This is a genomic window from Microcystis panniformis FACHB-1757 (assembly GCF_001264245.1).
Classification (GTDB): domain Bacteria; phylum Cyanobacteriota; class Cyanobacteriia; order Cyanobacteriales; family Microcystaceae; genus Microcystis; species Microcystis panniformis.
The window spans coordinates 1,268,374-1,383,716 of the sequence record NZ_CP011339.1; the positions used below are offsets into that span (position 1 = coordinate 1,268,374).

Genomic DNA, 115,343 nt, shown 5'->3' on the forward strand with positions numbered 1-115,343 from the left:
CCAGCATTTTGTAAGTTTTCCCGACTCCCGGAGCCATCCCGATAAAAATTTTATGTCTTCCCCGTCGCACAATTGTCTCCTTTTTGGCAACTTACCTTGTAGATTAATAATGAAAGTGCCTATTGACGGCTCTTCTCGACTTTGTGTGATAATTTTTGCTTATGGAACCCTGAAGTGCTTATTGGGCAAAACTTTTAGGACTATTTTGCGGATATTCTATCGGTATAGACCTCGTTTCCACACAGAAACCAGAAGAGCCTATTGACTAGAGGTAATACCGCGCTGACGTAATTGGTCGATAAAAAATTCTTCGAGGGAAGCACGAGCTAAATTAAGACTAATCAAGCGAGCATCCATACTAGGCAGGGCAGCCAGAAAAGCAGCGGGTTCTCCCTGTAATTGTCCGTGCCAAAAATTATCGCGCCAATGTAAACCGAGTATCCATTGCTGTAGTTGCTCTTCTCTACCCCCTTGAACAATCACCTGATAGACATCAGCACGACCGAGAATTTGATCGAGGGAACCGACACAGAGTAATTCTCCCCGGGCCAACAGGGCAATGCGATCGCAAATTTGTTCCACATCGGAGAGAATATGAGAGTTAAAAAAGATGGTTTTCCCCCGTTGTTTGAGGGATTGAATAATTTCCCGCACTTGATAGCGACCGATAGGGTCCAGTCCCGACATCGGTTCATCGAGAAAGACTAATTCCGGATCATTGATTAATGCTTGAGCTATACCGATCCGTTGCATCATTCCCTTAGAATATTGACGCAATTGTTTTTTCTGGGCAGTTTTGCGGTCTAATCCCACTAAATCCAATAATTCAGGAATGCGTTTTTTCTGCACAGAAGAGGGAATTTGAAAAATGCCGGCGATTAATTGTAGGAATTCCCAGCCGGTGAGATAGTCGTAGTAGTAGGCATTTTCAGGAAGATAGCCGATGCGTTGCCTGACCGAGCGATCGCCAATTGGTTGACCGAGAATCAAGGCCCGTCCGGAAGTGGGTCGGACAATCCCCAAAAGGGTTTTTAAGAGCGTGGTTTTGCCGGCCCCGTTCGGGCCTAATAATCCAAAGGTTTCGCCCTCATGGACAATTAAAGTACAGTTTTTCAAGGATTCGATTTTTTTATTTAACCAGAATCCCGTCCGATAAGTTTTTTGTAAGTTTAACGTCTCTAGCACAGTTTGACGGCTGGTATTCGTCATTGTTTTGGAGTCATCTGAGACAGAATACATGGGTCTGATATCCCTCTTCCTACACTTTGCTTTTATTATCCCCAAATTGTCAGCAGCAATGTCAACAGTATCAAAATAGCCCGGTTTTGGAACCCAGAAAAATTCCAACCGGTCTTGAGAAGGGGTATCAGTGCGGGCTATTGCCAGCTTTCTTCTCTGGCATTGGTGTGCATTAGCCGCTAAAATCTGTTAGACAGGTAACTTTGACACTTGAGCAGCAACTGGTACAATAGTGCGAACGCTTAAGGAAACCAGACTCTTAGACAAACACAGCATGAAACAAATCCTCAATAGCCTCAATTCGCTGACAGTGGCCAGTGTAGCCACTATCGCCTTGGCTTACCCTAGCATCGCTCAAGTTAATCTGTCTGTTTATCCCGCTCCTTCCTCGTCGAACGAATCCATAGAATTATACGTTCCCCCGCCAGAAAACAATAACACCAATAATAATACCTGTACTCAATTGATTGGGGCAAATATCGATAAAATTATCGGTCAAGCTCCCAATCAGTGGGGTATATTAATCGAATCTATTGATCGCCAAACGGTTATTTATAGTCATAACGCCGATCGCTATTTTATCCCTGCTTCTAATACAAAGTTATTTACCACGGCTGCCGCTTTACAAGCGATGAACCCGGAAACGACAATTCAAAAAAAATCCCTGCGCGATTGGGTGAATATCACTAATCAGAGAAGTAATAATTTCTACGCTGACACTCTTTTTCGCTTTATCGGCGGTTCTAAAAGTGTTACTGCCATCTTGGCACAATTGGGCATCAATCCCAGTGGTTTTCGTTTAGCCGATGGTTCAGGATTATCCCGCCGTAATACCGCTACTCCCCGCTCGATCGTGGAAATTTTGCGGGTGATGTATTATTCTCCTAATCGAGACACTTTCTATGCTTCCTTACCGGTAGCGGGAATTAGTGGCACCCTGAGAAACCGAATGCGTCAGACGGCTGCTACTGGCACAGTTTACGCTAAAACTGGCACTCTTACCGGTGTGCGGGCCCTATCGGGTTATCTAGAAAACCCCAACCAAGAACCGATGTTATTTAGCATTATCGTTAATAATCAACGGGTTTCCGGACAGGCTCTGGTGAAAGCGATCGATACTATTGTTCTACAGATGACCCAATCTCGTTCCTGTCAAGCTCAGTAGCTCTCCCGTAAAATACCCATTTGTCCTGACAGTTAGTGAAAACCCGATTGGGTAAGGATTTCCCTTGTGTCTCCCGACTCCTAACTCCTGAATTCTTCTCTATGCAAGAGGTCTAATCCCGGGGCGATTCTCGCGAGTCAATCCGATTTTTTTTTGCGGAACTGATGGCCAAATTCCCTTAACCCGAGATGGGGTTAATAATAGCCATAATCTGCTTCAGTTTGGGTTTGGGTTTGGGGGGAGAGATATTCAAAATTAGAAGGATCTCGCAGAAAACGAAATATTTCTTCTTCGAGACGATGAATTAGATAGGGTTCTATGGAACTAGAATCGCGTAAACAGGCTAAATAGCCTTCTACATATAGCCGGATCTCATCAAAACGCGAGCCACGGTGCCAAAGATCCACCATGTCATCGGTTAGTCTTTGATAGTAACGAATGGATTGGGTATCTTGGAGCATGGGCAGTAGAACAAAAAAAAGAGAGTGGGGGTAAGTGTGTATAGATAATACCAGGGAGAATTGCTATTCTCAGTCTCCCCTATCTCTATTGTACCGACCAAATCGCCAAAACACAGACGAGCGCATTTTCAGTGATCAGTAATCAGTAATCAGTAATCAGTCAGCGCCGGAGCAGGGAGAGGAAGTTTGAGCATTTGTACTAAAATTCCCAATACGCAGTTTAGATGCAGTACAGCTGATCAATCAGGAAAACTAATATTTAGCGATCGCTTGTTGCTCACCTTTTTTGGCTGATTTGGCTGATTTATGGGCTGTTATTGGTTATTCATGGTTTCTTTGTCTTTTTGCCCGTTCAATTTCTGCCTGTAGTGCTGCTATTTGTCGCTGCAATCTTTCGCTTTCGCTATCATTAGCATCAACATTAATTGAGCTTTTTACCCCTATTTTGGCATAGTTTCCCCGGCGAATTTGACGATAGGATTCCGAGTTAAACCATTCCTGTAGATAATGCACTCTTTCCACGGAAAAAGGATGGGTTAAAAAGGAACCATTACCGCCATTATAAATGAGAAATTTATAAATCTGGTTTAAGTTATCTTGGTCTAATTGTCGGTAGGCTTCTCCTTGGCGAATAAATTCTTCTAAGTTGCATTCATGCAGATATTTTTGACTTCCTCCCGCACATTTCATTAAAGTTCTCAGGACTACATTTAAATCATCGCTAACTAATAAAGCGGCTCTGTCTGCGGATAATTCGGCTTTTCTGCGCCATTCATAAAAGGCATAAACTAGACCAGTAGTAATGGCTTTTCCTAGTCCTAAAGTGATGTCTCCAAGCAAATTAGCCGCCCCCATCACCCAAAAAGAAAGTTGAATTAAAATACTATGATCGCATTTTAAATGGCCTAATTCGTGGGCAAGAATTACCCTAATTTCTTCTTCATCTAATAGGTCTAAAAGGGCAGTATTAAAGACTATATAGGGATGTTCCGAACCCAAAGAATAGGCATTGGCTAAAGGGTTTTGACTTACATAAAGATTCGGTTCTGGAGACATATCTAAATCCCGCAGACATTGGCGATAGATGCCGTATAAAGTGGCGTATTGACGAGGACCAACTTTTAAATCATTGCCCATTAATAAAATTTGTTGGGGACGTTCATAGAGATATTCGGAAAAACTTTTCGCTAATAAGTCAAACCCTGGAACTGATCTTAAGGCCTGTTCAGCTTGCTGATCTAGGGGATGTTTAAAAGCTTGACTGGAAATATCAGGATAACTTGGCATATTAATAAAACCTCTTGTAAAAATCAAAAATTGTTGTTAGGGTTAGGAGTCAGGAGTCAGGACAATTAAGAATGAATAATAAGCAATTAAAGGCTCTATTTACATATTTTATGCCATTTGATCCTTATTTTTGCCGTTTTTGAAACCTCAAAAATTAATTATGCAAGAGATTTATAGAACAAAAAAAGTCAAAATTTGTCCTAAATTGATCCTATACAAATGCTTGATACATCTGCAAAATTGCGGATTCCAAAGTTGATTTGATTTCGGTGACATAGAATAGACCTGTGGGAGAAATGAGCTTTTTTCTTGTTAACTATCCTTGGCAACAATTCCTAGATTTGATAACAAAGCTTGGAGGTTAGTTTGCACGGTAGCTGGTTGGTATCTCTTAATAGTTTCTAGGGAATTATCGGCGAGTTTTTGCCACAATTCCATATTATCATAGAGTTCGATCACTGCTTGGGCAAATTCCTCGGCAGTATCGGCAATTAAAACATCTTGGTGGTCAATTAATCCCATACCTTCGGCACCAATTCTTGTGGTAATAGTGGGTAATCCGAGGGAAAGACTTTGACCAATTTTACCCTTCATTCCCGCACCAAATCGCAGGGGAGCAACAAAAATCCGATTCTTTTGAAAATAGGGTTCTACTTCGGGAACATAACCAGTGACAACTACTTGATCATTGGCTAATTCTTTCACTTCATCCTTGAGGTTACTTCCCAATAAATTAACGATAATGTCAGGACGGGATGCCCAAACTAAGGGCATAATTTCTAAACATAACCACTTAACTGCATCAATATTAGGAGGGTGATTGTAGCTACCAATAAATACTAAACCCGATCGCTGGTCAAAGGCAACTTTTTCTGACAGGAAAATTTCTTCATGGATATTGGGGATTACCCAAACATTGTTCACTCCTAAAGAGGATAACACCTGCTTTTCGTCTTCCGTTACTACCACGGTTGCTTCCGCTTGATTAGCATAGTTTAACTCTAATTTCTGATAGGTTTCCCAACTCCAGCTAGTATTTTGATAACTGGGATCGAGATAGTCTTTTTGCCGTTTTAAACGCAGAAAATGCAGGTCAATTGTATCATAAATAATTGGTGCTTTTGTTTTTAAGCGAATTAAATCCATATACTTATCGCACAATTCGGGACGACACAACCAAACTCCATCGATCAGAGGTAAATATTTGATTAATTTTTCTTCTAGATTATATCTTTGCGGTGTGCCATAAATAACTTCAATTCCTAGCTGCTGCAGAACGGAAGTATAGGGTTGTTCAGGATAGCCATTATCGGGAAAGAAAATCACTGAATAGCCTAAATTGAGCAGTAGCTTAAGAATATTTAATAAACGCACACAGCCGGACTCTCGATCGTATAGTGGAACGTAGGAGTCAATGACTAAAATTGTCGGTTTTCCTTGTAAACTTCGGGCAGCTCTGGGTACATTATTAGCATCGTTATCTAGGTGTTTAGTTAATACCTTTGACCATTTTTCTCGAAACTTAGTTTGATTAATAACTTGATATTGTTTGATCCCACTGGAAAGGTCTGTTCCCGAGGTGATTCCTTCGTAGTGAATAACGTTAGATTGGGGTTGATAGAGGACTTGATAACCCAATTCTCGGATGGCAAAACATAAGTCTGTATCTTCGTAATATGCGGGGATAAAGTCTTGACAAAAACCACCTAATTGCTTAAATAAATCCGTAGGAACTAATAAACTAGCCCCCGAACAATAGTCCACGGGACGCACATAATTATATTCTGGTTCATCGGGACTATCTAAGCGTCCATAATTCCAACCATCGGCAGAATTCCAGATAATTCCCCCCGCTTCTTGTTGCTTACTATTAGCATAAATTAACTTAGAACCCACCGCACCAACTTGGGGATTATTGACGATTAATTTTAATAAACTTTCTAGACAATTTTCCAGAATACGAGTGTCGTTATTGAGAAAATATAGGTATTGACCTTTTGCTTGACTAGCTCCATAATTACAGGAACGAATAAAACCAGAGTTTTCTGCATTAGTTAATACTTTGATTCCTTTAACTAAAGTGGCTAATTGTTCTAAGGTTTCATCAGTGGAAGCATCATTAACAATGATTATTTCATAAGCTAGATCAGAACTTAGGTTAACACTCAGGGATTCCAAGCAGTTAAAGGTGTAGGCAAATTGGTTATAAACAGGAATAATAATCGAGACTAAAGGATCATCACTACTGGCAATTTCTAGGGGTCGCGGTTCAGCTAATTTAGCACTTTCGATCACCTGTTCTTCAAATTCAGAGGAACTCTTTCCTGTGAGAATTTTGATAATTTTCCGTTTCGTCTTTTTGAGTGCTGGTTTCCATCCTTCCTCTTGGAGACTAAAGACAAATTTTTTGAGCAGTTTTTTAACTTTAAAAATAATCATTATTGCCATAATTGTAACTATAGAGAAAACCAATCTTGTGCTAAATTTAAATCTCTTTCTGCTCTAACAATAGCTCCTTCCTTTAATTGTTGCTTGAGGTAGTTTCCCTGTTGTTCCATAATATATAATTTAATCGCTTCATTAATTAAATTATTATATTCTTTTTCAGGATAATCACTACTTGCTAACCATCGATCGAGAAGTTGCATAGTATCTTCAGGGAGAGTTATCTGAAGTTGTCTGGCCATTTTGTCTTTCCTAACCATATCTAGACAATAACAATTATAAACCCCTAGAGCGATTTTAGTTGCTGTCGGGATAAATTCTCGGGGCTGCGGCGATTAATTTTTGGGTGTAGGGGTGTTGGGGATGGCTAAAAATCTGTTCAGTGTCACCCATTTCAACAATTTTACCCGCAGTCATCACCGCAATTCGATCGCAGAGGAATCTCGCTAACCAAAGATCATGAGTTATAAATAAATAAGTGAGATTAAATAACTTTTGTAACTCTAACATTAACTCTAAAACCTGTGTCTGGACACTAGCATCGAGCATACTAACCGGTTCATCACAAATAACTAATTCCGGACGAGTAATTAAAGCGCGAGCAATGGCTACCCTTTGCTGTTGTCCTCCCGATAACTCCCTAGGATAGCGTCGATAAAATTCCTCTACCGGTGTTAAACCGACTCGATCTAACATTTCCAAAACCTGTTTTTTAGCCGTTTCTAGACTAATTTTTTGATGAATCAAAAGCGGATCAGCGATACTTTCTCCCACCGTCATTAAAGGATTGAGACAAGCGAGCGGATCCTGAAAAATCATTTGCATTAGGCGCCGTTTTGGACGCATTTTTTCCCCCGACAAAGGTGTTAAATCTTCTCCTAAAAATTCCACTTTTCCCCCAGTGGGTTTAATTAACTGTAATAGGGTTCGCGATAGGGTACTTTTCCCACACCCCGACTCCCCAACTAAACCGAAGATTTCCCCTCGATACAGTTCAAAATTGACTTCATCCACCGCTTTAATAAATTTATTTTCTTTTTTGAAAAAACTATCTAAAAAGTTAACTTCTAGGGTATAATACTGTTTTAAATTATCCACCTTTAACACCGTTTCTTTGCCTTGAATTGCTGTTGATTTTTCCTCCCTTAACTGTAAGTGTAAAGCAGCGGCTAAAAGAGAACGGGTGTAGGGGTGTTGAGGTGTATTAAAAACTGTTTTTACCGCTCCCGATTCGACAATTTTGCCCCCCTTCATCACCGCTAATTGATCGCAATATTCTCCCACCATTGCTAAATCATGGGAAATTAACAATAATCCCATCTGTTCCTCGCTGCATAAACGCTTTAATTCCCGCAGAATTTCCGCCGAAACTGTCACATCTAAACTGGTGGTGGGTTCATCGGCAATAATTAACTTAGGTTCTAATAATAAAGCTAAAGCAATGGCCACTCTTTGCCGCATTCCCCCGCTAAATTCGTGAGGATATTGGAACCAACGATTAGCGGGAATTTTCACTTTTTCTAGGACAGTACAAGCTTGACTTTTAGCTTGACGATAGGTTAAATTTCCTCGATGAGCTTGCAAAGTTTCCACACAATGATCGCCAATAGTCATCAGCGGATCTAGTCGCGTCATCGGATCTTGAAAGACTAACCCCACCGCTTCCCCGCGAAACTTTTCTAACTGTTTGCTAGATAAAGATAAAAGCGATCGCCCTTCAAAGGTAATCTCACCTTCCACGTGAGTGCGATTGGGTAATAACCTTAAAATAGCCTTACCGATGGTCGACTTTCCACAACCAGATTCACCCACTAATCCCAGAGTTTCCCCTTTGCCTATACTAAAAGACACCCCATCGATCGCCCAAGCGGGAGAACTTAATTCTGTCGGGTAGGCAATTTTTAGGTCTTTAATTTCCAACATGACGCGATCGGTAACGATAAAAGTTAGGACTTAAGTAAGTAGTTATAATTAAATCGAAGATAGATTTTGCCTCTGATCCCCCCTGCCCCCCTTGATAAGGGGGGTGCCGATCCCCCCTGCCCCCCTTGATAAGGGGGGTGCCGATCCCCCCTTAGTCCCCCCTTGATAAGGGGGGGCATCTGATAATTTTTAACGCCTACCTACTTAGGGTCAAGTATGCCACACAAACGGCGATCGAGCATTTAATTACTAATCGACAACTGACCCTAACAAAACCCGACAATACCCCTTTAAAGTCGCCACTCGCTCGCTAATTATCTGTAAACGTTTCTCCCGTCCTTGCCGCGCCGAGGCCAAAAATAACCAATCCGTCTCCAGCAATCGCCACGATCGATATAGTTCCGTCTGGAGCGCGCGCCAACGATTAGCCACCTCTGGGCTGAAATTGTCATCATTTAGTGACAATATCTCCCCTTCTAGACAGGTTTGTAAAGCTTGAAAAGATTGTAACCCCGTGGAAGCATCCCCATCTAGAAGGGCAAGACTGAAATCCTCCAGTTTTCTTAACAAAGATTTGTAGGCTTGATGGTAATTTGTCGGTAGCATCCAATACAAAGAGCGTTAGAATTTGTTACATAAGATTAACGATTTGCCGTCACGGTTGCAAGTCCTCTCTCCTCCCAACCAGAGACAAAAACTTAAAAGAATCGCATCCTTTTCGCCGATAAGTCCGATTCTAGTGTTAGAGAATTAAGCAATCTGCCATCCCTTCGGCCTAATAGTTTTCTAGTTATCCGTCTCCACCACCCCTATTATCCCCCCGATCTAACCATGAACGCCATCACTGCCACCCAACCAGAAACCCTCACCGTCCTTCCCCGGGACACGGAACCGAAAAAAGCGTTAGTTTTACCCGATTGGCTGAAAGAATGCCTAATTACCTACGAAAACGACCCCCAGAATCCCGATAGCGATTTAATCTGTAAGGCCTTTAATTTCGCCCATAAACTCCACGAAGGCCAGTATCGCAAATCCGGGGAACCCTATATCGCCCATCCCATAGCTGTAGCGGGATTACTGCGGGATCTGGGGGGTGATGGGGCAATGATCGCGGCGGGATTCCTTCACGATGTGGTGGAAGATACGGAAGTCACCCCCGAAGAAATCGAGGACAGATTCGGTGTCGAGGTGCGTAATTTGGTGGAAGCGGTGACAAAACTCTCCAAATTCAACTTTTCTAGTAAAACTGAACGGCAGGCGGAGAATTTTCGCCGAATGTTCCTGGCGATGGCTCAAGATATCCGCGTCATCGTGGTAAAATTAGCCGATCGCCTGCACAATATGCAAACCCTCGAACACCTTAACCCGCAACAGCAGCAACGCATTGCCCTCGAAACTAGAGAAATCTTTGCTCCTCTGGCTAACCGTTTAGGGATTGGGCGATTTAAATGGGAATTAGAGGATTTATGCTTTAAATACCTCGAACCCGATGCTTATCGCACCGTGCAGTTATTGGTGTCGGAAAAACGTATCGATCGAGAGGCCCGCATCGAAACCGTTACTAACACATTGCGGGAAAAATTGCAAGAAATTGGCATAAAAGTTCTTGATTTGCAAGGTCGCCCCAAACATCTCTACGGCATCTATCATAAAATGCACAATCAGGGTAAAGAATTCGAGCAGATTTATGATATTGCCGCCGTCCGCATTATCGTCGAAACTAAAGAGGAATGTTATCGTTGTTTAGCCGTAGTTCACGACCAATTTACCCCGATTCCCAACCGTTTTAAAGACTATATCGGTTTACCAAAAGCTAACCGTTATCAATCCCTCCATACCACCGTTGTTGGTTTAAATGCCCGTCCCCTAGAAGTGCAGATTCGCACCCTAGAAATGCACCGTGTTGCTGAATACGGGATTGCAGCCCATTGGAAGTATAAAGAAACCGGTTCTAGTCAGACAACTTTAACCGCCGAGGATGAAAAATTCGCTTGGCTGCGTAATCTTCTCGACTGGCAAAAAGACCTTAAAGATGGCCAAGAATACATGGATGGCCTCAAAAATAATTTCTTTGAAGAAGATATCTATGTTTTCACCCCCAAAGGTGATGTGGTGGCCCTGGCCCAAGGTGCGACACCGGTAGATTTTGCCTATCATATTCATAGCGAAGTAGGTAATCAGATGAAAGGGGCAAGAATTAATGGTAAATGGTCAGTTCTTGATGCTCCCTTGCAAAATGGTGATCTGGTGGAAATTCTCACCAGCAAAAATAGTCACCCTAGTTTAGATTGGTTAAATTTTGTCGTTACTCCTAGCGCCAGAAATCGCATCCGGCAATGGTACAAAAAATCGCGCCGAGAAGAAAATATTAGCCGGGGTCGTGATTTATTAGAGAAAGAATTGGGTAAAACTGGCTTCGATGCCCTGCTAAAATCGGAACGAATGCAATCGGTGGCTAAACAGTGCAATTATGTGGCAGTAGATGATTTATTGGCGGCTTTGGGTTACGGCGAAGTTACCCTAAAAAATGTGGTTAATCGTCTGCAAGAAACAGTTAAAAATCAACAGGAAATTTTAACCGTCAAAAATCCGCCCGATGTCCTGACTGATTCCCAATTGATTCTACCACCTTCTCCCGTTCAAAGGGCTTTACCCGTTAGTAAATCACCGATCGCCGGTGTGGAGGGATTAGTCTATCGTTTGGCCGGTTGTTGTTGTCCTTTACCAGGGGAAAATATCACCGGTATAGTTGCCCATGCGGGGGAAGGTATTGTTATTCACCGTCAGGGCTGCTCGAATGTGGAAAAAGCCGAAGCTGAACGCTTAATTCCTGTTAGTTGGAACCCTATAGATGACCAGGGACGTTATCAAACTTATCCAGTAAATATTCAGATTGAAGTGATCGATCGCGTCGGGGTTTTAAAAGATATTCTCTCTCGTTTAAGTGACCAAAATATTAACGTTCGCAATGCCGGAGTTAAGACTAATTTCGGTAAACCCGCTTTAATTTCTCTGAAAATTGAAGTAAAAGACCTGCAACAATTTGAACGCTGTGTTATTCAAATTAAGCTGATGAGCGATATTTTAAACGTTCGTCGCATCAGTCAGGTAAAAAGCGATCGAGAGTAAGTTAAACCTAAAATTTCTGCTAATATCCCCCAAACCCCGGAGCGCCTTAGCTGTTGAAGTGCGATGCTGACACTGACTAAAACCACGAGGGCAATATCTGCACTTTTTGTCACCGAACAACGTAGGATCGATAATTAATCTGAGCGCAAAAATCCCTATGTTATTATCCCTACTCTCAGTCATCAGTTTTCTGATTAGTTTTCTGGTGGTTGCCCTGATTAAACAACGTTTTAGTCAACAATTGTTAGATATTCCCAATGAGCGTAGCAGCCATAGTCAACCCACACCTAGGGGAGGTGGACTCGGTTTTGTCGTTGCTTTTGCTCTGACCAGCAGCCTCAGTTATTTTCTCCTTTCTCCTTCCCTACCTCTCATTCCCCTGTGGTTATCCCTGACTCCTTTAATTATTATCGGCCTTCTCGATGATCGTCGCGGTATTCCCTCTAGTATTCGCTATTTGGTGCAGTTATCCTCCGCTAGTATTGCGGTCACTTTTTTCGGTGCTTTTCCCCAATCTTGGCTATTAGATTTAGGTTTTGGCGGCAAAATTTTAGCTATTATTCTCACAATTATCGGACTGACTGCGATCATTAACTTTTATAATTTTATGGATGGTCTTGATGGTTTGGTGGCTGGCTGTACGGCGGTACAATTAGGATTTCTCGCTCTCTATTTTCAGGAACCAATTTTATGGCTTTTAGTGGCAGCTTTAGTCGGTTTTCTCCTCTGGAATTGGTCGCCAGCGAAAATTTTTATGGGCGATGTGGGTAGCACCAGTCTGGGGGCAATTGTCCCTATGGTTTTACTTAATAACCAGGTCAATCAAGGTCAAGCTTGGTCAGCTTTGACTATCACTTTACCTCTGATTGGTGATGCTATTTATACCCTGATTTGTCGATTATTCAGAAAGGAAAATATCTTCCAAGCTCACCGCAGTCACCTTTATCAAAGATTACAAAAGTCTGGCTTGTCTCATTCACAAGTAGCGATTATTTATATGGCGGTAACTCTCCTGATTGCTATTAGTATTAACTACTTAGGAAACCTAGGAGCATGGCTGAGTTTACCTCTGATTCTAGGATTAATTGTTCTCGGAGAAATTTATCTGAACAAGAGAGTTAGCGAGCAGAATTTAGCGGTGACAAGAAAAGAATAAATTTTTTATTGCTATGGTTCCTAGAGTTAAATCAAGAGAATGTTATACTAAATCCTCTTGAAAGATTATAGGAAACGGGGGGTAAGGAGCATAAGTAATCACTCAAATAGTTATTGGCTAAAGTCTTTTATTTTACTCAAAAACTGATGGTTTTAATCTGGCAAAAACAGAGCTATTCATCTATTATCCCTCCTAACCAAGAGAAAAGAAAAAATTAATACTTATCGGCCAGGGTTAGCTGATATGATTAGGGAGATGACTATCATTCCAAAGTCAATGAGCGCAAGAACATTATTCGATAAAGTCTGGGACGCACACACGGTTAAGATTCTTCCCAGTGGACAGACACAATTATTTATCGGACTGCATCTAGTGCATGAAGTCACCAGTCCGCAAGCTTTTTCGATGCTAAGAGAAAGGGGTTTAAAAGTATTATTTCCCAGACGGACTATTGCCACCGTCGATCACATCGTCCCCACCGAAAATCAGGCGCGTCCTTTCCTTGACGATTTGGCCGAGGAAATGATCCGGGCGATCGAAACTAATGTTCAAACCAATCATATTCCTTTCTACGGCATCGGTTCCGGCAATCAGGGCATAGTTCATGTGATCGCTCCCGAACAAGGCCTAACTCAACCCGGGATGACGATCGCCTGTGGTGACTCCCACACCTCCACCCACGGTGCTTTTGGTGCGATCGCTTTTGGCATCGGCACTTCCCAAGTGCGCGATGTTCTTGCTACCCAAACCCTATCCCTATCGAAATTAAAAGTGCGTCGAGTGGAGGTAAACGGCGATTTAAATCCCGGGGTCTATGCTAAAGATGTAATTCTTCATATTATCCGTCAATTAGGCGTCAAAGGCGGTGTTGGTTATGCCTACGAGTACGCTGGTAGTACAATTGAACGGATGTCCATGGAAGAAAGGATGACGATTTGTAACATGGCGATCGAAGGTGGGGCCCGATGTGGTTATATCAACCCCGATCAAATCACCTACGATTACCTCAAAGGTCGTGATTTTGCGCCCAAAGACTGGGAAAGTGCGGTTAATTGGTGGGAAAGCATTAAAAGCGATGCCGATGCGGTTTATGACGATGTGGTGGTCTTCGATGCCGGTGAAATCGAACCCACAGTTACTTGGGGGATTACTCCGGGCCAAGGAATCGGGGTTAACGAAGTCATTCCCACTCCCGAAAGTTTACCGGCAAGTGAAAGAGCGATCGCAGAGGAAGCCTATCAATACATGAAACTCACCCCCGGCACCCCGATTAAAGGCACAAAAATCGATGTCTGCTTCGTCGGTAGCTGTACTAACGGCCGGATCAGTGATCTGCGCGAAGCGGCCAAATTTGCCCAAGGTCATCGTGTTGCCCCCCATGTGAAAGCTTTTATCGTCCCCGGTTCCGAAAGAGTCAAAAAACAGGCGGAAGCGGAAGGATTAGACCAAATTTTCCTAGCATCGGGCTTTGAATGGCGCGAGGCTGGCTGTTCCATGTGTTTAGCCATGAATCCCGATAAATTGCAGGGAGATCAGATCAGCGCTTCCTCCTCCAATCGTAACTTTAAAGGTCGTCAAGGTTCCGCTTCCGGGCGTACTTTGTTGATGAGTCCGGCGATGGTGGTAGCGGCAGCGATTAAAGGGGAAGTCACCGATCCCAGGGAGTTGTTAAATTAAATAGGGTTTGCAGCAAAAAGTTTGTTGCTGGAGTCAGGAGATAGGGTGATAGGGTTTTGGGGTGATAGGGTTTTGGGGTGATAGGGTGATGAGACAGCTTCCCCACTTCCCCACTTCCCCACTTCCCCACTTCCCCACTTCCCCACTTCCCCACTTCATAATTCATACTTTGTGCTTTTTGTCAAAAAAACTTTTTTTTTGCAATAAAACTACATAAAAAAAAGATCATCGTTGTGGGTGAAATTGACTGATTTACCCGTTTTAATTAGGATCACCTTCTAGGTGTGGCAAGGGTTTCAACCATTGCTGCCCAAAAAAGCACAGAATAACCCATTATGAAATTCTATCAAATCGCTGTTACCATCATAACGTCGTTGTTAAATAAAAATATTTCTCAATTAATTCTTAAGAATTTATAAATATTGCGGAATGTTAATTTAAATATTCTCAAGTTTTTGCAGTAAATCAATAAAATTTAGTTATCTTTGTCCAACATTGGGTTAGAAGTCAGGAGTCAGGAGTCAGGAGATAGAGTGATAGGGTTTTGGGGTGATAGGGTGATAGGGATTTAGGGGTTTAGGGAAATTTCAGCCAAATGCTTCACTTCCCCACTTCCCCACTTCCCCACTCCCCCACCTCCCACTTCCCACACCCCACTTCCCTACTTCTCACTCTATTTTAATTTGACTGCCATAATTGCCAAGCTTTAACGAGATTTCCCCCCATCAAGGCAGCCACTGCATTTAAAGTCTTAATTTCCTCACTATCGGGATTTAATTGTCTAGCTTGATCTAAGACTTTTTGGGCCGCTTGCGGTTGCCAATCGTAGAGATAAATAAAACCTTGATAAGCATAATGATAGGGATTATAGGGGTCAATTTTAATCATTTCCTCCGTGGCTTTTATTGCCCCTGCCACATCCTGTTGTAGTACCTTAGAAATTGCTAATCCGTAGGCTAAAGATAATTTATCGGGGGGATTTTGTTGCTGTAAACGATAGGAAAAAGCTTTGTCTGCTTGCAGCACATAATCCTGAATCGAATCGTATTGATTGATACGATTAGTTAACTCAAAAATTGGTTCAACACCTGTTAATCCTTGACCAATATTAGCAGACTTTAAGCGCAATTGGGTGACTAAATCTAATTGGGGCGTTGCTAACTTGGCAACTTGAGGATCGATGGTAATTTCAGCATTAGTTTTAATCGGATAGGTTTCGCCAGTTTCCCGATTGAGATAGACAGCAGATAAGCGATAAACTCCGGGGGTTGCTGCCGACTGCATGGCAGTTTTTTCAGTGACTTCAAAACTATTTTGTTGCTCTTCTGGAGTTAATTTTTTTGCCATTAATCCCCCCATAGCAATACCATGATCGTGCATCCAATAATCCTTACCGTCCACTTCTTGCCAAGTTAAAATTACTATCCCTGACTTTAATTGTTGCCAGTCTCCAGCCCATTTGTAAACCACAGGAATTGGTTGATTAGGAGATGCTTTTTCAGCAATGGCAATCTCTCTTAATTCCACCTGTTTTGGCGCATTTTCAAGGGTTTTAACCGTGACGGAAGGATATATTTTTCGGTGTAGGGACAGGGTACTATCATCCGGTAACTGCCAAGTTTTCTCTACTTGGAAATCTGAACCAGTGGCGACTCGATTAACAATTTTTTTCTGGACATCGGGGACGGAACCCTGTTCACCAGTTTTAGTTAAAAACCAATCTAAAGAATTGACATCCTTTTCGATATCTTCTTCCCTAACTCCCACCTGTCTCCCAGCAACCTGGAAATTATGTTTACCACCGTAGAAAGAGAAGGTATGTTGATTTAATTCGGGGGTGGAAGGTAAAACCCCTAGGGTGCTGCGAAGATAGGGAGAATCGGCTAGAATCTCTTTAACTACTTCTTCGTGCTGCCAACCAGTTTTTAAATAGGGATGGTGTTGTAATTCGGGACTGAAAACATTAGTAATTACATCTCCCCCCAAGGGGAATAAATTTAAGCTGGTGAGGATAGCGGCAATAGTTATCGTTCCCCAACGGATACCAGATCCAAAACGACCGCGCCAAGATAATAAACCAACGGATAAAATTAAGGATAAAGTCGGTAAAAGCGGCAAAATATAACGAGCATCTTTATTGATATTGAGGGATGATAATAGGTATCCCCCCAGCAGAAAAACTCCTAACCAAATCCACACAGGACGATTAACCTTATCTTCGGTTTTTATATGGCGTAAGGAGATTAATAATCCCACCACGGGAACTAATAATAATACCCAGGAAAGAAAATAGGGTAAAACTTGCGCGTAAAATGTCCAGGCATCTGGACTGGTAAGAGGCGGATCTCCCTCCAAAATCGCCGAATCTACCGTGGCACGTTTGCCCGCGGTTAACATTAATAACCAATTCGTCCGATACCAGGGAAACATTAACAATGCTGCCGTCAAAAAACTGAGCATTAATTGCGCTAGATTACCCCAACGTTTTCGCCAAAGATTTTCGCCCAATACCCACAAAATCGGCAAAAAGAGGAAAAATAGGGCGGTTTGTTTGACTAACATCCCTAAACCGAAAGAAATCCCGAAAGCGATCGCTTTTAGCCAGCCATGACCACTAAATCGCCACCATGTCAAGCAGAAGTAAGAAAACGTTACAATTGCCGCTAAGGGAAAATCTAAGAGATATTCGAGGCGATAATAGTATAAACCGGGTAGAAATTGACAGATTAAGACCGCCCATAAAGCCACAGTCCCATTAAAGAGGATAATTCCCAATCCGTACACAGAAAAGAGCAGTAGGGCGCTATAGATAGCCATTACCCACATACCCGCGTCAAGGCTAATACCAAAGAGATTAAAGAAGGGAATCGTTAAAAGATAGGTTAAAGGGGGAATTTTTGGCGACATTAGCCATAAACCGCGCCACCAATCCCCATCAAACCAGCGCGGATTTTGGAAAGCTTGGGTATAGATAATCCCACCGTTGAGATAATCGGCCTGATCCCAAGCAGGAATAGTATGATCGAGACTAAACCAGAATCTATCGACTAATACCCCCAATATCCAAATAATAGTGACAATAATTAATTCCTGTCTCCTATCTAGCGATCGCTTCAAAATGACTCTCCCTCGGACAACTCTCAATTATTCTGCCACGCTCTCAAGCGACCCTGAAAAAATCGCCAGCGAGAAACACCAGATCGATCGGGTAAAATAAAGATTTAGTGAAAAATTGTAACAGGAACTTGACAAATGCGAGTGGTGATCGTTGGTGCGGGATTAGCGGGAATGGCAACAGCTATCGATCTGGTCGATGCGGGCTGTACAGTAGAAATATTAGAATCTCGTCCCTTTGTCGGGGGAAAAGTCGGTAGTTGGGTAGATGCAGACGGTAATCACATCGAGATGGGCTTGCACGTCTTTTTTGGTTGTTACTACAATCTTTTTGAGTTAATGAAAAAAGTGGGCGCTTTTCAATCCCTACTACTCAAAGAACACACCCACACTTTTATCAACGAAGGAGGAAAAATCGGCGAATTAGACTTTCGTTTCGCCGCGGGTGCGCCTTTTAACGGTTTAAAAGCCTTTTTTACCTCCTCTCAACTCTCGGCAGCCGATAAAATCTTTAATTCTCTGGCCTTAGGTACCAGTCCCATCGTCCGCGGTCTGATAGACTTTCAAGGAGCGATGAAAACGATTCGGGAGCTGGACTCGATTAGTTTTGCCGATTGGTTTCGTAGCCATGGCGGTAATGAAGGCAGTTTAAAAAAAATGTGGAATCCGATCGCCTATGCCTTAGGATTTATCGATACGGAAAATATCTCGGCCCGTTGTATGCTGACGATTTTCCAATTTTTCGCCGCTAAAACCGAAGCTTCCGTCCTGCGGATGTTGGAAGGTTCCCCCCACGAATACCTGCATAAACCGATTATTAACTATCTGGAGGCACGGGGTGCCAAAATCTCCACCCGTCGTCAAGTGCGGGAAATTCTCTATTCTGGAGAGGGCGAAAATCTGCAAGTTAATGGCATGATCGTCGCTAACGGAGAAACCACAGAAACTATCACCGCAGATGCCTACGTTTGCGCTGGTGATGTCCCTGGTATTCAGCGTCTTATTCCCCAAGATTGGCGAAAAATGCCGATTTTTGACAATATTTTCCGACTAGAAGCAGTTCCCGTCGCTACGGTACAATTGCGTTTTGACGGTTGGGTGACGGAGTTAAATGATGCCGAAAAACGCCGACAACTGCAAAAAGCGGTGGGAATTGACAATCTTTTGTACACCCACCAAGCGGATTTTTCCTGTTTTGCAGATCTTGCTCTCACCAGTCCTAGGGATTATTATCGCCCCGGAGAAGGTTCTTTATTACAGTTGGTTTTAACCCCCGGGGATCCTTTTATTAAAGCTAAAAATGAAGATATTGCCCAGCACGTTTTAGCGCAGGTCCATAAGTTATTTCCCTCCTCGCAGGAATTAAAGATGACTTGGTTTAGTGTGGTGAAATTGGCCCAGAGTCTCTATCGGGAAGCACCGGGGATGGATGTCTATCGTCCCTCGCAAGCGACTCCTATCGCTAACTTTTTCCTTGCTGGTAGTTATACCCAACAGGATTACATTGATAGCATGGAAGGAGCCACTTTATCCGGTAAACAGGCAGCCAAAGCGATCCTACAACAGGCCGAGCGCCGGAAATCTTTAGCCACGGTTTGAGCAAACAGCCGGCAATCTCGTCCCTTAAGAAGGGATTGCCTCTAGATTTGTTTTCAGTGGCAAAAGATAACCGCTATAGCTAACTTGGCAAGTCAGCCCCTCAGGCCAAGCTATACAAAAAAGACCGATCAAGCTAGACTCGTAAAAAGATAACTCCATCTAGAAGACTTACCCTAGAGTGGAAAGAACGTCGGAAAAATCTCGTCAGAAATAGGAGTCAATCGAGTTTATGCCAGAGCTTGCTGTACCATTAGAGCTTGATTTCACCAGCGAAACCTATAAATCAGCCTATAGTCGCATTAATGCCATCGTTATTGAAGGCGAATACGAGGCCAATAGTAATTATATTCAATTAGCAGACATCCTCACCGATAAAAAAGAAGAATTACACCGTCTGGCAAAAATGGAAAACCGTCACATGAAAGGTTTTCAAGCTTGCGGCCGAAATTTGCAAATCACCCCTGATATGGATTATGCCAAAGAATTCTTTTCCTCTCTGCACAATAACTTCCAAATTGCCTACGCAGAAGGTAAAGTTGTCACCTGTTTATTAATCCAATCTTTGATTATCGAAGCTTTCGCGATCGCTGCCTATAATATTTATATTCCTGTTGCTGATCCTTTTGCCCGTAAAATTACTGAAGGCGTAGTTAAAGACGAATATTTACACCTCAATTTTGGCGAAGAATGGCTAAAAGCGAACTTTGAAACCGCTAAAGAGGAATTAGAAGCGGCAAATCGCGCTAATCTACCCATTGTCTGGAGAATGCTCAATCAAGTCGAGGATGATGCTCGCGTCCTCGCTATGGAAAAAGAGGCCCTCGTGGAAGACTTTATGATTAGCTACGGGGAAGCGTTAAGCAATATCGGTTTCAGCACCCGTGATATCATGCGGATGTCTGCCTACGGATTAACTGCTGTCTAAAGCTTGAGCATCGAGATTTCTTTTTTCCCCTACTGCCGCTCAGCACAGAGCGGCGCTTTTGTGTATTATATTTAAGAGTCTTAACGATTTCTTAGCAATATCCTAATTTTTATCTAGTGCCATCTAGTCTAACGAAAGAACAATCAATGTTTGGTCTTATAGGTCATCTTACCAGTTTAGAACACGCCCAATCGGTCGCCGACGATCTAGGTTATCCTGAATATGCTAACCAAGGATTAGATTTTTGGTGCGCTGCCCCCCCGCAAATTGTCGATGATTTTCATGTCACCAGCATCACGGGACAAACCATCACGGGTAAATACATCGAATCCTGTTTTTTACCGGAGATGTTGTCGCATCGTTGGGTAAAGTCTGCTATTCGTAAGGTGCTAAATGCCATGGCACTCGCTCAAAAAAGTGATATCAATATCACCGCACTCGGCGGTTTTTCTTCAATTATTTTCGAGGAGTTTAATCTCAAAGATAATCGACAGGTGCGGAATATCGAGCTAGATTTTGGCCGTTTTACCACCGGTAACACCCACACCGCTTACGTCATCTGCACTCAGGTGGAAACCCTCGCTGAAAAAATGGGCATCGATTTAGCTCAATCTACCGTCGTGGTTTGTGGGGCCACCGGAGATATCGGCAGCGCTGTTTGTCGTTGGTTAAATGAAAAAACCGATACAAAAGAACTAATCTATGTGGCACGCAATCAAGATCGTTTACAATCTCTGCAAGAGGAGTTAGGTCGCGGTAAAATTCTACCCCTAGAGGAGGCTTTACCCCTAGCTGATATCATTGTTTGGGTGGCTAGTATGCCTAAAGGGGTAGAAATTGATCCAGATAAACTCAAGCGCCCCTGCATTATTATTGATGGTGGTTATCCGAAAAATTTAGGCATGGTGTTAAATGCCCCCGATATTTCGGTGATTAAGGGCGGCATTGTCGAGCATTCCCTCGATATTGACTGGAAAATTATGAAAATCGTTAATATGGATATTCCCTCTCGTCAAATGTTTGCCTGTTTTGCTGAGGCGATTTTATTGGAGTTGGAGGGTTGGCAAACTAATTTTTCCTGGGGACGCAATCAAATTACTGTCCCTAAAATGGAACAAATCGGCGCAGCTTCCCGTAAACACGGTTTTCAACCTTTGTTATTTTAATTCATGCCCCCAATCCCCCCCCCACCGACCACGGAATTAGAAGTTTTAGGCGACAAATAATTAGAAGTGAGGGCTTGACTTTGCCGGCGGCTTGGGTTATGATTGTTTCATAATGGGATGTTTGTGTTTATCTTTAAGTGCTTAGATTAAGATTATGAATAAACTCTTTTAAAAATATTATCCCAAAATCTGCCCACAAAAGCAAGCAAAATTTTGCCATCAATTGTTAAATTTTGTTAAGAAAAATCCCAATAGTGACAAGGAAGAGAACTCCCTTAACAGATCAGTCCGATCTCTTTGATAGTTTCTCAGGGCTTTTGGGGGAATTATAGAGATGTGGGACTGATTTTTAGCTTTCTAGCAAAGACGACAAAACCACTAAACTCTATGAAAACTTGGTTAGAAGATCGCGGTATTTTACCCGCTTACGGTGGGGGGGTAATCATTGGCATTACCCTCTGTTTTTTCGGAGCTGCGACCAATACCATGGCGGGATGGTTGTATGCTATCTCTGGCACGACGATCGCTGTTTTAATTTTATCGATAATTTTACCCCGTCGTTCCCTTCTTCCTCTGAAAGTGCGTCGTCTTGCCATTGTACCCGTGAGTGCAGGAGACGATCTTAGTATTAGCCTAGAGATAGAAAATACTAGCAATCAGCCGATAAATCTGTTAGAAGTGACAGATATCCTGCCTATAGTTCTCGATCAGCCAAAAATAACCCCAATAGAAGTGATTGCCTCCAAAAGTTGCCATCGTTGGACTTATTATTTACCCACCAGTAAACGAGGTATTTATCACTGGCAAGAAGTACAATTAAGAACAGCGGCCCCTCTCGGTTTATTTTGGTGTCGTCGTTGTCAGCAAGCAGCGGCTAAAGCTTTAGTTTATCCCCAAGTTTTACCCTTGCAACAATGTCCCCTGATCGATTCCCTCGGTCAAGAGATGGAACAAAAATTAGAAAATAATCGCTATTATCAAAGGGCTAGTCAAGGACTTACCCGTAACTTGAGACAATATCGCCAGGGTGATTCTACCCGTTTAATTCACTGGAAAACTAGCGCCCGTTTGGGAGAATTGCAAATTCGGGAATTAGAAGTGTTAACGGGGGGACAGGAAGTGATTATCTGTCTCGATACCCTCTGTGATTGGCAAGAAGACAGTTTTGAACGGGCGATTATTGCCGCTGCTTCCCTCTATTTTTATGCCCATCGTCGGCAACTAAATGTGAAACTCTGGACCGGTGAAACGGGGTTAATTCAGGGGGAAAGGGTCATTTTAGAAACTTTAGCGGCTATAGAGGCAAAAGCTAGTCAAAAAAATGCCAATCTGCCTAATTTACCGCTAATTTGGTTGACAAGTAACTTCAATTCCATCGAACCACTCACCCCCGGGAGCCGTTGGTTATTTTTCCTCGCTGCCGATTCTAGGGAGAGTCCTTCACCCTTAATCCGACAGTTTAGCGGATTGGCGATCGAACCAGAAATTTCTCTACAACAACAATTGCAAAAACCCCCTCGTTGAGGAAATTTCCGTTCACAGTCTAGATTGAGAGGAAATTCTCCCGAAAAAAATGCCCGTATCCCGGAAAAAGATGTTATGATAGAAAAGACTCGGACTCATGCGATCGCAACGCCTTAACCTTGTCAGGACCGGAAGGTAGCAGCAATACGGGATGCTTGTGACTGGCGTGATCTCCGGGTCTTTTTGTTGCCTGTGACGGTCGCTGTTGTGAACGCTTTCAAAACTTTTCGATCGCTTACTGCCGAGACTCGTCGTCAACTACTGATCCTCTTCGTCACGGCGCTGTTTTTCTGGATAAGTATCACCACTCTCGTCCCCACTCTCCCCACCTATATTAAATTACTAGGCGGTAGCAAACAAGATATCGGTTTTGTCATGGGGGCCTTTGCCATCGGTTTAATTTTATCGCGCAGTTGGTTAGGCAATCTAGTCGATCGCCGCAGTCGCAAATTAGTGGTTTTATTTGGAACTATTGTCGCCGCTACCGCACCCCTCGGTTATCTATTTTTTCGCGATCTTTCCTCTTTATTCGCCGTCCGCGCCTACCATGGCCTCAGTATCGCTGCTTTTACCACTGGTTACAGTACCCTAGTGGTGGATTTTTCCCCCGTTCGTCAACGGGGGGAGATAATTGGTTATATGAGCTTAACTGCACCCCTAGGCATGGGAATCGGTCCGGCTTTAGGCAGTTATCTCTACGAATCGATCGGTTATGACGGTTTATTTCTAGTTTCTGCCACTTCAGGAGCGATCGCCTTTCTCTTGGGTTTCTCCATTCAAGAACCAGACTTCAAGAAAAAATTAGCCCAAATGAAGGCAGAAAATCAGACAATCGAGCGCAGTTTTTGGGCATTATGTCAAGAGCGAGCTTTTTTAGTCCCTACCTTAGTTTTTCTATTGGTCGGTACTTTATTCGGCGGTTTAGTCGCTTTTTTACCCCTGTTTCTCCTCGAAAATCAGATCCCTTTCAGTGCCGGTCTATTCTACAGTTATGCGGCACTATCGGGCGTAATCGGACGGATTTTGTCGGGAGGAGCCAGTGATCGCTATGGACGGGGTTTATTCATCACTATTAGCGTTTTTTGCTATGGTTTATCCATGTTGGTTCTATCCTCTGCCCGATCTCCTTCCGATTTAATTTTAGCCGCTATCCTCGAAGGTACGGGAGGGGGGATTTTATTCCCTATGTTACTGGCTTTAATCTCCGATCGCTCTGGGCCCCAAGAACGCGGCCGGGCCTATTCTATCTGCATCGGCGGTTTTGATGTGGGAACAGCCTTAGCCGGTCCAATTCTGGGGGTTTTAGCAATTTCCTACGAAACTATGTTTAGTTTATCGTCAGGATTAGCTGTTATTGCTCTCTTTCTCTTTTTTACTCTCTCTAACCCCACTATATTTCATTCTTTTCTCTTCGCTTTCGGTTTAGAAAAAGATCGTTATGCTCTGCGCGGACAATTACAATAAAGCTTACTGAAAAAGTTTTTCCTAGGGCAGGGTTATTTAATAGGTTTGAGGTTGAAAATTATCGGGAATATCTAATTCAAATACTTGGTCATGAATCCGAGCCACATAAAGCCCTTCTTGCAGAATTTTTTCCCGTAATTCCGGGGATAAATCAACCGCCGCTAATATGCCATAGAGTTTTTTATCTTTGTGTTCGGGAAAAAAGCGGCGAAACCGTTGCAAAATACTTTTTAATTGTGTAATAGACTCCTCTCTGGCATGACTTTTAACCTCAACGATATAAGCAGTATTTAGCTCACCATTGGTATAGGCAAGAACATCAATTTCTAGGTGTTTTCCTTCTTTACTGACTCGCACACTGGGACTAACAACTTCCATACCAAAGCGTTGTCTGAGAATCGTTTCCATTGAGGGAAGGGCAAGTCCTTCGGTAAAGCTGCCGAATTTGGCACCAAGTCCCCCAATTTGTTTGCCCAGTTCTTTGAGTTGTTTGTCAGTTTCCTTCTGTTGTTGGGCGTTTTCCTTCTGTTGTTGACTAACTTCTTTTAATAGTAGTTCAGTCTCCTTCTGTTGTTGACTAACTTCCTTGAGTTGTTTGTCAGTTTCCTTGAGTTGTCGGTCAGTTTCTTTTTGAGCGGTAGTTAATTCGGCTAAGAGTCGCCATACATCTTCGGATGTGGTTGCCATAGATAAATTTTTCCTTTTGATTTGGTCTATTGCTATTTTAGTCAATTGCGCCGATACTTTCTAGTTTTTAACCTTCAATGCTCTCTTTTTTGTCCAGTACATCTTATCCCATTTTAGATGAGCTTACCCTGTTTTAATAGATTTGAGGTTGAAAATTATCGGGAATATCTAATTCAAATACTTGGTCATGAATCCGAGCCACATAAAGCCCTTCTTGCAGAATTTTTTCCCGTAATTCCGGGGATAAATCAACCGCCGCTAATATGCCATAGAGTTTTTTATCTTTGTGTTCGGGAAAAAAGCGGCGAAACCGTTGCAAAATACTTTTTAATTGTGTAATAGACTCCTCTCTGGCATGACTTTTAACCTCAACGATATAAGCAGTATTTAGCTCACCATTGGTATAGGCAAGAACATCAATTTCTAGGTGTTTTCCTTCTTTACTGGCGCGCACACTGGGACTAACAACTTCCATACCAAAGCGTTGTCTGAGAATCGTTTCCATTGAGGGAAGGGCAAGTCCTTCGGTAAAGCTGCCGAATTTGGCACCAAGTCCCCCAATTTGTTTGCCCAGTTCTTTGAGTTGTTTGTCAGTTTCCTTGAGTTGTCGGTCAGTTTCTTTTTGAGCGGCAGTTAATTCGGCTAAGAGTCGCCATACATCTTCGGATGTGGTTGCCATAGATAAATTTTTCCTTCTGCTCTGGTCTATTGCTATTTTAGTCAATTGCGCCGATACTTCCTAATTTTTAACCCGCAATGATGTCTTTTTTGTCCAGTACATCTTATCCCATTTTAGATGAGCTTACCCTAGCAACCTTAAGCGAACACTACCGTGCGATTAGCGTAAACCAAAACGCGATTTTGCAAGTGTAAACGTACCGCTCGCGCTAACACCACCCTTTCTAAATCCTTACCTTGACGAATTAAATCTCCTACGGTATCGCGATGGCTAACTCTGACCACATCCTGCTCGATAATTGGCCCCTGATCGAGATCGGCAGTGATATAATGGGCGGTGGCTCCAATAATTTTTACCCCTCGATCGTAAGCCCGTTGATAGGGATTAGCTCCGGCAAAAGCCGGTAAAAAAGAATGATGAATATTGATAATATTGGGGAAAAAGTTAATAAAATCTGGAGTGAGAACCTGCATATATTTAGCTAAAATCACTAAATCTATCCGGTATTCCCGCAGTAACTCTAATTGTCTGGCTTCCTGTTCAATCTTGGTTTCGGCGGTAATGGGAAGATGATGAAACTCAATACCGAATTGATTGGCAACTGAGTGTAATTCTGGATGATTGCTAATAATTAAAGGAATTTCTGCCCTAATTTCTCCCCCGTGTTGTCGCCATAATAAATCGAGGAGACAATGATCCTGTTTTGTCACCCAAATAGCTAGACGCGGGACAGTATCGGAAAAATGCAAAGACCAACTAGCCTGCAAAGGTTTGGCAATAGCGGCGAAAGCTGGTTCGATCATCCCACGGGGTAAATTAAACCCTTCTAATTGCCATTCTATCCGCATCAGGAACAATCCCGCCGAAAAATCCGTGTGTTGGTCAGCGTGGATAATATTGCCGCCATTAGCGTAGATAAAATTAGCGATTTTCGCCACTAGACCAATCTGGTCAGGACAAGAAATTAACAAGGTTGCAGTGGCAGCAGTCATAAATTATCGGCGGCAAGAATTGACTTTTTCTATCCCTAATTTATTACAATTTTAGGCACTTCGTCCCTTTGATACACAAAAAAGATCGTTTGTCAATAGCGATCGCCGATTAAATTCCTGGTTAGACTGATAGGCTATTCCCTTGCTCAGAAGTGGCAAAATGCCGCTCGATTAGGGAGGGGACATCTTGGGGAGCTACCTGATTATAATGCTTTTTATCGGGCATAACCACCAGATTCGGGCCTTTTTTGCACTGTTTTAAACAGCCGGTTAATTTAATATTCACCGCTTCTCCCAGTCCTTTTTCCTCTAAACCACTCTCCAACCTTTGGCAAACTCTCGCACCGCCATTTTTCCAACAATCAGACTTCTGACAGATTAAGACGGTGGCTTTTTTCGCTTTTGCCGGGGCGACTTCTGGGGTTTTTTCGCCAGATAAATGCTCGATCCCTAGTACCCTCAGTTTTAATTTTCCCTTTTTTGAACAAAGACTACTTTCTCCCGTCACTTTTAGCCATGAGTGGAGAGCAATATTGAGAGGTATGTGGTCTCGCAGTGTTTTTTCGGGCTTAAACCAATATTCTCGTTTATCAACACTGATTCTCAGGTATTTTACCTTATATCCGTCCTTGAGGACAAAACCGAGGAATTGACCGACCACTTGAAAGGGAACCATGCTAGTTACAGATTTTGACATACTTTCTCACTTTTTACTCTCAGATTGCTAATTTTTCTCAAGGATTATGCCTGCCAACAGGTTTCTAGCCAAGCGATTAAACAGCCTCGGGAGGCCTCCACCTGTCGCAGGACAATCCACAGCTATAAAAGTTGAGCGGAGGCATCAATGCGAACCGGCAAAAGCTGATGGAGCGAGCATTGACATTCAATGTTTAGGGCCTGCATCTGGTGGTAAACCTGCCAGGGATCCCAAGCACTAAGATTGAAGATTTTCTCACCTTCCGATGGCCATTTGTCTATACTCATGGGGCTTTTAATTGAGAACTATTAGCAATATAACTCTAGGCTGATGTTCTCAGTATAACCAACAACTGCAAATAATTATCAATAACCTGAAGAAAAAAAGTTACCCGGTAGCGGCGATCGGCTAAAATCTTGCTATTGTTGCCTTGTCCGCTTTGCCGATCCCGGAATCGCTACCGCCTAGAATTGTCAAAGAGATAAAAATGGAGATAACAAGATTTATTGACGAAAATTATGGATAAAAAAGCTCAAAAAACCGATAATTCAGCAATTCTCTATTTTGATGGTGGTTCTCGCGGCAATCCGGGGAGAGCAGCCGGTGCAGCGGTAATAGTTTTAGCCGAGGGTAATTCCTTGACCACGACTAGATATATGGAGAGAGCCACTAATAACGAGGCCGAATACACGGGATTGATTATTGGATTGGAAAAAGCCCAAGAATTAGGCTTAAAAAGCCTAGAAATTCGCGGAGACAGTCAATTAGTCATCAATCAAGTTAAGGGAGACTGGAAGGTAAAAAGCGATAGTTTACGTCCCTTTTATCAGCGTGCTTGTCAATTAGTTGCCCGATTCGATCGCATTAGCTGGCGCTGGATTGAACGAGCTAAAAATAGTTTGGCTGACGCTGCTGCCAATCATTGTATGGATGCGGCGAAAAAATCGCCAGAAAAACCAAAGGAAGGCGAAACTAATCTCGATATTCTGCTCCAATCCCTGAAACCAGTCCTAAATACCGAAGAATTCGTTTTTTCTTCCCTAACAGCAACAGGACTAGAACAGCTACAATTAACCCCTATCTGCCAATTTCAGGAAGAGGAAGGCATAACGGTGATTATTCCCCGTCAGCAAGCCGATCGGACGGGCTTGCAGTACAAATATATTTATAGACAAATTACTCTTTCTGTGCATTCTAGTTTAGCGGCGGTGGGATTTTTAGCGGTAATTAGCGAGAAACTGGCCGCAGCAGCAATTAGCGTCAATGTCATTTCTGGTTATTATCACGATCATTTATTTATCCCTAGGGATAGGGTGACAGAAGCGATGGCTATTCTCGAAGAAATTAGCCGCTCATAACAGTTATCAGTTATCAGTTATCAGTTATCAGTTAGCAGATGTGAGTTTTCAATTCACTCATTACTGTTTACTGTTTACTGTTCACTGAAAAAACAGGATTTATTATTATTTGCTCTCCTCCGAGGAATTTTTCACCGTTTCTTCTAGGATAACTACCGGTTCTTTTTCCCGCTGCTGCGAGCGGATGATATCGATGGTACTTTTCAGCACACTAGCGATAGGAACTGCTATCAATAAACCGAGAATTCCTGCCACTTTGCCACCGATAAAAAGAGATAGAATAATCCAGACGGGATTAAGTCCGATCATACCTCCCATTAACCGAGGGGCGATGACATTATCATTAATTTGACCGACAATAATAGTCAGGGTCAAAACTTTTAACCCTAACCAAAAATCTTGAAACATCAGTAGGGTACTAATGCCAATAATGGTGAAGGCACTGGCAAAAGGAATTAATGTAGTTAGACCGATTGCCACCCCGAATAATAGGGCATAATCAACCTTGAGAATCACAAAAACAAAAATTTGAGCAAGGCTGAGAATTCCCGCCAAAATGGTTTGACCGGCAAAATAGGTTTCAAAAGTTTGACGAATAATCGTTCTTAATTTGAGATTCCAAGGAGCAGGAATCCAGCTTAAAATTCCCTCCCAAATTTGTTCGCCATAGAGAACCAGAAAGACAGTTAGAACCAGAACAAAGAGAATGTTTAAGATACTGTTGATAGTTCCCAGCACAAAGCTCAGTAATTGAGTGCTAAGAGTTTGTAAAACGTTAGTTAGTCGTTCCGATAACTGGGTAATTGATTGCTCGATATAAATCGCATATTTCTGAGTTTTATCCCACTTTTCTAAATTTTGTATCTGTTCGGTTCCCGACTCGATCCACTGGGGCAAACTATTGATTAAACTGCTTAATTGCTCGACAATCTGGGGAATTAAAATTAAACCTAAAACGCTCAAAATTAATAGGGCAATTAAAAAGACAATAGCGATCGAACCACTGCGATTAACCCCGCGTCTTTGCAGCAGTTTGATGGGAACATCTAGGACAAAAGCTAGTAAACTAGCAGTGACAAAAATACTAACTAAGGGTTCTAGATAGCTAAATAATTGGAATAATAACCAACCATTGAGAAATAAGAGCGGAAAAACTAGACTTAGCCGCAACCAACGAGGTAGTTGCTTAAAAAGCTCTATCATTAGACCTCTTGTAAAAATCAAAAATTGTTGTTAGGGTTAGGAGTCAGTAGTCAGTAGTCAGTAGTCAGGAGAATTAAGAATGAATAATAATCAATTAAACGGTCTATTTACAGATTTTATGTAATTTAATCCTTGTTTTTGCCTTTTTTGAACCCTCAAAAATTAATTATGCAAGAGGTTTATTAATTTTGTCCTGAGAGAGTATCGATGTATGTAAAAAGAGAGTTTTCTAACCAGAAATCCTCTTTCAATCTACCATCTCCGTGCCACTTTTCTAGCCCCAGTAACCCTGAAACTCTTATCTTAACTGTATGGAGCTAAGCGGATTCGAACCGCTGACCCCCTCAATGCCATTGAGGTGCTCTACCAACTGAGCTATAACCCCGCGAAGACCATTTTTGAATATAGCTTAAATAGAATCATTTTGTCAAGGGGGGGCGAGAAAAAAATTTGTCACTGCCAAGACGATCGCTCATCCACAAGAGTGAAACAATCGCCCCCATTTAGACAGGAGCCGAAATTTGGGTTAAATAGGTTAAACAGTGACCCATGAGGAAATAAACTACTAACATAGCCGCTGCCGCTGCTGCCACCAAGGTTCCCGCCAGCATCAAGGAAAACTCTTGCCTGTCGAACGCTTGCTGCATTAGATGCAATGACCAAGCCACAAGACCGAGGTCAAAGATGAGAATCGGAACTAACATATTTTAAATTTTGTTAACTTTCCTCTATTCTAATACATAATTTTCCCTGGGGATAATCGGACGGAAGTTTAAAATGCGGATTTTTTGCCCGTTGCTCGATCGCGGCTGTCAGCCGTCAGCCATTGACTTTCAGTAATAGGTGTAAACCTTACTCTTCTTGGTTTGCAGCCTAAAGAAATCCTTTTCCCGAAAAAGCGACTCAATCCCTAGATTAAGTTCTGCAAATCTTGCTCTCATTTTCCCCGGCTAACGCACGGGTACTTGTTGATTTTGCAGATAATTTTTGACCTCAGCGATGGTTAATTGACCATAATGGAGCAAAGAAGCCAATAAAGCCGCTTCTGCCCGCCCTTCCGTCAATGCTTCGTAGATATGCTGACAATTACCCGCTCCTCCCGAAGCAATCACAGGAATCTCCACCCTTTCAGCGATCGCTTTTGTCAAGGCCAGATCATAACCCGCTTGCGTGCCGTCGGCATCCATACTGGTAACTAACAACTCACCCGCCCCGCGTTTTTCCACTTCTTGGGCCCATAATAAAGCATCAATACCCGTATTTTCCCGTCCACCCCGAACATAAACCTCCCAACCAGGGTTATGCACATCCTTGCGTCGTCTAGCATCGATCGCCACCACAATGCACTGTTTCCCAAAGCGATCGCTGGCTCGATCGAGCAATTCCGGCTCGCGCACGGCAGCCGAGTTAATGCTGACTTTATCGGCCCCGGCTCTTAACAAATTTTTAATATTTTCTAAGGATTGGATGCCCCCACCCACTGTCAGAGGAATAAAAACCTGTTCCGCCGTGCGATAGACTACATCAATAATCGTGTCGCGATCTTCATGGGTAGCAGTAATATCAAGAAAAACCAACTCATCAGCCCCTGCCTGATTATACAAGCGGGCCAACTCCACGGGGTCGCCAGCATCCTGAAGATTGACAAAATTAACCCCTTTCACTACCCGACCTTTATTGACATCCAAACAAGGCAAAATCCGCTTCGCTAACATATCCTAGACTCTTGATTGTAACAATGGCCATCAAACGATCGCATAATTCCACCCCGGCTGCCGAGGAAAATCTGCTCACTCCCAATCCCACTATAGAAGAAACGGAAAAAGCAGAAGCGCAGATTCGTCCGCAATCCCTAGAGGATTATATCGGTCAACAGGACTTAAAGGCTAATCTAAAAGTCACCATCGCCGCGGCCAAAGCTAGACAAGAAGCGATCGATCATCTGCTCTTCTACGGACCGCCGGGGTTAGGCAAAACCACCATGGCTTTAATTTTAGCGGCCCAGATGGGAGTAAATTGCCGCATTACTGCCGCCCCCGCTTTAGAGCGTCCCCGGGACATTACCGGCATCCTGATCAATCTTCAACCCCGGGATATTCTTTTTATCGACGAAATTCATCGACTGAATCGGGTGACGGAGGAGTTATTATACCCAGCGATGGAGGATTATCGCCTAGATGTGACGATTGGTAAGGGTCAAGCGGCGAAAATTCGCAGTATTTCTTTACCTCCCTTTACTTTAATCGGTGCTACTACCAAAGTTGGCTCTTTAACTGCGCCTTTACGCGATCGTTTTGGCATGATTCAACGTCTGCGTTTCTATACAGTTGAGGAATTGACGGCAATTATGCTCAGAAGTGCTACTATATTTAATATTCCCATTACTGAAGCGGGTGCGATCGAAATTGCCCGTCGCAGTCGGGGAACTCCACGCATTGCCAATCGTTTATTAAAACGAGTACGCGACTATGTGCAGGTGAAGGGAGAAACTATGATCACCCCCCAGTTAGCCGCTGAGGGATTAAATCAATTAAATGTGGATTCTATGGGTTTAGATTGGACCGATCGATTAGTATTAAAGACGATGATCGAACAGTTTCAAGGTAAACCCGTGGGATTGGAAGCAGTAGCAGCAGCCACGGGAGAAGATGCCAAAACGATTGAGGAGGTGTATGAGCCTTATTTATTACAAATAGGTTATCTTCATCGTACCCCCCGGGGTCGCATGGTGACGGCAGCCGCCTACGAACATTTAGGTTTACTGGCGAAATTGCCGAAAAATAAGGATCGGAGTTTACCTTTGTTCGACTTCTAGTTTTCTGGATAGGGTTGGCTGAATAAATGTGAAATATAGACGAGGTATGGGGTTTGGGGCTTTTTGGCGAAGCAGCTGCAAGATTTTCAAGCTAGTGGCTCAAAAACCTTACATCTTGATCGGCGATCGCGTCCTGTACGGGCGAAGCATTCGGACAATAACCTATCGCTGAAACCGTAGATTTTCTATCCGAATGCTTCGCCCCTACTTTTTGCCGCAAACCCTAGATAGGGCTGCTGAATAAATCCAAAAACCTTGTTAGATTAAGGCTTTTTCAGGGGGAAAATTCACACCCCACACCCCACACCCTGCCTCTAGGAACAACTTTTTCAGCCAACCCTAATTACCTGGGTTTTAGCTTACCTGTGTCTTTAAATACTGGCTTGACCGCGTGAAATCACACAAGCCTTTATGTAAAGACCGTATGATGAAGATCGTAGTAAGTTCCATTGTTGCCATTGCTTGCCGCTTCTAATCTAGACTGTATTGGGATTTGTCAAAGCCAATTGCAATAGTGAGCTTTTATAGTCAATGATTTTTTAAGTCTGTTAACGCCCTATGTCTGTCCTAAATAAAGAAAATCTTAAACTAGAAACTCTCACCCTGTTTCAAAAATATCAAAAAACAGGAGATAATAAGTTACGAGATCAAATTATGGAGTTAAACCTAGGATTAGTCAGAAGGGAAGCTCATCATTGGGTCAATCAATGCCCTGAAAATTACGAAGATTTATTGCAGGTTGGCTCTATGGGACTAATTCGAGCGGTTCAGCGTTTTGACAGCAGCAAAGGTCATGCTTTTAGTTCCTTCGCTATTCCCTATATTCGCGGCGAAATTCAACACTATCTACGGGATAAAGGTTACACAGTTCGTATTCCTCGTCGTTGGTTAGATTTAGGCAGACAAGCAACAAATATGCGTCGGGATTTCCAGTCCCTCTACAATCGTCAACCCAACGATACGGAAATCTCCCTCGCTTTAAATATTTCCCTCGCAGAATGGCAAGAGGTAAAACTGGCTTTCCAAAACCGTGAACCTCTTAGTCTCGATGCGACGGTTAATAACGATGAAGATAATCATACTTGTTTAAAAGACATCGTTCCCGATCCCCGTTATCGCAGCTTTCAACTGTGTCAAGAGGATCGCATTCGTTTACAACAGGCAATGGCTCAATTAGAAGACAAAACCCGTCATATTCTTGAATTTGTCTTCCTTAAAGATCTTACTCAACGGGAAACAGCCGAACAATTAGGCATTAGTGTCGTTACCGTCTCCCGTCGGGTGAAAAAGGGTTTAGAAATGCTCAAGGAAACCATGCTCCAAGAAGTATTTTAGCCCAATTATCGGTTCTCATGGCAAGTCCGTTATTAACTCCAAATCCAACTTTAAAAACTCAGTTATGGATTTTTTTCCCCTGCTCCGATGCTCCCTGCTCCCAGCTTATCTTTGCCTAAATAGCAAGTAATTTAAAACCTCAGCTAAATATTCATACTGCTCGATCGAATTATAGTAGTGAGCAGAAATTCTCACAATTAATGATGCTTCTCCCCAAGGAATTATCGGCACTTCAATCTGATATTTTTCCCACAGTTGCCTAGATAAATCTTCTGCTGGCCAGGAATAACTAGGAATTAGAATTGAGGACATCGCTCCAATCATTGATTCTGGACAGGGATAATTGACCTGCAAGGCATGACAAAGCAAATTTCTGGCTTTTAAAACCAAATTACGATTCCTCGCCATCAGACCCAGTAAACCATCAATAGAGAGAGAATTTAAAAACTCGATCGCTTTTGGCACTGATAAATAAGCGCTGGGATCATCGGTTCCCATCCAAGCAAATTCTAACTGAAAACGGGAACGATCTTGTCGAGGAGAATTTGCTCCATGGCTAATAGTTAAAGGTCGAATTATTGCCTGTTTATCCCCGCGCACATAGAGAAAAGCAGCCCCCTTGGGACTACATAACCACTTATGACAATTAGCAGTATAATAGGTGGGATTAATTGTCCTGATATTAAGGGGTAAAAAACCTAAAGCATGAGCGCCATCGATGAGAGTATCAATACCCCGATTATTTAATTCTTGCACAATTTCTGCGATTGGCCAAATTAAGGCCGTGGGACTGGTGACATGATCTAAAACTACTAATTTTGTCTGGGGAGAAACAGATGCTAAAATTGCTTGACTAATTTCTAAAGGGGACTGTACAGGAAAGGGAATTTTAGCGATAATTACCTTTAAACCCCATCTTTTAGCTATATGTTTAACTGCATTAGCACAAGCATTATAGGTCTGATCGGTGATCAGAATTTCCTCATTTTCCTGAAAAGTTAAGGAATTTAACACCGCATTCACTGCTGTGGTTGCATTGGGAACAAAGACTAAATCATCGCTATTTACTCCCACTAAATCCGCTAATTTTTGCCTAGCAATATCTAATAAACCCTCTAATTCTCTCCCCAAAAATGCTAAAGGTTGTCTTTCCATTCGTTCCCGCAATTGTTGCTGATAATCCAAGACTATTTTAGGGGTTGCACCATAGGAACCATGGTTGAGAAAATAGATATTATCGGGAATTAACCAAAAGTTTTTGGACATATTGAATTAATTTGATTTTATTCAGAACTAGAAAAAATAGATGAGAAATTGCCTGTTATATTCAGCTTCTGACTAGCTAGTATATTTATTTATGATAAGCGGGTGGGTGGAATTAAATATAAGATGAACGTAGGTTGGGTTGAAGCATGAAACCCAACACCCGCTCATGTTACGCTACCGCTAACCCATCCTACAAATAATTGTGCCTCCCTACTTATAACCACCTATTTTAGATTAATCTCCCATGGGTTGAAAAGTTGAAAACGATGAATAATTTCAGTGACAAAAGTTTCTCCATCTATGAGAGGATGATTTTCTGATGCAAAGATAGCTTTATCTATTTTTTGCCGAATATCTTCTCTTCATTCTGCATCAGTTATTTGTTCGTATTCATCGAGTAACTGCAAAGCAAAGTCGATGACTTCTTGGGGAGATTGATATTTTCCCGTTTTCACTTTCCGTTGGAGATGTCGGTTCATAGGTATTATGACTATCTACTGAGAAAATCAGCTTGATCTTAATTTTAAGCTAAATATCGACAAAAAAAAAGCTCTCCAGGAAAAAGGAGAGGGGAGAGAACGAGTTAGAAAAAATTATTAATGTAACCATCCTTTCAGACGACGTGCGACTTGAGGACGACGTAATTTTCGCATCGCTTTAGTTTGAATTTGACGTACTCGTTCGCGAGATAAATTGAACATTCCCCCCACTTCCTCTAGGGTATAGGGTTGACTGGTAGCTAAACCATAACGGAGGGAGATAACATCTTTTTCCCGTTCGGTGAGAACATCACTTAAAACCGCGAAAATTTCCTGACGCATCATCATCTCATTCATTTTATCTTCGGGAAGTTGTAGATCATCATCTTCCAAAAGATCCACTAATTCCGTATCTTCTCCCTTCCCTACACGATGATTTAAAGAGAGAGATTGACGACGCAATTGTAATAATTGCCGCAATTGTTCGGGAGTTATTTCTAACGCTTCCGCAAGTTCCCGTTCATTGGGATTGCGCTGTAAATCTTGCTTGAGAATGCGCTGCGCTTTTTTGAGTTTATTGAGTTTTTCGACAATGTGAATCGGTAAACGAATTGTCCGCGCATCGTTAGCAATGGTGCGGGTGATTGCTTGTCGAATCCACCAATAAGCATAGGTAGAGAATTTATAACCTTTATTGGGATCGAATTTTTCGGCCGCACGGTTGAGTCCGATCGCACCTTCTTGAATTAAATCTAAGAAAGGAACCCCGCGATTTAAATAGCGTTTAGCGATAGAAACCACCAAGCGCAAATTAGAACGAATCATTTTCCGTTTAGCTGTTCGTCCGCGATAAAGACGGTTTTCCAGTTGACGTTCATTATCTAATTCTAAAGCGATCGCCCATTCCGTTTTCGTCGGGGGACGATGTAAATTTTCTTGCAGTTTTTGGCGTACTTCTTCCGCTTCCATGAGAAACTTAACCGAGTAGGCTAATTCAATTTCTTCTTCCGCACTAAGCAGGGGATAACGAGCCATTTCTTTAAAAAATGCCCCAACAGTGTCTTCATTGCTGCCTTTATCGTATCCAGTTCCACTACTCCCACGAGTGGTTTTTAGGGTTTCCGGTAAAGGTTCAGTCAGATCTTCGTCAGTTCTTTCAGCAAAATCCACGCTGTCCAGTTCTAAAGGATTTGTCTCCAGGGCAATAATTTGATTAAAATTATCATCGGCGGCTAGTTTAGAGATTTTCATAAGCAGTTATGGATGGAGTGGGGTTATAATAGCGGTGAAAAACTTAGTTTCTCCCAATGGGCTGATTGTTACATTGAATTTTCGGGGAGCAGATTTTTTAAACGTTTTCTTAATTAATGGCGGCCATTTATGGGATATAATTAGGTGCTTCTGTGTGGATTGTTACAAATCGCTCAACCAGATAATCAGATTTTCTGGTGAATAGGGGAGACTTTCAGGGGTTCCACTTATACACTCTAACTAAGGTTTTTGGTATTTGACTAGGTAAAGATCACGCTTCTTAACAATCAAGATAGCAGTCAGCTTTTTATTACTATTCTTCGCTTTTCTTATTGAGAACTATTCTCAACTTTCGACTAACTATGGTGCGATTTAATAGCTAATAGTCAATAATTCTCATTTGGGAAGACTTCACGGGCTAAAAATCAAAATTTGTGGGCAAAAAAGCAATAATTAAACTGTTTTTAGAGAAAATTAACTGGTTTTATTCCCCTCAAGCTTTAAACTATAATTTAAATACCCCATTCTCCCCACTTCCCACTCCCCACTTCCTACTCCCCACTTCCCGCTCCCCACTGATAACTGATAACTAATAACTGATAACTGATAACCATGCTCGATCGCTGTGCTACCCTGACTGTAGCGGAACCTCGCACACCTTACCAATTAACCACAACTGGGCAACTGTGGTTAGAGGTTTTGGTCGATCGCCCTTATCCTAGAGATAGTCAAGAGGATCAGCAAATATTAACCTATAGTATCCCCCAGGATTTAACAGTAGAAATTGGCGATATTTTAAGCGTTCCCTTTGGTTCTCAGGTAATTGGGGGAATTGCTCTTAGATTTCTCGAAAATTTGCCCGCAGGACTGGAAGAAAATCAAATTCGTCCCGTGGAAGATGTGATTGCTAAGGGGTTTTTCCCCGATAATTATTGGCAGTTATTGACGAAAATCGCCCAATACTACGCAACAGATTTAATCACCGTTGTTCGCGTCGCTTTACCTAAGGGTTTACTGCGAAGTTCCCAACGTCGCATCAGATTAAAACCAGCAGCGATTCCCCCTGGTGCGGAAGTTTTTTGTACTCCCCTCTCCCGTCAGATTTTATCCCTGCTCAAAAATCAAAAAGAAGGCGATTATTCGGCGAAATACCTGCAAGAAAAAGTAAAAAATGCCAATTACGGTATCAAAGATTTAGTTAAGCGCGGTTGGGTAGAAAGTTATCTAGAAGCACCCAAAAGTCCTAATATTAAGCTAAAAAAAGCCATTACCCTACTGATAACCGACTTTCCTCCGGATTTAACCGAAAATCAGCGCAAAATTGTCGAAATTCTCCGTCATCAGGGGGGAGAAATGTGGCTGCCAGAATTGGCACAACTTGCGGGGACAAAACATTTTAAACCGCTCATTGACAAGGGTTATGTGGTGATTGAGGATCGGGAATTTCTGCGCTTATCCTCGGCGATTATGAGCAGGGATCAACCAAAAACACTCACTTCTAGTCAAAAACAGGCTTTAGAAGCCATTCAAACCCTAAAAGGTGGTGAAAGCGCTCTCTTACATGGAGTGACGGGATCGGGTAAAACAGAAGTCTATCTACAGGCGATCGCACCTGTCCTAGCAGCGGGTAAATCTGCCTTGGTTTTAGTCCCCGAAATTGGATTAACACCGCAACTAACCGATCGCTTTGTGGCCCGTTTTGGCGATCGAGTCTATGTTTATCATAGCGCCCTCTCGGAAGGAGAAAGATACGATACCTGGCGACAGATGTTGACAGGAACCCCACAAGTCATTATCGGGACGCGATCGGCGATTTTTGCCCCTTTACCCCACCTAGGCATGATTATCCTCGATGAAGAACACGATAGCAGCTTTAAACAAAGTCAATTACTCCCCACCTATCACGCGCGTACCGTGGCTAAATGGCGCGCTCAATTAAACCATTGTCCCGTAATTTTAGGCTCGGCCACGCCATCCCTAGAAACATGGCTAGAATCCCAAGTTAATCCCCGTCTTTACCTATCTTTGCCCGATCGCATCCAAAATCGCCCCTTACCGCGGGTGGAAATCGTCGATATGCGACGGGAATTGCAGCGAGGCAATCGTTCCCTGTTTAGTCAATCCCTGCGTTCATCTCTGGAAACCCTGCGCGACAAGGGAGAACAGGCAATTTTATTCGTCAGTCGCCGGGGTCATAGTACTTTTGTATCTTGCCGAAGTTGCGGTTATGTGCTGGAGTGTCCCCACTGTGATGTCTCCCTCTCCTACCACCACACCGAACCGGGAGCGCAAGAATTACTCCGCTGTCACTACTGCAACTATGGTCGCATCCATCCGAAACAATGTCCTGAATGCGGTTCTCCCTATCTAAAATTTTTCGGTACTGGCACTCAGCGCGTCACCCAAGAATTAAGCAAAGAATTTCCTGATTTGCGCTGCTTGCGTTTTGATAGTGATACCACCCGCAACAAAAATGCTCCCCGGGAACTATTAAAACTATTTACTGATGGTGAGTTTGATGTTTTAGTGGGAACCCAAATGCTCACCAAAGGATTAGATATCGATCGAGTTACTTTAGTAGGAGTAATGGCAGCCGATGGTTTACTTTATCACTCCGATTATCGCGCCTCCGAACGCGCTTTTCAAACCCTCACCCAAGTAGCAGGGAGAGCAGGAAGGGGAGAAAGAGAAGGAAAGGTAATTATCCAAACCTATACCCCTGAACATCCCGTGATTAGAGCAGTGCAAACCCACGATTATGAGGGTTTTGTCGAGACGGAATTAATGCACAGAGAGAGTTTCAATTATCCTCCCTACGGCAGTTTAGTCTTAATTCGCTTTAGTGGTTTAGATGGGGAAGCAGTCCAGAAAAGTGCCGAAAATGTTGCGGAGGAATGTGTTAATAATTTCGGTTCCGATTGGGATATTTTGGGACCTGCACCCGCAACAATTATGCGCGTGGCTAACCGTTATCGCTGGCAAATTCTGTTAAAATTATCGGGAGAAAAGGCTGATATCGGTCGTCTTTTTCTTCCTCTGAAAAGCTTAGTTTTACCCAAGGTAAGTATGGCGATCGATGTGGACCCCTTAACTATAGAATAATCAAGGATGAATGAGATGATCGCCATTGCTCACGGATGCAACCAGTTATCTAAATCTGTCAAAGTGTCAAAGTCTAATAAAGCGAGTCCTAAGTCTTCTAACCGCTCCACAGGAAGGTTACGGATGGTTTCCTCAAGATTTTGCGGTATTTCACCGAAACGTCGTTGAAGAAGTCTAATAACAAGATTGGCTTCTTGAATTCTACCCTGTTCAAGACCCTGCTGTACACCTTGCTGTACCCCCTCTTGAACCGCTTGTTCTCTATCCTGTTGGTAAAGTGGAGCTAAACGCATAATAAACTCCCTATCCTCCTGTGTTTTTTTCGATAACGCTTCTAAATTTCTACTCAGATTATACAATAAGTTTAAAGAAGCCGATTTTAGGGGAGCATTCGGCGATAATCTGGCTAATTCGTCAATTGCTCTCTCTCTTGTTCCTCCTCTACCCAATAATCTTAGCCATAATGTCTCTGGGATTGCGGGTAATTGATGAATGACGACAATAGCTGTACCTAAACCTTCCGGGAGAAAATAAACCCCTTCTCCCCAATTGGGTTGTAATTGAGCCTTAAACAGGGATAAAATGCGCTCACTAGCTGTGGGAGTGAGAATCCACAACTTAGGTATCTCCTCCTCTGATATTCTCTGTTTATTTCTCTTTGCTTCTCTCTGGAAGATTTCACGAATAGCAAAGCGCTTGGACAGACAATCATTGATACCATCAAGGGTAATCCCATTGCGATAGGGTTCTAATAAACAAGGATGTTGGCATAATCTGCCTAATAATCCTAACTGAGGGGGAATTGCCTCGGTATTAGGACTAAAATACACATCAATTTCTTTAATTTCTGAGGTGACTTCTTTGCTGATAACTACTGTACCGTAGGGAGAAAGAAGGGTTTCTAAGAAGTCTTTGCTAAATTTATCCCAAATAAAGCGAGTCATTTCAGTTATCAGTTATCAGTTACCAGTTATCAGTGACTACCACCTAAACTCGGTAGCTTGAAAAAGGTTAATTGCCTCAGTTGGTTATTTTTGCCCTAGATTAATCATAAAGTACAGAAGTAAAACAGAGATTATTCATTATTCAGGAGCATCTCACCTTTGTAACCCCTAAATCAGGTTTTTATGTCAAGCTATTTTGAAAGCCTTGCTAGAAACCAGTTTTAGGGATAAGTATAATTACTCACTTGCATAAATGAGATGCTCCCCATTATTCATTATTGATTATTCCGATTGACTGGCGATAATTTTTTTTACTTCTGGTACTAACAAATCTAATGCTTCAGCAATTTGTTCGGGAGTTAATCCTAGTTTGACTAAGCGAGGGATAGTTTCCCTTTTAGTTTTCTTTTCGATAGCATTAGCCATAATTTGATCATCGGGAATAATATCATCGTTTTCTTCTAGGTTAGAAGGAGAACTGGGACAAAAATTAAGTTTGTCAACTTGGCTACTATTAACAACAATACCATAGTTAAGTAGTCATGCAAAATTAATTACCTGCCCGATCGAGCTAAAACCCTTACGGGGCAATGATCGTCATGTGTAAATAATTTTGCCTAGGTACTTATTTTTACCGACTACTCTTTGAACTGTAGCGCAAAAATTAGACTTATTAATATCTTCTCCTAAAGTATCAGAAAGAAGTTGCCAAAGTTTATAAGCTTCATCCTTAGCATGACCAGCACTACAATTATATTCTTTGGCAATATCAGCGTATTTTTTTCCATTTAAAACTCCCCTAATAATCGACAGTTGCAGACTATCTAGATGCTCACCCGTTTTCGAGAATAGCAATTCATCTAGGTAGCTAGTCAATTCTTGAGTATTCATACTTATTTAACTGTTGGATGTAAGTCTTTATCCGCCATTATCCGCTAAAAGCATTCTTTTGTAAAGATTATTTAGAAAAGTCCCGTCTTTTTCTGACTTCATATAACTTATAAAACAAACTTCATGAAAGCCGACTATGGGCTCTTCTCGACTTTGTGTGATAATTTTTGCTTATGGAATCGTGAAATGCTTATCAGGCAAGACTTTTAGTGCTATTTGGCGGAATAAACTATCAGTATAGACCTCGTTTCCACACAGAAACCAGAAGAGCCGACTATGTAATCTTTAATTTTAAATACACATACTTAATAGGAGTATAAGACATGGATGTTCAATATGGAAGTCAAATCAAAATGAGACACATTTTAACAGGTTTTCATCTACACTCTCACCCGCTTAATTATAAACATCCTAACAGTTCACAACAGCAACAAGTAACTTGCTTTAATAACGGTGCTAATGGTGACGATAATGACTTTTGGATTGTTAAAAGTGTTAATGCTAACAATCCAAGAGATAATGAGACTCAAACCGTAAAAGATGGTGATCTGTTGAGACTTGAACATCTTTTAACGCAAAAAAACTTACATAGTCATCCCGGAATACCTTCTCCCATCACTGGACAGCAAGAGGTAACTTGTTTTGGTTTTTCTGGTTCTGGTGATAGTAACGATTTATGGAGAATATCAATAGAAGGGGGCGGTGTTTGGAATGATAGTAAACGAGTTAAATTAATTCATGTTAATACAGACTTCGCTTTACATTCTCATGGTGGTCAAGTGATGAATGATTTAACCGCTTTTCAGCAAGAAGTTACCTGCTTTTCTGGAAGAGATGAAAATGATTTTTGGCAAGCATTTAATATATCATTTGTAGGAGTTAAAGTTCCTGAAGGATTAGGTAGAAATGATAATAATTCTCGACCTGTACGGGCTGAACAAACAAACCGAGTAGCAGGGGGAACCATGACGACTAACGTTACAGTTTCCCCTGATGGAAAACTTACAGCGGAGACTCACACTCGAACAAAAGTAGATTTTAAAGGTTTTACAGGATCAGTTATCGTTGTGATTTATAACAGGGAAGGAAGATCACACATATCTGGAAAGCATTCCTTTGGTGTTGATGGAGATTTAATTCCGGGAGGAAGAAGTGATCGGAAAGATCCTTGGGACGAGTCAGTACCACTAGAAATTGCCAGTAAAGCAGATCGAGTTTCTATCATACATTCTCATGATCCTAATCTGAGAATAACCCGTGAACAGGCTATAGATCTCATTCGTGTAGCGATCATATTAACTGCCGCAGCTTAATAGCTTAAGACATCGATTAATGATGGGGTGTATTAACATTAGTATAATACACCCCAGAGGGGGACAAGCGGGCTAGAAGCCTTACCTACAGAGGCTTCTAGCCTCTATTGTCATAAGTGGATCGATCGATAACCAGCAAAAAGCCAAAGAATAATCAAGGATGGAAAATGCGGTCGCCATTGTTCACGGGTGCAACCAGTTGTCTAAATCCGTCAAAGTGTCAAACTCTAATAAAGCGAGTCCTAAGTCTTCTAAGCGCTCCACAGGAAGTTTACGGATGGTTTCCTCAAGATTCTGCGGTATTTCACCGAAACGTCGTTGAAGAAGTCTAATAACCAACTTTAATGCTTCCTGCTGTACCCCCTCTTGAATCGCTTGTTCTCTATCCTGTTGGTAAAGTGGAGCTAAACGCATAATAAACTCCCTATCCTCCTGTGTTTTTTTCGATAACGCTTCTAGATTTCTACTCAAATTATACAATAAGTTTAAGGAAGCCGATTTTAGGGGATTATTCGGTGATAATCTCTCTAATTCATCGATAGCTCTCTCTCTTGTTCCTCCTCTACTATTTTTCTGATCGGAGACTACTGGCTACTGACTCCTAACCCTAACAACAATTTTTGATTTTTACCGGAGATATAAATAATCTTCCGGTTGCCGTTTGCCAGGCTCAGAACTAGGATAGGAAAGAACGAGGTATTAATGAAGCAAGAGAGGCTTAGACTGTGACCAATGTAGCGATCGATGTCCGATTAACCGAGACTTCTCTGTGGCAATGGCAAATATGGCAAGGATTGCCCTATCTTACCTGTAATCTCCTAGAGGACTGGTCCCACGGCTTTTTTACCCGTCATTATTACCCCCAAACCCCGGAAGCTTTTACGGCTGCTCTGGGGGCAAATGTACCGGTTTATCGGGTCAAACAGGTACATGGCGATCGCCTATTAAATCCCCAAGGGATTACTAACCCGGAAATTGTCGAAGCGGATGGAATTATCACCGATGCTTCCGGTCAAGGGATTTGGGTGGCCAGTGCTGATTGTACGCCCGTACTAATAGGCGATCGCTCTACCGGTGTTGGGGTGGCGATTCATTCTGGATGGAGAGGGACAGCCAAGGGGATAGTTGCCAAAGCAGTTAAGCAGTTATTAAAATCTGGTAGTTGTTTAGATAACTTAGTGTTGGCCCTGGGGCCGGCAATTGCCGGGGAAGTGTATCAAGTAGATGGAGAAGTTGCCGCAGAAGTGGGTTTAAGTTTATTTCCCCAAGAAACCAATCCCGACCAAATTCTAGGGAATTTATTTAACCTCTCCCCCTCCCCCTTATTTGCTGACAAGGAAAAAGGAAAAGTGCGCTTAGACGTGCGACGGGTGATTTATCATCAACTACAACAGTTAGGAATTCGGGATGAACAAATTGCGATCGCTCCTTTTTGTACCTATCAACAAGAGGAGCATTTTTTCTCCTATCGTCGGGAAAAAGCCAAAAAAATCCAATGGTCTGGCATAGTTAGTCGTTAATGGTTACTGCTCACTGATAACTGAAAAATCCCCCCTTTCCCATGCGTATTGTTTTTTTCGGAACCCCGACTTTTGCTGTTCCCACCCTAAAAAAATTATTAGCCAATCCCGATATAGAAATAATTGCCGTCGTTACCCAACCGGACAAGCGCCGGGGAAGGGGTAATCAATTAATCCCCTCACCGGTGAAACAAATAGCCATAGAACAGCAAATACCGGTTTGGCAGCCCAAAAGTGTCAAAAAAAACGCTAAAACCTTAGATTTTCTCAGACAATCGCAAGCGGATGCCTTTGTGGTGGTTGCCTACGGACAAATTCTCTCCCCAGAAATTCTAGAGATGCCGCGATTAGGCTGTATTAACGTTCATGGCTCAATTTTACCGAAATATCGGGGAGCAGCCCCCGTGCAGTGGTGCATCGCTAGGGGAGAAAAAGAAACCGGCATTACCACCATGTTAATGGATGCGGGCATGGACACCGGACCGATGTTACTGAAAGCCTACAGCCCGATCGCTCTTTTTGACAATGCCGAACAGGTGGGAGCAACCCTAGGGCAAATGGGGGCGGATTTGCTCCTAGAAACCCTCTCTAAGCTCGATCGAGCAGAAATTACCCCAATTCCTCAAAATAATGACGATGCCACCTATGCCCCTTTAATTCAGAAATCTGACTACCTAATCCACTGGCAAGATTCGGGCCGGACAATTCATGATCGAGTCCGGGGTTTTTATCCTAATGCGCTGACCACTTTCCGGGGACAACCCCTAAAAGTGATGGCCACTATTCCCCTAGACGATCTGGAGCAACTGCCTCGAGAATTACAGACAAAAGACCTTTCTCATCTAAGCGGAGAAGTGGGATCGATCGTGACTCTCTGGAAAAATTTCGGGCCGGTAGTGCAGACGGGAGCGGGTTTATTGTTATTAAAAGAAGTGCAATTATCGGGAAAACCACCGCGTTCTGGTGGGGATTTGGTCAATGGTTCCCGTTTAACTATCGGTGAGATTTTCGGTCAATAGTTTTCGGGGTATGGCTTTCCTTTGCTCCTCTATGCTTCACTGGTGAAGATTTTTTTCAACTTGCGAAAGCGATCGGAATAACTTCTTAATACTTCGATTGCAAACATGGGGGTTTCCTGCACGGCAAATAAAAACTGCGGTTGATTGAGACAGGCTAATTTACAATCAGTTTTGGCGATAGCTGTGGATTCTCGCAGTTTATCCCCATGCAGGAGCGCTCCTGCTCCGAATACATCCCCTTTTTCTAGAGTTTCTATCAATTGTTCCTTGATATACATCTCCACTTCTCCGCTAAGAATACCGTACATTAACTCGCCCTCCGTGCCATCGACAAAAATAACTTCACCAGCTGGAAAAGTGCGATCGGGATGATTTTCGAGAATTTTAATCGTCTCTACGGGACTTAACATGATTTAACAATAATTTTTCGGGTTATCTCTCCCATTTTCCAATACATTGAACTCCCCGATCATCGTTTTTGTATCTAAGAATACTTGAAACTTCCCTACCTGACAAAGATTCGGTTTGACTCTCAGAAATGCTTTGTTTAATGCTTGTCGGGGAGAGAAATTTTTCCTCTTCATACCTTTATCCTCTTCCTACCCAACCCGATTTTTGGCTCTTCTGGTTTCTGTGTGGAAACGAGGTCTATACTGATGGTTTCTTCGTCAAAATAGCCCTAAAAGTCTTGCCCGATAAGCATTTCACAATTCCATAAGCAAAAATTATCACACAAAGTCGAGAAGAGCCGATTTTTGAGTCTATTTTTTTCTCTGTTATCTTCCCTCAAAAACCCTATATATATGGGCGCACGGATTCCCATTATACATAAAGTATAAAGCAAGTCTCGCCATTTGTCAAGGGTTTTCCGAAAATCTCCCCCTCTCCCCACTTCCTTGAGAAAATACCTGGTTTAAAACTGTTTGATCGCTGCTTGGGTGATTTCTGCGATCGCGGCTAAACTGGGACTAACTGGGCCAGTATCGGTGGATAACCAGAGAAGATACTCGACGTTACCCGCAGGCCCGGTAATGGGAGACCAAGTTAAACCCCGATAGAACCATCCTAAGACTTCGGCGGCCTGTAAAACCTGAAAAATTGCCCCTGCTTGGTCTTGATGGTCGCGAACTACCCCTTTTTTACCGACTTTTTCCCGTCCCACCTCGAATTGGGGTTTGACCAATAAAATCGCCTCTCGCGGTGGATTTAATAGCGTCCACAGGGTCGGTAAAACTTTGGTCAGAGAAATAAAGGACAGATCCATAACTGCTAAATCGGAGGGTTTTTCCTGTCCGTATAACTTTTCCGGGGTTAAATAGCGAAAATTAGTTCTTTCTAGTAAAATAACTCGTTGATCCTGCCGTAAACTCCAGGCCACTTGTCCATAACCCACATCGACCCCATAAACCCGTTTTGCTCCTTTTTGCAAGAGACAATCGGTAAATCCCCCCGTAGAAATGCCGCCATCTAAACAAATGCGATCGCAGACATCAATGGCAAATAATTCTAAGGCCTTAGCTAATTTTTCGCCCCCCCTTGACAAATAGGGCAGTTTCTGCTTAACCTCGATCGCCGCTTCTGGATCGATTTCTGTGGCAGGTTTATCAATGATTTGGTGATTGACTTTCACCTCTCCAGCGCGAATTAATCGCTGTGCCTGTTGACGGGAATCACAGAGATTTTTGGCTACTAATAATAAATCTAATCTTTCTTTCGACAAGGAAGGCCTCCCAATAATCAGCGCCTAATTCTAAAAAATACCTTATTTTTCCCCAAGCAATCCCAGAAGGAAGATTATAAGTAAACATAGGGACAAGCGGAACCCATCAGCTAAATTTTCGCTGTCATCCCGATATTTTATGGATAAAGAGACTCGATTCGCCATTTTAGTTATTGGCATCCCCTTTCTAGGACTAGCTTACTGTGGCTTGATTTTTGCCGTGATGATTTATTGGGTCTGGGCCCGGGAACATCCCGTGACCATGGCCACTTGTTTCGTCCTTGCTCCTTCTTTGATTTCTGGCTCTATCTGGCTGTTAGCTTCCTATAAAGCCCGCCAAAAGCAGCGTTTGGGGTTATGATTGGCAGGACTATCCCATCGCCCTCTAGAACAACTAATGTGGGGCAATATGGGGGTGAATTACCTTCACCCTCCCCTAGATAACTTTTTCTGATCACCATAACTAGGGGAGAGCCTTAAAGATTAGATATTTTTCTGGTGATAGTTAGCATAAAAGGTTTCCAAGCAAGACTGATTAAATAACCCAATCCTGCCACTAAAATAATTGTCGCCCCTGAGGTGAGATTTAAACTATAGGATAACCACAAACCCACTAAAGTAAAGACAATTCCTAAAATAATCGCTAGGATCATCATTCCCTTCATATTTTTAACAAATTGTCCACTGATAGCGGCGGGAATAGTTAACAAAGCAATTACCATAATTAATCCTACCACCTGCATTACTGCCACAATAGTTAAAGCGGTTATTCCCATTAAACCCAAATAAATTATCTCCACGGGAATATTACGAATAATCGCAAAGGTTTCATCAAAAGATATGGCTAACAACTCTTTATAAAAGATACTAACTAAGGTGATAATTAATATATCTATGCCCGCCATTATCCATAAATCATCCCTCGGTACAGTTAAAATACTACCAAAAAGATAACTCATTAGATCAGCTTTATAACCGGGGGTTAAATCAATAAAAATTACCCCAATCGCCATACCAATCGCCCACATCACCCCGATTAAAGTATCGGCTCTCTCCCGGATACGACGCTGTAAAAAACCCATGCCTAAGGCCGAAAAAAAGGTAAAAAATATCGCCCCCACCAGGGGATTAATCCCGAAAAAATAACCGATTCCTATCCCTCCATAGGCAGCGTGAGCGATTCCCCCACTGATAAAAACCACACGATTAACTACTACCAAAGTACCCACAATCCCACAGGCAATACTAACTAATATTCCTGCGGCAATCGCATGGCGCATAAAATCAAATTGTAAAGCCTCTAGCATAGGGTGTGGGGAAGTGGGGTGTGGGGTGTGGGGTGTGGGGAAGTGGGGAAGTGGGGAGAATAAATAAAAATAATCTCCCGTCTCCTATCTCCTATCTCCTAACTCCTGATAACTGATAACTGATAACTGATAACTGATAACTGATAACTGATAACTGATAACTGATAACTGATAACTGATAACTGATAACTGATAACTGATAACTGATAACTGATAACTGATAACTGATCACTGATAACTGATAACTGATCACTGATACGATCACTGATCACTGATAACTGATAACTGATCACTGATCACTGATCACTGATCACTGATAACTGATCACTGATAACTGATAAGTAGTCATGCAAAATTAATTACCTGCCCGATCGAGCTAAAACCCTTACGGGGCAATGATCGTCATGTGTAAATAATTTTGCCTAGGTACTTAACTGATCACTGATAACTGATAACTGATAACTGATCACTGATCACTGATCACTGATAAATGATAACTGATCACTGATCACTGATCACTGATAACTGATAACTGATAACTGATTATTGATAACTGATAACTGATAACTGATAACTGATTATTGATAACTCTCAATTACTTGACGAAAATCGCTTTTTTGTTTGACTCCGCGCATTTCCTTCACTAATTCCCGGTCCTTAAAGAATTGTACCGTGGGAGTCCCGGTTACTTGACCCATTTTGGCGATTTCTGGGTCAGCTTCGATGTCAATTTCCACAAAATAAATTTTGCCATCGTACTCATCGACCACTTTATCTAAAATCGGTTTCAGGGTTTTACAGGGGCCACAGGTGGGAGAAACATATTTTACCATTAACAAGCGATCGCCGTCGTGGAATAATTTCCGCAAAGCATAACCCCCAACGTGACGGGTTTTGTGAATATCAAAAGTCTCCTCCGTATCGGCCGGGGTTTCGCTAACGGTTTTTGTCTCGTAATGTTCAGAAGTTGCCGATTGACGGTATTCTTGGATTAAATTATGCTCCGATAACCATCTTTCTGCCAATAACGCCGCCATACACCCCGTACCTGCGGCAGTGATGGCCTGACGGTATTCGTGGTCCTGCACGTCTCCTGCGGCAAAAACCCCCTCGACGCTGGTAGCAACAGTCCCCGGTTTGACTTTTACATAACCCACCTCGTCTAATTCTAATTGTCCTTGGAAGAGGGAAGTATTGGGAGTGTGACCGATGGCATAAAATAACCCTCTAACGGCTAATTCACTGATTTCTCCCGTTTGCGAGTTTTTAATGCGTAATCCTGCCATTTTACTGCCTGTACCGAACACATCCACCGCTTGGGTGTGAAAATGAACGGTAACTTTCGGATTATTTAACACCCGGTCCTGCATTGCTTTCGAGGCACGCATCGCTTCCCCGCGAATTAATAAATGGACGTGGGAGCCGTATTTAGTTAAATATACGGCTTCTTCTGCCGCCGAGTCACCGCCACCAATGACAGCCAGGTTTTCCTCTCTAAATATCGGTGTAGCACCGTCACAGATAGCACAAGCGGAAATCCCGTTACTCCAGAATTGGGCCTCGCTGGGTAATCCTAAACGTTTAGCGGTGGCTCCCGTGGCGATAATAATACTATTGGCCTTCACTTCCCGGTCCGTGGAACGAATGATAAAAGGACGCTGACTTAAATCCACCGAGATAACATCTTCGGTATAGCATTGGGTCCCCCATCTTTCGGCCTGTTCCTTCATTCTTTCCATCAGCTTCGGACCGGTGATTCCTTCGGGAAAACCGGGGAAATTTTCTACTTCTGTGGTGGTCATCAATTGTCCCCCCGGAATACCTCCCGCTTGGAAACCCTCAAACATCAAGGGTTTTAAGTTCGCACGCGCCGCATAAATCGCCGCCGTATATCCCGCGGGTCCCGAACCAATAATGACTAAATTCTCGACAGTCATAACCGTAAATGCAACTCATAACGACTACGCTTTTTAGTATAGCAGCATCAGTTATCAGTTATCTGTGTAATATTTTTCGTCACTAACTCTACCAGTGGGTAAAGTCTGCCGCAAATTGAGATAGGGATAAAAGCTTAATGCGGGTATCTTGAGCAACTTTTTGGCGCATTTGAGCCGTATTATATCCCCAATCGGCTAAATATAAGCCCACATCGTTTAAATCTGCTTGTTGCTCCACTAATTCCAACGCATCGAGACGATCCTCGACAAACCACAAATTAGCGGGGGATTCCGGTAAATCAGCCAGTATTTGCTGAATAGTCAGGTATTTCGGCTGTTTAATTTCCTTGCCAATTAATCTCGCTGCCGGAAAATTAATTGCTACTTTTTGTAACAATCGCTTGACAAAACGGCTTTCTTTTGTAGTGATAATATAAACCAAAAAATCCGAGTCTAAAAGAGAGGCCAGGCGATCGATCGCGGGTTGATAAAATTGATGTAAGGCTAACCAAGACTCTAGATCCGACTCAATCCATCGATCCCTAAGACGATCGAGGGCATTTGAGAGAGCTTTTTTCGCTATTTTCTCCCTTTCTAGCAGATTTTGCCGAATTGACGGCCAATTATTTAAAGCTTCCCCGTCGGGAATACCGAGAACAAGCGATCGCAACAGTAAAGGCATTTCCCAACCGGTTTCGATAACGGGACGAAGTTGCGAAAACCTCGGGAAAAAATCCTCGGGAATTATTTCCGGCCAAAGGGTTTCATAGGTGCGTTTGCTAATCTGAAAATACTCGATCATGCCATCACAAAGAACACCATCAAAATCGAGTGCTAGAATGCGGGGGGATTGATTCATAAATGCTGGTTTAATCTCAATAATGGCAGTATAGCGCAGGGAAAATTAAAAAATTGTCTGGTACATCATGCTATTAGCTATTCTTTGCTTCATCGTTGACATAACATAGCTGTCTGATGATTTCTGTAACAGAATTTTTCAATCCCTCTACATGAATCCAACCCACATATACAGCATATACAATATTTTGATGATTGTCCTGTATATAAAAATGATGGACACGATATAAATCTGAGCTTAAATAAATATAACCACTGGCATCTTTGAATTTACCTTCTAGTAATATTTTTTCTTTTAAAGGTTTCATTTTTACCACATCTTTAGTCACTCCAGATATTTGGTATTCTTTCTATGGCAAGATCAACACAAGTGTTATTACTGTAACTATTACCCTGATTATAATCCTGCTGATTAAAATAAATTGTCTCTACGATATTTTTAGCCACTTTATCTGATGCTAGATAATAGGTATGAGCATTAAGGGAATTTAAGACAACGGCAGCAATTTCTACAGAATCAAAAATATTGCCAGTCGCTTCTAGATAATAATCGCTCATTAAAATCTTGGATACATCGGTTATACAATCAAAAAGAGGACGAATTGGATAAGCGATAATATCGGAGGAATTGATCAGATTATTCCAGAGCAAACGCTGACTTTGATGCTGGCTAATAAACTTTTCAATTTGATTGGTATCAATGCCTAAAGTTAAATTCAAAAATGGGATCGGTGAACCCATTGTTGTTACACTAGATAGGGAAAGTTTGCCCCGTTCTTTACCGATAAGGTCACGAATTTCATGAGCGGGATCCTGAGGGTCAAAACGCTCGGAAAATAACAGATCCCAAAGGATTACAGTACCTAAAGAATGGGCGACTATATGTAATTCGGTTTCCTGGGGATAAGCTTGAACAAGATCGATTAATTGATCGGCAATAATGCGGCGAATTTGGTTTCCTCGATCGCTGCCTAAATAGCTAAATGCGTCACCGATAAAATAAGATAAATACTCTTTTCTAAAATTTTGATAGCGAAAGGATTGCTCGGGATTAAAATTACTATTTTTCTGTTTTTGTGTCTGTAATTCTTGATCAATATCTCGCCATAATTTTTCGGTTCCTTTGAGAACATTTCCCCAAAATCCCGCATAACAGTAGGGAATCGCCCGATTTTTGCGTTTACATTCTTCTTCAATTAGTTTAATTAATTTATTGGCATAACTAGCATCTCTTGTGGCCACTCCGTGAATAAAGTAAATAAGCATAATAGATTTATCTCAATAAGCGTTGCTCGGAATCTATTAGGGGTCGAGAAGGTCGTCACCGACCTCCCCTCCCATTCAGAACCGTGCATGAGACTTTCACCTCACACGGCTCCTAGTTTGACTGTTCCCTTGTTAAGGATACAGCTTGACTTCCTTTGGTTAACCTTGTATTATCTAGTTTGACTTCTGATTTTGTCAAACCAGATGGATTTAGGCTTCCATCGGTTGCCGATTTATCATCGTGACAGTGGCGGTGTAGTAATTGAAGGTTTTTATATTCATCCTTTCCGCCTAGGCTGAGAGGATGAATGTGGTCAACTTCAATTAAATCCGATGGGGTAAAATACTGCCCACATCGGCTACACTTGCCTTGTTGCTTCTTAAGTAGTTTGGCTACTCTTGTCGGTGTGTCGATTGCTTGTCCTCGTCTGGTCGCCCAGTAAGTCCAATTTCCGTCGAATGGTGATGCGTCGGGGCGTACTAGGGTATGTCTGACAATTGGTGTCCAATTATGTTTCCATAGATAGAGACCGTCTTTGGTTTGAAATAGCCAAGATTCTTGTCTTTCTTTCCCATTGCTAAGTTTAACTGTACCCGGTTTAAAGTAGTTTCTCAGCTTTTCGTAGTCCGCTTTACCGCATCTTGATTCTGTCCATGCCCTTAACATTGACCAGATTGTGTAGTCTAGTTTATTGAAGGTATCTGTGGATACTACTCCTGAGTAGTAGTTAGCCCAACCTCTAATAATTGGGTTTAAGTGACTAATCAAGGCTGATTGAGGTGCTGTCTTGTGTTTTTTGATTACACCTTTAATCGCTTCTGTGTGGGCTTTAACTGCTTTTTGGCTAGGTTTAATATGTGTTAGAAATGTTTTGGGTATTCCTTTATTTATTTTCCCTGCTTTATATTTTCCTGCTGGGTATTGCCTAATATTGAATCCTAGAAAATCAAAGCCGGGTTCCTCCGTTTTCCCATTGTATTCAATGGGGTTAAGTGTATGACACACTCTGGTTTTTTCTGGTTTGAGTTCTAATCCTATCGGCTTTAACCATTCAGAAATAGCAGTTTGGCACTGTTCAATGATTTTGAGTGATGGGGAAATTACTACAAAATCATCGGCGTATCTTATTAAAACAGCTTGATTTCTTTTATCACTCTTTTTGGGGAATAGTGTTTCAATCAATCTTGCCATTCCATCCAGTGCGATGTTGGCAAGTAGTGGACTTATTACCCCTCCTTGAGGTGTCCCTGTTTCTGTTTCTTCAAATACGCCGTTGTCCAATACTCCTGCTTTAAGCCATTGTTTAATATCTCTTTTCAAGGAACTTGGACAATGAATTTTGGACAGTAAAAGGTCGTGATTAATTCGGTCAAAACATTTGGCAATATCAGCATCTAATACAAAGTAATTACCTTTATTGATGGTTGAGAATATCCTTGATATTGCGTCCTGGGCTGACCTTCCCGGTCGGAAACCATAGCTGGTTCCTTCCATTCTTGACTCCCATTCTGGTTCAAGAGCCGATTTAATCAACGCTTGTCTAGCTCTGTCTTTGATAGTTGGTATTCCTAATGGACGTTTTTCATCCCTGCCGGGTTTAGGAATCCATACCCTTCTTAACGGTTTTGCTTTCAGTGTTCCTTTGATTTCTTCGGTTAGATTTAGCCTTTGTTCTGGGGATACTGCTATCATTCCATCGACTCCTGCTGTTTTCTTTCCTTGATTGTCTTGGGTTACTTTGCGTACTGCTAATAGACGAGCGTAGTAAGTAGTCATGCAAAATTAATTACCTGCCCGATCGAGCTAAAACCCTTACGGGGCAATGATCGTCATGTGTAAATAATTTTGCCTAGGTACTTATGATTTCACTAATAGACGTTGCAACTTTCTAACCTTTGCACCCTGTCCCGATTTAGCCGCTTGGTATATCCTCTTTTGGAGCTTGAAAACATATCTTTGGATTTTACCCCAGTTGATAGTTTTCCATACATTCGTAGTCTTAGTGGTTTTCGGTTTCCCGAACCCTTTACCTTCTCTCGATTTCGTCATATAGACTCCTACTAGACTCTATCCTTACAATCAAACCGTAACCTGTTAGCATATCTTGACTGTTACCGTCAAGCGTTGGCTTTTGGTTACATCTCACACCCTTGAAGGCTTGCGCTTACACTTATTACTACTGAGTATTTCGACCGATACTCAGAGCCTAAAAGGGTTTATCACGTTCCGTTTATATGGGCATTCCATCTTTAGATTTGTCCTATCCACCGGGGTACTTTTAAAGGTCTGTGTGAGTGAGAGTAAGATTTCCTCACTATTCCCCTTATTCTTTTGAACGCAGTGTGTCAACCTATTTCACTGCTTATTAATTACGATGGTTCAGGTCAGACATTCGGCTCACGCCTAATCATGGATGGTTGGCAGTGGTCTCGATTCTGGTGTTAGGTAACACCTCGGAGCCTTCCGTTCCCCGCTTCAGTCCCAGAATTGTGATTTCTGAATCTGGGGGTGGCTATCGCCGTTACTCTCACCTTGTAAAGATTTATTACAAGTGTATTGACCTTGAGTTCCCTTGCCTAGTTTGGTATCGGATGATACTAAACGTCGGGACATATAAACAGTTATAAGGTTGGTCTGTGTTGACCTCTTAGATTCAGTCGGGGGACTGAAGACCTTACTAGGCGGTTATTTCAGGCATTTCAGCCCTATTTCATGCCTAAACGTTTCGCACCTCACCTTCTTAATATATCCTTCTAGCTTCTAAAACCCCAAACCCCAAACCCTGCCTCCAGGAAAAGCTTTTTGCCGCAAACCCTATGCGCGGAGATAGGAGTCGTCAATCAGCCAAAAAACTTTGGGGCCAGTTTACCCGGTGTTTACCGACAATGTGCGGTTGCTTACACAGACTTTTGGGAGTCCTATAAGACAGTAATTCCCAGTAAACGTCATCGACCGGTCGGAAAAGAAACTGGTCAAACTAATCCTATTGAAAGATTAAATAATACCTTTCGACAAAGGATTTCTCGGCTGGTGAGAGAGAGTCTATCTTTCTCTAAAAAAATGGAGAATCACGTTGGGGAACTGTTTGGTATTTTATCCATGACTACAATGCACAGCAAAGCAAAGGATTAAGCCGCCATCACTACTACCGAATCACCACCCGCAAACTAAAACTCTCCCAATCCACGGCTCTTCTAGGTTCTGTGTGATAAGTTTAACTTACATAGAATCGATCAATCTTTGTGTCCTTTGTGTCTTTGTGGTTCGTTTCACCCCCTCGGTAGGAGGAATGTATCTTAGAATACATTTTACCCACCAAACCTAAGAGAGCCGGTTTTATTTTTTGCCTTTATTAACTTGATTAAATACCTTAATAATCGAGGGCGATTGCACTATAGCAAAATGACAAAACCTTCCTGAGTAAAATGTTTATCATGGGTCAATATCTCGATAATTTCCAGTTCTCGCATCGTCTGCATAGAGATACAATCAATGAGACTATATTCTTTGTCAGGACGATTTTTGTAAAGAGTTAAACCCGCTAAAAATGATTCATGAGTTTGGTGGATTACCTGAATATTGGGGTTTTTTATTATTCCTTGAACAAGTTGACAAGCACGCTGTCGCATCTGACTACCGTGAGCTGAAAAAAAAGTCAAAGTCTCTGCTAAAACTTCTTCAGTTGTCACGAGACAAAATTGTTCTAATGTGCGAGTAATAGCAATTACTTGACCGTGCCAATTATCTCTAGGATTGATGGATGCTGTCCAATAAAATGTATCAGCAAAGATAGTTCTCATGAATCGCTTTTAGGAATACCATAGATATAGTGGTCATGTTCTTGTGCGCCATCCATCGGCAAATTGTTGATTTCCGTTTCGTTCATGCCGGCTGTAATATTTTCAAAAAGTTCGAGAAGCGATTGGGCTGTTGTCTTGCTGGATTCTTCTTCCTGTTGATGCCAATGGGATTGGATGGCTTGTTTTATAGCATCAATGACTGAATCTAAGGAATTTCCTTCTGCTATATATCCTTTAATTTCAGGACTGTAAGCAGAATATTTTCCTTCTCTCTTTTCTATTTCAATACTGACTTTTGATTTCATCGCTCACCTATTTAAATCAAATGAATATCTTAACTCAATTGTAATTTGTAGGAATGGAGATTCGCCAACTGTGTGAATCGCCAGTCGAGGAATATAAAGATTTATTAAATTGTAGCTTTTGATACAATGGGGGGGGAGAAGTGTGTATGATGCGGAAGTTTATCTTAAAACCACTAAAAAATGAAATTTGTTTCATTGCTATCTATCACTGCGCTGACAAGCAGTATCCTGATTGCGACCCCCCAAGCGAAAGCAGCAGTTTTCCTTGACTTGAGTAGCTTTACCCCCGGTGGACCTGGTACTGGGGGATTCGTGGGAACCCTAGGAGGAGTGAACGTTACGGGTTCTATACTCGCTGGTGGCGGACCTAACTTTACGATTTCGGGTATTAACCCGACAAGTTGGCAAGGAACAACAATCAATAATACTACCCCTCAATACAGCTACAGCAACATCTATACTCCATACCAAAGTTTAGGTGATCGGGTAGGTTATACAATGTTTAATCAGACTGGCCAAACTGCTACTTTAAAGATTCAGTTTAGCTCGCCGGTGACTAATCCCATCTTTCATGTTGCCAACCTTGACGGGATGATCTATGATTTTTCTGATCCCAGCAATGGTTCGATCGCACTTAATTTATTGAGCGGTAACGGTGGTGGTGGCGATGGTTTAACAGTCAATACCACGAACAAAATCATCGCCGATGCGGATCCTTTTACTGGCGTTGGTCTTTCTCCCTCCACTCCCCCTCCGACTACTGGTGCTCGTTCCGCTTACGGTTCTGTGGCGTTATTGGGGACTTTTTCCACCTTGAACATCAAGCTACAGGGAAATCCTAGTCTAACAATTGCTGGGGATGGTGGAAGCTTTATTATCTCAACTACAGTTCCCGAACCCTCTACAGTCCTCAGCTTATTAACCCTCGGCACTCTCGGCGCAGCTTCAACCCTCAAGCGCAAACTGAAGCCATAAAAGTCGGCTAAATTGCTTACAAAAATACTATAAATGCCCCTTCATTCAGTCAGTTGAGGGGGTTTTATTTTTTGCCTGTTGCACTGGAGCGACTTCCAAACAAGTTTCTTCAACTTCTTCAGGGGAAATGGCGATCACTATCAGTACAATCAAAAAAACTAAAATCTGAATCGCTGAAGGCAAAGGCAAATGCGACATACCGCACCAAAATCCCTCACGGAAGCGGATAGTTCGCCTGAGAAGGGGTAAAACAGGGAAAAATACCTTTCCCTGTCAATCCCTAAGCGAGGGAGAGAAATGTAAATATTTATTAAATTGTAGCGTAGGATACTTTGACCCCACTAAACAGTATTGGCTATTCTGCTAGATTGAATTGCACGGAGTTTTTCAACGCAAACCATCTTGATCCAATCCTGACGATTCATGTTCTGCAATTGACACTCCACATCTATGCTTCCTAGTAATTCCGGGGGAAAATCAAGATTAATTTGTTGCTTAACCTGAAAATTACCTGTGAAATGCTCAGAGACATCTTTCCCTAGATGTGCTTGTTGAGCAATTTCCTCAATATCTTTAATTTCAGTTGACTGTTTCCTCATAGCTTTTGCGCTCCTGTTTAGTTGATTTCCAAGCGGTGACAACCCAAATGTAATCACCGACTTCATCGACTCTGTATTCTACGATGAATGTTGTTAACGTTCCGCCCGCAAAGCCAACAATCCGATATTGTTCTGGCTGCTCAGAGCGTTGGTCTTCGATGTAAGGTTTGTAAAGCAGATCGTTTAACCGAGTGAAGTCAATGTCACGTTCTGTTAAAACTCGCTGTCGTTTGGCTTCATCCCATTGAATACGCATGAGATACCCGAAATCAATGGAGAAAAATTGTTTTCACCCAGTCTATGCTAACCCATCGCTCCCGAAGGCGAGGGACTAAGGGGAGAGAAATGTAAAGATTTATTAAATTGTAGCTTTTGATACAACGGGGGGGGAGGAGTGTGTATATTCTGCGAAGTTTATCTTATAGTCCTTTCAGACAAGTCTGATACACTCTAGACCAGTTAAACTCTTATGGACTCTGGCATTGATATTCTCAATCTTAATTGAAATGACTATATTGTAATTTTATGCCATAACGGAAGTTAATTACAGCAGTTATCTTAATGGTGAAATAACTTCTTTATTTGAGGGGTAATTTTAATCAGTGGGGAAAGGGCGCTAATTAAGTAGCTGGTTATAATTAAATTGAAGATAGATTTTAGGTTCGATCCCCCTTAATCCCCCCTTGATAAGGGGGGAACTGATCGTTTTTAACACCTACCTACTTAAGGGTTAATTCTCGCACCGATTCCCCTAGATTTAATCTCAATCCCCTAGACAAATACCCAAACCCCTGGCGGTTTTGACTAAAGTTTCTTCGAGATCGACGATGCGATAGGTTTTAATCGCCTCCTCAATGGGAACACTGACCACTTGCCGATTTTGCCAGGCCACCATGCGATCGAATTCTTCCCGGGCGATCAGATCCACGGCCGCCACGCCAAAAGCCGCCCCCAGTAGGCGATCCATTGGAGAAGGAATGCCCCCCCGTTGAATGTGGCCCAGGAAAGTCACTCTCGTTTCGGCCCCGGTTTCCCTGGCAACTTCTTCGGCTAAATAGCGACCGATACCCCCGAGACGATCTTCTCCTAGGGCTTTCTTTTGCACTAGGCGATCGCCAGTTTCGGTACGCACAGCCTCGGAGACAATAATCAGAGAAAACTGTTTATCCATACGCTGCCGCTGCCGGATCTTCTCGCAGACCTTCTCTAATCGGTAGGGAATTTCGGGAATGAGAATGATATCGGCCCCTCCCGCAATACCGGCAGCCAGGGCGATATGGCCAGCATCTCTACCCATAACTTCTAGAATCATCACCCGGTTATGACTAGCGGCGGTAAAATGGAGGCGATCGAGGGCTTCTGTGGCGATATTAGTAGCTGTATCGAAGCCGATGGAGACTTCTGTAGCTCCCACATCATTATCGATGGTTTTGGGAATACCAATCAGATTAATGCCTCCCTGTTGGGCAATACGGCGCAAAATCGCCAGACTACCATCGCCACCGATGCCGATCAGGGCATCCAGTCCCAGACTATGATAGCCGTCGATGATGTCCTGAGAGCGATCGATCAGGGTTCCATCTGGCATCGGGAAAGCGAAGGGATCCCCCTTATTGGTAGTACCGAGAATTGTTCCTCCCATCACTAACAGGCGATCGACTCCTTCAATATCAAAGATCGTGGTTTTGGGGGGACGGTTAATTAATCCGTTAGTTGCTTCTCGAATACCCACCACTTCCCAGCCATAATTGCCAGTGGCATGGTGGACAACGGCACGAATGGCGGCATTTAAACCCGCACAGTCGCCACCACTGGTGAGAAGTCCAATTCGTTTTTTTTCACCCATAGCTTTAGCTTTTTGTCAGGAGATTAACAAATCTATATTTAGGGAAAAGTTGCGGATAATGCCTAAAAATTAAGAAAGTTTCTAGATCGTCCCTGACAGCTAGGGGAAAAATCCGCCCTCATCCCCTCAGTAATCGATCACGAGCAGGGTATGCAGGGCGACACGGATTTCCATTATACTAGAAAGTATATAGCAATTTTAGGGCATTTGTCAACCCTAATATACGAGAAATTTTCTGATAACTGATAGCCAATCAATTTAACTATTTACTGCTTGCTGAAGACGGGATAGATCCCAACCTTTTTGATTAAGAAGTAGCCAAGACTGCATTAAATCCGGACCATGTAACTCCCCCATCAAAGCGGCGCGTAGAGACTTCATCACTAGACCTTTTTTCACCCGATGGGCTTTAGTTGTTGTCTCCACAATACCCTTAGCAACTTCTCCAGTCAAATCGGGACTAATAGCGGCGAGAATATCCTTGATAATATCCTTAACTCCCTCTAATTGTAATTGACTCAAAGCCTCCTGATTATAATTAGCCAGAGGGGTTAAAAGTAAGCGACTTTCAGCCACAGCATCGCTTAAACGAGTTAAACTCGGACCGATGAGAGTAGCCAAACCGACCAACCAAGCTCGATCGGTTTCAGCATCAAAACTATACCCCGCTTCTTGCCAGTAGGGAAGGAGTAAAGGCACTAATTCCTCACCGGTTAAACGATGGAGATATTGACTATTAATCCAATCCAATTTCGTCCAGTCAAATTTTGCCCCTGCTTTATTTACCCGTTCTAAACTAAACACTTCAGCGGCCGTTTCAAGGGTAAAAATTTCTTCAGTGGAATCGGGAGGAGTCCAACCGAGGAGAGTCATGTAATTAACCAAAGCTTGCGGCAAAAAACCCAGTTTTCGGAAATCATCGATCGAAGTAACTCCATCCCGTTTAGATAACTTGCGACCCTCCTGATTTAAGATCAAAGGAGTGTGGGCAAACTCTGGCACTTTTGCCCCTAAAGCTTCGTATAAAAGAATTTGTTTAGCGGTATTAGCGATGTGATCTTCCCCACGAATAACATGGGTAATTTCCATCTCAATATCATCAACAACTACCGCTAAATTATAGAGAGGCTGACCGAAGTTTTCCTCGGCATTTTCCGAGGTACGAGCGATCACCATATCCCCCCCTAAATCACTACCTTTCCAGATAACTTTTTCCCGGATTAAATCCTGCCAAATAATTTCTCGATCGTCATCAATAATAAAACGAATTACTGCTTTTCTCCCCCCTTGCTCGAATTGCGCTTGTTGTTCGGGGGTGAGATAACGATGACGATTATCGTAACGGGGGGCAAGATTGCGGGCTTTTTGTTCTTCCCGCATTTTTTCCAATTCTTCCGGGGTACAATAACAACGATAGGCTAAACCTCGATCGAGCAGGGTTTGAATAGCCTGACGATAATAATTAAGGCGTTGAGTTTGAAAAAAAGGACCTTCATCCCAATTCAGTCCTAACCATTGTAGGCCCGCTTGAATATTTTCCGTATATTCTGGTCGAGAACGTTCTAAATCTGTATCTTCCACGCGCAAGATAAATTTACCCCGGTGATGATGGGCAAAAAGCCAGTTAAACACGGCTGTGCGTGCTGTTCCAATGTGTAAATTTCCCGTGGGACTGGGGGCAATACGAACTCTCACTGTCACGATCTAACTCCTAGGTTTTTTGCGGCAACGATATCCCATATTATTGCAAATTCTCCTAGGCAAACTCTCGAAATTAAGAAAATTAAGGTTCTTCGTTACTTGGTATGGTTCGATAGGGGGGCATAAATCGACTAAATCCTTATCTGGCAAGAGATTTAATTGATTAGTTCGCTCTAGACAAAAAACAATTAACAAAAATCGCTAAATGCCTTTCTATATAAGGGTTCCATCCCTTATAAACCCTGTCGATTGCATAACACAAACCGAAGAGCCAAAATTAAGTGGGTGGGTGCAATTAAATATAAGATGAACGTAGGTTGGGTTGAAGCATGAAACCCAACTCCCGCATGGGTTACGCTACCGCTAACCCATCCTACAAATAATTGTGCCTCCCTACTTAAATAAATAGCTACCAAGGGTGAGAAAGGAACAACAAACTCTCAAGAATTGAAGTTTCCCTCTCCGGGGAGAGGGGTTGAGGGGGATATCTTTCAGTACCCGTGTTATTTGGGAAATTTAGGCAGCGACTAAAGATTTGCTCAAAGGTTGCCAACGGAAATATCTTTCCCCACCCAATTCGAGGACAAATTTTAACCGGGGTTCCTGTTGACTAAGATTAATTAAGTATTGTTTTTCTTGCGAGGATAAAACAAAACTTTCAATAATCCAAATCACTAAACCCTTGGATTTGGGGGGTAAATTTTCTAATTGATAGGTAGCAATGGGAGGAATAAAATAAACCGGTCCCACGGCTGCTTCCCGACCAATATTTTTTTTACCTAAATGGGGGGGACGGACTCCATGAATGCCGGTCAGATAGGCACTTAAATCCCCTAGACCTCTAGCGGTGATATGCAGGACATTGTAACCAGTGGCCCGTAAACGTCTTTGATAGCGTCCCTCGTAACCCCCTTCTAAGGGTGCGTAAACCCCTAAAGCACCGTATTGTTCCAGATCGCGAATAAATGGTTTTCCTGTGGTCAGTAGTGCCATAGTTAGTAAAAAAATCTTTTTCCCTATAATCGCACGTTTTGTTAAGTTGTGGGTCAGGTGAACAGAGAAAGACTTAAGATCAAAGGTAGAGAGGGACAATCGCTACTCTCTCCCGAGGAGGCAATATGTTTCACGATCTCCTTTATCCCAACGGACTGCTTTATATCCTGATTAAACTAACTGTTTTAGCTTTAGCAGTCTTGCTCTGGTTTATGGTCGTTTCGGCCCCAGCTGTTTGAAAAAACACTGCTCTTGTACAATTAGCGTTCTATGCAATGGCTAAATTTTGTCGATGACTCCTGTTAAATTGCCGATCGATCCTTTTCTGAAACCCAACCTAACCACTAAACTCCTAGGGGTTGCGTTGGTATTGACAATTATTTTTATCCTGATTGCCCTGTTTTCGCCCCTTCTGCAAGCGATCGGCATGATTCAGGATCCAACCGACATTTTAAGCAATTATCCCCTACAAGCCCCCAGTTCCGCCCATTGGTTCGGGACGAATGTGCGCGGTTATGATGTCTTTTCCCGCACCCTATTCGGGGCGCGAGCGGCCTTGTCCGTGGTATTTTTGGCCACAGGATTATCTTTAGTCATCGGGGTTCCTTTGGGGTTAATTAGCGGTTATTTGGGGGGTAAGATCGATCGCGTTCTCCTCTTTCTCATGGATACCCTCTACACCTTGCCGGGGTTGTTATTATCGGTGGCTCTCGCTTTCGTTTTGGGTCGTGGTATCGTCAATGTAGCGATCGCTGTTAGCATTGCCTATATTCCCCAATATTTTCGCGTGGTCAGAAATCAAACCGCCAGCGTTAAAAATGAGTTATTTATCGAAGCGGCACGAGCGATCGGTGCCAGTCCTAGCCGGATATTATCAAAATATCTTTTCTTTAATGTCGTCCAGAGTGTCCCGGTTCTTTTTACCCTCAACGCAGCAGATGCGATCCTTGTTTTAGGCGGTTTAGGCTTTTTAGGCTTAGGATTACCGGAAGAAGTGCCGGAATGGGGTCATGATCTCAAGGAAGCTTTGGCGGATTTATCTACAGGTATCTGGTGGACCACTTTATTCCCCGGATTAGCAATGACCACGATGGTGGTGGGTTTATCCCTCTTGGGGGAGGGGTTAAGTGAAATTTTCAACCCCCTGAGTCGTAAACGCTAAAAGCGCGGGCCAGAGTTCGAGAGAAATCATCTGAGGAACTTCCACACCCTCAGCCTCTCTGTCCAGTAACAATGTAGGATACCCTTTGGGCGATATTGGTGGCGTGATCGGCCATACGTTCCAGATGACGGATTAGTAAAGCCATCAGCAGGATTGGTTCCACCACACCCTTAATATCTCTTTGATGGGCGAGAGTGTGATAGAGATAATCATAGGCTCGATCGACCGTATTATCTAGTTCTTTGACCTTTGGACCGGCTTCTTGATCGAGGTCAGCCAGAGCAACAAGGCTCGTGGCTAACATATACTGAGCATGGTGGGACATGGCCTCGATCTCACTCATACAATCGTGGGGAGTGTAGGCGAATAATTTGAGAGCTATTTCCGCCAAATCCTTGGCATAATCGCCGATACGTTCCAAATCGCGCACTAATTGCATAAAAGCACTTAAAAGCCGCAAATCTTGGGCTACGGGAGCCTGTAGAGTCATGAGAGTGGCACAATCTAACTCGATTTGACGGTAGTAGCGATCGATTTCCTTGTCAAGGGGGGGGATTTTTTTCGCCATTTCCAAATCCCTAGCAAAAAGGGATTGATGGCTAAGACGAAAGGATTCTTCGACCAAGGTTCCCATTCTCAGCACATCCTGTTCCAATCGCTGGAGAGAACGAGCGAAATAGGTGCGATCGGGATGATTGGTTTCTTTGGATAGGCTCACGGTCGGATTCGCTTAACATAAAACTACTCTTTCTCTACAGTCATAACAAGAAAATTTTCGATTTTGTACAGTTGTCTAGAGAACTTGACAGATTTTTTTCTCTAGGGGGAATGGGGAAATGGGGGAATGGGGGAATGGGGAAATGGGGAAATGGGGAAATGGGGGAATGGGGAAATGGGGAAATGGGGGAATGGGGAAATGGGGGAATGGGGAAATGGGGAAATGGGGAAATGGGGAAATGGGGAAATTCAACTAAAACCCTAAAACCCCAACACCCTAAAACCCCAACACCCTAAAACCCTAAAACCCTAAAACCCCAACACCCTAAAACCCTAAAACCCTAAAACCCCAACACCCCACTTCCCCAATTCATAATTCATAATTCATAATTCATAATTCCCACCTCCTTTTTTTGACGGGGGAGAGTGACTTGTAGGCGAGCGCCGCCGGTGTTAGGATCATTTTGAGCGACGATCGAACCGCCATGGGCTTGAATAATCTCTTTGGCAATCGATAAACCTAAACCGGTACTATAATCCCTTGTGCTTTGTTTTTGACGGGTGCGGGAAGGATCACCGCGAAAGAGGCGATCAAAAACGTAGGGTAGATCCGCTTCGTTAAATCCCTTCCCGTTGTCGATAACGTCAATTTTTAGCCATTTTTCCCCGATAGTATCGGATATTTCTCGAATTTCTAGGCGAATTTTCCCCTGATCGGGACTATACTTAATGGCATTATCAAAGAGATTTAGGAAAACTTGCAGCAGACGAGAACGATCAACTTCTACCGTCCAATCCACCGGAGAGGAATAATCTAAGCTAATCTGTTTTTGGGCGGCTATTGGGGTGACAGTTTGCCAAGCGGCGCGGATTAGATCCTGTAGATTGATCATCTGGTATTGTAAAGATCGCCCCGCATCCGCTTGTAATTCACTGATTTCTAGCCAATCGCACACTAATTGGCTCAAACGCTCCACTTCTTTCGCCATTTGTTCTAACCAGCGTCTTTCGGGAGCTTGGAGGCGTTTTTGTAAAGCTTCGGTAAGGAGAGAAATGGAGGTTAAGGGAGTGCGTAACTCGTGAGTTAAGTCAGAGAAAGCTCGCTCGCGATTTTGCGATAATTCCACTAAAGGCTGTCTATTTTCGATAAATACAGCGATTTCACCTTCTGGCAAGGGATAACCGTAACCCTTCAAGGCAATCGATTTAGGAGCAATCACTTGGCGATCGCTGATAGGGGTGATAGGATAATTAGTCGGGTAAAAAGTCCAAGTTTGCACCTGTGGACTCTGTTTTTGGCGAGTTTCTTGAATTAATTGATCTAATTCGTAGGAGCGCACCAATTCCAGCAGCAGACGTACCTGATCTGGCTGCCAGCGATCGAGTTTTAAGAGGGTTATTGCCTGTTGATTACACCAGAGCAGTTGATTATCGGCATCTATATGAAGATAGGCGATCGGCGCTAGTTCTAGCAAGGATTTCTGAATTTCTAAGCTCTTTTCTCGCTCTTGCAGACTTTGGGAGAGAAACTGTAATTCTCGACGTACCAGGGAGGTAACGGGAAAAGAGGCCGATAAATCCACCGAATCCGAGAGAGCGATTAGATTTCGCTTTAACTCCCCATTTAAGCGTGAGACTTGCCAATAACAAATACTCAAACCTAAAACTACTCCGAAAATAAAAGCGAAAATAGTCATTATCCCAGAAAGCGGCGATCGCTAAATTTGAAAATATAATCGCTCACCTAGCCAAAACGATAACCGAAACCGCGTACAGTAATTAGGTATTCCGGTTGACTGGGATCGATTTCCAGTTTTTCGCGTAACCAGCGAATGTGAACATCGACGGTTTTGGTGTCTCCTAAAAAATCTGGTCCCCAAATTTGTTCAATTAACTGCTCTCTTGACCAAACTCGGCGCGGATAACTCATAAATAGGTCGAGGAGACGGAATTCTTTAGGAGAAAGGTTAATTTCTTCATCTCGCACCGTCACCCGACATTCTTGGGTATAGAGAAAAACATCGCGGAATTTTCGCACGGGAGCAGCAGCAAGGGAAGTAAATCCTTGACGACGAATCAGAGCGCGACAACGAGCGACTAATTCTCGCATACTAAAGGGTTTAGTCAGATAATCATCGGCACCTACTTCTAAACCCAAAACTCGATCGGTTTCGCTGGCCTTAGCACTTAAGATTAAAATCGGGATAATATTGCCGTGATAGCGCAACAGACGACAGATATCAAGACCGTTGATTTGGGGTAGCATTAAATCCAAAACGACCAAATCAAAACGAGACTCACCGTGATTAGATTCTTGACTTTGCAGTAATTCTAGAGCAGCGCGACCATCACTAACACCGAGCGCCTCATAACCTTCTTCTTCCAAAGCCAAAATAATCATATCCCGAATCACTTCTTCGTCTTCGACGATTAAAATCCGATGATTGGGAACGAAATCCGTACTCGCCGACAAGGGGGGGGTGTCAAGGGTTAACATAAAAATACTTGATTATTCGTCCTAATTTTATCTCAATTGGTCAACCTGCACTCGGGGGGGTAGAGCCGAATGTTATTACAGTTATCCACCTGGTTAGAGGTGGAATCCTATCTAGAACAATCTCAGGGAATTATTATTCCTATTGGTTCCACGGAACAACACGGGCCGACGGGACTTATTGGTACAGATGCTCTATGTGCTGAGGCGATCGCTAAAGGAGTGGGGAAACAGGTACGAGCAATGGTAGCACCCACCTTAAATGTCGGTATGGCCCTACATCACACGGCTTTCCCGGGTACAATTAGTCTTCGTCCTAGCACTTTGATTCAAGTCATCCTCGACTATGTGACTTGTTTAGCTAGAGCCGGTTTTCGTCAATTTTTCTTTATTAATGGTCACGGGGGCAATATTGCCACCCTAAAGGCCGCTTTTTCGGAAACCTATTATCATTTGGATTCCCTTAATTTGCCTAACACAAACGAGGTTAAATGTCAAGTGGCCAATTGGTTTATGGTGCGAGAAGTTTATCTTTTAGCCAAAGAATTATATGGAGAGCAGGAGGGTTCCCACGCTACACCGAGCGAAGTGGCATTAACTCAGTATCTTTACCCTGAAAGCCGTAAAAATGCCTTTTTATCGGAAAAAGTGGCTTCTGGTCATGGTATTTACGGTGCGGCTAATTTTCGCCAAAATTACCCCGATGGTCGTATGGGTTCCAATCCTGCTTTAGCGACTCCCGAACACGGTCAGAGATTCTATGAATTAGCGGTGAAAGAATTGAGTAATACTTATCTAGAATGGCTCTCTTGTCCTGTGTCTGAGTTGATTAGTAACTAAGCCACCGAGACCCGGAATAATTTAACTGTAACCCTAAGTAAGTAGCTGGTTATAATTAAATTAAAAATGGATTTTAGGTTCGATCCCCCCTGCCCCCCTTGATAAGGGGGGTGCCGATAGGCGGGGGGATCCCCCCTGCCCCCCTTGATAAGGGGGGTGTCTGACAACTTTTAACGCCTACCTACTTAAGTGGTTTCAATTAAATTGAAGATAGATTTTGTCTTTGATCCCCCCTTAATCCCCCCTGCCCCCCTTAATAAGGGGCAGATCTGAACAATTTTTAACCCCCACCCACTTAGAAAGAAAACTTAAATATCCAAGGAGAAAATTGATGATTACCACCACTGACAATAACTCCAATCAACCTCTGGTTAGTTTGCGGGAAATACAAGAACTTGCCATCGCAATTACCGCCAAAAGCCTCAATCCCGCCATGTTAACGGTTGATTTCCTCAAATATTCGGGAATAGTTCCCCCCGACTGGGAATTAAATGGCCAGCCGGTACTCAATCCTAATTACGCTCAAGTTAATTTTCAAAATGGTATCAGCATCGTCGCCCAACCCCGGAAAATTACCTTTGTGGAGATAATTAACTCTCCCGATAGCCTGAACCTGAAACTGCCGGAAATTGTCGGTTTATATCTAGATAAACTCCCTTTAGCCGAATATCAAGCCCTGGGTATCGCCCCGAAAAGTATTGTTCCTTTCCCTAGTAGTCCCGATGCCGCTAAAAAATATATCACCGAAACTCTTTTGGCCCCCGGTCCCTGGCTCAATTTCGGTACAGCACCCCTACAAGCTGGCATCAATCTATTTTATCAGTTAGAAACCTCTCAGCTATCCGTGGCGATTAACGAGGCAAAATTGCAATTACCCGATGGCAAAATTTTAGGGGCGCTATTATTTGCTGGTAACTTTAACTATAATCTGGCCGAGGGCAGCGATCGATTAAATCTGCTCAAACAATATCTGGGACAATGGCAAAAAGACCTAGAGATTTTCCGAGAATTAATCACTCAGCGTTTTCTGGAAAGACAAGTCCCAGTTTTCCCCTCCAATATCAATCTGCCCCTAGGACCCCAAGGTGGACTGTAATCAGTAGTCAGTCAATATTTACCGATAACCTAAAACACATCCACCCCCGCAAACCCTTGTATTTTGGCATTAGCGGCTTCCCCACAGCTGCGCGGGGTGGGGAATAATTTCCCCGGGTTAGCCAAACCCTTGGGATTAAAGCAATCCCGCACATAGCCCATAGTTTCTAAGTCAATCTCGTTAAACATAGCAGGCATATAACAATTTTTATCGATGCCGATACCGTGTTCCCCCGATAAACTGCCGCCAACCCGCACACAAAGTTTGAGAATTTCACCGCCTAATTCCTCCACTTCTTCCCAGGCCCCCTCCACCTTGTTATCGTAGAGAATCAACGGGTGTAAATTGCCATCCCCGGCGTGGAAAACATTGGCGATTTTATAACCGTATTTTTCACTTAAAGCCTTAATTTCCTGAAGAACATAGACCAATTGAGTGCGGGGAATCACCCCATCTTGGACAAAATAATTAGGGCTAATTTTCCCCGCCGCCGCAAAAGCCGCTTTTCTGCCCTTCCAGAGTTTCAAGCGGGTTTCGGCATCATTAGCCGTGGTGATATTTCTCGCCCCATTTTGACGGCAAATCTCGGCAACCCGATGCTTATTCCTGGTTACTTCTACCCCTAAACCATCCAATTCCACTAATAAAACTGACTCGGCATCCCGGGGATAACAGCCGGTAGCCACCACGTCTTCCACGGCGTTGATACTGAGATTATCCATAATCTCCATCCCCGCCGGAATCATTCCCGATTTAATAATATCCGCCACCGCTTGGCCCGCTGCCTCGATACTGGTAAAATCGGCCAGTAAAACACAGATAGATTCCGGAGTTTTCAGAATTCTTAGGGTGATTTCCGTGGCGATGCCTAAAGTTCCCTCGGAACCCACAAATAAACCGGTTAAATCGTAGCCCGGTTGTTCCGGTACCGCACCCCCCACATCGATAATTGAACCGTCGGGAAGGACGATTTTTAAGCCCATAACGTGATTGGTAGTCACGCCGTATTTTAAACAGTGAACCCCGCCGGAATTTTCCGCCACATTACCACCGATCGAGCAGATAATTTGACTAGAGGGATCCGGTGCGTAATAAAATCCCGCCCCGCTTACTGCTTGCGTCACCCAATTATTAATCACCCCGGGCTGTACCACCACCCTTTGATTATCTAAATCAACCCTGAGAATCTGATTCATCCGCGCCGTGACGATGAGAATCCCCTCTTCTAAGGGTAACGCCCCTCCCGATAAGCCCGTTCCTGCACCCCTCGCTACCCAGGCAATCTCGTTATCGTGACAGAGTTTCACCACCGCCGCAATTTCTGCGGTGCTGCGAGGCAGCACCACAAGAGCGGGTCTTTGTCTGTATCCTGTGATACCATCGCACTCGTAGGTTAATAATTCATCTTTGCGACGGATGACTCCATCTTTGCCAAGGATCGCTTCTAGCTGTTTGATCAGATTGGGGGAGATTTTCGGGGGATTTTTGAGTAACATAGGTTTCAGGGCGGCGGAGTCGCAGTAAAATGGCTCTATAGGTTAAAATATCGCAAAAAAGCCAGAAATAAAGCTTTTAAAGCTGCTCTCTCCTATTTTAGCACTAGAACCCCTTCCTCTGTAGATAGAAACCTGCAAGGGTCTAGATTCATAGAGAAAATTGCCGATAAATTTCCCAGTGCTTACCGTTATGAATTAGGAGGGTAATTTCATCGATCATCACCTCAAAAAATAGCTCTTGATTAGCATATTTTGACCAAGCTTTCCAGAAATTATCTTTAGTTAAATCTCGGAAGCCAACGGTTAAATGGGGCGAAAAAGCTCGGCTTTTTGAGACATTATCAATGATATTCAGGGAAGATTCTAGCTGCTGTAAAAGCCGTTTTTGCAGGGTTAATAATTCTGGCGTTTTCTGGACATTAATATAAATGACTCGCGGTTTAAAGGCGGCAAAATTCTGGAGAATTAGGGGAATAGGAGCGTGCAAGCGGGCAAATTCCTCTAAACATCTTTCTAAATCCGGTAATTGTCCTAAATTCCAGCGGAAAGGGGGTTGGAGAGTGACGTGGGGAGGCGATTTCAGGGCGGCGCAACTATTGTAAATTTCTGCAAACTCTAACTTGATTTTTGTGGCAATTTCCTGTACTTCTGGCGGCGGCAAAAGCGCGATAAAAAATAGAGATCCCTGGGGTTGATTCATGGAAGCAAGCAAAGCTACAGAAATGAGGCTGTCACCTCGATTCTAGCAGTCTTCCACAACTCTAAGCTAATTGTATAAGCTAAGACGTATTTAAACCGCTTATTCTTAGATTAGCCGAATCTCCCTCGTCCCCCTGCTAGTAGGGTTGATTCAAGGTAGGGTTGATTCATGAATCAACCCTACTAGGGTTGGGGGGGTTGCATGAGTGCCTCTTGCCCCTTGCCTCGTCTCAACAAGCAATTTAAATTAGGAAGAGCTTAGCTCTGTTACATGGCAGCATCGACGGCCAAGATTAATCGGTATAATTATAGGGTTGTTAATCCGTCCTAGCCTACTGGAAATTTATGCCCTGGTTTGTCAAGATAGAAAAAGGCATTGTTGATAAAACTACCTTCGATCGCTATGTCAGCGCCCATAAGGACTATGTGCGTGATTTAATTAGCCAAGGACGAGCAGCAAAAACCGGTTATTGGGCAGAAAGGGGCGGCGGAATGTTATTATTTAAGGCCGATTCTCTTGAGGAGGCTCAAGCAATTATAGTTCGCGATCCTTTAATCGAGAATGGTTGTGTGGAATACGAACTCCATGAATGGCGAATTGTCGTCGAGTAATCTAGCTTTTCAGGGAACAGTAATCAGTAATCAGTCATCAGTCATCAGTCATCAGTCATCAGTGAAAACACAGCAATGTTAAGCTGTTGATTATCTAAATATTACTCGTTAATACTGCCTGGGAGTGGGGAGATGGGGGTCGGGAGTCGGGAGACCACTTCGTGCGCGTTGCGGGGGGAGTGGGGAGATGGGGAGCTTTTTTGCTGTGGACTGAAAACTCACATCTGATTACTGATTACTGATCACTGATAACTGATAAGCTATACTGGGGGAATTGTGCTGAAAGCACGGTTGCTGCTGCCGATCATTAAATTAAATTGTCTCTAGTGAAATTGAGGAATTAACTTTGTCTAAACAAGATCTCATCGAAATGGAAGGAACCGTCACCGAATCTTTGCCCAACGCCATGTTTAGGGTGGATTTAGATAACGGTTTCAACGTCTTAGCCCATATATCTGGCAAAATCCGACGTAATTATATCAAAATCCTCCCCGGCGATCGAGTCAAAGTGGAACTGACCCCCTACGACCTAACCAAAGGCAGAATCACCTATCGCCTGAAAAATCAAAAAAAATAGCGATAAATAGGGGCAGAGAAGCCAAAAAGTCTAATAAGCGGCCAAATTTATTTTAAAAAAATAGGTGACACGGGTAAAACAAATCTGATATAATAATAAGCTTGCAGTGTTGCCAGAATACTTAGGCATGAAAGTTAGAGCGTCTGTCAAAAAAATGTGCGAAAAGTGCCGCGTCATCCGTCGGCGCGGTCGAGTCATGGTAATTTGTTCTAACCCCAAACACAAGCAGAGACAAGGTTAACCCACCAAAGTCACTGTCTTGGGGCAGAGAATCGTTACCGTTAATTGTAGTCGTTTTTGGAAAAAAAATCGTTCATAGGGAGAAAAAAAAAGCGTGGCAAGGATAGCTGGTGTAGACCTACCTCGCGATAAGCGTGTGGAAATCGCCCTGACCTACCTCTACGGAGTGGGTCTATCGCGTTCCCAAGAAGTCTTATCTGCGACGGGTGTTAACCCTGACACTCGGGTCAAGGATCTCAGCGATGAAGACGTGGCGGCGCTACGGACTTATATCGAAACAAATTATCAAATCGAGGGGGATTTGAGACGCTGGGAGGCGATGAACATCAAACGCCTCGCCGATATCGGCACCTATCGGGGTCGTCGGCATCGGCTAGGATTACCCGTGCGCGGGCAACGGACGCGAACCAATGCGCGGACCCGTCGCGGTCGTCGGGTGACAGTGGCAGGGAAGAAAAAAGCCCCCTCCAAGAAATAATTTTTTATTCATTGCGATATCCCCCAATCAAGAAAAACTATGGCGCGACCAACCAAAAAAACCGGACCGAAAAAACAGAAGAAAAATATTCCTACCGGAGTCGCTCACATTCAATCGACCTTCAACAATACCATTGTCACGATCGCCGATACCAAAGGCGATGTGATCTCTTGGGCATCGGCGGGATCGAGTGGTTTTAAAGGAGCCAAAAAAGGAACCCCCTTCGCCGCCCAAACCGCCGCCGATAACGCCGCCCGCCGAGCGATCGAACAGGGAATGCGTCAACTAGAAGTGATGGTTAGTGGCCCCGGGGCAGGACGGGAAACCGCAATCCGGGCCCTGCAAGGAGCAGGATTAGAAATCACCCTGATCCGGGACGTGACTCCCATCCCCCACAATGGTTGTCGTCCTCCCAAACGCCGGAGAGTGTAAACAGTGAACAGCTTTTTCAGGTGACAGGGATCTTGAGGCCGACAGCCGTTAGCTTTGAGCGCATCAGCAGCAGAATCCGGTCGTCAAAGACCATCTGCTCAAAAAGCTGAACGCCAAACGCTAAACGCTGAAAGCCAAAGAAAACTGATAACTGATAACTGATAACTGAAAACTGAACAAGGGAGGTCAATCGGTGGCGCAATTTCAAATCGAGTGTGTAGAAGCAAAAACTTACAAGAATCAGAGTCAGTACAGTAAATTCGTACTAGAACCTCTGGAAAGAGGCCAGGGTACGACCGTAGGTAATGCCCTGAGACGGATTCTCATTTCCAATCTGGAAGGAGCGGCCGTGACGGCCCTGCGGATTGCGGGAGTCAATCACGAATTTGCCACCGTCGAGGGGGTACGCGAGGACGTGATGGAACTCATGCTCAACATGAAAGAAATCATCCTCAAAAGCTACACCAATCAAACCCAGATCGGGCGTTTAGTGGCAACTGGACCGGCGACAGTAGTGGCGGCACAATTCGATTTACCCTCAGAAATCGAGATAGTTGATCGCAATCAGTACGTCGCCACCCTAGCCGAAGGGGCCAAGCTAGAGATGGAATTTCGCGTGGAAAAAGGCAAAGGCTACCGGGCGATCGATCGCAGTAAAGAGGAGGCCACTTCGCTAGACTTTCTGCAAATCGACTCGATTTTTATGCCCGTAACCAAAGTCAACTACAGCGTCGAAGATATCCGTTCCGAAAGCGGTCAAGCTAGAGATCGTCTGCTCTTAGAAATTTGGACAAACGGGAGCATTAACCCCAAAGAAGCCCTTTCCCAAGCGGCCGATATGCTGGTTAATCTCTTTAACCCGCTCAAGGATCTCAACGCCCTCGAATCCTCAGGTAACTTTGACGACCAAGAGATCAACCAAGAAAACCAAATTCCGATCGAGGAACTACAATTATCTGTGCGCGCCTACAATTGCCTGAAGCGAGCGCAGATCAACACCGTAGCCGACCTCCTCGATTACAGCCAAGAAGATCTCTTAGAAATCAAAAACTTTGGGCAGAAATCGGCGGAAGAAGTCATTGAAGCCCTACAAAAACGGTTAGGCATCACCCTACCCCAAGAAAAAAGCAAGTAAACCCAATTCCAGGAAAATACTATGAGACATCGGTGTAAAGTGCCTCAATTGGGTCTGCCGGCTGACCAAAGAAAGGCACTGCTGCGCAGCTTGGCCACCCAGCTAATTCGCCACGGTCAGATCACCACCACCCTAGCGAAAGCAAAAGCGGTGCGAGCAGAGGTAGACCACATTATCACCCTAGCTAAAGACGGTTCCCTGAGCGCCCGTCGCCAAGCCATGGGCTACATCTACGACAAACAACTGGTTCACGCCCTCTTTGAAGGCGCCCAAGCCCGTTATGGCAACCGTAACGGCGGTTATACCAGGGTAGTGCGTACCCTGCGCCGTCGCGGGGATAATGCCCCTATGGCGATTATCGAACTGATGTAACGATGACAGCTTGCCCCCAGTCGCGGATCGCCCTAGTTATCCAGTATGTGGGAACTAATTTCCACGGCTGGCAACGGCAACCCCATCACAGGAGTGTGCAGGAAGAAATCGAGAAGGCTCTGGCCGATATTCTCGGTCATGCGGTCACTCTGCACGGGGCCGGACGTACCGATAGCGGTGTTCACGCCGCCGCCCAGGTTGCCCATTTCCAGCAGCAGAGTCCGATCCCACCTGCCCATTGGGCCAAGGTTCTCAATGCTCGGCTAGATGACGATATCGTCATTCGGGCCTCGGCCCGGGTTCCCGATCGCTGGCACGCCCGTTTCTCAGCCCTCTGGCGACGTTATCGTTACACCCTCTATACGGACCCCATCCCCAATCTCTTTGTTAGCCCCTTTAGTTGGCACTACTACCATCGTCCCCTCGATGCCGATTTGATGGCCAGGGCCCTGGCTCCCTTATTGGGTAAGCACCATCTAGCCGCCTTTCACCGTGCCAACTCTAGTCGTGACCATTCTTGGGTAGAAGTACAGGGGGTGGAGTGCTACCGTCAAGGGCCGTTTGTACAGATGGAAATCCAAGCCAATGGCTTTTTATACGGGATGGTGCGCCTATTGGTGGGAATGTTGGTGGAGGTGGGAACTGGTGAGCGATCGCTAGAAAACTTTACCGACATCTGGGTCAATCAGCGCCGAGAATTGGTCAAATACGCCGCACCAGCTAAAGGACTATGTTTACTGCGGGTGGGTTACGCCGATTTTCCCTTTGCCGATAGCGTCTGGTTCGAGACTCAGCCTCTTTATTATTTCCGAGCATAGAGATTAAAAGTTTATTTTTGTAAACCAAGGCAAACTGACCATGAACAAAACACCTCTACCAAATTTAGAGACTCTAGAGCAGAAATGGTACGTCATTGATGCGGCCGATCAGCGTCTAGGTCGTCTGGCCACCGAGATCGCAATGATTCTACGGGGCAAAAATAAAGCCACCTTCACCCCCCATCTGGATACGGGGGATTTTGTCATTGTTATTAACGCTGAAAAAGTGACGGTGACGGGCAAAAAACGCCAACAGAAAGTTTATCGCCGCGACTCCGGCAGACCGGGTGGTATGAAGGTAGAAAGCTTCGATAAACTGCAAAAACGCATTCCCGAACGGATTATCGAACACGCTGTTAAGGGAATGCTCCCGAAAAATAGCTTAGGTCGGAAATTGTTCACGAAACTGAAAGTTTATGCCGGTGCGGAACATCCCCATCAGGCACAACAACCGGAAGTTTTAGCGATTAATACGATTCCCGCAGGAGGAAATTAAGTCAATGCAAGCCACGGACAGTAAAAATAAGGTAGTTTATTGGGGAACGGGACGACGCAAATCGGCGGTCGCTTCCGTGCGTCTCGTGCCGGGGACGGGGGCAATTACCGTTAACGGTCGCGATGGGGAAACCCATTTTAACCGTATTCCCACCTATATCCAGACGATTAAGGCTCCTCTGGAGACCTTGGGACTGGAAAACGAGTATGATATCATCGTTAAGGCCGAGGGCGGTGGTTTGACCGGCCAAGCGGACGCGGTGAAATTGGGTGTCGCTAGAGCTTTGTGTCAATTGGCCCCGGAAAATCGTCCTCCCCTCAAGAGTGAAGGTTATCTGACTCGGGATCCCCGGGCGAAGGAACGGAAAAAATACGGTCTTCACAAAGCGCGTAAAGCGCCTCAATACTCGAAACGTTAGGTTAATAGAGAGGTTTATTATGCCGAAAAAAATTCATCCTACTTGGTATCCGGAAGCTAAGGTGATCTGTAATGGTGAACTGGTGATGACGGTGGGTTCGACAAAACCAGAAATTCATGTGGAGGTTTGGTCTGGTAATCATCCTTTTTATACGGGAACCCAGAAGATGATCGATACGGAGGGCCGGGTCGATCGCTTCTTGCGTAAGTACAAAATGGGCGATAAGTCAAGCAAAAAGGCCGATCAGAAATAATTCTTTACTTTTGCCTTTTTGACCCGGTGGGGAGATTTTCCCACCGGGTTTTTTGCTATTTTTAGGCTGCTAGGGTCATACTAAATCCGGTTATTAAAAACTGATTATTTATTCTCCCTTTTGCATCAGTGCCTGTCTTCATACAGCTTTTCTCATAAAGATGAAGTATAATCTGATGCGGTATTGGCGATCGCATACCGTTGCCTACACCCTATTTTTAGACTCGCTCCCAGATTTATTAGCACAAGTTGCTCAAAAAGTCAAGCAAATAAAAGATACAGAGCAAAGACAAAATTTTGCCAGTTGTACGGGACTTTTTTGCGCGTATTTAAAGGAAGGCAGCAGCTTTATTCGATTTCTCTGAACTAGAAGATTGAGAAGCTTGGTTAGGATATCCCGGAAACTGAGCGTTCCCCAGTAAAACCGGGGAAGGAGATATATATATTTTTACCTACCTGATACTTTTTAACAGATTAACTATCTCATCGGGGAATCTTTACTGTAATTCTTCATCGGATAATCGCGACAACAGAATCATAAAATTTTGCCTTACTTTTGGGGTATCGGGATGATTTTCTCCTAATCTTTCTTGATAAATAGCAATAGCTCTCACATACAACGGTTCCGCTTCTGCGTATCTGCCTTGGTATTTGTATAATTCTGCTAAATTATTGAGACTGGTAGCAACACTAGGATGGTTTTCTCCTAATCGCTGTTCCCGCAGAGAAAGGGAGCGCTTATACAACAGTTCCGCTTCTGCGTATTTGCCTTGGCATTGGTACAAAAAAGCTAAATTATTGAGACTTTGTGCAACATCGGGATGGTTTTCTCCTAATAGCTGTTCTTTCAGAGAAAGGCATCTCTTAGACAAGGGTTCCGCTTCTGCGTATCTGCCTTGGAAGCGGTATAATTCCGCTAAATTATTGAGAATGGTAGCAAAATAGAGATTGTTTTCTCCTAATAGCTGTTCTATCAGAGAAAGGCATCTCTTACACAAGGGTTCCGCTTCTATGTATCTGCCTTGGTATTCGTATAGCACTACTAAATTATTGAGACTTTGTGCAACATCGAGATGGTTTTCTCCTAATAGCTGTTCCCTTAGAGAAAGGGAGTGCTTATACAACGATTCTGCTTCTATGTATCTGCCTTGGCATTGATATAAGAGTGCTAAATTATTGACACTGGTAGCAACACTAGGATGGTTTTCTCCTAATAGCTGTCCTATCAGAGAAACGGAGCGCTTATACAAGGGTTCCGCTTCTGCGTATCTGCCTTGGCAGCGGTATAATCCTGCTAAATTATTGAGACTGGCAGCAACAATTGGATGGTTTTCTCCTAAGCGAGATTGGATTTCTTCACAACATTTTGTGAAGGGAACTGCTGCTAAATCATATTCTCCCTGTCCCTTATAAAACAAAGCTACCCCAAGAAACACCAAAATTAAATTATCTTCCGGGTTGGGAATATCATCTAACATGGTTTGACTGACAAGTTGCAGATGGGGAATTGCGGGAGTTACCGCTGCAATAATCTCCCTTGTGGGGGTTTGCGGGATAGTTTTAGCAATGGTTAACAAAGTTTCCACAAAAGCGCATCGATAAAGAGAATTTATCTGAGGAATTGCCTGTAATTTCTCTTGAAAAAATTCTCTCACGAGGGGATGAATCCGATAAAAAGAATAGTCCTCATCCACGGGTTGCATCAGATGAGAATTATCCAATTGTCCCCGCGCTTCTTCTAGTTCGCTTTCGGTAATTTCCGTGGATTTTGCCGTATCTTCTAGCAACGTCCAAGCAATAGCCACTGGTGCGAATAAACTCAACAGCATTGCCACTTTTTGACCAGCAGAACTTAAATCATCCCAACTGATTTTAATTGCGGCTGCTACTCCTAAATGTCCATAATCTCTGTGGTTTCTTTCCTTAGTTAAAGCAGTATGAGCTAAATTTAATTTATCGCGTAAATGGCTAAACTTTAAATGACGATTTTTTGCTAAATATTCCCCCACCAACTCCACTGCTAAGGTTAAGCGTCCTAAAATTTCGTGACAAATCTGTTCTACTAAAGCTTTTTCTTTCTCAACTTTAGCAGTGCCAACAATTTTGGTTAATAACTCTACACATTTATCTAAGGGTAAAACATCTAAAGCTATAGACTCAAATTCCGTACTAAGACACCTTTCCCTAGTGGTGACTAATATCTTAATCCTAGAATCTTTTGGTAACATTCGATCGGGAATTCGGTCGATATTGGGGACATCATCGAGAATTAATAATAATTTTCCCTGCTGAGGTAGCCAATTTTGCCAATACCAGTACACTTGTTTTTCTAAAGATTCTTTTTTCAATATTTCTGGTAAAGATAGATAGGGAGCGGCTAATTTAACTATTTCTTCTGCTAAACCCGATAGTCGTAAGGATAACCAATATTGTGCCGCGTATTCCTGTTGGTATCGTTTCGCATATTCCAAAGCTAAAGCGGTTTTTCCTATTCCCCCTAACCCTTCCACTGCACAAACAATCACCCCTTGTTCTGTTTGCAATTGCTGATGAATTAAGGTTAACTCATCTTCCCTCCCGACAAAATTAACCGTACTTTTGCCCACATTACTAGGGATAGAGGGATTACTTACTTTTTTAGACGATTTTTCACCCCTGCAATCACACGATTAAATGTGGGAAAATAACGCTTAAAAGTTGACTCAGTATCTAATTCCGCCTCGTAGGTCAGGGAAACAAAAGGAGGTATAGTAGATATAGCCGCTTTTAATTTGGCTGCTGCTGGTCCCTCTGGTTGATTGAGTTTAGCCAGAATTTGGTTTAATAATTCTAAGATTTGTACAGAAGCAAGTTCACGGGGCGGTTCTGTGGTAATTGCCGTCAATTCTGTGACAATTTCTGCTACCATTACCTCGGCATCAGGAAAAGATGCTTCTTGACTCTCGCTGGCGATTAAATCCCATTTTTCTCGTTCAAAATTCCGAATTTGTCGGCGTAAATCTTCGATCTGCTGCTTGATCCTAACTTGTTCTTCCGGTGCAATTGTGACTAAAGTGTTTCGCTTTTCCGCTAATTGTTCTTTCAAGCGTTGAATATTTTTATCGAGATTTTGTAATTCGCCAGTAGCCATGGGAAAATAAGCTTAAATTAGCCAATTAATTCAATTATGATCTAAGTAGGTAGGCGTTAAAAGTTGTCAGATACCCCCCTTATCAAGGGGGGACTAAGGGGGGATCGGCACCCCCCTTATCAAGGGGGCAGGGGGGATCGAACCTAAAATCGATTTTTAATTTAATTATAACCAGCTACTTATCCATCTAAAAATGTCATTCCTTTGGCTGTCCCCCACTCCCCAACACCCAACCCCTCACGGATCACAGAAAAAGCCTAGCTCAATCTGGAAATTTTGATTATGATCATTAGTAATTGACCTTTATTTGTGATATAGATTCAAAGGAGAGACACGGTGTCCACAGAAGTCATCGAAAAGCGTTCCACAGCGACAATCCGTAAACCAGCACCGCGTTATCGCGTTTTACTCCACAATGACGACTTTAACTCGATGGAGTATGTGGTTCAGAGTTTAATGCAAACGATCGCCGGTATGACGCAACCCCAAGCAGTTGATATCATGATGGAAGCGCACACTAATGGTACGGCCTTGGTGATTACCTGCATCCAAGAACACGCGGAATTTTACTGTGAAACCTTGAAAAATAAAGGTTTAACCAGCAGTATCGAACCCGATGAATAAAAGATTGCGGGTAATTGCCACTTACCCAGTCCCCCTGCGACTGGGAATTTTTATTTTGCTCTTACTTTTTCTCTGGTTGCCGATCGCACTTCCCCTCTATCACTTTTTTGCCACTAATGCTAATCTGGTCTCAATTTTGACCCTTTCTGTTCTCTATCTGGAATTTTTGGGGTTATCCCATTGGTGGGGACGGACAATTTATGGTGATGAGGGATTAGCCGATTATGGGTTGATTTGGCGAAGAAAAACGCCGATCGAGTTAATTAACGGGTTAGCGATCGGTTTATTTTTCACTTTCTCGCTTTTTCTGTCCCAAGCGTTCCTAGGTTGGTTAAATTTCTTACCCGCAAATCCCCAGATCAGCAAAATCATCCTGGAGGGGTTTTTAGTCGCTTTAGCGGTGGGTTTTGCCGAAGAATTGCTATTTCGGGGCTGGTTACTGGGAGAATTAGAAAAGGATTATCGTCCTGCTATCGCTCTAGTGATTAGTGCCTTAATTTTCGCGCTTGCTCACTTTATTAAACCTTTAGCCGAAATTATCCGCATTTTTCCCCAATTTCCTGCCTTAGTCCTCCTAGGATTGATTCTCGGTTGGGCAAAACGCGCCTGTGGTGGTAGTTTGGGTAAAAGTATCGGTCTGCACGGGGGTTTAATCTGGGCATACTATATATTAAATGTGGGTCAGTTAATTAAATACACTGGTACTGTTCCCGATTGGTTAACTGGAATCGATAAAAATCCTTTAGCGGGAGTGATGGGTTTACTTTTCCTGACAATTCTCGCTATCTGGATCAGAAAAAAAGCAGTTTTGAGTGAACGATAAGGGATTAAATCAATTACTATAAAGGGGAAATTGCCCATGAGAGTTATAGCCGAAAACTGATCACCTTGTTTCCTTTCCAATTCTTGCAGTTGTTGAATAGTCCTGTCTAAGCTGATATTAAAATCTCGTTTATCACAAATTTCTGGAATACTAGGTGAGGGTGTCACCACGACATTAGTAGTTTTTGGTTGCCATAATGACCAAATAATAAATCCTATAAAACCTAATAGTGCCAAGAAAGATAATTTTGTAGTTAAGTAGGGAGGCACAATTATTTGTAGGATGGGTTAACGGTAGCATAACATGAGCGGGCGTTGGGTTTCATGCTTCAACCCAACCTACGTTCATCTTATATTTAATTCCACCCACCTACTTAAATCAGCAGGAGAATTCTCCACAACTAATTTTTCTAGTTCTTGTTTAAACCATTGAACATTCAATACTTCTTTAGATAAACCAACTTTAAGATGGATATTTCAGGTTTTACAGGGGATTCATTTAGTAAAAATTAATGCTCAAAGCCCGATCAGTAATTTAACTGAGGAGATTCTTGATATTCTTCAATATTTTTCGATTTATTGCCAAAATCACTACCAAGTAAGTTGAGAATCAAATTGAGCAAATTCAGTTTAAGCCAATCCCAGAAAAAACTTTTTCTCCGAAAAGTCTCTAATAAATTAGGACACCTTAGTTTAACCATGTCTAACTTGAGCGATCCTTGCTTCTGTCAAATTACTCTTGGTGAAGTCAGATGTAAAAATTCTCTAATCTCAACAAATTTTGTCGGTTCAATCAGTTTTTCTTGGTGGCGTTATTGCGACTTAATCATAAAGTGCGGAATGTGGGTCTTAAGATAGACAACAGAATTTATGTCCGACTACTTAGAACAGATTTTCAGTCAGTTTGAAGATAATCTGTTTATTCCCTTTGCCGACCCCATCCGCTATTTAACCGGAACGGTCGAACATTGTTGATTACTGGTTACTAATCACTGATCACTGAAAAGACTCCCCCACACCCATCTCACTGCCGGGAAAATCGCTATAGAATAGAGATAAAAAAGAATTGCGAGGAAAAAACTCTGTCTTTTAACCCGATTGTCATTCCCCCTTCCCCGGAAAATCCCGCTCGCTATCTAGTGATCATGCTGCACGGTTGGGGTGCTGATGCCATGGATCTGGCCCCCCTTGCATCGATGCTGGATCTGGCTGATTGTCAATTTTTGTTTCCTAATGCTCCCTTCGATCATCCGCAAGTGCCGGGGGGACGCGCCTGGTATGCGTTAGAAACCTCCGATTATCAAGGTTTAGTCGCTAGTCGTCAACAGTTGCACGATTGGATTATTTCCCTAGAGGCAACTACCGGTATTCCCCTAGAGCGGACTTTTTTGACCGGTTTTTCCCAAGGAGGAGCGATGACGCTGGATGTGGGTTTATCCTTACCCTTGGCGGGATTGGGTTCCTTGAGTGGTTATCTGCACAGTGAACCCCATCCCCAAGGACCACAAAATGTCTTAATTGTTCATGGTAAGCAGGATCCCGTCGTTCCTATCACTGCTGCTCGTCAAGCCAGAGATTTACTGCTTGGTTTGGGGGTTAACGTCGAATATCACGAGTTAAATATGGGCCACGAAATCCCGATTCCGGCGCTGACTATATTACGCCAATTCCTCCGCAATCGTCTGGAAACGGCATGAATAATGCTCGTCAACTGGCTTTGCTGATTTTACGCGATATCGATCGCTCCTCCGCCTATCCCGATCGCGCTCTTGATCGCCATTTGTCCGCTAGTTCCTTAAATTGTCTTGACAAAGCCTTGACAACGGAGATTGTTTATGGTATAATGCGCCGACAAAGAACTTTGGATGCGCTGCTTGATCGCCTGGGGAAAAAAACTGCGGCCCAGCAACCCCCAGATTTACGGCGAATTGTCCATATTGGTCTTTATCAACTGCGTTATCTATCCCAGATTCCCCCATCAGCGGCGGTGAATACGGCGGTAGAATTAACTAAAATCAGTCATTTAGGCAAATTAGCGGCGGTGGTTAACGGAATGCTGCGGCAATATCTCCGTTTAACTGCTAATGGCGACGATCCTTTAATTTTGCCGGAAAATACCGCTTCTAGATTGGGTATTCTCCACAGTTTCCCCGATTGGTTGGTGCAATTGTGGTTAGATCGCTTTAGTGTTACGGAAACGGAACAACTGTGTCAATGGTTTAATCGCTCTCCTGACCTCGATATTCGGATTAATCCCCTGAAAACTAGCCGAGAAGCCCTAGAAAATGAGTTAGAATCAGCCAATATAACTTTTCATCATCTTAAATTACCTCTAGCTTGCCGTTTAACCTCTGGTTTAGGCAATATTGAGCGTTTAGAGGGATTTCGAGCCGGAAATTACACCCTACAGGATATTAGCGCCCAATTAGTCACTTATCTCCTCGATCCCCAGCCCGGAGAGACAATTATCGACGCTTGTGCAGCACCGGGGGGAAAAACCACTCATATTGCCGAATTAATGGGCGATCGGGGTAGAATATTAGCCTGTGATCAAACGGCATCCCGTTTACGACAGTTAGAAGCCAATATTAAAAGATTAGACTTAAAAGCGATCGAAATACATCTAGGGGATAGTCGCGATCGTCCCCAGTGGCACGGCATCGCCGATCGTGTACTAATCGATGCTCCCTGTTCAGGATTGGGAACCCTGCACAAGCGTCCTGATATACGTTGGCGACAAACACCCGAAAATTTACCTGTACTAGCCAAACGACAGGGGGAACTTTTAGCCTCGGCTGCCACTTGGGTAAAACCGAAGGGAATCTTAGTTTATGCCACCTGTACTCTCGATCCGTTAGAAAATGAAAGAGTGATCGAGCAGTTTTTAGCCGCTCATCCCGATTGGAAAATGGCCACTCCTGACTCTAATTCATGCTTCTCAGAATACTATACAGAAACGGGAGCGATCGAAGTGTTACCCCATCGGCATAATCAAGACGGTTTTTTTATGGCTAAGTTAGTCAAGGAAGTGTGGGATGAAAAATAAACAATTACTGAAAATTCTCATCGGTGTTGCTTGGATTGATGGTGTCATTCAACCATCAGAAAGAAATTATTTACGACAGGTAGCTGTGAGGGAAAAACTTGATGATGATCCGGAGATTAAACCACTATTATCGGAACTAAAACCAGTTAAAACCAGTGAATGTTATCGATGGTTAGAGTCCTATTTAGGCGACAATCCTAGTCCAGAAATCTATCAAGATCTACTAACATCGATTAGCACTTTAATCTATAGCGATGACGACGTGGACGTACAGGAAGCAAAATTATTAACCAAAGTGCAGAGTTTTGATCCGACTCATGATAGCCATCGATCGATGTTAGATAAATTAGTGACGGGAATTCAGAAATTGTACCACAAAGCAATTACTGAAAGTAATTAAGGAGTAGCTATCAGTGATGAGCAGGTCAAAAATTTCCCCGATAAAAACTGATAGCTGATCCCTAGATTTTAGGTAATAACTGTGGGTTGTTCCCGTCCGGTAGATTGACGAATTTGACCAATTTTTTCGGCTAAATCAATTAAGGGTTGTAGGGCCTTTTGGGTGTCGATATCGTGTTTACTTGCGTCCGGTTCATAACTTTCTAGATAAACCCGGAGAGTTGCTCCTTTAGTTCCCGTACCCGATAGACGATAAATAATCCGAGAACCATCGGTAAAACCAATGCGAATACCTTGATTTTTACTCACACTACCATCCACGGGATCCGTATAGCTAAAATCATCGGCATATTCCACTTCATAGTTACCAAATTGTTTACCCTTAAGGTCTAAAACCAGCTTCTGGAGACGTGCCATCATCTCTTTTGCCGGTTCTAAGGCGACTTCTTCATAGTCATGACGAGAATAGAAATTACGACCAAATTCTTGCCAATGACTGCGAACAATTTCCTCTACAGATTCCCCTTTAAATGCCAAAATATTTAACCAGAAAAGAACCGCCCATAAACCATCTTTTTCGCGAATATGATTGGAACCCGTGCCGAAACTTTCCTCCCCGCAAAGGGTTGCTTTCCCCGCATCTAACAAATTACCGAAGAATTTCCAACCGGTGGGAGTTTCATAACAGTCAATTCCCAGTTTAGCCGCTACTCGATCGGCCGCCGCACTGGTGGGCATCGATCGCGCCACTCCCGTGATACCATTTTGATAGCCCGGTACTAGATGAGCGTTGGCTGTTAGTACAGCTAAACTATCACTGGGGGTGACAAAAAAATTCCGACCGAGGATCATATTGCGATCGCCATCGCCATCGGAAGCAGCCCCAAAATCCGGAGCCTCTTGACCAAAGAGAATTTCTACCAGATCATGGGCATAGACTAGGTTAGGGTCGGGATGACCACCACCAAAATCCTCTAGGGGAATACCATTTAATACTGTACCTTTGGGCGCGCCTAAACGCTGTTCAAATATGGCATAAGCGTAGGGACCTGTCACCGCATGGAGAGAATCCATGCACATTTTAAACTTACCAGAAGTGAGTAGGGTCTGAATGCGATCGAAATCAAAAATCTTTTCCATCATTTTGACGTAGGGAGTAACCGCATCGATCACTTCCACATCCATAGTTCCCAGTTTAAAGGAACCGGGGCGATCGAGGTTAATATCGGCCCCTGAGAGGATGTTATAACTGCTAATCACCTTAGTCTCGGCATAAATTGCATCGGTGATATTTTCCGGTGCCGGTCCGCCGTTAGTAATATTGTACTTAATGCCAAAATCCCCCTCTGGACCGCCGGGGTTATGACTAGCGGAGAGAACAATACCGCCAAAAGCGTTATTTTCGCGAATTAAGCCAGAAATAGCCGGAGTGGAGACAATACCATCGGTTCCCACGAGTATTCTACCGATACCGTTAGCGGCGGCGATTTTCAGGATAGTTTGAATAGCTTGACGGTTATAATAACGACCATCTCCACCGACAACTAGGGTTTGACCCTCGATACCGTCTAAAGTATTGAAGATAGCTTGAATAAAATTTTCCAGATAATGGGGTTGTTGAAAAACGGGAACGGATTTTCGCAGTCCGGAAGTCCCCGGTTTTTGGTCACTAAAGGGTTTTGTGGCAACGGTTTCAATCGTCATAGTCTTTTCTTGATGGGCTGACGCAATTGTAAACTTAAGTATATAGCAGTAGGTTGACAGCCAAGAAATCGGGGAAGAAAGACAACAGTTGGGGAGTCCCCTGTCATACTAAATCCTGTTTAAAAAGTCTAGGAGAGTGGGGAGATGGGGGAGATAGGGAAGTGGGGAGAAGGGAAAACAAATAAAAATAGTCTCCTGACTCCTGAATACTGACTTGAAAATAGAAGCTGAAATAACGCCAATTCGTCGATCATACTAAATCCTTTGAGTATAAGCTACATATCAGGAGAGGTACTCCTGCAAGGGGAGTGACTCTTAAATTATTACAGATGTATCAGCAGCCGCGTGTAAGCATCCCACCGAAAAACTAATGCGCCGGGGGTTTGGGGGCGGCGCCACGCCCCCAACGGGGGGTTTGGGGGGTAGAACCCCCAAAAGCTTGGATTGAGAGATCAAGTGGGAAGTAATACTAAATCCCTTAAGTATAGGCTACATATCAGGAGATGCAATAGGCAATAGGCAAAACGGAGAATAAATAATCAGTTTTTAATAACTGGATTTAGTCTTAGCCGATAAATGAACCAGATTTGGGGGTATAAACCCCCAATAATCGCCAATTTTAGCTGTGAATGGCTTAATCGGCCCCTTCAATCGGTGCAAATCCCTGACGTTGAATATTCTCGCTGATGTGACGAGGTTCGAGGAATTGCAGCAGATAATCGGGCCCCCCTGCTTTGGAACCCACCCCCGACATCTTGAAACCCCCGAAGGGTTGACGGGAGACAATCGCACCGGTGATTCCCCGGTTAATATAGAGGTTTCCCACTTCAAATTCCTGCATAGCTCGGTTAATATGGGCAGGAGTGCGGGAATATAAGCCACCGGTTAAAGCATAGTCGGTTCCGTTAGCTACAGCTAAAGCTTGCTCAAAATTGCTCACTTTGATAATCGCCACCACTGGACCAAAAATCTCCTCCATCGCTATTACCGCATCGGGGGGAACATTTTTAAAGACGGTGGGACTAACGAAGTAACCAACTTCTGGAATCGGCATTTCTAGGGCTAATTCTGCCTCTTTTTTGCCAGTTTCGATATATTCCCGAATTCTTGCTTGAGCTTTCTCGTCGATAACCGGTCCTACTTCCGTACTCGGTAAATCCGTCGGCCCGATATTGAGGGACCCGGTAGCCTCGACAAAGCGATCAACAAAGCTATCATAGACGCTTTCCAGAACGATTATCCGCGAACAGGCCGAACATTTCTGGCCGGTGTAGCCAAAAGCGGACTTAACCGCACCGACAACGGCCTGATCTAAATCGGCACTCTCATCGACAATTAGGGCATTTTTGCCGCCCATTTCGGCGATAACTCGTTTTAGGTGTTTTTGACCCTTTTGCACGATCGAGGCATCTGTATAGATGCGACAGCCCACTTCTCGTGAACCGGTGAAGGCGATTAGGTGAACATCGGGATGGCTAACTAAATGCGCCCCCACCTGGGAACCTTTACCCGGGATATATTGGAAGACTCCGGCAGGAATACCCGCTTCTAGGAGAATCTCGGCAAATTTCGCCGTAATCACCGAGGAAGTCTCGGCCGGTTTCAATAGCGTGCAGTTACCTGCTACTAAAGCTGCTACTGTCATCCCCACTGCGATCGCTAGGGGGAAATTCCAGGGAGAAATCACTAAAGCAATACCCCGGGGTTGGTAGGAATAACGATTATTCTCACCTGCTACGTCGAAATTATGCCCTAAATCCAGTCTTTCCATCTCGGAAGCGTAATAACGGCAAAAATCGATCGCTTCTGACACTTCCGGATCCGCCTGTTGGATAACTTTGCCCACTTCCAAACAAATCCAGGCCGATAACTCGTGTCGTCGCGCTTCCATCAAATCTGCCGCTTTTCGCAGTATTTCGGCTCTTTTTGCCACTGGAGTGCGTTTCCAAGCGGGAAAAGCCTGTTTTGCCGCTATTATCGCTTTTTCTGCCTGTTCCACCTCAATTAAGCCCACTTTCCCCACTATTTCCTGCGGGTTACAGGGATTAACAGAATTAATTTGAACATTGGTGGCGACGTATTCGCCGTTAATTAGGGGCAAATAGGTCTTACCGAGGGAATTTTTGACAAAAGTAAGAGCTTGACTCGCTTTATTTCGTAATTGCTCGTTGGCATAATCTGTATCGGGGGCATTAGGAAAACCGAGGATAATCGGGTTATCATTGCCTAAAACCCGGGGGGCTGCGATTAAATCTTCCACGGGACGATCCTCCAAATTTTGCCGTAGGAAGGAACTATTAGCGGTATTTTCTAATAAACGGCGGATTAGGTAGGCCATACCGGGTAAGAGTTGTCCGTAGGGGGAATAAACCCGCACCCGATGACCTCGCTTCACTAAAGCTTTGGCTAATTGGTCGCCCATGCCGTACAATACCTGCATTTCAAAGCGACGACGGGGAATTTCTAAACTTTCTGCGATCGCACAGGCCAAGGCTTGCGATCGCACGTTATGACTACCGATGGCGGCGTATAAATATTGATGATTTTCCAATAATAACCGCGTCATCCGCTCATAATTGGCATCGGTGGCTGATTTTTCGTTATATACCGGCTGTGGCCAGTGATTTTGCCTAGATTTAATCGTTTCCTGATCCCAGTAAGCACCTTTGACTAGCCGGACAGTCAGGGGATAACCGCGCTTTTTGGCCCAATTAATTAAATCTTGTAAATCTTGAGCAGAATCTCTTAAATATGCCTGTAGGGTGATGCCAATATCGGTACGACTGCGAAATTCTTCTTCTAGGAGTAATTCTTTCAGGATAGCCAGGGTGAGGTTTTTATAAACGTACTGTTCCATATCAAAATGGACTGCTACCCCTAACTCCTGAGCGCGTCGCAATAGTAGGCGAATGCGATCGCAAACTTTCTCCTTACTGCCAATGGGATCCATGGGATCAAACTGAGAATAAAAGGCAGTTAGCTTGACAGAAACCTGCACTTGTGGTAGTAAGTCGCCGTCCGCTTCATCAATTTGGCTAACTTTATTCCATTTGGTCGCTTCTTGAGCCAAATGGGTCATTAAATCCAGATAACTTTGTAGATAAACTTGGGTTTCCGCTTCAGTAATTACCGCTTCACCGAGGAGATCTATGGTAAAAGCCATTTTTTCCTTGCGCAGACGGGTGACAGTGCGAGTAATTTGCCCTAGGTCTTCCCCGGCGATATACTTACGAGCTAAAGTTTCTACGGATTTACTGATCACACTGGCGGCCGTTTGAGCCGGTAGGGAGTTAGGATCACTAAAGTTGAGGATACTTTTCAGCGCACTGGGCAGTTCTACGGAAGCATCACCGAGGTATTGTTGGAGATGATTAGCGATCTCGGCATTACTGCGTAAAGCGGGTAAACAGTCAATAAAACGGAATAATTGTACTCGTAAATTGGGGTTAGACATGGCCCAATCGAGTAATTTATCATCCCAACGCATTTGATCCTGTAAAGCAGACCAAAGACCTTTTTTTTCGCGAGTTTCGGCTAAAAGTTGTCTAGCGATCTCTTGGGTTTTGGTTTCGTAGTTTTGAGTTGAGTCGATTTGGATAACCACGGCGATTCAAGTAAAAAAATTATCAAGGGGATTCAGCTTTCAGCAAGCTAAGGTCAGCCTTCAGGCTAAAATTCAGTTTTTGAGCTTTTTTAGCTGATTGCCGCTCTTAATAGCTCTTTTCTCTGGTTTATATTCTTACCGAAGGACTAATCAAAGCTAATAGCCGATCACTTTTGCTGAACACTCTATTGTACTCGATCGAGCGGGGAAGTGGGGAGGTGGGGTGTGGGGTGTGGGGTGTGGGGTGTAGGGTGTGGGGTGTAGGGTGTGGGGTGTAGGGTGTGGGGTGTAGGGTGTGGGGTGTAGGGTGTGGGGTAGTGGGGTAGTGGGGTAGTGGGGTAGTGGGGTAGTGGGGTAGTGGGGAGAATAAATAAAAATAATCTCCTGACTACTGATTACTGATTACTGATTACTGATTACTGATACCCGATAGTCCTTGTGTATTGTCGAAGCGTTTACTTATAATAACTTTAAAAAGATTTTCGGGATCATCGGTAGCCCTATGGCAAAAATTGAAACGAGAACAGAACCCATGGTTTTAAACATGGGACCTCATCACCCGTCGATGCACGGTGTTTTGCGCTTAATCGTCACCCTCGACGGGGAAGACGTGATTGACTGTGAACCCGTGATCGGTTATCTTCATCGGGGCATGGAAAAAATTGCCGAAAATCGCACTAATGTCATGTACGTTCCCTACGTTAGTCGTTGGGATTACGCCGCAGGGATGTTTAATGAGGCGATTACGGTCAATGCTCCCGAAAAATTAGCCGATATCGCCGTTCCCAAACGAGCGCAATATATCCGGGTGATTATGTTGGAACTCAACCGCATCGCTAACCATTTACTCTGGTTAGGCCCCTTTATGGCGGATGTAGGCGCACAAACTCCCTTTTTCTACATTTTCCGGGAACGGGAGATGATTTATGACCTCTGGGAAGCTGCCACGGGAATGCGGTTAATTAATAATAATTATTTCCGCATTGGTGGCGTGGCGGTGGATTTACCCTACGGATGGGTGGATAAGTGCGTGGATTTCTGTGACTATTTTGAACCGAAAGTGGACGAATACGAGAAATTAATCACTAATAACCCGATTTTCCGCCGTCGTATTGAAGGGATAGGCTGCATTACCAGAGACGAAGCGATTAACTGGGGTTTATCCGGTCCGATGTTACGCGCTTCCGGGGTGAAATGGGATTTAAGAAAAGTTGACCATTACGAGTGTTACGACGATTTTGACTGGGAAGTGCATTGGGAAACCGCCGGCGATTGTTTTGCTCGTTATTTGGTGCGGATTCGGGAAATGCGCGAATCGGTGAAGATTATCCGGCAAGCACTGAAAGGTTTACCCGGTGGTCCCTACGAAAATCTGGAAGCAAAACGGATGGCAGAAGGGAAAAAATCAGCTTGGAATGATTTTGACTATCAATATATCGCCAAAAAAGTCGCCCCCACTTTTAAGATTCCTAAAGGTGAACATTATGTGCGCTTGGAAAGTGGTAAAGGGGAATTAGGTATCTTTATCGTCGGTAATGATGATGTTTTCCCTTGGCGTTGGAAAATTCGGGCCGCCGATTTTAATAATCTTCAAATTCTGCCCCATATCCTCAAAGGGGTAAAAGTTGCCGATATTATGGCGATTTTAGGCAGTATTGATATTATTATGGGGTCAGTTGATCGCTAAATCTCTTTCAGGGTGGGTTATCTTATTAACTCACCCTCGTTTTGGCCCAGTTTTATGTAATACTTTACAATACTAAAAAATCAACAAAACCCTTAGGGAGCGTCTCAGAAAAAATTGAAAAGAGGCTACTGGGTACATTTTTCGCTTGAAAATGTCTGTACCGTTGACTGTATCTGGAGTAGAGCGATTCCGTAGAGTTGGCTGTATAGCGATCGCTAACCAGATTGTAACAGATAGTGTCATTAATCTCTAGAGTAAGCGATTCCCTCTGTAGCCATGTTTTTGCTGGTTTTCTGCCCCGAAACAAGCTATAATGGTCGAAGGGTCAAATTTGAAAACTTTTACCTCAAACCCTATCTGCGTAAGGACTTCAGAAGTTTGCATCCAGTAGTATATTTGTATTACATAGCTTTAACTCAGGCTCTGTAAGACTTTTAGCCATAGCCAGTATGTTTATACGGGGGAAGTCCAGTTATCCATGACTACAATGCACAGCAAAGCAAAGGATTAAGCCCCCATCGCTACTACCGAATCACCCCCCTCTTAGGCTTCGCAGAACAACAACAGGAAGCTTAGGCTTTGAAAGACCCCTAGTGGCAGTAGGAGAAGATTCTCCCACTGCCTGCAAACTTAAATGATCTCTCAATCTAGATCACTACCACTGGTGTAGCGGCAGCAATGTTGTAACCACTCAGTTGAATGATCGCATCACTAGCGGCTTGGAAACCAGCCACTCCATTATTGAGAGCGATAAAAGTACCACTTTGTCCTGTCACTTTAAAGGCCGCCGCCGTGTTAGCAGCAAATTTAGTGGCGGTTAAGACGGCTTGAATAGCGGCTTCGCTTAAATTCGAAGCTGTGTCTTTCGATGCGGTCAAAGTGATGGGCGCAATAGACCCAGGGGCATTAATGCGATCAAGACTAGCACCTGTGCCACTGTAGCCTTGAATAACATCAAAGCCACTGAGCAGCGACTCACCGAGGGAATTGTAGGTCAAAGTATCCAATCCAGTGCTTCCCGTCAGGGTATCTTTGCCAAGACCGCCTGTCAGGTTATCATTACCCGCTCCACCATCGAGGGTGTCATTACCCGCTCCACCGCTGAGGGTGTCATTACCTCCCACTCCAGCCAGGGCATCGGCAAAGCCTGTCCCGACCAAGTTGTCATTGCCCGAGTTACCATCATTATCAAGAATGGTGGCCGTAGCAGTGTCGGGTCCACTGATAGTGTAGCCGGCGGGGGCGGTAATTTTGGTGATGATCGTTTCACTGGGATCACTCAAGAGGTCATCTTTGGTGGGCAGAGTGATGGTAGCAGTGGGGGAACCTGCCAAAAAGGTGACGGTGTTAGGAGTAGTGCCTGTGTAGTCCACACCTGGAGTGGCTGTACCAGCCAGGGTGTAGTTGACGGTTAAGGCACTGGAGAGGTCGCCAGTGCGGGTGAGGGTAAAGACACTGCTCACGGAACCGGCTTCCTTACCATCGGTGGTTTTGGCGATCGAGATTGATTTTGTCGGTGCTGCCGTGCCAATCGTCAGTGACCAACCACCGGCAATTGAACCAACATCAACGAATTGAAAATCATCAAAGGCGTACAAACTCCAGGTGCCATTGCCACTGGTATTGTTGAAAACAGATAAGTCTGCGTTATAAGGACCACCAGGGGCTGGGGAATCAAACAAGTCACCATCACCACCATCAATGTCGTTAGGTTTATAAGAACCACTTGTACCCACATTGGAGTCATCAATCAGTGTTGTCGCGCTAGTGTCAAAAGTTAAGTTGACCCCACTAACTGATAAAGCTTCTCCAATGTCAGACATTAGGATTGATTTGGCTCCAGTAGGTCCGACTAAAAGGAGATCTACATCTCCGATCCATGTATGACTAACATCATTAATGGTAACTTTTAAGTTATTAATGTTGCCACTCAACCCAGATACGCTGATGGTAGAAGGATAAGGATTTGTTCCTCCACTAGATTCATCGTCAATTGAAATCGGGTTGGGGTTACTGAAGATATTGCCACCACCACCATCATTATCCACAATCGTCGCCGTGGCGGTGTCGGAACCACTGATAGTGTAGCCCGTGGGAGCAGTAATTTTTGTGATGATCGTTTCACTGGGATCTACCACACTATCATCTATGGTGGGCAGAGTGATGGTAGCAGTGGGGGAAAGTGCCGCAAAGGTGACGGTGTTAGGAGTAGTGCCTGTATAGTCAACACCTGGAGTCGCTGTCCCCGCTAGGGTGTAGTTGACGGTTAAGGCACTGGAGAGGTCGCCAGTGCGGGTGAGGGTAAAGACACTGCTCACGGAACCGGCTTCCTTACCATCGGTGGTTTTGGCGATCGAGATTGTTTTCGTCGATCCGCCCCCCGTACCAATATTCAGTGACCAACCACCGGCAATAGTTCCCGAGTCCCCTCCCGCGTCATCCACAACGTAGAGGCTCCAGGTTCCATTGGGGTTGATGCCGTTAAAGACCGAGAAGTCCGTACCGTAGGGGCCACCGGGAGCGGGCGCGTTAAAGAAATCACCGGTTTCAAAGTCTGTGGCCTTATAACTGCCACTGGTAATTAGCCCTGAATCAGGCAAGGAGGAGGTGGCCGTCGGATCAAAGGTGAGAGTGACATTATTGACACCACTTGAGCCACCCACATCGGACATTAATAAGGCTTTGGTTCCCGTCGGACCGACCAGTAATACATCAATATCATCGGGCCAAGTATGGCTCAGGTTTGTCAGCGTTACTTTCAGGCTATTAATATTACCGCTCAAGCCTGAAACATTAATAGTGGAAGGATAGGGGGTACTGGAACCACTATCAGGAATAGTAATCGGGTTGGGGTTACTAAAAATCGGTAGGGTTTCTTCGGAAATAATCGTTCCTGTGGCTGTTCCTGGTGAACCGCCAATATAACCGGTTCCACTATTAACCGTGAGAGCCACTGTTTCGTTAGCGATTTCGGCAATAGTGTCAGCAATCGGATCAACCACGACCGTTGCCGTTGTCGCACCAGCAGCAAAATTGACGGTTCCCAATTTCGTCGTCGGGTTGAAGGTGACACCACTACCTGTTAATACGTTGTAATCGGCTGGGTCACTTCCCACTGGGGCGGCGTTGGCTATGCCACTCGCCCCGAAGTTAACGGTCAGGGGAGAACTCAGGTTTAAGTTAGTGCGAGTAAAGGTGTAAACTAAGTTAGTCGTCCCGTCTTCCTGCACACTGGCCGGGCTGACACTGACGGTTACGGAAGGTAAGTTAGCCCCCGCCAAGGCGTTAAACACATTGAGCCGCTTACCAGAAACCGTTTTCCCGGCAAGGGATGCCAGGGGGTCGCCCGTGTTCATTAAGGCGTTTTTCACCTGTTGGGCTGTCCAGGTAGGATTTTGTGACCACAACAAAGCCGCCGCCCCTGCCACATGGGGACTGGCCATGGATGTCCCTGAAAGGGTCGCGTATCCACCACCAGGAGCTAGACTGTAAATGTCTGAACCAGGCGCACCCAAATCTACGCTGGTTAAGCCATAGTTAGAAAAAGAAGAGAGAGCATCGGTGCGGGTGGTGGAAGCAACACTAACAATGTTGTCAAGGTTGTAGGCAGCGGGATACATGGGATTGATATCTGCGTTAGCCGAACTATTACCAGCCGCCGCAATAAATAAAGCTCCCGCCTGACCCGCCGCGTTAATCGCATCGTAGAGCGCTTGACTATAGCCTCCACCTCCCCAGGAATTATTGGTGAGCTTAACTCCTTTGGCCGTCGCATAGTTAATTGCCTTAATGGCATTGGAGAGAGTGCCTGATCCCGTATCATCAAGGAACTTCAGGGGCATGATTTTGGCATTCCAAGCCACCCCTGTCACACCGACCCCATTATTTCCTTTTCCCGCAATAGTTCCCGAAACATGGGTTCCGTGACCATCAACATCACTGGGGTTATTGTCGTTGTAGGCAAAGTCCCAACCGCGAATGTCATCAACGTAGCCATTGCCATCGTTGTCAATGCCGTCGTTGGCAATTTCCCCTGGGTTTGTCCAGATGTTGCCAGCCAAATCGGGATGATTGTAGTCAACCCCCGTATCAATAACCCCAATCACTAAATTAGGATTGCCGGTTTGAATATCCCAAGCTTCAGGGGCATCAATATCCGCATCGGGAGTACCGCCACTTTGTCCGGTGTTATGCAATCCCCAAAGTTGATTAAAACTGGGGTCATTGGGGAATGTCGCCTTCGGAGTAATTGTGCCTTTTGTCAGTATATAGTCGGGTTCAATGTATTCAAAAATCGGATTGGAGCGATATTGTTTCAGAATCTTCTCCACAGAGAGCGACCCCGATAACTTCCAAATCTCTGCCCCCGTTAGTTTAATCGTCTGGGTGCTGACAGCACCAAAGAGGGACTTAAACTGAGCAACTTGGGTGCTGGCGATCCCCTGCTTAAACTTGAGAATCAGTTGATTGGGAGCATGGGGGGCAAGGGTGCTAGTTGCTGCCGGTTCTAGCTCTGAGGTGACGGGGTCGGCAGTGGGTACAGAGGCAAGACTCGACGCTGGACTGTTGGAATAACCAGAAGAGTCAATACTGGGAGAAGCGGGAAAGTCCACTTGACCCGTAGCAGCAGGGGAGACTGGAACCGTAGGAGCCTCCGAGGAGACTGTAGATGGGGAGGGGTTAGAGTTCAGGACTGCTAAGGGAGAAATTTCCCTCGATACAGTTAAATCGTCGGAACCTGTTAAATCAAAGGTGATTTGGGAGGCTCCGTCAAAACTCAAAGAATCTGCTAGAGATGACATATCTGTACTAGATAAATTGGAACTTACTTGTGTTGTCTTCATCAACACCAACACCCCATTTTCCGAAAATTAATCGGTCAATTACTTGGGGGTGTTGGATTGTTTCTGTTTATGGTTAGGGAAAAGAACTAGCCCAACTTTTCTGCCTTAGGCTTAAATTTATTGTACACCTGTTATAGACCTGTAATCCTAAATCTGGCAGGGTAAGCGCATCTTAACAATTCTTGACAAAATCAACTTTATGTGATTTGCTTACCCAGAGAGCGATTCAGGCATATTTGAGGAGAATTGGCCATCTCAATTGTTGAGCAAAAATCGACCAAATGTGAATATTTCGTAACTATTCTGATTGACTGGTATCACTTGAAATGCCCACACAGCAAGCGGTTCACAAAATTGGCTAATTGTCAATAGCGTTTGAGATGCTCTCACCCTGCTAAATCCGGTTATTAAAAACCGATTATTTATTAAGTACCTAGGCAAAATTATTTACACATGACGATCATTGCCCCGTAAGGGTTTTAGCTCGATCGGGCAGGTAATTAATTTTGCATGACTACTTACCTCTTTTCCCTTTTGCCTCTTGCATGAGTGCCTCATCTCAACAAGCAATTTAAATGCGCGGGCAGCTTACCTTTCGAGAAAAAATTTTTTTGTACAGGGAGTCCTTAAAATAGAAAAGGGAACACACAACCAAATTGCTGGTATTTTTCCTCTGGGCATGGTGGCGCAGTTTATAGAATTTAGCTGGAATTTATGAATCATTTTCTGCATTCTTTCACTGTTTTTCCTGATTCTGCCCGAAAATCTCGCTCTTACTCCCTGGGTAAACTGCGAAGACCCTTAATCTTCCTGTTTACCGTCGGTTGTCTGACTAGCGTGGTCGGTTATCGTTTCTATAATCAGCCGAAATTGGCCGTCGGGACTATTTCCCCCGTCACGATTATCGCCCCCGAAGATGCCCGTTTTCATCTTGACTAAGAATTTGCTGATGAGGACAAAACATGAGCAAAAATGATCCATTTTTTGAGATTTTAACCCCTCTTAATTGTACGATCTGCGTCACTGTTACCTATTGGGAAATTATCACCCAGATAAAACATCCTATAATGAAAGGACAAGAAAAATTAGTCCAAGAAACCCTTAGCCAACCTGATGAAATTCGACGTAGCCGCAGTGACCCTAATGTTTATCTTTTTTATAAACTTCAACGACCAAAACGTTGGCTCTGTGCCATTATCCGAAAACTCAATGGTGATGGTTTCCTAATTACCACTTATCCCACCGATGCAATTAAAGAAGGGGAAATTTTATGGCAGAAGTAAACGTTTATTATGATCCGATGGGCAATACCTTAACTGTGTGGTTTGGCGATCGCTCTTCAGAATATCTCTGCGAAGAAACCGGCGACGAAGTTATTTTAATGAAAAATCAAAAAGGCGAAGTTATTGGTTTTGAAAAACTTAACTATAGGATTTCTGAGAACAGGAATCTGAAAATTTCCCTAGAAACCGCCATCCCTCTTTAAACAATAAAAGCGAAAAATAACACTTAAGTAGCTGGGTTATAATTAAATTAAAAATGGATTTTAGGTTCGATCCCCCTGCCCCCCTTGATAAGGGGGTGTCGATCCCCCCTGCCCCCCTTGATAAGGGGGGTGTCCATGAGTAGAAAACGGGTTTCTCGGAGAAACCCGTTTTCTGTGCTGAAAAAGTACGGGCGAAGCATTCGGATAGAAAATCTACGGTTTCAGCAATAGGTTATTGCCCGAATGCTTCGCCCCTACAGGATGCGGGCCGATGAAGACGCAGGGATAGGTTATACTGAATCCGGTTATTAAAAACCGATTATTTATTGTCTCTTTTCCCTTTTGCCTCTTGCATGAGTGCCTTATCTCAACAAGCAATTTAAATGCGCGGGCAGCTTAGCTTACCTTTCGAGAAAAAATTTTTTTGCACAGGGAGTCCTTACAATAGAAAAGGGAACACACAACCAAATTGCTGGTATTTTTCCTCTGGGCATGGTGGCGCAGTTTATAGAATTTAGCTGGAATTTATGAATCATTTTCTGCATTCTTTCACTGTTTTTCCTGATTCTGCCCGAAAATCTCGCTCTTACTCCCTCGGTAAACTGCGACGACCGTTAATCTTCCTGTTTACCGTCGGTTGTCTGACTAGCGTGGTCGGTTATCGTTTCTATAATCAGCCGAAATTGGCCGTCGGGACTATTTCCCCCGTCACGATTATCGCCCCCGAAGATGCCCGTTTTCAAGACCAAGAAACCACCGCCCTCAAACGCCAAAAAATTCGGGCTGGACTGCTTCCCCGGCTGAAAAGAGACCCCCAAACCACCGACCAGATCGAGCGATCGCTGCGAGACACTTTAGGGCAATTAAGTCAAATTAGCCCAATTCTGCGAAAAAATTCCATTTTAATGGGCAGGAATATTTCTAACGCCACAATGGAAACGCTGCTCACCTTTTCTGCCGCTCAATGGTCAACTCTACAAAGCCGCCTCAACTATGAAGAATCTTTTACAAAACCCTTGACAAAAGAACAGGAATATGCTGTTAGCGAAATCCAAGCCTATCGTCAGCGCGTGGCCAAGGGTAACTTTGAGCAATTTATCGATCGATTAGGGCAATTACGGCAAATAAAGGAGCAAACCAGCCAAAATTATCAGCATTCCAGCTTAAATAAACTCAAATACGCCGATCTGATCACAGTGGCCCAAATGGGCGATCGAGAGTGGCCAAACCTAGAAACAGCCATCCTGCAAGCGAGTCGCCGGATTTTGGTACAAGGCATTCCCCAGGGATTTCCACCAGTCACCTACAGGATACCATCGCCGTGCAGATTAGCAGCGATCGCCTAACCAGTCGCCAGCAGTCTTTAGCCGAAAATATCCTTCTAGCGGCCCTGGAGGGACAAGCGAACCTGATAGAAGATCGGGAGGCAACCAAAGAACAAGCCACTAAAGCGGTGGAAGCGGTAGATATGGTTATGTCTGACGCTCAAGCTGGTCAAATTATCGTTAAAGCAGGCGAAACAATTACTCAAGCTCAGTTTGTTCTCATCGATGGCTTTGGTTTGAGCGAACGGGGCATTAACTGGATGGGTTTAGGGTCAACGGCAATCCTTGTCACCAGCGCGATCGGGACTTTTTGCCTCGTTTCCCAGCGTCTCCATCGGCCCCTGCGTCACCGGGATTTTCTTCTCTTGGGTTTACTGAGTTTTACCACACCGATCCTAGCGATCGCCCATATTCCCTTTACCAATCTGGCAGCCGTGGGTTTATTACTCAGCAGTTTCTATGGCCCGACTCTGGCCGTCACCCAAGTCCTCTTAACTGCCGGTCTTTCCCTATTCAGCATCCAAGGCATCAGCGCCGATTTAATCGCCGGGACGATTGGGGGACTATTAGCGGCGATGATAGCGGCAAAATTGCGCTCCCGGGATGAATTATCGCTCCTAGGGATGGGAATCGGAGTCAGTCAAGGGGGTGTTTATCTGCTCACTTACCTAATCGTTAGCGCCACGGCCAGCACGGTCATCTATACTCTACTACCCACGGCGCTCGTCTATGGTCTATCGGGAATAGCTTGGACAGTAATCGCCCTAGGATTATCCCCCTATTTGGAACGCTGTTTCGATGTGGTCACTCCCATTCGTCTGGTGGAGTTGTCCAATCCTAATTGTAGTTTGCTCAAACGTTTGGCCACGGAAGCACCGGGTACTTTTCAACATACCCTTTTTGTCGCCTGTTTAGCTGAAGCGGCCGCCCGAAAACTGCACTGTAATGTGGAATTAATTCGCACGGGAACCCTTTATCACGATATCGGGAAAATGCACGATCCTCTCGGTTTTATTGAAAATCAAATGGGTGGCCCGAATAAACACGATGAAATTAATGATCCCTACGTCAGCGCCGAGATTATTAAAAAGCACGTTAGCGAAGGGTTAGTCATGGCCCGCAGACACGGTTTACCGCGAGTGGTCCGCGATTTTATTCCCGAACACCAAGGCAATCTCTTAATTTCCTATTTTTATCAGCAAGCTTTGCAAAAATCCGCCCAAAATGGTCAAGAACTCGTCGATGAGGCGGCCTTTCGCTACGATGGTCCGATTCCCCAATCGCGAGAAACGGCGATCGTTATGTTAGCCGATAGTAGCGAGGCCGCTTTGCGATCGCTGAAGGAGGCCTCCCCAGAACAAGCCATGGATATGATCAAAAAGATTTTTCAGGCCCGATGGCGCGATCAACAATTAGTAGATAGTGGTATTCGTCAGGAGGAATTACCAATTATTGCCGAGGTTTTTGTGCAAGTTTGGCAACAATTCCACCATCAACGCATTGCCTACCCAAAAGCAGTTTTAGAAGTCTCCTCAGCCAAAAAAATATGAAAAAAGATACTTGGCTAAATCAGTTACAATTTCTCTACGAACAAGATGAACATCTCTGGTTGACTGAAACAATTAAACTTCTCAAGGCCAATCGTCTAGCCGAGTTAGATATTCAACATTTAATCGAGGAGTTGGAGGCTTTGAGCAAACGGGATAGAAATCGAGTTGAGAGTTTTTTAAGACAGATAATTATTCAGCTTTTGCTGTGGCAATATTGGTCAGAAGAATTTGAATTAAATCATCGGCATTGGCAAGGAGAAATAGCCACTTTTAGAGTTCAGCTAAATGGATACTTAAGCACAAATCTAGAAAAATATCTCCTAGATAACCAAAAAAGAATCTATCAAGATGCCGTTTTTATTGTTGGGCAAAAAACTGAAATATCTCCTCACAATTTCCCTCTAAATTGTCCCTATTCCCTCGAACAAATGCTTAATAGGCATTGGTTGCCAGAGCGAAATTAGTTAAATCCCACAGGAAAAAATTAAGGATAATTACCAAAATGTTACTAATTACTCTCAACGAAAATACTTTATCTTTATCTCCAGGCAGTCAAGTTATTTTTCCCCATCAGACTTGGGAAGATTACGAAAGATTGCTGAGTTTACGTCTCCAAAAAACCTATCCAAAACTCTATTTTAATCGCAAAACTCAAGAAATTAGGCTTATGTCTCCCCTACCAAGTCATGGCAATCGTGTTGATACATTAAGGGATTTAGTAAAAATTATCCTCCGTCGTCAAGGTAAAGACTGGCAATGTTTTGATCCGATTACCTTGAAAATGCTGGGAGAAGCGGGATTAGAACCAGATACTTGTTTTTATATTGATAATAGACAGGCAATTTTAGGCAAAGAAAGAATTGATTTAACTGTTGATCCTCCTCCCGATTTAGCTATAGAAGTGGATTTTACTTCTCTGACTGATGTGGGTGCTTATCAATTGTTGAAAATCCCCGAATTGTGGGTTTATCGTCGGGAAGAATTAAAAATATATCTGTTAATAGAAGACGGTTATCAAGAAAAGGAAAATAGTCTTCTCTTTCCCGATATAAATATCAAGAAACTTTTTCCCTATTATGTTGAATTAGGCTGGAATCAAGGTTCTAGTCTTGCTTTACGTCAGTTTGAAGCTTTAGAGAATTTTAGTTAAAACACTTTTTGTATAAAAGTGAGCTTAATCCCCCCTTAATCCACGCTTAATAAGGCTTGATCCCCCCTGCCCCCCTTAATAAGGGGGGTGCCGATAGGCGGGGGGATCTGACAAACTAAAGATAATTACCAAAATGCTACTAATTACTCTCAACGAAAATACTTTATCTTTATCTCCCGGCAGTCAAGTTATTTTTCCCCATCAGACTTGGGAAGATTACGAAAGATTGCTGAGTTTACGTCTCCAAAAAACCTATCCCAAACTTTATTTTAGTCGCAAAACTCAAGAAATTCGGCTTATGTCTCCTTTACCAAGTCATGGCAAACGTATCAATCTTTTAAGTGATTTAGTAAAAATTATCCTTCGTCGCCAAGGCAAAGACTGGGAATGTTTTGATCCGATTACCTTGAAAATTCCGGGGGAAGCGGGATTAGAACCAGATACTTGTTTTTATATTGATAATAGACAGGCAATTTTAGGCAAAGAAAGAATTGATTTAACTGTTGATCCTCCTCCCGATTTAGCTATAGAAGTGGATTTTACTTCTCTGACTGATGTGGGTGCTTATCAATTGTTGAAAATCCCCGAATTGTGGGTTTATCGTCGGGAAGAATTAAAAATATATCTGTTAATAGAAGACGGTTATCAAGAAAAGGAAAATAGTCTTCTCTTTCCCGATATAAATATCAAGAAACTTTTTCCCTATTATGTTGAATTAGGCTGGAATCAAGGTTCTAGTCTTGCTTTACGTCAATTTGAAGCTTTAGAGAATTTTAGTTAATAATCAGGGCTGGTTATGGTGGTTTTCTCAACTAGACTCAGTGAGACTAACAATTAGAAGGTCATGCCAGCCTGTTAGTGATTGCTCTTGGTTTTACTGAACAAGTTTTTGCATTGGCGTTGTAATAAACAAGAGAGCGGTTTATATTACCCAAAAAATCTCCACAGACAACATCAAATAAATTTATTTTTATCAATTCAAATACAAGAAAAAACAACTCTAGCAGTTATCTTAAGGGTGAGGCAGGAAGTCTCTGATTTTAGGAAACACTGGAACCAGAGATGATGCTAAATCCCGTCATTTCGTCCCTACCACAATTTGGGCATTTTGTCAAAAAAATTTGACTTTGCAACAAAACTACACAAAAATTAGATCAACGTTGTTAGGGGAAAAAAGGGATAATTGGCGCAAGTGTTTGGTTTGGCTAAAAGGGAAAGTCTAGATTTAGCAATGGTTTCAAGGCAAGCTAGACCTTGAAAAGTCCAAAAAAGCACAGAAAAATCCACCATAGCATAATGCAAAATTATACCAGAATCGCTGGAAGTATTGTCAACTCGTAAATAAATAGAAATTATTCTCAATAAATTCTTAAGTAAAAATAAATATTACCAATTGTAAATTTAAATATTTTTAAGTATTGAAGGTATTTGCATATAAAATACTTATCATTTTGCCCCGATTGCCTCTAACTTTTCCCTCCCCACAGCAATCACCGGGTAAATAGAAAATTTCTCATTCTTTCTCCTAGAGATGAAGTACAAATTAATCCTTACTCATCAAGTATTTTAAGTAGCTGGGTGGAATTAAATATAAAATGAACGTAGGTTGGGTTGAAGCATGAAACCCAACGCCCGATTATGTTACGCTACCGCTAACCCATCCTACAAATAATTGTGCCTACCTACTTAGCAACAATAACTAACCGTATCTATCTGAGAAAGGCTGTAACTACCATAACCTCCGTTATATTGTAAAAATAGTCAAGTTCTTAATTCTCGGTAAAATCGTCCTATGAGGGGAGAATTATTAGTAGCCTGGGCAGCACAACAAAAATCCTTCGATAGCAATTCTGCTGTGAACAGCCAAACGGTGGGAGACATTCCTGAACTGGTTCTTGTCTTGATCCTGCTGCTACTGATTGCCACTGCCGTAGCTCTAGTAACCCAGCGATTACGCATTTCCTATGTGGCAGGTTTAGTCTTAGCAGGATTACCGATTACCGATCTGTTATCTCGTCGTATTGGGTTAGATCCGTTTTTAGTGCTTAACCTTTTTCTGCCGATTCTGATTTTTGAAGCGGCGATTAATACCGATATCAGCCGTCTTCGCAGTACCTTTAAACCGATCGCACTGCTGGCAGGACCCGGCTCGGTTTTTTCTGCGGCGATTATTGCAGTTTTGGTAAAATTTGGCCTGGGGCTAGATTGGATTCCCGCCTTACTGGTGGGAGTGATTCTAGCAAATACCGATACTGTCTCAATAATTGCCGTCTTTAAGGAAATTCGGGTTCCCTCTAGGCTCTTGACTATTGTGGAAGGGGAAACACTATTTAATGATACAGCCGCACTCGTCACCTTCAATTTGCTCTTGGTGATTTACGCGACCGGAACCATCAGCACCACACAAGTTATCGAGGAAGTGTTGATCGTTGCTCTGGGTGGGGGATTAGTGGGTGCTGTCCTGGGCTATCTGTGTCTTCCCATCTATGTGCGCTTACGGGATCCGCTGAGTAGCCTGTTGCTTACGGTTGCGCTTGCCTTGGGAGCTTTTCAACTCGGGCAGTTTTTGGGTGTATCGGGAGCGGTGGCGGTAGTTATTGCCGGACTTGTCTTTGGTAACTTGGGGCTGCCTCGCAGCGCCTCTGCATCCGATCGCATTACCCTGATCAGTTTTTGGGAATATGCCGGTTTTATCGTCAATACCTTTATTTTTCTGCTCATTGGCATTGAAATCAACCCCTTGACCCTATGGCAAACCTTGCCATCGATTGTGCTGGTCATTTTGGCTTATCAATTGGGGCGTATTCTGTCAGTATATTCTTTACTATCGGTACTTCGCTGGATCGATCGACCAATCCCCTTACGCTGGCAACATATTCTGATTTTGGGCAACATCAAGGGTTCACTCTCCATGGCCCTAGCGGTTGCCATTCCTTTGGCTCTAACAGGGCGGGAATTGATCATCGAGCTAGTCTTTGGGGCTGTGTTATTTTCTCTGGTTATCCAAGGATTAGCCTTACCCTGGTTAATTAAAAAGCTCAATATTAGTCAGGTTTCGGCAGTAACACGGGATATTGGACAGTTACAGCTGCAGTTGATCGCGTCGAAAGCGGCACAAGATGAGTTAGCCAATTTACTGAAATCCGGCGTTTTACCGAAAGCAGTGTACGAAGAACTGTGGGCATCTTATCAGGCAAAAGTGGCGGTATCGGAACGGCTGCTGCGGGATGCTTATAATCAGTCTCGATCGGGGCAAATGGAGCCTAACAACAGTCAGTTAGATGCCATTCGACGACGATTGTTCCTCGCCGAGAAAGCCGCCCTGGGGGATGCACTTCGCAAACGCATTGTACCAGAAGATTTAGTACAATCCTACGTTAAAGGTTTGGATGAGAAACTTCTATCGTTGGACGATGATTAGTTTGAATGCCGAGGTAATCGATCATCGGTTTGACGAATTCCGGACGAGTAACCACCAAAATAGTTGAGTCGGCTTCTAGGACGGTATTGCCGTTGGGAATCTCTAAACTGGCAGAAGCGTGACACTGATAGCCAATAATCAGCGAACCGGTCGGAAAGTTGGCATCTTGAGCGATTTGGGCAACGGTACGCCCAGCTACATAACAATCCTTGGGGACGGGCAGCTTTAACACTTCCACTTGCCCCTGTTCAAAGTGCATCATCGATTCTACTTCGGGGTATTCGATCGCATTGGCCATGGTGGCAACGGCTAAATCAATCGTGCTGATGATGTGACTAGCTCCAGCAAGACGATAGGCTTCGAGAAATTCGCGATCGCACATTCTCACCACAATATGGGAAATGCCATAACTTCTAGACAGGGTGACTAGGGCTAGATTCATCGCATCGTCCCTTAGTGCGGCCACAACCGCATTAGCTTGTCGAATCCCTGCCTCTAGCAGAACTTTCGTGCTGACAGCACTCCCCTCAAAGGCCATGACACCGATTTTTTCCCGGGCAAACCGACAAGCTAAAGGATCCACATCAACGATGGCGACGGTGTGTCCCAAGTCTAAAAGTTGTTGGGCTAAACCTAGCCCCATCATTCCCGCCCCACCAATTAAAACGTACATAGCGGCTCTTTACTTAACAAAATACTGCCTAAGTAGGTAGGCGTTAAAAATTATCAGATGCCCCCTTATTCAGGGGGATCCCCCGCCTATCGGCACCCCCCTTATCAAGGGGGGCAGGGGGGATCGAACCTAAAATCCATTTTTAATTTAATTATAACCAGCTACTTAATTAAGTGGTTTCAATTAGATTATAACCAGCTACTTACCCAAAAAATCTCCACAGACAACATCAAATAAATTTATTTTTATCAATTCAAATACCAGAAAAAACGGTTCTTCGTTACTTGGTATGGTTCGATAGGGGGGCATAAATCGACTAAATCCTTATCTGGCAAGAGACTTAATTGATTAGTTCGCTCTAGAGCAAAAACAATTGACAAAAATCGCTAAATGCCTTTCTATATAAGGGTTCCATCCCTTATAACCCCCGTCCATTGCATAACACAAACCGAAGAGCCGAAAAAACAACTCTAGCAGTTATCTTAAGGGTGAGGTAGAACAGATAGAGATGATGCTAAATCCCGTCATTTCGTCTTTACCACAATTCGGGCATTTTGTCAAAAAAATTTTGACTTTGCAACAAAACTACACAAAAATTAGATCAACGTTGTTCGGGAAAAAAGGCATAATTGACCAAAGTGTTTGGTTTGGCTAAAAGGGAAAGTCTAGATTTAGCAATGGTTTCAAGGCAAGCTAGACCTTGAAAAGTCCAAAAAAGCACAGAAAAACCCACCATAGCATAATGCAAAATTATACCAAAATCGCTGGAAGTATTGTCACCTCGTAAATAAATAGAAATTATTCTCAATAAATTCTTAAGTAAAAATAAATATTACCAATTGTAAATTTAAATATTTTTAAGTATTGAAGGTGTTTGTATATAGAATACTTATCATTTTGCCCCGATTGCCTCTAACTTTTCCCTTCCCACAGCAATCACCGGGTAAATAGAAAATTTCTCACTCTTTCTCCTAGAGATGAAGTACAGAGTAATCCTTACTCATCAAGTATTTTAGCGACAATAACTAACCTCATCTCTCTGAGAAAGGCTGTAGCGAAAGAAAATCTGATCAGTGGGAGCGTTACTTTTGTTGTCGGGGTTCCTCGATCGAACTGTTCTAGGTTTGGGAAATGGAGTCAAGATAGAGAGTATCCGGACAGATATCTTGTTCGTTCGGCCAAGTTACCGTACCATCTAAAATTTTTACTTGATTAAAATACTGTTTGTTTTTAAGTTCTTGAAAGATGCCAAAATCGAGCAGTGGTGAACAATCATAAATTTTCTTTTCTTCATTAGTAAAGATGAGTTGTAATTGATAGTTTGGCAAAGGGATAACTTCTTTAACTCTAGGATTCATGATTTATCTCAGTGGTTCAATTTTATACAGTTGTTGTCCTGAAATCGAAGGACTCTCGCTCGGAAATAGCCTCGATCGAATAAAATTCTTTCATCGACAATCGCGAAAGAGTTCACAATCGAACTCTCAGATAATTTCCGTTTAACCTTGCGAATATAATCGGCTATCTCCATCTAATTTGATCGTAAACTTATCTCTTTTCTAGCTGCCAATAGCATTTCATAATAAACATTCCACTCGAAATAATCCATAGCGTCCCCTAGCTCACCAGAACGAAATCTAGGATAGAATTCTTCCGAACTCATGGGATATTGATTTTCCTATTGCTTGATACGGGTTTCTAAATCCAAAATTTGAGCGTTAATCTGCAAATTTTCCCGTTGTTCGCTCTCAATTTTTCGATTCAGTAACTCTCTTTCTTCCTCGGAGAGAGAGAGAATTATTCGCGCGAGAGAATCAATCAGTTGGGTGTTCATTTAAGAACTGTAGCAGATTCGATCGAGAACCGCTGCCATAACTTCTAGGAAATAATGGATGGATGAGGCTGCACCTATCCACCCTAGAGATCTAAATCTGCGGGGCTAAATTTCTTGTGAATCTGAGGAAAACCTAACTGTTTAATCACTTGATGTTTGCGTTCTTCCTCAAGGGATGACAACTGATTATAATTAACCCAGTGAATACAGTTAACCGGACAAGTCTCGATCGCTTCTTGAATAATTTCTTCTTCGTCACCGTCCTGATTATAGACACGAGAGCGACCGTATTCGCCTTCAATAAAAAAGGTATTGGGGGCAACGTGGGCGCAGTGTTTACAACCGATACAAGTGACCTCATCGACGTAAACCGCTTTCTGGCGCAGTAAACCGCCCAATTCCGGTTCAAAACCAGTGCGATCGGGGGAATCTCTTAGGAATCCCCCTAACTCTGGTTCAAAACCAGAGCGTTCGGGAGAAAAATCAGCCATTAGGCACTCCAACGTTGTACCACTAGACGAATGGAACCATCAGTATTTTTTTCCTGTGCTGCCACCTGAAAACCCTGTTTAGCAGTTTCTGCCAGGATGGTGTGGTAGGCATAACCTTGATTTACTTTTCTTAAAAATCCTTCTACGGTTAGGGGTTGTTGCCAGTATTGTAAATCGGCAACTAACTCGTACTCGTTGCCATTCCAGCGAAAACCGATATCGTAATTGTTATCTTGCTCGATTACCACCTCTGCGGTTAAAGTTTGACCTTGATAACCTTTGACGGGGTGGGAACCCTCTTTCCATTCCATCCCCATATCGCTGAGGGCGGCTTTTAGGTAGGATAGATCGCGGATTTTGGTTTTGATATTGCTAAAGTGTGACATGGCTTTTCAGTGGCTTAAATAAAGGGATTGGGAAAAATGAAAAATTACCAGTCGCTAAAAGTGGCTTCGTTGCTGACTTTCTCTGACTGGCTGACGGTTTGATGGTAATAATCCGAGGTTTTCTCTTGAGACATCAGCTGCCCGAGTTGTGCCTCGATCGCCGCCGTCACCTCTTGACAAGATGAACCGACTATGCCTGTCACCTTTTCCATAACGCGACCATCGGGATAGATGATAAACTCTAGGCTTTCCATGCTCATAGCTCTTCTCGGCGTGATCTGGGGTTTGCAAAGCTCCCTATCGTTTTAATTTACGATAGTTTGCTAATCGTAGCAATCTGGTTAAAATTTTAGCAAAACTTTATATTCTGTAACCCAACTACTCTAATTGTTTGTAAGTTTCCCGTAACTTTTCTTCATCGTCAAGGGCGAACCTTGACCCAGGAGGCACAATTTAACAAAACTACACAAAAAAGACGACCTGAAGCGATAAATTGAAAATAAAGGAGATGCAACGGCGAACCACGACCGCCGAGATCATAGAATTTTGTCTATAGGAATCAGAACAAATATGAATAAACAAACAGCCAGCGATCGCATTCGGATCGGTGTTTTAGGTTTTGGTGGTTTGGGACAGGCTGCCGCTAGAATTCTCGCCCCCAAACAGGAAATGCTTTGGACTGCCGCCGCCGATAAAGCCGGTTTTGCATACCACAAAGACGGTCTAGATGTCAATACCTGTAACAAAATTTATCATGACCAGGGTTCGATCGGTTATCTGGAAAATTACGGCAGTCTCAGCGAAAACAGTATCGAGGAATTAATCAAAACTGCCGACGTAGAAGGCTATTTCCTCGCCTTACCAAATTTACCTAACAATTTCATGGCCGATATCGCTAAAACCTTCATTCGCTTAGGTTGGCGCGGGGTTTTAGTCGATGCTCTCAAACGCACCAGCGCCATGGAACAAATCTTAGCACTGCAAGCAGACCTAGAAGCCGCCGGCATCACCTACATGACCGGCTGCGGTGCTACCCCCGGACTGTTAACTGCGGCCGCTGCCCTAGCTGCCCAGAGTTATGCAGAGATTCATAGCGTTAAAATTACCTTCGGCGTGGGAATCGCCAACTGGGAGGCTTATCGTGCCACTATTCGCGAAGATATCGCCCATTTACCCGGTTACAACCCAGAAACAGCCCACCAGATGAGTGACGCAGAAGTGGAAATGCTGTTAAATAAAACCAATGGCATTCTCAGCCTCGAAAATATGGAACACGCGGACGATATTATGCTGGAATTGGCTGGAATTTGTGGACGCGATCGGGTTTCCGTCGGGGGTGTGGTGGATACGCGCAACCCGAAAAAGCCTTTAAGTACCAATGTTAAAGTCACGGGGCGGACTTTTGAAGGCAAAATTTCTACCCATACCTTCACTTTAGGTGATGAAACCAGTATGGCGGCTAATGTCTGCGGGCCGGCTTTTGGTTATCTGAAAGCGGGGGTTTCCCTGCATCGTCGCGGTATCTACGGATTATGGACAGCAGCAGAGATTATGCCGCAATTTGTGCGCTAGGGGTTTCTCTGCCGTAAAATAGCTAAAACTTTCGGGAAAATAGCGGGTAAGGGAGCGATCGCTTCTAGGCTCTCTCCCGTGACCGGATGTATTAAGATTAAACGATAGGCGTGGAGTAATTGTCCGGGTAGATTAATTCCGATGGAACGACCGGAACTATAGAGGGGATCGCCAAGAATCGGATGACCGATGTGGCTGCTATGAACGCGAATTTGATGAGTTCTGCCGGTTTCTAGGCGAAATTCCATTAAGGTGTAGTTGCCTAGTCTTTCCTTGATTTGCCAGTGAGTGACGGCATTTCTACCGCCTTTTTCCACGGCAATAATAGCCATCTTTTGGCGATCGCTGCGGTGACGACCGATCGGCAGATCAATTGTACCTGTTTCGCTTTTGGGGACACCGTGGACAAGGGCCATGTATTCCCGGCGGGCAGTTTTGGTTTTTAATTGTGCCTGTAGGTGTTGATGGGCCTGGTCGGTTTTGGCAATAACGATCGCACCCGTGGTATCCTTATCTAAACGGTGAACTATACCGGGGCGTTGAATTCCACCAATTCCGGCTAAATTTGGGCAGTGATGTAGTAAAGCGTTGACCAAGGTTCCCGATTCGTGGCCGGGGGCCGGATGAACCACTAAATCGGCTGGTTTATTGATAATAATCAGATATTCGTCTTCGTAAAGAATATCAAGCTCGATCGCCTCGGCGGTTAATTCGAGGGGTTGACTGTCGGGAATGGTAATCTTTAAGCGATCACCTTGACCAACTTTAGTATTTTTATTAGTGCAAATTTGACCATTTAACTGTATATATCCCTGTTCTATCAGTTTTTGCAGCCTCGATCTCGATAAATCGGGCAATTGTGACCCCATCCAAGCATCTAAACGTTCTTTTTTTCCCGCAACTTCTAAGTTTAATTGGTTCATCGGTTTTTAGTGATCAGGGTGTAGGGTGTGGTGCGATTCGTTGGCTAGAAACTAGACAGTAAGACGTTTAGAGGATTAGCCGCTTGGTAAATGTAGTACCTTGATAACTTGATAACCATACAGGTGCGGGTTAGTAATAACCTTAGTCCTGTCCTCTAGATGCCTAGAGTGACGGCATTTCCTGCTGCTTTAGACTTGGTACATCTGAGGTAGTGAGCGAGGAAAAAAAGCGGTATCTGATAGCCTAAATCAGAAACCCGTTGAGCCAGAACCTATGGATAGCCCTGGGGCGAAGATACGAATTAACCATCGTCAACACCCACGAGCCAAAAGGCTGACAGGCTCGAAACAAAAGTTAACAGAGTTGGGGCTGATAGCTCATACCACTATCAGTAAGGCATTCCCGTTACTCTGTTGTGGACAGTATCATCCTAATGGTTCAACCAATGGTTATAGGGAACGAAGTAACCCTGATTGACTCTGCCCGTTTGGGGCAGTAGGAAACCATCCGCAAGTCAATAGAGGGAGAGGATGTCCTTAAAAGCCAAGGCTTTGAGTAATATCAAAGATATGCTGACAAAGGACGGGTAACTAGGAAGTCTAAGCAACAATCAACGGTCATATACGCCCTAAAACCAACAATCTTGTCTGGTGGGGATACAGCCAAGAGGGTTGAATAGACAAGGAAATAATAATTCCCATTATTATTCTACTAATGACAGTAGCCTAGTTACTCAGGAGCCGGATACGGCGAAAGTCGTAAGTCCGGTTTTGAAGCAGGGGGTGGGAAGGCGACTTCCTGCTCTACTGTAACGGGGAGAAGGGAGGGGGCAGGGTGTGGGGTGTGGGGTGTGGGGTGTGGGGTGTGGGAATTATGAATTAGGAATTGGGGAGAATAAATAGGGTTTGCTGAAAAAGTTTGTTGGTGGGGTTAGGAGTCGGTCGTCAGTAGCCGGTCGTTTCAGGCTTTGTTGCCCTCTTTTTTGTACCAGTTTATGTACTAAGAGAAGGATAATGCAAGGTTTTTGAAGGTCTTAAGTAGGTGGGTGGAATTAAATATAAGATGAACGTAGGTTGGGTTGAAGCATGAAACCCAACTCCCGCATGGGTTACGCTACCGCTAACCCATCCTACAAATAATTGTGCCTCCCTACTTAATCCTATTTTCTGGCACTAACATCGGATTTTAACAGGTCAAAAGCCTTATTTTAAAAGGGTTTTACCATTATTCAGCCAGCCCTAAATAAAAATAATCTCCTGACTCCTGATTACTGATTACTGATTACTGATTACTGATTACTGATTACTGATTACTGATTACTGAATTGGTCTGCCCCGGTAACGAATATCTGCATTGTTATTATCTTCGGTTTCGAGGACGATCTCGAATTCTTCTACAACGGAATCAAGGAGGGGATTAACTGTGGGATTTAAGAGAGGAGTTTCGGGGGTGGGGTTAGAGATAGCGAGAATTTTTGCTAATTTTGAGCGAGTTTTCTGGATTTCTCCCTCTAACAATCCCGTGATCGTTTTGCCAGTTTTCACTAAAAGAAAAGCTTGGTCACTGCAAGGGGTTAAGATCAGATGACCCTGGGGACTGCGAATAGCAATTTGTTCCAGATCAGACCAGCTTAATTCCTCTTTTGTGTTATTGACAAGATAGACCATTGTTCCTGCTAAGATTAAAGCACTATTGTGTTCCATGCCGATGGAATCAGTCAAAGGTTGACCCTGGGGAGAAACAAGCATGATCCCCTCAATAGCGAGCGGTTTTTCGGCTAATTCTTGCAGGATTTTGGCAATTTCTACCTGATAATTTGGTTCCCTAGGTAAGGTATTTTTAGAGTTATCATAGTTATTATCGGTGGGTTGTTTTCGTTCTTTGGTTTCTTTCGAGGAGATAAACCATTGCAGGTTTTTTTTTTCCCGCAGTTGCTGGTGGCTAAACAGACGAATATCTTTAGAAAGTTTAATCCCTAATTCAAAGGCATTTGCCTGATAATTGTCAGCTAAAGTTAAGGGTTCAAGGGAGATTTTAGCCTCATCTCTGGCAATACGTTTTAGGGGACCTGCTTCTAGACAGGCAAGAATTTTAAATAGTTGTTTCGAGTCGAGTAGTTCCTGTAAATAATAACAATGAAAGTAAGGAATATCCCCACGACCAAATTCATCCTTCCCATCGTTAATTAACCAACCAAAGAGGGTGTTATGGGAGTCAATTTGATAGATATAGACTCCTTTAAATTTCCTGTCTGGAGGATTATAGGTGTCCCATAACTGAGAGACTATATGTTGATAAAAAAACTGTTGAATCCCTAGGGGGACATTGGCACTAGCGATATATTTAAATCCCAGTTGCGAGAAACTGCTATAAATCAGTTGTTCAACGAGCAAGGACATGATCTGTAACCTTTAAGCACTTTTGTGCGCTATTATAAATAATTTTCACACAATTGTGTCTTGTTTCTAGTTTTTGGGGAGATATTTGACGGCATTTCTCCTCAAGATGAACTGTCACCTAATTTGGTGCCGACTCCCCAAAACGAAAACTTCACACCTCACCGTTAAGATAACTGCTATAAGAAAGTCAGCAGATTTTTGAGAGATTTTTTGGCTAATCTTTCTGTAAATAGCTCGGATATAGTGCTGGTCGTTTAGGAAAAGTTTACCAGTTGTTGATCGATTTGAGACAATAACCAAGATAGGGAGTCTAAAGCTTGATTTGCTTGCAGCGTGCCTTGTTGGGAATCAATTAAAACTGTTGAGTAAAAAAAACGGTGATTAACTTTTTGCTCTCGCAGTTTTTGCTCTAATTCTTTGACTTTTAATTGTAGGTTTTGCCAGCATTTTTGGTCAGAGACAACTAGATCGCATTTGCTGATAATAATGCCTAAATTAAACCTATTTTTATTATAGTTAATTATCTCGATCAAGGTTTGAAAAATTTTCAGGTAATTGTTATGCTTGTCTGAATGATTTAATAAACTTGCTGCCTCTAAAAACAGTAAACAAGCATTAGCCTGTAAAGCCATATTGACAAAGGCTAAATTATAGATTTGACAACTTTCTCCCGGTATATCCCACCAGCGAATTGTCGCTATTTTATCCGAGCGATCACCGCTTTTTTTCTCTAAACTAAAATCAAAGTTACTGATTTTTAAAGTGGCGGGGGGATATTGACCTGTTCTAGCGACATAATTGAGAA

108 protein-coding genes, 1 tRNA gene, 1 other RNA gene and 5 pseudogenes (2 of these 115 only partly in view) are annotated in these 115,343 nt (G+C 43.5%); 51 read left to right on the top strand and 64 right to left on the bottom strand.

Annotation, left to right across the window (positions count from 1 at the left end; translation table 11 throughout):
• Together VL20_RS06160 and VL20_RS06165 are read right to left on the bottom strand one after the other, a co-directional pair.
• A protein-coding gene (locus VL20_RS06160) for a universal stress protein (protein ID WP_052275944.1) crosses the window boundary here: on the bottom strand, nucleotides 1-70 show its beginning. 1,046 nt of this gene lie to the left of the window's left edge; only the first 70 of its 1,116 coding nucleotides appear in the window; it begins with the start codon at nucleotides 68-70; its stop codon lies off the left edge, out of view.
• A 188-nt stretch (nucleotides 71-258) separates the two neighbouring features.
• Nucleotides 259-1,239, bottom strand: a complete 981-nt coding sequence (locus VL20_RS06165; protein ID WP_052275945.1) for an ABC transporter ATP-binding protein — start codon at nucleotides 1,237-1,239, stop codon at nucleotides 259-261.
• A gap of 274 nt (nucleotides 1,240-1,513) precedes the next feature.
• Between VL20_RS06165 and dacB the strand changes: the two genes are divergently transcribed.
• Complete coding sequence (dacB, locus tag VL20_RS06170) at nucleotides 1,514-2,404, top strand: D-alanyl-D-alanine carboxypeptidase/D-alanyl-D-alanine endopeptidase (protein ID WP_002787010.1); 891 nt, start codon at nucleotides 1,514-1,516, stop codon at nucleotides 2,402-2,404.
• A 194-nt stretch (nucleotides 2,405-2,598) separates the two neighbouring features.
• Here the strand turns inward: dacB and VL20_RS06175 are convergent, their stop codons facing one another.
• The 6 genes from VL20_RS06175 to patD form a co-directional block, all read right to left on the bottom strand.
• On the bottom strand, nucleotides 2,599-2,865 hold the full coding sequence (locus VL20_RS06175; RefSeq protein WP_002739044.1) for a DUF6761 family protein: 267 nt from the start codon (nucleotides 2,863-2,865) through the stop codon (nucleotides 2,599-2,601).
• A gap of 321 nt (nucleotides 2,866-3,186) precedes the next feature.
• Complete coding sequence (locus tag VL20_RS06180; protein ID WP_052275946.1) at nucleotides 3,187-4,152, bottom strand: M48 family metallopeptidase; 966 nt, start codon at nucleotides 4,150-4,152, stop codon at nucleotides 3,187-3,189.
• 312 nt (nucleotides 4,153-4,464) lie between these two features.
• Nucleotides 4,465-6,600, bottom strand: a complete 2,136-nt coding sequence (locus VL20_RS06185; protein WP_052275947.1) for a glycosyltransferase — start codon at nucleotides 6,598-6,600, stop codon at nucleotides 4,465-4,467.
• Between the two features lie 8 nt (nucleotides 6,601-6,608).
• A complete protein-coding gene (locus VL20_RS06190; RefSeq protein WP_052275948.1) occupies nucleotides 6,609-6,839 on the bottom strand; it encodes a hypothetical protein in 231 nt (76 codons plus the stop codon).
• A 55-nt stretch (nucleotides 6,840-6,894) separates the two neighbouring features.
• Complete coding sequence (locus VL20_RS06195; protein ID WP_052275949.1) at nucleotides 6,895-8,520, bottom strand: dipeptide ABC transporter ATP-binding protein; 1,626 nt, start codon at nucleotides 8,518-8,520, stop codon at nucleotides 6,895-6,897.
• A gap of 249 nt (nucleotides 8,521-8,769) precedes the next feature.
• Nucleotides 8,770-9,126, bottom strand: a complete 357-nt coding sequence (gene patD / locus VL20_RS06200; protein ID WP_002759645.1) for a heterocyst frequency control protein PatD — start codon at nucleotides 9,124-9,126, stop codon at nucleotides 8,770-8,772.
• Between the two features lie 225 nt (nucleotides 9,127-9,351).
• On the opposite strand from patD, the gene VL20_RS06205 reads away from it, so the two are divergent.
• From VL20_RS06205 to leuC, 3 genes are all read left to right on the top strand, one after another.
• On the top strand, nucleotides 9,352-11,649 hold the full coding sequence (locus VL20_RS06205) for a RelA/SpoT family protein (protein WP_052275950.1): 2,298 nt from the start codon (nucleotides 9,352-9,354) through the stop codon (nucleotides 11,647-11,649).
• Between the two features lie 157 nt (nucleotides 11,650-11,806).
• On the top strand, nucleotides 11,807-12,805 hold the full coding sequence (locus tag VL20_RS06210) for an MraY family glycosyltransferase (RefSeq protein ID WP_052275951.1): 999 nt from the start codon (nucleotides 11,807-11,809) through the stop codon (nucleotides 12,803-12,805).
• 276 nt (nucleotides 12,806-13,081) lie between these two features.
• Nucleotides 13,082-14,482, top strand: coding sequence for a 3-isopropylmalate dehydratase large subunit (gene leuC / locus VL20_RS06215; RefSeq protein WP_052275952.1), 1,401 nt, complete (start codon nucleotides 13,082-13,084; stop codon nucleotides 14,480-14,482).
• On the opposite strand, the gene VL20_RS31020 is transcribed toward leuC, so the two are convergent.
• Both VL20_RS31020 and VL20_RS06220 read right to left on the bottom strand, forming a co-directional pair.
• On the bottom strand, nucleotides 14,454-14,648 hold the full coding sequence (locus VL20_RS31020; RefSeq protein WP_158499318.1) for a hypothetical protein: 195 nt from the start codon (nucleotides 14,646-14,648) through the stop codon (nucleotides 14,454-14,456). The two genes, leuC and VL20_RS31020, sit on opposite strands and share 29 nt — an antisense overlap.
• A gap of 512 nt (nucleotides 14,649-15,160) precedes the next feature.
• Nucleotides 15,161-17,599, bottom strand: a complete 2,439-nt coding sequence (locus tag VL20_RS06220; protein ID WP_052275953.1) for a phospholipid carrier-dependent glycosyltransferase — start codon at nucleotides 17,597-17,599, stop codon at nucleotides 15,161-15,163.
• Between the two features lie 135 nt (nucleotides 17,600-17,734).
• Between VL20_RS06220 and zds the strand changes: the two genes are divergently transcribed.
• From zds to VL20_RS06245, 6 genes are all read left to right on the top strand, one after another.
• On the top strand, nucleotides 17,735-19,195 hold the full coding sequence (gene zds, locus VL20_RS06225; RefSeq protein ID WP_052275954.1) for a 9,9'-di-cis-zeta-carotene desaturase: 1,461 nt from the start codon (nucleotides 17,735-17,737) through the stop codon (nucleotides 19,193-19,195).
• 229 nt (nucleotides 19,196-19,424) lie between these two features.
• Complete coding sequence (locus VL20_RS06230) at nucleotides 19,425-20,120, top strand: aldehyde oxygenase (deformylating) (RefSeq protein ID WP_052275955.1); 696 nt, start codon at nucleotides 19,425-19,427, stop codon at nucleotides 20,118-20,120.
• A 146-nt stretch (nucleotides 20,121-20,266) separates the two neighbouring features.
• Nucleotides 20,267-21,286, top strand: a complete 1,020-nt coding sequence (locus VL20_RS06235) for a long-chain acyl-[acyl-carrier-protein] reductase (RefSeq protein WP_052275956.1) — start codon at nucleotides 20,267-20,269, stop codon at nucleotides 21,284-21,286.
• A gap of 387 nt (nucleotides 21,287-21,673) precedes the next feature.
• Nucleotides 21,674-22,810: a DUF58 domain-containing protein gene (locus tag VL20_RS06240; RefSeq protein ID WP_052275957.1), complete on the top strand. Its 1,137-nt coding sequence runs from the start codon at nucleotides 21,674-21,676 to the stop codon at nucleotides 22,808-22,810.
• 86 nt (nucleotides 22,811-22,896) lie between these two features.
• Nucleotides 22,897-22,993, top strand: an RNA gene (gene ffs, locus VL20_RS27430) — signal recognition particle sRNA small type.
• A gap of 9 nt (nucleotides 22,994-23,002) precedes the next feature.
• A complete protein-coding gene (locus VL20_RS06245) occupies nucleotides 23,003-24,274 on the top strand; it encodes an MFS transporter (RefSeq protein WP_081417830.1) in 1,272 nt (423 codons plus the stop codon).
• Nucleotides 24,275-24,310: 36 nt separating this feature from the next.
• Here VL20_RS06245 and VL20_RS06250 read toward each other — a convergent pair whose 3' ends face one another.
• From VL20_RS06250 to VL20_RS31605, 5 genes are all read right to left on the bottom strand, one after another.
• Nucleotides 24,311-24,961, bottom strand: a complete 651-nt coding sequence (locus VL20_RS06250; RefSeq protein ID WP_052275958.1) for a DUF3782 domain-containing protein — start codon at nucleotides 24,959-24,961, stop codon at nucleotides 24,311-24,313.
• Between the two features lie 133 nt (nucleotides 24,962-25,094).
• Nucleotides 25,095-25,640, bottom strand: coding sequence for a DUF3782 domain-containing protein (locus VL20_RS06255; RefSeq protein WP_052275959.1), 546 nt, complete (start codon nucleotides 25,638-25,640; stop codon nucleotides 25,095-25,097).
• Nucleotides 25,641-25,777: 137 nt separating this feature from the next.
• On the bottom strand, nucleotides 25,778-26,632 hold the full coding sequence (purU, locus tag VL20_RS06260) for a formyltetrahydrofolate deformylase (RefSeq protein WP_052275960.1): 855 nt from the start codon (nucleotides 26,630-26,632) through the stop codon (nucleotides 25,778-25,780).
• Nucleotides 26,633-26,753: 121 nt separating this feature from the next.
• Complete coding sequence (locus tag VL20_RS06265) at nucleotides 26,754-27,329, bottom strand: (2Fe-2S) ferredoxin domain-containing protein (protein WP_052275961.1); 576 nt, start codon at nucleotides 27,327-27,329, stop codon at nucleotides 26,754-26,756.
• A 122-nt stretch (nucleotides 27,330-27,451) separates the two neighbouring features.
• Nucleotides 27,452-27,616 carry an Asr1405/Asl0597 family protein gene (locus VL20_RS31605; protein ID WP_167341537.1) on the bottom strand — a complete coding sequence of 55 codons (165 nt, stop codon included), beginning with the start codon at nucleotides 27,614-27,616 and terminating at the stop codon, nucleotides 27,452-27,454.
• Nucleotides 27,617-27,847: 231 nt separating this feature from the next.
• On the opposite strand from VL20_RS31605, the gene VL20_RS06270 reads away from it, so the two are divergent.
• Nucleotides 27,848-28,687, top strand: a complete 840-nt coding sequence (locus tag VL20_RS06270; protein WP_052275962.1) for a reverse transcriptase-like protein — start codon at nucleotides 27,848-27,850, stop codon at nucleotides 28,685-28,687.
• Nucleotides 28,688-28,792: 105 nt separating this feature from the next.
• Here VL20_RS06270 and VL20_RS06275 read toward each other — a convergent pair whose 3' ends face one another.
• From VL20_RS06275 to hisF, 4 genes are all read right to left on the bottom strand, one after another.
• Nucleotides 28,793-29,890: an AI-2E family transporter gene (locus VL20_RS06275; RefSeq protein ID WP_002778288.1), complete on the bottom strand. Its 1,098-nt coding sequence runs from the start codon at nucleotides 29,888-29,890 to the stop codon at nucleotides 28,793-28,795.
• Between the two features lie 312 nt (nucleotides 29,891-30,202).
• A tRNA-Ala gene (locus VL20_RS06280) sits at nucleotides 30,203-30,275 on the bottom strand.
• A gap of 118 nt (nucleotides 30,276-30,393) precedes the next feature.
• Nucleotides 30,394-30,594, bottom strand: coding sequence for a hypothetical protein (locus tag VL20_RS06285; protein ID WP_002744967.1), 201 nt, complete (start codon nucleotides 30,592-30,594; stop codon nucleotides 30,394-30,396).
• A 246-nt stretch (nucleotides 30,595-30,840) separates the two neighbouring features.
• Nucleotides 30,841-31,605, bottom strand: coding sequence for an imidazole glycerol phosphate synthase subunit HisF (hisF, locus tag VL20_RS06290; RefSeq protein ID WP_002764651.1), 765 nt, complete (start codon nucleotides 31,603-31,605; stop codon nucleotides 30,841-30,843).
• Between the two features lie 23 nt (nucleotides 31,606-31,628).
• Here hisF and ruvB point away from each other — a divergent pair, with 23 nt between their 5' ends.
• Both ruvB and VL20_RS06300 read left to right on the top strand, forming a co-directional pair.
• Nucleotides 31,629-32,705, top strand: coding sequence for a Holliday junction branch migration DNA helicase RuvB (ruvB, locus tag VL20_RS06295; protein ID WP_052275963.1), 1,077 nt, complete (start codon nucleotides 31,629-31,631; stop codon nucleotides 32,703-32,705).
• Between the two features lie 558 nt (nucleotides 32,706-33,263).
• Nucleotides 33,264-34,040 (top strand): RNA polymerase sigma factor SigF, encoded by a 777-nt coding sequence (locus VL20_RS06300; RefSeq protein ID WP_052275964.1) that lies wholly within the window; start codon nucleotides 33,264-33,266, stop codon nucleotides 34,038-34,040.
• Between the two features lie 105 nt (nucleotides 34,041-34,145).
• Here VL20_RS06300 and VL20_RS06305 read toward each other — a convergent pair whose 3' ends face one another.
• Together VL20_RS06305 and VL20_RS06315 are read right to left on the bottom strand one after the other, a co-directional pair.
• The gene (locus VL20_RS06305) at nucleotides 34,146-35,306 is read right to left on the bottom strand and encodes an aminotransferase class V-fold PLP-dependent enzyme (RefSeq protein ID WP_052275965.1); all 1,161 of its coding nucleotides are present in this window, start codon (nucleotides 35,304-35,306) and stop codon (nucleotides 34,146-34,148) included.
• 596 nt (nucleotides 35,307-35,902) lie between these two features.
• Entirely contained in the window at nucleotides 35,903-37,036 is a 1,134-nt protein-coding gene (locus tag VL20_RS06315; RefSeq protein WP_052275966.1) for an RNA polymerase sigma factor, RpoD/SigA family, read from the bottom strand.
• Between the two features lie 612 nt (nucleotides 37,037-37,648).
• Here VL20_RS06315 and priA point away from each other — a divergent pair.
• Nucleotides 37,649-40,138, top strand: a complete 2,490-nt coding sequence (gene priA / locus VL20_RS06320; protein WP_052275967.1) for a primosomal protein N' — start codon at nucleotides 37,649-37,651, stop codon at nucleotides 40,136-40,138.
• A 29-nt stretch (nucleotides 40,139-40,167) separates the two neighbouring features.
• On the opposite strand, the gene VL20_RS06325 is transcribed toward priA, so the two are convergent.
• The 3 genes from VL20_RS06325 to VL20_RS33620 form a co-directional block, all read right to left on the bottom strand.
• Nucleotides 40,168-41,082: a DUF4351 domain-containing protein gene (locus VL20_RS06325; RefSeq protein ID WP_052275968.1), complete on the bottom strand. Its 915-nt coding sequence runs from the start codon at nucleotides 41,080-41,082 to the stop codon at nucleotides 40,168-40,170.
• A gap of 282 nt (nucleotides 41,083-41,364) precedes the next feature.
• Entirely contained in the window at nucleotides 41,365-41,508 is a 144-nt protein-coding gene (locus VL20_RS33615; RefSeq protein WP_158499319.1) for a hypothetical protein, read from the bottom strand.
• A gap of 171 nt (nucleotides 41,509-41,679) precedes the next feature.
• Nucleotides 41,680-41,973, bottom strand: coding sequence for a helix-turn-helix domain-containing protein (locus VL20_RS33620; protein WP_353734448.1), 294 nt, complete (start codon nucleotides 41,971-41,973; stop codon nucleotides 41,680-41,682).
• Between the two features lie 323 nt (nucleotides 41,974-42,296).
• Between VL20_RS33620 and VL20_RS06335 the strand changes: the two genes are divergently transcribed.
• Nucleotides 42,297-43,286, top strand: coding sequence for an MIR domain-containing protein (locus VL20_RS06335; protein ID WP_002792849.1), 990 nt, complete (start codon nucleotides 42,297-42,299; stop codon nucleotides 43,284-43,286).
• A gap of 183 nt (nucleotides 43,287-43,469) precedes the next feature.
• Here VL20_RS06335 and VL20_RS06340 read toward each other — a convergent pair.
• Nucleotides 43,470-43,850 (bottom strand): annotated as a pseudogene (locus tag VL20_RS06340) (DUF4351 domain-containing protein); the annotation flags it as partial.
• A 161-nt stretch (nucleotides 43,851-44,011) separates the two neighbouring features.
• Between VL20_RS06340 and pgeF the strand changes: the two are divergent.
• Nucleotides 44,012-44,806, top strand: coding sequence for a peptidoglycan editing factor PgeF (pgeF, locus tag VL20_RS06345; protein ID WP_052275969.1), 795 nt, complete (start codon nucleotides 44,012-44,014; stop codon nucleotides 44,804-44,806).
• A 41-nt stretch (nucleotides 44,807-44,847) separates the two neighbouring features.
• Nucleotides 44,848-45,825, top strand: a complete 978-nt coding sequence (gene fmt, locus VL20_RS06350) for a methionyl-tRNA formyltransferase (RefSeq protein ID WP_052275970.1) — start codon at nucleotides 44,848-44,850, stop codon at nucleotides 45,823-45,825.
• 29 nt (nucleotides 45,826-45,854) lie between these two features.
• Here fmt and VL20_RS06355 read toward each other — a convergent pair whose 3' ends face one another.
• The 3 genes from VL20_RS06355 to VL20_RS06365 form a co-directional block, all read right to left on the bottom strand.
• Complete coding sequence (locus VL20_RS06355; RefSeq protein WP_002787046.1) at nucleotides 45,855-46,235, bottom strand: cyclic nucleotide-binding domain-containing protein; 381 nt, start codon at nucleotides 46,233-46,235, stop codon at nucleotides 45,855-45,857.
• A gap of 3 nt (nucleotides 46,236-46,238) precedes the next feature.
• Nucleotides 46,239-46,409 (bottom strand): hypothetical protein, encoded by a 171-nt coding sequence (locus VL20_RS06360; RefSeq protein ID WP_052275971.1) that lies wholly within the window; start codon nucleotides 46,407-46,409, stop codon nucleotides 46,239-46,241.
• 329 nt (nucleotides 46,410-46,738) lie between these two features.
• Nucleotides 46,739-47,545 (bottom strand): TlyA family RNA methyltransferase, encoded by an 807-nt coding sequence (locus VL20_RS06365; RefSeq protein ID WP_052275972.1) that lies wholly within the window; start codon nucleotides 47,543-47,545, stop codon nucleotides 46,739-46,741.
• Nucleotides 47,546-47,684: 139 nt separating this feature from the next.
• Between VL20_RS06365 and VL20_RS06370 the strand changes: the two genes are divergently transcribed.
• Nucleotides 47,685-47,906: a hypothetical protein gene (locus VL20_RS06370; RefSeq protein ID WP_052275973.1), complete on the top strand. Its 222-nt coding sequence runs from the start codon at nucleotides 47,685-47,687 to the stop codon at nucleotides 47,904-47,906.
• A 115-nt stretch (nucleotides 47,907-48,021) separates the two neighbouring features.
• Here VL20_RS06370 and VL20_RS06375 read toward each other — a convergent pair whose 3' ends face one another.
• The 7 genes and pseudogenes from VL20_RS06375 to ltrA all read right to left on the bottom strand — a co-directional run.
• A complete protein-coding gene (locus VL20_RS06375; RefSeq protein WP_052275974.1) occupies nucleotides 48,022-48,852 on the bottom strand; it encodes a metal ABC transporter permease in 831 nt (276 codons plus the stop codon).
• Between the two features lie 98 nt (nucleotides 48,853-48,950).
• Entirely contained in the window at nucleotides 48,951-49,145 is a 195-nt protein-coding gene (locus VL20_RS31030) for a hypothetical protein (protein ID WP_158499320.1), read from the bottom strand.
• A 285-nt stretch (nucleotides 49,146-49,430) separates the two neighbouring features.
• Nucleotides 49,431-50,789 carry a thioredoxin-disulfide reductase gene (gene trxB, locus VL20_RS06380; protein WP_052275975.1) on the bottom strand — a complete coding sequence of 453 codons (1,359 nt, stop codon included), beginning with the start codon at nucleotides 50,787-50,789 and terminating at the stop codon, nucleotides 49,431-49,433.
• An 88-nt stretch (nucleotides 50,790-50,877) separates the two neighbouring features.
• Nucleotides 50,878-51,648 (bottom strand): HAD family hydrolase, encoded by a 771-nt coding sequence (locus tag VL20_RS06385; RefSeq protein ID WP_052275976.1) that lies wholly within the window; start codon nucleotides 51,646-51,648, stop codon nucleotides 50,878-50,880.
• Nucleotides 51,649-51,721: 73 nt separating this feature from the next.
• Nucleotides 51,722-51,976, bottom strand: coding sequence for a hypothetical protein (locus VL20_RS32310; RefSeq protein WP_249264898.1), 255 nt, complete (start codon nucleotides 51,974-51,976; stop codon nucleotides 51,722-51,724).
• Entirely contained in the window at nucleotides 51,969-52,913 is a 945-nt protein-coding gene (locus tag VL20_RS06390) for a lipase family protein (RefSeq protein ID WP_260441163.1), read from the bottom strand. Before VL20_RS06390 ends, VL20_RS32310 begins: the two co-directional genes overlap by 8 nt.
• A 112-nt stretch (nucleotides 52,914-53,025) precedes the next feature.
• Nucleotides 53,026-54,963 (bottom strand): annotated as a pseudogene (gene ltrA, locus VL20_RS06395) (group II intron reverse transcriptase/maturase); the annotation flags it as partial.
• A gap of 773 nt (nucleotides 54,964-55,736) precedes the next feature.
• Here ltrA and VL20_RS06405 point away from each other — a divergent pair.
• A pseudogene (locus VL20_RS06405) lies at nucleotides 55,737-56,027 on the top strand (IS1 family transposase); the annotation flags it as partial.
• Between the two features lie 279 nt (nucleotides 56,028-56,306).
• On the opposite strand, the gene VL20_RS06410 reads toward VL20_RS06405, so the two are convergent.
• Nucleotides 56,307-56,714 (bottom strand): type II toxin-antitoxin system VapC family toxin, encoded by a 408-nt coding sequence (locus VL20_RS06410; RefSeq protein WP_052275980.1) that lies wholly within the window; start codon nucleotides 56,712-56,714, stop codon nucleotides 56,307-56,309.
• Nucleotides 56,711-57,019, bottom strand: coding sequence for a type II toxin-antitoxin system HicB family antitoxin (locus VL20_RS06415; RefSeq protein WP_052275981.1), 309 nt, complete (start codon nucleotides 57,017-57,019; stop codon nucleotides 56,711-56,713). The genes VL20_RS06410 and VL20_RS06415 overlap by 4 nt, the downstream gene beginning before the upstream one ends.
• Nucleotides 57,020-57,199: 180 nt before the next feature.
• On the opposite strand from VL20_RS06415, the gene VL20_RS06420 reads away from it, so the two are divergent.
• Nucleotides 57,200-57,994, top strand: a complete 795-nt coding sequence (locus tag VL20_RS06420; protein WP_052275982.1) for a PEP-CTERM sorting domain-containing protein — start codon at nucleotides 57,200-57,202, stop codon at nucleotides 57,992-57,994.
• Between the two features lie 341 nt (nucleotides 57,995-58,335).
• Here the strand turns inward: VL20_RS06420 and VL20_RS06425 are convergent, their stop codons facing one another.
• The 5 genes from VL20_RS06425 to VL20_RS06445 all read right to left on the bottom strand — a co-directional run bounded on the left by VL20_RS06425 (nucleotide 58,336) and on the right by VL20_RS06445 (nucleotide 63,133).
• Nucleotides 58,336-58,593: a hypothetical protein gene (locus tag VL20_RS06425; RefSeq protein WP_052275983.1), complete on the bottom strand. Its 258-nt coding sequence runs from the start codon at nucleotides 58,591-58,593 to the stop codon at nucleotides 58,336-58,338.
• Nucleotides 58,574-58,849, bottom strand: coding sequence for a BrnT family toxin (locus tag VL20_RS06430; RefSeq protein ID WP_052275984.1), 276 nt, complete (start codon nucleotides 58,847-58,849; stop codon nucleotides 58,574-58,576). Before VL20_RS06430 ends, VL20_RS06425 begins: the two co-directional genes overlap by 20 nt.
• Before the next feature lie 507 nt (nucleotides 58,850-59,356).
• Entirely contained in the window at nucleotides 59,357-60,439 is a 1,083-nt protein-coding gene (locus tag VL20_RS06435; protein ID WP_052275985.1) for an ATP-dependent 6-phosphofructokinase, read from the bottom strand.
• 258 nt (nucleotides 60,440-60,697) lie between these two features.
• A complete protein-coding gene (gene gltX / locus VL20_RS06440; RefSeq protein WP_052275986.1) occupies nucleotides 60,698-62,140 on the bottom strand; it encodes a glutamate--tRNA ligase in 1,443 nt (480 codons plus the stop codon).
• A gap of 516 nt (nucleotides 62,141-62,656) precedes the next feature.
• A complete protein-coding gene (locus tag VL20_RS06445; protein ID WP_052275987.1) occupies nucleotides 62,657-63,133 on the bottom strand; it encodes an NAD(P)H-quinone oxidoreductase subunit N in 477 nt (158 codons plus the stop codon).
• 292 nt (nucleotides 63,134-63,425) lie between these two features.
• On the opposite strand from VL20_RS06445, the gene VL20_RS06450 reads away from it, so the two are divergent.
• Nucleotides 63,426-64,295, top strand: a complete 870-nt coding sequence (locus VL20_RS06450) for an ABC transporter permease (RefSeq protein ID WP_052275988.1) — start codon at nucleotides 63,426-63,428, stop codon at nucleotides 64,293-64,295.
• Nucleotides 64,296-64,344: 49 nt separating this feature from the next.
• On the opposite strand, the gene phoU is transcribed toward VL20_RS06450, so the two are convergent.
• Nucleotides 64,345-65,013, bottom strand: a complete 669-nt coding sequence (gene phoU, locus VL20_RS06455) for a phosphate signaling complex protein PhoU (RefSeq protein ID WP_004157861.1) — start codon at nucleotides 65,011-65,013, stop codon at nucleotides 64,345-64,347.
• Between the two features lie 126 nt (nucleotides 65,014-65,139).
• Between phoU and VL20_RS31615 the strand changes: the two genes are divergently transcribed.
• Nucleotides 65,140-65,277 (top strand): hypothetical protein, encoded by a 138-nt coding sequence (locus tag VL20_RS31615; protein ID WP_167341538.1) that lies wholly within the window; start codon nucleotides 65,140-65,142, stop codon nucleotides 65,275-65,277.
• Between the two features lie 112 nt (nucleotides 65,278-65,389).
• Here VL20_RS31615 and VL20_RS06465 read toward each other — a convergent pair whose 3' ends face one another.
• Both VL20_RS06465 and VL20_RS06470 read right to left on the bottom strand, forming a co-directional pair.
• Nucleotides 65,390-66,709: a sensor histidine kinase gene (locus tag VL20_RS06465; protein ID WP_052275990.1), complete on the bottom strand. Its 1,320-nt coding sequence runs from the start codon at nucleotides 66,707-66,709 to the stop codon at nucleotides 65,390-65,392.
• A 47-nt stretch (nucleotides 66,710-66,756) separates the two neighbouring features.
• Nucleotides 66,757-67,509 carry a response regulator transcription factor gene (locus VL20_RS06470; protein ID WP_052275991.1) on the bottom strand — a complete coding sequence of 251 codons (753 nt, stop codon included), beginning with the start codon at nucleotides 67,507-67,509 and terminating at the stop codon, nucleotides 66,757-66,759.
• Nucleotides 67,510-67,578: 69 nt separating this feature from the next.
• On the opposite strand from VL20_RS06470, the gene VL20_RS06475 reads away from it, so the two are divergent.
• Nucleotides 67,579-68,346 (top strand): creatininase family protein, encoded by a 768-nt coding sequence (locus tag VL20_RS06475; RefSeq protein ID WP_052275992.1) that lies wholly within the window; start codon nucleotides 67,579-67,581, stop codon nucleotides 68,344-68,346.
• A gap of 331 nt (nucleotides 68,347-68,677) precedes the next feature.
• Entirely contained in the window at nucleotides 68,678-69,442 is a 765-nt protein-coding gene (locus VL20_RS06480) for a hypothetical protein (protein WP_052275993.1), read from the top strand.
• A 29-nt stretch (nucleotides 69,443-69,471) separates the two neighbouring features.
• Here VL20_RS06480 and glcD read toward each other — a convergent pair whose 3' ends face one another.
• Together glcD and VL20_RS06490 are read right to left on the bottom strand one after the other, a co-directional pair.
• Entirely contained in the window at nucleotides 69,472-70,938 is a 1,467-nt protein-coding gene (glcD, locus tag VL20_RS06485; protein WP_002796022.1) for a glycolate oxidase subunit GlcD, read from the bottom strand.
• 148 nt (nucleotides 70,939-71,086) lie between these two features.
• A complete protein-coding gene (locus tag VL20_RS06490) occupies nucleotides 71,087-71,638 on the bottom strand; it encodes a 2'-5' RNA ligase family protein (protein WP_052275994.1) in 552 nt (183 codons plus the stop codon).
• A gap of 344 nt (nucleotides 71,639-71,982) precedes the next feature.
• Here VL20_RS06490 and VL20_RS06495 point away from each other — a divergent pair, with 344 nt between their 5' ends.
• The 5 genes from VL20_RS06495 (at nucleotide 71,983) to rpsK (ending at nucleotide 73,976) form a co-directional block, all read left to right on the top strand.
• A complete protein-coding gene (locus VL20_RS06495; RefSeq protein ID WP_002736524.1) occupies nucleotides 71,983-72,249 on the top strand; it encodes a YciI family protein in 267 nt (88 codons plus the stop codon).
• A 346-nt stretch (nucleotides 72,250-72,595) separates the two neighbouring features.
• On the top strand, nucleotides 72,596-72,826 hold the full coding sequence (gene infA / locus VL20_RS06500; protein ID WP_002737109.1) for a translation initiation factor IF-1: 231 nt from the start codon (nucleotides 72,596-72,598) through the stop codon (nucleotides 72,824-72,826).
• Between the two features lie 127 nt (nucleotides 72,827-72,953).
• Nucleotides 72,954-73,067: a 50S ribosomal protein L36 gene (gene rpmJ, locus VL20_RS27470; RefSeq protein ID WP_012593611.1), complete on the top strand. Its 114-nt coding sequence runs from the start codon at nucleotides 72,954-72,956 to the stop codon at nucleotides 73,065-73,067.
• Between the two features lie 93 nt (nucleotides 73,068-73,160).
• On the top strand, nucleotides 73,161-73,544 hold the full coding sequence (gene rpsM / locus VL20_RS06505) for a 30S ribosomal protein S13 (RefSeq protein WP_002735415.1): 384 nt from the start codon (nucleotides 73,161-73,163) through the stop codon (nucleotides 73,542-73,544).
• Nucleotides 73,545-73,583: 39 nt separating this feature from the next.
• On the top strand, nucleotides 73,584-73,976 hold the full coding sequence (gene rpsK / locus VL20_RS06510) for a 30S ribosomal protein S11 (protein ID WP_002735413.1): 393 nt from the start codon (nucleotides 73,584-73,586) through the stop codon (nucleotides 73,974-73,976).
• A 16-nt stretch (nucleotides 73,977-73,992) separates the two neighbouring features.
• Here rpsK and VL20_RS31035 read toward each other — a convergent pair whose 3' ends face one another.
• Nucleotides 73,993-74,166: a hypothetical protein gene (locus VL20_RS31035; protein ID WP_158499321.1), complete on the bottom strand. Its 174-nt coding sequence runs from the start codon at nucleotides 74,164-74,166 to the stop codon at nucleotides 73,993-73,995.
• A gap of 3 nt (nucleotides 74,167-74,169) precedes the next feature.
• Here VL20_RS31035 and VL20_RS06515 point away from each other — a divergent pair, with 3 nt between their 5' ends.
• From VL20_RS06515 to VL20_RS06545, 7 genes are all read left to right on the top strand, one after another.
• Nucleotides 74,170-75,111 (top strand): DNA-directed RNA polymerase subunit alpha, encoded by a 942-nt coding sequence (locus VL20_RS06515; protein WP_002737965.1) that lies wholly within the window; start codon nucleotides 74,170-74,172, stop codon nucleotides 75,109-75,111.
• Between the two features lie 21 nt (nucleotides 75,112-75,132).
• Complete coding sequence (gene rplQ, locus VL20_RS06520; RefSeq protein ID WP_002766099.1) at nucleotides 75,133-75,483, top strand: 50S ribosomal protein L17; 351 nt, start codon at nucleotides 75,133-75,135, stop codon at nucleotides 75,481-75,483.
• 2 nt (nucleotides 75,484-75,485) lie between these two features.
• A complete protein-coding gene (gene truA, locus VL20_RS06525) occupies nucleotides 75,486-76,301 on the top strand; it encodes a tRNA pseudouridine(38-40) synthase TruA (protein ID WP_052275995.1) in 816 nt (271 codons plus the stop codon).
• A gap of 40 nt (nucleotides 76,302-76,341) precedes the next feature.
• Nucleotides 76,342-76,797 carry a 50S ribosomal protein L13 gene (gene rplM, locus VL20_RS06530; protein ID WP_002735375.1) on the top strand — a complete coding sequence of 152 codons (456 nt, stop codon included), beginning with the start codon at nucleotides 76,342-76,344 and terminating at the stop codon, nucleotides 76,795-76,797.
• Between the two features lie 4 nt (nucleotides 76,798-76,801).
• Nucleotides 76,802-77,215, top strand: a complete 414-nt coding sequence (gene rpsI, locus VL20_RS06535; RefSeq protein ID WP_002737094.1) for a 30S ribosomal protein S9 — start codon at nucleotides 76,802-76,804, stop codon at nucleotides 77,213-77,215.
• A 19-nt stretch (nucleotides 77,216-77,234) separates the two neighbouring features.
• Nucleotides 77,235-77,468, top strand: a complete 234-nt coding sequence (gene rpmE, locus VL20_RS06540; protein ID WP_002760058.1) for a 50S ribosomal protein L31 — start codon at nucleotides 77,235-77,237, stop codon at nucleotides 77,466-77,468.
• A gap of 160 nt (nucleotides 77,469-77,628) precedes the next feature.
• Entirely contained in the window at nucleotides 77,629-77,832 is a 204-nt protein-coding gene (locus tag VL20_RS06545; RefSeq protein ID WP_052275996.1) for a hypothetical protein, read from the top strand.
• A 132-nt stretch (nucleotides 77,833-77,964) separates the two neighbouring features.
• Here the strand turns inward: VL20_RS06545 and VL20_RS06550 are convergent, their stop codons facing one another.
• Both VL20_RS06550 and VL20_RS06555 read right to left on the bottom strand, forming a co-directional pair.
• Nucleotides 77,965-80,073: a tetratricopeptide repeat protein gene (locus VL20_RS06550; protein ID WP_052275997.1), complete on the bottom strand. Its 2,109-nt coding sequence runs from the start codon at nucleotides 80,071-80,073 to the stop codon at nucleotides 77,965-77,967.
• A 23-nt stretch (nucleotides 80,074-80,096) separates the two neighbouring features.
• Nucleotides 80,097-80,597 (bottom strand): hypothetical protein, encoded by a 501-nt coding sequence (locus VL20_RS06555; protein ID WP_052275998.1) that lies wholly within the window; start codon nucleotides 80,595-80,597, stop codon nucleotides 80,097-80,099.
• A 336-nt stretch (nucleotides 80,598-80,933) separates the two neighbouring features.
• Here VL20_RS06555 and clpS point away from each other — a divergent pair, with 336 nt between their 5' ends.
• Together clpS and VL20_RS06565 are read left to right on the top strand one after the other, a co-directional pair.
• Nucleotides 80,934-81,221 carry an ATP-dependent Clp protease adapter ClpS gene (gene clpS / locus VL20_RS06560; RefSeq protein WP_002738526.1) on the top strand — a complete coding sequence of 96 codons (288 nt, stop codon included), beginning with the start codon at nucleotides 80,934-80,936 and terminating at the stop codon, nucleotides 81,219-81,221.
• A complete protein-coding gene (locus VL20_RS06565; protein WP_052275999.1) occupies nucleotides 81,214-82,044 on the top strand; it encodes a CPBP family intramembrane glutamic endopeptidase in 831 nt (276 codons plus the stop codon). Before clpS ends, VL20_RS06565 begins: the two co-directional genes overlap by 8 nt.
• Before the next feature lie 526 nt (nucleotides 82,045-82,570).
• On the opposite strand, the gene VL20_RS31620 is transcribed toward VL20_RS06565, so the two are convergent.
• Nucleotides 82,571-82,744 (bottom strand): hypothetical protein, encoded by a 174-nt coding sequence (locus tag VL20_RS31620; RefSeq protein ID WP_002787090.1) that lies wholly within the window; start codon nucleotides 82,742-82,744, stop codon nucleotides 82,571-82,573.
• 444 nt (nucleotides 82,745-83,188) lie between these two features.
• Here VL20_RS31620 and VL20_RS06570 point away from each other — a divergent pair, with 444 nt between their 5' ends.
• Genes VL20_RS06570 through VL20_RS06580 form a run of 3 tightly spaced genes read left to right on the top strand, consistent with a single transcriptional unit; the run spans nucleotide 83,189 to nucleotide 85,489 of the window.
• Nucleotides 83,189-83,740 (top strand): alpha/beta hydrolase, encoded by a 552-nt coding sequence (locus VL20_RS06570; RefSeq protein ID WP_052276000.1) that lies wholly within the window; start codon nucleotides 83,189-83,191, stop codon nucleotides 83,738-83,740.
• Nucleotides 83,737-85,089: a 16S rRNA (cytosine(967)-C(5))-methyltransferase gene (locus tag VL20_RS06575; RefSeq protein ID WP_052276001.1), complete on the top strand. Its 1,353-nt coding sequence runs from the start codon at nucleotides 83,737-83,739 to the stop codon at nucleotides 85,087-85,089. Before VL20_RS06570 ends, VL20_RS06575 begins: the two co-directional genes overlap by 4 nt.
• Nucleotides 85,079-85,489, top strand: a complete 411-nt coding sequence (locus VL20_RS06580) for a tellurite resistance TerB family protein (RefSeq protein ID WP_052276002.1) — start codon at nucleotides 85,079-85,081, stop codon at nucleotides 85,487-85,489. Before VL20_RS06575 ends, VL20_RS06580 begins: the two co-directional genes overlap by 11 nt.
• Before the next feature lie 68 nt (nucleotides 85,490-85,557).
• On the opposite strand, the gene VL20_RS06585 is transcribed toward VL20_RS06580, so the two are convergent.
• A complete protein-coding gene (locus VL20_RS06585) occupies nucleotides 85,558-87,192 on the bottom strand; it encodes an alpha-D-glucose phosphate-specific phosphoglucomutase (protein ID WP_052276003.1) in 1,635 nt (544 codons plus the stop codon).
• A gap of 634 nt (nucleotides 87,193-87,826) precedes the next feature.
• Nucleotides 87,827-90,796 (bottom strand): L-glutamate gamma-semialdehyde dehydrogenase, encoded by a 2,970-nt coding sequence (gene pruA / locus VL20_RS06590; RefSeq protein WP_052276004.1) that lies wholly within the window; start codon nucleotides 90,794-90,796, stop codon nucleotides 87,827-87,829.
• Between the two features lie 502 nt (nucleotides 90,797-91,298).
• Here pruA and VL20_RS06595 point away from each other — a divergent pair.
• Entirely contained in the window at nucleotides 91,299-92,483 is a 1,185-nt protein-coding gene (locus tag VL20_RS06595) for an NAD(P)H-quinone oxidoreductase subunit H (protein ID WP_002737016.1), read from the top strand.
• Between the two features lie 647 nt (nucleotides 92,484-93,130).
• Here VL20_RS06595 and VL20_RS06600 read toward each other — a convergent pair.
• Nucleotides 93,131-97,327 (bottom strand): S8 family serine peptidase, encoded by a 4,197-nt coding sequence (locus VL20_RS06600; RefSeq protein WP_128575154.1) that lies wholly within the window; start codon nucleotides 97,325-97,327, stop codon nucleotides 93,131-93,133.
• 714 nt (nucleotides 97,328-98,041) lie between these two features.
• Here VL20_RS06600 and VL20_RS06605 point away from each other — a divergent pair.
• From VL20_RS06605 to VL20_RS06640, 8 genes and pseudogenes are all read left to right on the top strand, one after another.
• A pseudogene (locus tag VL20_RS06605) lies at nucleotides 98,042-98,254 on the top strand (hypothetical protein); the annotation flags it as partial.
• A 35-nt stretch (nucleotides 98,255-98,289) separates the two neighbouring features.
• Nucleotides 98,290-98,610 carry a hypothetical protein gene (locus VL20_RS06610; RefSeq protein ID WP_052276006.1) on the top strand — a complete coding sequence of 107 codons (321 nt, stop codon included), beginning with the start codon at nucleotides 98,290-98,292 and terminating at the stop codon, nucleotides 98,608-98,610.
• The gene (locus VL20_RS06615) at nucleotides 98,598-98,813 is read left to right on the top strand and encodes a DUF2283 domain-containing protein (RefSeq protein ID WP_002800147.1); all 216 of its coding nucleotides are present in this window, start codon (nucleotides 98,598-98,600) and stop codon (nucleotides 98,811-98,813) included. Before VL20_RS06610 ends, VL20_RS06615 begins: the two co-directional genes overlap by 13 nt.
• Nucleotides 98,814-99,340: 527 nt before the next feature.
• Nucleotides 99,341-101,688: pseudogene (locus VL20_RS06620) on the top strand (HD family phosphohydrolase).
• Nucleotides 101,685-102,152: a DUF29 domain-containing protein gene (locus VL20_RS06625; protein WP_052276007.1), complete on the top strand. Its 468-nt coding sequence runs from the start codon at nucleotides 101,685-101,687 to the stop codon at nucleotides 102,150-102,152. Before VL20_RS06620 ends, VL20_RS06625 begins: the two are co-directional and overlap by 4 nt.
• Nucleotides 102,153-102,190: 38 nt before the next feature.
• The gene (locus tag VL20_RS06630) at nucleotides 102,191-102,838 is read left to right on the top strand and encodes a Uma2 family endonuclease (protein ID WP_052276008.1); all 648 of its coding nucleotides are present in this window, start codon (nucleotides 102,191-102,193) and stop codon (nucleotides 102,836-102,838) included.
• A 133-nt stretch (nucleotides 102,839-102,971) separates the two neighbouring features.
• The gene (locus VL20_RS06635; RefSeq protein ID WP_052276009.1) at nucleotides 102,972-103,619 is read left to right on the top strand and encodes a Uma2 family endonuclease; all 648 of its coding nucleotides are present in this window, start codon (nucleotides 102,972-102,974) and stop codon (nucleotides 103,617-103,619) included.
• A 1,011-nt stretch (nucleotides 103,620-104,630) separates the two neighbouring features.
• Nucleotides 104,631-106,259, top strand: a complete 1,629-nt coding sequence (locus VL20_RS06640) for a cation:proton antiporter (protein WP_081417849.1) — start codon at nucleotides 104,631-104,633, stop codon at nucleotides 106,257-106,259.
• On the opposite strand, the gene VL20_RS06645 is transcribed toward VL20_RS06640, so the two are convergent.
• From VL20_RS06645 to VL20_RS06675, 7 genes are all read right to left on the bottom strand, one after another.
• The gene (locus tag VL20_RS06645; RefSeq protein ID WP_052276010.1) at nucleotides 106,216-106,932 is read right to left on the bottom strand and encodes a potassium channel family protein; all 717 of its coding nucleotides are present in this window, start codon (nucleotides 106,930-106,932) and stop codon (nucleotides 106,216-106,218) included. The two genes, VL20_RS06640 and VL20_RS06645, sit on opposite strands and share 44 nt — an antisense overlap.
• A 601-nt stretch (nucleotides 106,933-107,533) precedes the next feature.
• Entirely contained in the window at nucleotides 107,534-107,740 is a 207-nt protein-coding gene (locus VL20_RS06650; protein WP_052276011.1) for a hypothetical protein, read from the bottom strand.
• Between the two features lie 310 nt (nucleotides 107,741-108,050).
• On the bottom strand, nucleotides 108,051-108,290 hold the full coding sequence (locus tag VL20_RS06655) for a DUF2442 domain-containing protein (protein ID WP_002773190.1): 240 nt from the start codon (nucleotides 108,288-108,290) through the stop codon (nucleotides 108,051-108,053).
• 320 nt (nucleotides 108,291-108,610) lie between these two features.
• Nucleotides 108,611-108,766 (bottom strand): hypothetical protein, encoded by a 156-nt coding sequence (locus VL20_RS32315; protein ID WP_249264864.1) that lies wholly within the window; start codon nucleotides 108,764-108,766, stop codon nucleotides 108,611-108,613.
• An 83-nt stretch (nucleotides 108,767-108,849) separates the two neighbouring features.
• Nucleotides 108,850-109,257, bottom strand: a complete 408-nt coding sequence (locus VL20_RS06665; protein ID WP_046660548.1) for a ferredoxin — start codon at nucleotides 109,255-109,257, stop codon at nucleotides 108,850-108,852.
• Entirely contained in the window at nucleotides 109,257-109,643 is a 387-nt protein-coding gene (locus tag VL20_RS06670) for a DUF1257 domain-containing protein (RefSeq protein ID WP_002762644.1), read from the bottom strand. The genes VL20_RS06665 and VL20_RS06670 overlap by 1 nt, the downstream gene beginning before the upstream one ends.
• Before the next feature lie 44 nt (nucleotides 109,644-109,687).
• Nucleotides 109,688-109,903 (bottom strand): DUF2997 domain-containing protein, encoded by a 216-nt coding sequence (locus tag VL20_RS06675; RefSeq protein ID WP_002762645.1) that lies wholly within the window; start codon nucleotides 109,901-109,903, stop codon nucleotides 109,688-109,690.
• 310 nt (nucleotides 109,904-110,213) lie between these two features.
• Between VL20_RS06675 and bioU the strand changes: the two genes are divergently transcribed.
• Nucleotides 110,214-111,215 carry a (S)-8-amino-7-oxononanoate synthase BioU gene (bioU, locus tag VL20_RS06680; RefSeq protein WP_052276012.1) on the top strand — a complete coding sequence of 334 codons (1,002 nt, stop codon included), beginning with the start codon at nucleotides 110,214-110,216 and terminating at the stop codon, nucleotides 111,213-111,215.
• Here bioU and VL20_RS06685 read toward each other — a convergent pair.
• The 3 genes from VL20_RS06685 to VL20_RS06695 form a co-directional block, all read right to left on the bottom strand.
• A complete protein-coding gene (locus tag VL20_RS06685) occupies nucleotides 111,212-112,138 on the bottom strand; it encodes an RluA family pseudouridine synthase (RefSeq protein ID WP_052276013.1) in 927 nt (308 codons plus the stop codon). The two genes, bioU and VL20_RS06685, sit on opposite strands and share 4 nt — an antisense overlap.
• Before the next feature lie 1,317 nt (nucleotides 112,139-113,455).
• Nucleotides 113,456-114,538 carry a roadblock/LC7 domain-containing protein gene (locus VL20_RS06690; RefSeq protein WP_052276014.1) on the bottom strand — a complete coding sequence of 361 codons (1,083 nt, stop codon included), beginning with the start codon at nucleotides 114,536-114,538 and terminating at the stop codon, nucleotides 113,456-113,458.
• Nucleotides 114,539-114,792: 254 nt separating this feature from the next.
• On the bottom strand, nucleotides 114,793-115,343 hold the 3' portion of the coding sequence (locus VL20_RS06695) for a TRAFAC clade GTPase domain-containing protein (protein WP_052276015.1). Its footprint extends 196 nt past the window's final position; 551 of the gene's 747 nt are visible here — the last part of the coding sequence; its start codon lies off the right edge, out of view; the stop codon is at nucleotides 114,793-114,795.

Bases quoted from the DNA above. Each gene is read 5' to 3' on its own strand.
- VL20_RS06580 (WP_052276002.1), top strand. From the start codon at position 85,079: ATGAAAAATAAACAATTACTGAAAATTCTCATCGGTGTTGCTTGGATT.
- leuC (WP_052275952.1), top strand. From the start codon at position 13,082: ATGAGCGCAAGAACATTATTCGATAAAGTCTGGGACGCACACACGGTT.
- dacB (WP_002787010.1), top strand. From the start codon at position 1,514: ATGAAACAAATCCTCAATAGCCTCAATTCGCTGACAGTGGCCAGTGTA.
- VL20_RS06255 (WP_052275959.1), bottom strand. From the start codon at position 25,640: ATGGCAACCACATCCGAAGATGTATGGCGACTCTTAGCCGAATTAACT.
- fmt (WP_052275970.1), top strand. From the start codon at position 44,848: ATGCGTATTGTTTTTTTCGGAACCCCGACTTTTGCTGTTCCCACCCTA.
- VL20_RS06210 (WP_052275951.1), top strand. From the start codon at position 11,807: ATGTTATTATCCCTACTCTCAGTCATCAGTTTTCTGATTAGTTTTCTG.
- VL20_RS06665 (WP_046660548.1), bottom strand. From the start codon at position 109,257: ATGGCTGATTTTTCTCCCGAACGCTCTGGTTTTGAACCAGAGTTAGGG.
- VL20_RS06570 (WP_052276000.1), top strand. From the start codon at position 83,189: ATGCTGCACGGTTGGGGTGCTGATGCCATGGATCTGGCCCCCCTTGCA.
- VL20_RS06655 (WP_002773190.1), bottom strand. From the start codon at position 108,290: ATGAATCCTAGAGTTAAAGAAGTTATCCCTTTGCCAAACTATCAATTA.
- VL20_RS06465 (WP_052275990.1), bottom strand. From the start codon at position 66,709: ATGACTATTTTCGCTTTTATTTTCGGAGTAGTTTTAGGTTTGAGTATT.
- VL20_RS06490 (WP_052275994.1), bottom strand. From the start codon at position 71,638: ATGAATCAACCCCAGGGATCTCTATTTTTTATCGCGCTTTTGCCGCCG.
- VL20_RS06480 (WP_052275993.1), top strand. From the start codon at position 68,678: ATGATTACCACCACTGACAATAACTCCAATCAACCTCTGGTTAGTTTG.
- VL20_RS06645 (WP_052276010.1), bottom strand. From the start codon at position 106,932: ATGTACGTTTTAATTGGTGGGGCGGGAATGATGGGGCTAGGTTTAGCC.
- VL20_RS06185 (WP_052275947.1), bottom strand. From the start codon at position 6,600: ATGGCAATAATGATTATTTTTAAAGTTAAAAAACTGCTCAAAAAATTT.
- VL20_RS06425 (WP_052275983.1), bottom strand. From the start codon at position 58,593: ATGAGGAAACAGTCAACTGAAATTAAAGATATTGAGGAAATTGCTCAA.
- VL20_RS06435 (WP_052275985.1), bottom strand. From the start codon at position 60,439: ATGGGTGAAAAAAAACGAATTGGACTTCTCACCAGTGGTGGCGACTGT.
- VL20_RS06690 (WP_052276014.1), bottom strand. From the start codon at position 114,538: ATGTCCTTGCTCGTTGAACAACTGATTTATAGCAGTTTCTCGCAACTG.
- VL20_RS06625 (WP_052276007.1), top strand. From the start codon at position 101,685: ATGAAAAAAGATACTTGGCTAAATCAGTTACAATTTCTCTACGAACAA.
- VL20_RS06475 (WP_052275992.1), top strand. From the start codon at position 67,579: ATGTTATTACAGTTATCCACCTGGTTAGAGGTGGAATCCTATCTAGAA.
- rpmJ (WP_012593611.1), top strand. From the start codon at position 72,954: ATGAAAGTTAGAGCGTCTGTCAAAAAAATGTGCGAAAAGTGCCGCGTC.
- VL20_RS06235 (WP_052275956.1), top strand. From the start codon at position 20,267: ATGTTTGGTCTTATAGGTCATCTTACCAGTTTAGAACACGCCCAATCG.
- VL20_RS06315 (WP_052275966.1), bottom strand. From the start codon at position 37,036: ATGAAAATCTCTAAACTAGCCGCCGATGATAATTTTAATCAAATTATT.
- VL20_RS33620 (WP_353734448.1), bottom strand. From the start codon at position 41,973: ATGAATACTCAAGAATTGACTAGCTACCTAGATGAATTGCTATTCTCG.
- VL20_RS06495 (WP_002736524.1), top strand. From the start codon at position 71,983: ATGCCCTGGTTTGTCAAGATAGAAAAAGGCATTGTTGATAAAACTACC.
- purU (WP_052275960.1), bottom strand. From the start codon at position 26,632: ATGACTGCTGCCACTGCAACCTTGTTAATTTCTTGTCCTGACCAGATT.
- VL20_RS06555 (WP_052275998.1), bottom strand. From the start codon at position 80,597: ATGGCTACTGGCGAATTACAAAATCTCGATAAAAATATTCAACGCTTG.
- VL20_RS06545 (WP_052275996.1), top strand. From the start codon at position 77,629: ATGAAGTATAATCTGATGCGGTATTGGCGATCGCATACCGTTGCCTAC.
- trxB (WP_052275975.1), bottom strand. From the start codon at position 50,789: ATGACTGTCGAGAATTTAGTCATTATTGGTTCGGGACCCGCGGGATAT.
- VL20_RS06270 (WP_052275962.1), top strand. From the start codon at position 27,848: ATGGATAAAAAAGCTCAAAAAACCGATAATTCAGCAATTCTCTATTTT.
- VL20_RS06375 (WP_052275974.1), bottom strand. From the start codon at position 48,852: ATGCTAGAGGCTTTACAATTTGATTTTATGCGCCATGCGATTGCCGCA.
- VL20_RS06195 (WP_052275949.1), bottom strand. From the start codon at position 8,520: ATGTTGGAAATTAAAGACCTAAAAATTGCCTACCCGACAGAATTAAGT.
- VL20_RS06300 (WP_052275964.1), top strand. From the start codon at position 33,264: ATGTCTGTCCTAAATAAAGAAAATCTTAAACTAGAAACTCTCACCCTG.
- VL20_RS06420 (WP_052275982.1), top strand. From the start codon at position 57,200: ATGAAATTTGTTTCATTGCTATCTATCACTGCGCTGACAAGCAGTATC.
- VL20_RS06205 (WP_052275950.1), top strand. From the start codon at position 9,352: ATGAACGCCATCACTGCCACCCAACCAGAAACCCTCACCGTCCTTCCC.
- VL20_RS06615 (WP_002800147.1), top strand. From the start codon at position 98,598: ATGGCAGAAGTAAACGTTTATTATGATCCGATGGGCAATACCTTAACT.
- VL20_RS06305 (WP_052275965.1), bottom strand. From the start codon at position 35,306: ATGTCCAAAAACTTTTGGTTAATTCCCGATAATATCTATTTTCTCAAC.
- VL20_RS31615 (WP_167341538.1), top strand. From the start codon at position 65,140: ATGGGGGAATGGGGAAATGGGGAAATGGGGAAATGGGGGAATGGGGAA.
- VL20_RS06565 (WP_052275999.1), top strand. From the start codon at position 81,214: ATGAATAAAAGATTGCGGGTAATTGCCACTTACCCAGTCCCCCTGCGA.
- VL20_RS31620 (WP_002787090.1), bottom strand. From the start codon at position 82,744: ATGGTTAAACTAAGGTGTCCTAATTTATTAGAGACTTTTCGGAGAAAA.
- rpsK (WP_002735413.1), top strand. From the start codon at position 73,584: ATGGCGCGACCAACCAAAAAAACCGGACCGAAAAAACAGAAGAAAAAT.
- VL20_RS06685 (WP_052276013.1), bottom strand. From the start codon at position 112,138: ATGAACCAATTAAACTTAGAAGTTGCGGGAAAAAAAGAACGTTTAGAT.
- truA (WP_052275995.1), top strand. From the start codon at position 75,486: ATGACAGCTTGCCCCCAGTCGCGGATCGCCCTAGTTATCCAGTATGTG.
- VL20_RS06240 (WP_052275957.1), top strand. From the start codon at position 21,674: ATGAAAACTTGGTTAGAAGATCGCGGTATTTTACCCGCTTACGGTGGG.
- VL20_RS06355 (WP_002787046.1), bottom strand. From the start codon at position 46,235: ATGTTAAGTCCCGTAGAGACGATTAAAATTCTCGAAAATCATCCCGAT.
- VL20_RS33615 (WP_158499319.1), bottom strand. From the start codon at position 41,508: ATGGCTAATGCTATCGAAAAGAAAACTAAAAGGGAAACTATCCCTCGC.
- VL20_RS06190 (WP_052275948.1), bottom strand. From the start codon at position 6,839: ATGGCCAGACAACTTCAGATAACTCTCCCTGAAGATACTATGCAACTT.
- VL20_RS06470 (WP_052275991.1), bottom strand. From the start codon at position 67,509: ATGTTAACCCTTGACACCCCCCCCTTGTCGGCGAGTACGGATTTCGTT.
- VL20_RS06370 (WP_052275973.1), top strand. From the start codon at position 47,685: ATGGATAAAGAGACTCGATTCGCCATTTTAGTTATTGGCATCCCCTTT.
- VL20_RS06675 (WP_002762645.1), bottom strand. From the start codon at position 109,903: ATGAGCATGGAAAGCCTAGAGTTTATCATCTATCCCGATGGTCGCGTT.
- rpsI (WP_002737094.1), top strand. From the start codon at position 76,802: ATGCAAGCCACGGACAGTAAAAATAAGGTAGTTTATTGGGGAACGGGA.
- VL20_RS06285 (WP_002744967.1), bottom strand. From the start codon at position 30,594: ATGTTAGTTCCGATTCTCATCTTTGACCTCGGTCTTGTGGCTTGGTCA.
- priA (WP_052275967.1), top strand. From the start codon at position 37,649: ATGCTCGATCGCTGTGCTACCCTGACTGTAGCGGAACCTCGCACACCT.
- VL20_RS06635 (WP_052276009.1), top strand. From the start codon at position 102,972: ATGCTACTAATTACTCTCAACGAAAATACTTTATCTTTATCTCCCGGC.
- VL20_RS06360 (WP_052275971.1), bottom strand. From the start codon at position 46,409: ATGAAGAGGAAAAATTTCTCTCCCCGACAAGCATTAAACAAAGCATTT.
- VL20_RS06670 (WP_002762644.1), bottom strand. From the start codon at position 109,643: ATGTCACACTTTAGCAATATCAAAACCAAAATCCGCGATCTATCCTAC.
- VL20_RS06275 (WP_002778288.1), bottom strand. From the start codon at position 29,890: ATGATAGAGCTTTTTAAGCAACTACCTCGTTGGTTGCGGCTAAGTCTA.
- VL20_RS06165 (WP_052275945.1), bottom strand. From the start codon at position 1,239: ATGTATTCTGTCTCAGATGACTCCAAAACAATGACGAATACCAGCCGT.
- VL20_RS06450 (WP_052275988.1), top strand. From the start codon at position 63,426: ATGACTCCTGTTAAATTGCCGATCGATCCTTTTCTGAAACCCAACCTA.
- VL20_RS06180 (WP_052275946.1), bottom strand. From the start codon at position 4,152: ATGCCAAGTTATCCTGATATTTCCAGTCAAGCTTTTAAACATCCCCTA.
- rplQ (WP_002766099.1), top strand. From the start codon at position 75,133: ATGAGACATCGGTGTAAAGTGCCTCAATTGGGTCTGCCGGCTGACCAA.
- VL20_RS06410 (WP_052275980.1), bottom strand. From the start codon at position 56,714: ATGAGAACTATCTTTGCTGATACATTTTATTGGACAGCATCCATCAAT.
- VL20_RS06430 (WP_052275984.1), bottom strand. From the start codon at position 58,849: ATGCGTATTCAATGGGATGAAGCCAAACGACAGCGAGTTTTAACAGAA.
- VL20_RS06630 (WP_052276008.1), top strand. From the start codon at position 102,191: ATGTTACTAATTACTCTCAACGAAAATACTTTATCTTTATCTCCAGGC.
- bioU (WP_052276012.1), top strand. From the start codon at position 110,214: ATGAATAAACAAACAGCCAGCGATCGCATTCGGATCGGTGTTTTAGGT.
- glcD (WP_002796022.1), bottom strand. From the start codon at position 70,938: ATGTTACTCAAAAATCCCCCGAAAATCTCCCCCAATCTGATCAAACAG.
- VL20_RS06640 (WP_081417849.1), top strand. From the start codon at position 104,631: ATGAGGGGAGAATTATTAGTAGCCTGGGCAGCACAACAAAAATCCTTC.
- VL20_RS06175 (WP_002739044.1), bottom strand. From the start codon at position 2,865: ATGCTCCAAGATACCCAATCCATTCGTTACTATCAAAGACTAACCGAT.
- VL20_RS06390 (WP_260441163.1), bottom strand. From the start codon at position 52,913: ATGCTTATTTACTTTATTCACGGAGTGGCCACAAGAGATGCTAGTTAT.
- VL20_RS06335 (WP_002792849.1), top strand. From the start codon at position 42,297: ATGGATGTTCAATATGGAAGTCAAATCAAAATGAGACACATTTTAACA.
- zds (WP_052275954.1), top strand. From the start codon at position 17,735: ATGCGAGTGGTGATCGTTGGTGCGGGATTAGCGGGAATGGCAACAGCT.
- hisF (WP_002764651.1), bottom strand. From the start codon at position 31,605: ATGTTAGCGAAGCGGATTTTGCCTTGTTTGGATGTCAATAAAGGTCGG.
- VL20_RS31020 (WP_158499318.1), bottom strand. From the start codon at position 14,648: ATGAATTATGAAGTGGGGAAGTGGGGAAGTGGGGAAGTGGGGAAGTGG.
- VL20_RS06585 (WP_052276003.1), bottom strand. From the start codon at position 87,192: ATGACGATTGAAACCGTTGCCACAAAACCCTTTAGTGACCAAAAACCG.
- VL20_RS32315 (WP_249264864.1), bottom strand. From the start codon at position 108,766: ATGAACACCCAACTGATTGATTCTCTCGCGCGAATAATTCTCTCTCTC.
- VL20_RS06445 (WP_052275987.1), bottom strand. From the start codon at position 63,133: ATGGCACTACTGACCACAGGAAAACCATTTATTCGCGATCTGGAACAA.
- VL20_RS31605 (WP_167341537.1), bottom strand. From the start codon at position 27,616: ATGAGTATAGACAAATGGCCATCGGAAGGTGAGAAAATCTTCAATCTT.
- VL20_RS06600 (WP_128575154.1), bottom strand. From the start codon at position 97,327: ATGAAGACAACACAAGTAAGTTCCAATTTATCTAGTACAGATATGTCA.
- VL20_RS06575 (WP_052276001.1), top strand. From the start codon at position 83,737: ATGAATAATGCTCGTCAACTGGCTTTGCTGATTTTACGCGATATCGAT.
- VL20_RS06325 (WP_052275968.1), bottom strand. From the start codon at position 41,082: ATGACTCGCTTTATTTGGGATAAATTTAGCAAAGACTTCTTAGAAACC.
- rplM (WP_002735375.1), top strand. From the start codon at position 76,342: ATGAACAAAACACCTCTACCAAATTTAGAGACTCTAGAGCAGAAATGG.
- VL20_RS06415 (WP_052275981.1), bottom strand. From the start codon at position 57,019: ATGAAATCAAAAGTCAGTATTGAAATAGAAAAGAGAGAAGGAAAATAT.
- VL20_RS06230 (WP_052275955.1), top strand. From the start codon at position 19,425: ATGCCAGAGCTTGCTGTACCATTAGAGCTTGATTTCACCAGCGAAACC.
- rpmE (WP_002760058.1), top strand. From the start codon at position 77,235: ATGCCGAAAAAAATTCATCCTACTTGGTATCCGGAAGCTAAGGTGATC.
- VL20_RS06595 (WP_002737016.1), top strand. From the start codon at position 91,299: ATGGCAAAAATTGAAACGAGAACAGAACCCATGGTTTTAAACATGGGA.
- VL20_RS06610 (WP_052276006.1), top strand. From the start codon at position 98,290: ATGAGCAAAAATGATCCATTTTTTGAGATTTTAACCCCTCTTAATTGT.
- VL20_RS06385 (WP_052275976.1), bottom strand. From the start codon at position 51,648: ATGAATCAATCCCCCCGCATTCTAGCACTCGATTTTGATGGTGTTCTT.
- VL20_RS06250 (WP_052275958.1), bottom strand. From the start codon at position 24,961: ATGGCAACCACATCCGAAGATGTATGGCGACTCTTAGCCGAATTAACT.
- ruvB (WP_052275963.1), top strand. From the start codon at position 31,629: ATGGCCATCAAACGATCGCATAATTCCACCCCGGCTGCCGAGGAAAAT.
- patD (WP_002759645.1), bottom strand. From the start codon at position 9,126: ATGCTACCGACAAATTACCATCAAGCCTACAAATCTTTGTTAAGAAAA.
- VL20_RS06265 (WP_052275961.1), bottom strand. From the start codon at position 27,329: ATGTCAAAATCTGTAACTAGCATGGTTCCCTTTCAAGTGGTCGGTCAA.